The 110,946-nt window shown below is 67.3% G+C and carries 109 protein-coding genes and 2 tRNA genes (2 of these 111 only partly in view); 65 read left to right on the top strand and 46 right to left on the bottom strand.

Going from position 1 to position 110,946, the window contains the following annotated elements; translation table 11 throughout:
* The 4 genes from RZE77_RS22815 to RZE77_RS22800 all read right to left on the bottom strand — a co-directional run.
* Nucleotides 1–1,151 carry the 5' portion of a RelA/SpoT family protein gene (locus RZE77_RS22815; protein WP_125966383.1) on the bottom strand. 1,108 nt of this gene lie to the left of the window's left edge, so only the first 1,151 of its 2,259 coding nucleotides appear in the window; it begins with the start codon at nt 1,149–1,151; its stop codon lies beyond the left edge, outside the window.
* 101 nt (nt 1,152–1,252) lie between these two features.
* A complete protein-coding gene (gene rpoZ, locus RZE77_RS22810) occupies nt 1,253–1,456 on the bottom strand; it encodes a DNA-directed RNA polymerase subunit omega (protein WP_015867100.1) in 204 nt (67 codons plus the stop codon).
* A gap of 30 nt (nt 1,457–1,486) precedes the next feature.
* On the bottom strand, nt 1,487–2,107 hold the full coding sequence (gene gmk, locus RZE77_RS22805; protein WP_015867099.1) for a guanylate kinase: 621 nt from the start codon (nt 2,105–2,107) through the stop codon (nt 1,487–1,489).
* Between the two features lie 8 nt (nt 2,108–2,115).
* Nucleotides 2,116–3,030 (bottom strand): YicC/YloC family endoribonuclease, encoded by a 915-nt coding sequence (locus tag RZE77_RS22800; RefSeq protein WP_319439392.1) that lies wholly within the window; start codon nt 3,028–3,030, stop codon nt 2,116–2,118.
* 91 nt (nt 3,031–3,121) lie between these two features.
* Between RZE77_RS22800 and RZE77_RS22795 the strand changes: the two genes are divergently transcribed.
* The 6 genes from RZE77_RS22795 to RZE77_RS22770 all read left to right on the top strand — a co-directional run bounded on the left by RZE77_RS22795 (nt 3,122) and on the right by RZE77_RS22770 (nt 7,829).
* Nucleotides 3,122–4,129: a serine/threonine protein kinase gene (locus RZE77_RS22795; protein ID WP_015867097.1), complete on the top strand. Its 1,008-nt coding sequence runs from the start codon at nt 3,122–3,124 to the stop codon at nt 4,127–4,129.
* Nucleotides 4,126–5,040, top strand: a complete 915-nt coding sequence (locus tag RZE77_RS22790; RefSeq protein WP_027730612.1) for a PP2C family protein-serine/threonine phosphatase — start codon at nt 4,126–4,128, stop codon at nt 5,038–5,040. The genes RZE77_RS22795 and RZE77_RS22790 overlap by 4 nt, the downstream gene beginning before the upstream one ends.
* Before the next feature lie 64 nt (nt 5,041–5,104).
* Complete coding sequence (rph, locus tag RZE77_RS22785; RefSeq protein ID WP_015867095.1) at nt 5,105–5,836, top strand: ribonuclease PH; 732 nt, start codon at nt 5,105–5,107, stop codon at nt 5,834–5,836.
* Between the two features lie 13 nt (nt 5,837–5,849).
* A complete protein-coding gene (locus tag RZE77_RS22780; protein WP_319442401.1) occupies nt 5,850–6,449 on the top strand; it encodes a non-canonical purine NTP pyrophosphatase in 600 nt (199 codons plus the stop codon).
* Nucleotides 6,450–6,452: 3 nt separating this feature from the next.
* Complete coding sequence (gene hemW, locus RZE77_RS22775; protein WP_319439391.1) at nt 6,453–7,712, top strand: radical SAM family heme chaperone HemW; 1,260 nt, start codon at nt 6,453–6,455, stop codon at nt 7,710–7,712.
* 32 nt (nt 7,713–7,744) lie between these two features.
* Nucleotides 7,745–7,829, top strand: a tRNA-Ser gene (locus RZE77_RS22770).
* A 485-nt stretch (nt 7,830–8,314) separates the two neighbouring features.
* Here RZE77_RS22770 and RZE77_RS22765 read toward each other — a convergent pair.
* Both RZE77_RS22765 and RZE77_RS22760 read right to left on the bottom strand, forming a co-directional pair.
* Nucleotides 8,315–8,620 carry a hypothetical protein gene (locus RZE77_RS22765; protein WP_319439390.1) on the bottom strand — a complete coding sequence of 102 codons (306 nt, stop codon included), beginning with the start codon at nt 8,618–8,620 and terminating at the stop codon, nt 8,315–8,317.
* Nucleotide 8,621: 1 nt separating this feature from the next.
* Nucleotides 8,622–9,341 carry a hypothetical protein gene (locus RZE77_RS22760; RefSeq protein ID WP_319439389.1) on the bottom strand — a complete coding sequence of 240 codons (720 nt, stop codon included), beginning with the start codon at nt 9,339–9,341 and terminating at the stop codon, nt 8,622–8,624.
* A gap of 40 nt (nt 9,342–9,381) precedes the next feature.
* Here RZE77_RS22760 and RZE77_RS22755 point away from each other — a divergent pair, with 40 nt between their 5' ends.
* The 5 genes from RZE77_RS22755 to RZE77_RS22735 all read left to right on the top strand — a co-directional run bounded on the left by RZE77_RS22755 (nt 9,382) and on the right by RZE77_RS22735 (nt 14,398).
* The gene (locus RZE77_RS22755; protein WP_319439388.1) at nt 9,382–10,275 is read left to right on the top strand and encodes a LysR family transcriptional regulator; all 894 of its coding nucleotides are present in this window, start codon (nt 9,382–9,384) and stop codon (nt 10,273–10,275) included.
* Nucleotides 10,276–10,404: 129 nt separating this feature from the next.
* Nucleotides 10,405–11,379, top strand: a complete 975-nt coding sequence (locus tag RZE77_RS22750) for a Bug family tripartite tricarboxylate transporter substrate binding protein (RefSeq protein WP_319439387.1) — start codon at nt 10,405–10,407, stop codon at nt 11,377–11,379.
* 3 nt (nt 11,380–11,382) lie between these two features.
* Nucleotides 11,383–12,564, top strand: a complete 1,182-nt coding sequence (locus RZE77_RS22745; protein ID WP_319439386.1) for a CaiB/BaiF CoA transferase family protein — start codon at nt 11,383–11,385, stop codon at nt 12,562–12,564.
* A complete protein-coding gene (locus tag RZE77_RS22740) occupies nt 12,561–13,319 on the top strand; it encodes an enoyl-CoA hydratase (protein WP_319439385.1) in 759 nt (252 codons plus the stop codon). The genes RZE77_RS22745 and RZE77_RS22740 overlap by 4 nt, the downstream gene beginning before the upstream one ends.
* A 167-nt stretch (nt 13,320–13,486) precedes the next feature.
* Nucleotides 13,487–14,398: a class I SAM-dependent methyltransferase gene (locus RZE77_RS22735; RefSeq protein ID WP_319439384.1), complete on the top strand. Its 912-nt coding sequence runs from the start codon at nt 13,487–13,489 to the stop codon at nt 14,396–14,398.
* Here the strand turns inward: RZE77_RS22735 and RZE77_RS22730 are convergent.
* A complete protein-coding gene (locus tag RZE77_RS22730; protein WP_319439383.1) occupies nt 14,304–15,704 on the bottom strand; it encodes an MFS transporter in 1,401 nt (466 codons plus the stop codon). The genes RZE77_RS22735 and RZE77_RS22730 overlap by 95 nt on opposite strands.
* Before the next feature lie 111 nt (nt 15,705–15,815).
* Here RZE77_RS22730 and gcvA point away from each other — a divergent pair, with 111 nt between their 5' ends.
* The 4 genes from gcvA (at nt 15,816) to RZE77_RS22710 (ending at nt 23,227) form a co-directional block, all read left to right on the top strand.
* Entirely contained in the window at nt 15,816–16,724 is a 909-nt protein-coding gene (gene gcvA, locus RZE77_RS22725) for a transcriptional regulator GcvA (protein WP_319442400.1), read from the top strand.
* 488 nt (nt 16,725–17,212) lie between these two features.
* Nucleotides 17,213–18,454, top strand: coding sequence for an HlyD family secretion protein (locus RZE77_RS22720; protein ID WP_319439382.1), 1,242 nt, complete (start codon nt 17,213–17,215; stop codon nt 18,452–18,454).
* A 43-nt stretch (nt 18,455–18,497) separates the two neighbouring features.
* A complete protein-coding gene (locus tag RZE77_RS22715; RefSeq protein WP_319439381.1) occupies nt 18,498–19,832 on the top strand; it encodes a hypothetical protein in 1,335 nt (444 codons plus the stop codon).
* The gene (locus RZE77_RS22710) at nt 19,820–23,227 is read left to right on the top strand and encodes an efflux transporter outer membrane subunit (protein ID WP_319439380.1); all 3,408 of its coding nucleotides are present in this window, start codon (nt 19,820–19,822) and stop codon (nt 23,225–23,227) included. The genes RZE77_RS22715 and RZE77_RS22710 overlap by 13 nt, the downstream gene beginning before the upstream one ends.
* Before the next feature lie 19 nt (nt 23,228–23,246).
* On the opposite strand, the gene RZE77_RS22705 is transcribed toward RZE77_RS22710, so the two are convergent.
* Nucleotides 23,247–23,528 (bottom strand): HU family DNA-binding protein, encoded by a 282-nt coding sequence (locus tag RZE77_RS22705; protein ID WP_319427530.1) that lies wholly within the window; start codon nt 23,526–23,528, stop codon nt 23,247–23,249.
* Nucleotides 23,529–23,846: 318 nt separating this feature from the next.
* On the opposite strand from RZE77_RS22705, the gene RZE77_RS22700 reads away from it, so the two are divergent.
* The 4 genes from RZE77_RS22700 (at nt 23,847) to RZE77_RS22685 (ending at nt 24,984) form a co-directional block, all read left to right on the top strand.
* Nucleotides 23,847–23,987, top strand: coding sequence for a hypothetical protein (locus RZE77_RS22700; RefSeq protein ID WP_319427529.1), 141 nt, complete (start codon nt 23,847–23,849; stop codon nt 23,985–23,987).
* Nucleotides 23,988–24,088: 101 nt separating this feature from the next.
* Nucleotides 24,089–24,454 carry a hypothetical protein gene (locus RZE77_RS22695; RefSeq protein WP_319439379.1) on the top strand — a complete coding sequence of 122 codons (366 nt, stop codon included), beginning with the start codon at nt 24,089–24,091 and terminating at the stop codon, nt 24,452–24,454.
* Nucleotides 24,447–24,692 carry a hypothetical protein gene (locus tag RZE77_RS22690; RefSeq protein WP_319439378.1) on the top strand — a complete coding sequence of 82 codons (246 nt, stop codon included), beginning with the start codon at nt 24,447–24,449 and terminating at the stop codon, nt 24,690–24,692. Before RZE77_RS22695 ends, RZE77_RS22690 begins: the two co-directional genes overlap by 8 nt.
* A 34-nt stretch (nt 24,693–24,726) precedes the next feature.
* On the top strand, nt 24,727–24,984 hold the full coding sequence (locus RZE77_RS22685) for a hypothetical protein (RefSeq protein ID WP_319439377.1): 258 nt from the start codon (nt 24,727–24,729) through the stop codon (nt 24,982–24,984).
* 38 nt (nt 24,985–25,022) lie between these two features.
* Here the strand turns inward: RZE77_RS22685 and RZE77_RS22680 are convergent, their stop codons facing one another.
* From RZE77_RS22680 to RZE77_RS22670, 3 genes are all read right to left on the bottom strand, one after another.
* Nucleotides 25,023–27,035 carry an AsmA family protein gene (locus RZE77_RS22680; RefSeq protein WP_319439376.1) on the bottom strand — a complete coding sequence of 671 codons (2,013 nt, stop codon included), beginning with the start codon at nt 27,033–27,035 and terminating at the stop codon, nt 25,023–25,025.
* Between the two features lie 193 nt (nt 27,036–27,228).
* Entirely contained in the window at nt 27,229–27,675 is a 447-nt protein-coding gene (locus tag RZE77_RS22675) for a universal stress protein (protein ID WP_319439375.1), read from the bottom strand.
* 143 nt (nt 27,676–27,818) lie between these two features.
* Nucleotides 27,819–28,685, bottom strand: coding sequence for a type 1 glutamine amidotransferase domain-containing protein (locus tag RZE77_RS22670; RefSeq protein WP_319439374.1), 867 nt, complete (start codon nt 28,683–28,685; stop codon nt 27,819–27,821).
* A gap of 74 nt (nt 28,686–28,759) precedes the next feature.
* Here RZE77_RS22670 and RZE77_RS22665 point away from each other — a divergent pair, with 74 nt between their 5' ends.
* On the top strand, nt 28,760–29,704 hold the full coding sequence (locus RZE77_RS22665; protein WP_319439373.1) for a LysR family transcriptional regulator: 945 nt from the start codon (nt 28,760–28,762) through the stop codon (nt 29,702–29,704).
* Here RZE77_RS22665 and RZE77_RS22660 read toward each other — a convergent pair.
* Together RZE77_RS22660 and RZE77_RS22655 are read right to left on the bottom strand one after the other, a co-directional pair.
* Nucleotides 29,656–30,354 (bottom strand): response regulator, encoded by a 699-nt coding sequence (locus tag RZE77_RS22660; RefSeq protein ID WP_319439372.1) that lies wholly within the window; start codon nt 30,352–30,354, stop codon nt 29,656–29,658. The genes RZE77_RS22665 and RZE77_RS22660 overlap by 49 nt on opposite strands.
* The gene (locus tag RZE77_RS22655) at nt 30,351–31,940 is read right to left on the bottom strand and encodes an ATP-binding protein (protein WP_319439371.1); all 1,590 of its coding nucleotides are present in this window, start codon (nt 31,938–31,940) and stop codon (nt 30,351–30,353) included. Before RZE77_RS22655 ends, RZE77_RS22660 begins: the two co-directional genes overlap by 4 nt.
* A gap of 153 nt (nt 31,941–32,093) precedes the next feature.
* Between RZE77_RS22655 and RZE77_RS22650 the strand changes: the two genes are divergently transcribed.
* Complete coding sequence (locus tag RZE77_RS22650) at nt 32,094–32,375, top strand: hypothetical protein (protein ID WP_319439370.1); 282 nt, start codon at nt 32,094–32,096, stop codon at nt 32,373–32,375.
* Nucleotides 32,372–32,653: a hypothetical protein gene (locus tag RZE77_RS22645; RefSeq protein ID WP_319439369.1), complete on the top strand. Its 282-nt coding sequence runs from the start codon at nt 32,372–32,374 to the stop codon at nt 32,651–32,653. Before RZE77_RS22650 ends, RZE77_RS22645 begins: the two co-directional genes overlap by 4 nt.
* Here RZE77_RS22645 and RZE77_RS22640 read toward each other — a convergent pair.
* The 3 genes from RZE77_RS22640 to RZE77_RS22630 form a co-directional block, all read right to left on the bottom strand.
* Complete coding sequence (locus RZE77_RS22640; RefSeq protein WP_319439368.1) at nt 32,614–33,294, bottom strand: response regulator; 681 nt, start codon at nt 33,292–33,294, stop codon at nt 32,614–32,616. The genes RZE77_RS22645 and RZE77_RS22640 overlap by 40 nt on opposite strands.
* A 16-nt stretch (nt 33,295–33,310) precedes the next feature.
* Entirely contained in the window at nt 33,311–35,713 is a 2,403-nt protein-coding gene (gene bamA, locus RZE77_RS22635; protein ID WP_319439367.1) for an outer membrane protein assembly factor BamA, read from the bottom strand.
* 74 nt (nt 35,714–35,787) lie between these two features.
* Complete coding sequence (locus RZE77_RS22630) at nt 35,788–36,456, bottom strand: nuclease-related domain-containing protein (protein ID WP_319439366.1); 669 nt, start codon at nt 36,454–36,456, stop codon at nt 35,788–35,790.
* 201 nt (nt 36,457–36,657) lie between these two features.
* Between RZE77_RS22630 and RZE77_RS22625 the strand changes: the two genes are divergently transcribed.
* The 4 genes from RZE77_RS22625 (at nt 36,658) to RZE77_RS22610 (ending at nt 39,482) form a co-directional block, all read left to right on the top strand.
* Complete coding sequence (locus tag RZE77_RS22625) at nt 36,658–37,815, top strand: porin (RefSeq protein ID WP_319439365.1); 1,158 nt, start codon at nt 36,658–36,660, stop codon at nt 37,813–37,815.
* A 74-nt stretch (nt 37,816–37,889) separates the two neighbouring features.
* A complete protein-coding gene (locus tag RZE77_RS22620; RefSeq protein WP_319439364.1) occupies nt 37,890–38,177 on the top strand; it encodes a hypothetical protein in 288 nt (95 codons plus the stop codon).
* Between the two features lie 13 nt (nt 38,178–38,190).
* Nucleotides 38,191–38,814 carry an ATP-binding protein gene (locus RZE77_RS22615; RefSeq protein WP_319439363.1) on the top strand — a complete coding sequence of 208 codons (624 nt, stop codon included), beginning with the start codon at nt 38,191–38,193 and terminating at the stop codon, nt 38,812–38,814.
* 155 nt (nt 38,815–38,969) lie between these two features.
* Entirely contained in the window at nt 38,970–39,482 is a 513-nt protein-coding gene (locus RZE77_RS22610) for a hypothetical protein (protein WP_319439362.1), read from the top strand.
* An 11-nt stretch (nt 39,483–39,493) separates the two neighbouring features.
* Here the strand turns inward: RZE77_RS22610 and ureG are convergent, their stop codons facing one another.
* The 3 genes from ureG to ureE form a co-directional block, all read right to left on the bottom strand.
* Nucleotides 39,494–40,144, bottom strand: a complete 651-nt coding sequence (ureG, locus tag RZE77_RS22605; RefSeq protein ID WP_021008924.1) for an urease accessory protein UreG — start codon at nt 40,142–40,144, stop codon at nt 39,494–39,496.
* 18 nt (nt 40,145–40,162) lie between these two features.
* Nucleotides 40,163–40,834: an urease accessory protein UreF gene (locus RZE77_RS22600; protein WP_319439361.1), complete on the bottom strand. Its 672-nt coding sequence runs from the start codon at nt 40,832–40,834 to the stop codon at nt 40,163–40,165.
* A gap of 342 nt (nt 40,835–41,176) precedes the next feature.
* A complete protein-coding gene (gene ureE / locus RZE77_RS22595) occupies nt 41,177–41,767 on the bottom strand; it encodes an urease accessory protein UreE (RefSeq protein WP_319439360.1) in 591 nt (196 codons plus the stop codon).
* Nucleotides 41,768–42,009: 242 nt separating this feature from the next.
* On the opposite strand from ureE, the gene RZE77_RS22590 reads away from it, so the two are divergent.
* Entirely contained in the window at nt 42,010–42,204 is a 195-nt protein-coding gene (locus RZE77_RS22590; protein WP_319439359.1) for an AbrB/MazE/SpoVT family DNA-binding domain-containing protein, read from the top strand.
* Here RZE77_RS22590 and ureC read toward each other — a convergent pair whose 3' ends face one another.
* Genes ureC through RZE77_RS22570 form a run of 4 tightly spaced genes read right to left on the bottom strand, consistent with a single transcriptional unit; the run spans nt 42,205 to nt 45,170 of the window.
* A complete protein-coding gene (gene ureC / locus RZE77_RS22585) occupies nt 42,205–43,923 on the bottom strand; it encodes an urease subunit alpha (RefSeq protein ID WP_319439358.1) in 1,719 nt (572 codons plus the stop codon). It abuts the gene before it with no gap.
* A 3-nt stretch (nt 43,924–43,926) separates the two neighbouring features.
* Nucleotides 43,927–44,232, bottom strand: a complete 306-nt coding sequence (locus tag RZE77_RS22580) for an urease subunit beta (RefSeq protein WP_319427507.1) — start codon at nt 44,230–44,232, stop codon at nt 43,927–43,929.
* Between the two features lie 8 nt (nt 44,233–44,240).
* Entirely contained in the window at nt 44,241–44,840 is a 600-nt protein-coding gene (locus tag RZE77_RS22575) for a HupE/UreJ family protein (protein ID WP_319439357.1), read from the bottom strand.
* Between the two features lie 27 nt (nt 44,841–44,867).
* Nucleotides 44,868–45,170: an urease subunit gamma gene (locus RZE77_RS22570; protein WP_015867014.1), complete on the bottom strand. Its 303-nt coding sequence runs from the start codon at nt 45,168–45,170 to the stop codon at nt 44,868–44,870.
* A 105-nt stretch (nt 45,171–45,275) separates the two neighbouring features.
* Between RZE77_RS22570 and RZE77_RS22565 the strand changes: the two genes are divergently transcribed.
* The 3 genes from RZE77_RS22565 (at nt 45,276) to RZE77_RS22555 (ending at nt 50,764) form a co-directional block, all read left to right on the top strand.
* The gene (locus RZE77_RS22565) at nt 45,276–48,911 is read left to right on the top strand and encodes a hybrid sensor histidine kinase/response regulator (protein ID WP_319439356.1); all 3,636 of its coding nucleotides are present in this window, start codon (nt 45,276–45,278) and stop codon (nt 48,909–48,911) included.
* Nucleotides 48,912–48,923: 12 nt separating this feature from the next.
* Nucleotides 48,924–49,973: a response regulator transcription factor gene (locus RZE77_RS22560; protein WP_319439355.1), complete on the top strand. Its 1,050-nt coding sequence runs from the start codon at nt 48,924–48,926 to the stop codon at nt 49,971–49,973.
* 140 nt (nt 49,974–50,113) lie between these two features.
* Nucleotides 50,114–50,764, top strand: a complete 651-nt coding sequence (locus tag RZE77_RS22555) for a hypothetical protein (RefSeq protein WP_319439354.1) — start codon at nt 50,114–50,116, stop codon at nt 50,762–50,764.
* 29 nt (nt 50,765–50,793) lie between these two features.
* Here the strand turns inward: RZE77_RS22555 and RZE77_RS22550 are convergent, their stop codons facing one another.
* Complete coding sequence (locus RZE77_RS22550; protein WP_319439353.1) at nt 50,794–51,714, bottom strand: LysR substrate-binding domain-containing protein; 921 nt, start codon at nt 51,712–51,714, stop codon at nt 50,794–50,796.
* A gap of 98 nt (nt 51,715–51,812) precedes the next feature.
* Here RZE77_RS22550 and RZE77_RS22545 point away from each other — a divergent pair, with 98 nt between their 5' ends.
* The gene (locus tag RZE77_RS22545) at nt 51,813–53,024 is read left to right on the top strand and encodes a threonine synthase (protein ID WP_319439352.1); all 1,212 of its coding nucleotides are present in this window, start codon (nt 51,813–51,815) and stop codon (nt 53,022–53,024) included.
* A 33-nt stretch (nt 53,025–53,057) separates the two neighbouring features.
* Nucleotides 53,058–54,041: a tripartite tricarboxylate transporter substrate-binding protein gene (locus tag RZE77_RS22540; RefSeq protein ID WP_319439351.1), complete on the top strand. Its 984-nt coding sequence runs from the start codon at nt 53,058–53,060 to the stop codon at nt 54,039–54,041.
* Between the two features lie 44 nt (nt 54,042–54,085).
* On the opposite strand, the gene RZE77_RS22535 is transcribed toward RZE77_RS22540, so the two are convergent.
* On the bottom strand, nt 54,086–54,394 hold the full coding sequence (locus tag RZE77_RS22535; protein ID WP_319427501.1) for a hypothetical protein: 309 nt from the start codon (nt 54,392–54,394) through the stop codon (nt 54,086–54,088).
* 195 nt (nt 54,395–54,589) lie between these two features.
* Between RZE77_RS22535 and secA the strand changes: the two genes are divergently transcribed.
* From secA to RZE77_RS22510, 5 genes are all read left to right on the top strand, one after another.
* Nucleotides 54,590–57,382: a preprotein translocase subunit SecA gene (gene secA / locus RZE77_RS22530; RefSeq protein WP_319439350.1), complete on the top strand. Its 2,793-nt coding sequence runs from the start codon at nt 54,590–54,592 to the stop codon at nt 57,380–57,382.
* Nucleotides 57,383–57,411: 29 nt separating this feature from the next.
* Nucleotides 57,412–58,641 carry a bifunctional glutamate N-acetyltransferase/amino-acid acetyltransferase ArgJ gene (gene argJ / locus RZE77_RS22525; protein WP_319439349.1) on the top strand — a complete coding sequence of 410 codons (1,230 nt, stop codon included), beginning with the start codon at nt 57,412–57,414 and terminating at the stop codon, nt 58,639–58,641.
* A complete protein-coding gene (locus RZE77_RS22520) occupies nt 58,638–59,513 on the top strand; it encodes an ATP-binding protein (RefSeq protein ID WP_319439348.1) in 876 nt (291 codons plus the stop codon). Before argJ ends, RZE77_RS22520 begins: the two co-directional genes overlap by 4 nt.
* Nucleotides 59,510–59,977, top strand: a complete 468-nt coding sequence (locus RZE77_RS22515) for a (deoxy)nucleoside triphosphate pyrophosphohydrolase (protein WP_319439347.1) — start codon at nt 59,510–59,512, stop codon at nt 59,975–59,977. Before RZE77_RS22520 ends, RZE77_RS22515 begins: the two co-directional genes overlap by 4 nt.
* 61 nt (nt 59,978–60,038) lie before the next feature.
* Nucleotides 60,039–61,994 (top strand): acyltransferase family protein, encoded by a 1,956-nt coding sequence (locus RZE77_RS22510; protein WP_319439346.1) that lies wholly within the window; start codon nt 60,039–60,041, stop codon nt 61,992–61,994.
* Nucleotides 61,995–62,006: 12 nt separating this feature from the next.
* Here RZE77_RS22510 and RZE77_RS22505 read toward each other — a convergent pair whose 3' ends face one another.
* The 10 genes from RZE77_RS22505 to RZE77_RS22460 all read right to left on the bottom strand — a co-directional run bounded on the left by RZE77_RS22505 (nt 62,007) and on the right by RZE77_RS22460 (nt 71,473).
* The gene (locus tag RZE77_RS22505; protein ID WP_319439345.1) at nt 62,007–62,219 is read right to left on the bottom strand and encodes a DNA gyrase inhibitor YacG; all 213 of its coding nucleotides are present in this window, start codon (nt 62,217–62,219) and stop codon (nt 62,007–62,009) included.
* Nucleotides 62,220–62,277: 58 nt separating this feature from the next.
* Nucleotides 62,278–63,033 (bottom strand): cell division protein ZapD, encoded by a 756-nt coding sequence (gene zapD, locus RZE77_RS22500; protein ID WP_319427494.1) that lies wholly within the window; start codon nt 63,031–63,033, stop codon nt 62,278–62,280.
* A gap of 36 nt (nt 63,034–63,069) precedes the next feature.
* Nucleotides 63,070–64,089 (bottom strand): alginate O-acetyltransferase AlgX-related protein, encoded by a 1,020-nt coding sequence (locus RZE77_RS22495; RefSeq protein ID WP_319439344.1) that lies wholly within the window; start codon nt 64,087–64,089, stop codon nt 63,070–63,072.
* 6 nt (nt 64,090–64,095) lie between these two features.
* The gene (locus RZE77_RS22490) at nt 64,096–65,589 is read right to left on the bottom strand and encodes an MBOAT family O-acyltransferase (RefSeq protein WP_319439343.1); all 1,494 of its coding nucleotides are present in this window, start codon (nt 65,587–65,589) and stop codon (nt 64,096–64,098) included.
* Nucleotides 65,590–65,667: 78 nt separating this feature from the next.
* Complete coding sequence (gene coaE / locus RZE77_RS22485; protein WP_319427491.1) at nt 65,668–66,273, bottom strand: dephospho-CoA kinase; 606 nt, start codon at nt 66,271–66,273, stop codon at nt 65,668–65,670.
* A 10-nt stretch (nt 66,274–66,283) separates the two neighbouring features.
* Nucleotides 66,284–67,249 carry a prepilin peptidase gene (locus RZE77_RS22480; RefSeq protein ID WP_319439342.1) on the bottom strand — a complete coding sequence of 322 codons (966 nt, stop codon included), beginning with the start codon at nt 67,247–67,249 and terminating at the stop codon, nt 66,284–66,286.
* Nucleotides 67,249–68,478 carry a type II secretion system F family protein gene (locus tag RZE77_RS22475; protein WP_319439341.1) on the bottom strand — a complete coding sequence of 410 codons (1,230 nt, stop codon included), beginning with the start codon at nt 68,476–68,478 and terminating at the stop codon, nt 67,249–67,251. The genes RZE77_RS22480 and RZE77_RS22475 overlap by 1 nt, the downstream gene beginning before the upstream one ends.
* 29 nt (nt 68,479–68,507) lie before the next feature.
* Nucleotides 68,508–70,241 (bottom strand): type IV-A pilus assembly ATPase PilB, encoded by a 1,734-nt coding sequence (pilB, locus tag RZE77_RS22470; protein WP_319439340.1) that lies wholly within the window; start codon nt 70,239–70,241, stop codon nt 68,508–68,510.
* Between the two features lie 113 nt (nt 70,242–70,354).
* Nucleotides 70,355–70,431: transfer RNA gene (locus RZE77_RS22465), tRNA-Pro, on the bottom strand.
* Nucleotides 70,432–70,480: 49 nt separating this feature from the next.
* Nucleotides 70,481–71,473: a polyprenyl synthetase family protein gene (locus RZE77_RS22460; RefSeq protein ID WP_319439339.1), complete on the bottom strand. Its 993-nt coding sequence runs from the start codon at nt 71,471–71,473 to the stop codon at nt 70,481–70,483.
* A gap of 188 nt (nt 71,474–71,661) precedes the next feature.
* Here RZE77_RS22460 and rplU point away from each other — a divergent pair, with 188 nt between their 5' ends.
* From rplU to proB, 4 genes are all read left to right on the top strand, one after another.
* Nucleotides 71,662–71,973, top strand: coding sequence for a 50S ribosomal protein L21 (gene rplU / locus RZE77_RS22455; protein ID WP_319439338.1), 312 nt, complete (start codon nt 71,662–71,664; stop codon nt 71,971–71,973).
* Nucleotides 71,974–71,994: 21 nt separating this feature from the next.
* On the top strand, nt 71,995–72,252 hold the full coding sequence (gene rpmA / locus RZE77_RS22450; protein ID WP_015866991.1) for a 50S ribosomal protein L27: 258 nt from the start codon (nt 71,995–71,997) through the stop codon (nt 72,250–72,252).
* Nucleotides 72,253–72,322: 70 nt separating this feature from the next.
* Nucleotides 72,323–73,408: an Obg family GTPase CgtA gene (cgtA, locus tag RZE77_RS22445; RefSeq protein ID WP_319439337.1), complete on the top strand. Its 1,086-nt coding sequence runs from the start codon at nt 72,323–72,325 to the stop codon at nt 73,406–73,408.
* 38 nt (nt 73,409–73,446) lie between these two features.
* Nucleotides 73,447–74,586 carry a glutamate 5-kinase gene (gene proB / locus RZE77_RS22440; RefSeq protein ID WP_319439336.1) on the top strand — a complete coding sequence of 380 codons (1,140 nt, stop codon included), beginning with the start codon at nt 73,447–73,449 and terminating at the stop codon, nt 74,584–74,586.
* A 34-nt stretch (nt 74,587–74,620) separates the two neighbouring features.
* Here proB and RZE77_RS22435 read toward each other — a convergent pair whose 3' ends face one another.
* Together RZE77_RS22435 and RZE77_RS22430 are read right to left on the bottom strand one after the other, a co-directional pair.
* A complete protein-coding gene (locus RZE77_RS22435; protein WP_319439335.1) occupies nt 74,621–75,133 on the bottom strand; it encodes a CNP1-like family protein in 513 nt (170 codons plus the stop codon).
* Between the two features lie 28 nt (nt 75,134–75,161).
* Nucleotides 75,162–75,833, bottom strand: a complete 672-nt coding sequence (locus RZE77_RS22430; protein ID WP_319442399.1) for an RNA pyrophosphohydrolase — start codon at nt 75,831–75,833, stop codon at nt 75,162–75,164.
* Between the two features lie 146 nt (nt 75,834–75,979).
* On the opposite strand from RZE77_RS22430, the gene RZE77_RS22425 reads away from it, so the two are divergent.
* Nucleotides 75,980–77,725 (top strand): proline--tRNA ligase, encoded by a 1,746-nt coding sequence (locus RZE77_RS22425; protein ID WP_319439334.1) that lies wholly within the window; start codon nt 75,980–75,982, stop codon nt 77,723–77,725.
* Nucleotides 77,722–78,381 (top strand): lytic transglycosylase domain-containing protein, encoded by a 660-nt coding sequence (locus RZE77_RS22420; protein ID WP_319439333.1) that lies wholly within the window; start codon nt 77,722–77,724, stop codon nt 78,379–78,381. Before RZE77_RS22425 ends, RZE77_RS22420 begins: the two co-directional genes overlap by 4 nt.
* A 7-nt stretch (nt 78,382–78,388) precedes the next feature.
* Here the strand turns inward: RZE77_RS22420 and RZE77_RS22415 are convergent, their stop codons facing one another.
* The 6 genes from RZE77_RS22415 to hemA form a co-directional block, all read right to left on the bottom strand.
* Entirely contained in the window at nt 78,389–79,672 is a 1,284-nt protein-coding gene (locus tag RZE77_RS22415) for a polyamine export protein PaeA (RefSeq protein ID WP_319427479.1), read from the bottom strand.
* 145 nt (nt 79,673–79,817) lie between these two features.
* Complete coding sequence (locus tag RZE77_RS22410) at nt 79,818–80,312, bottom strand: cupin domain-containing protein (RefSeq protein ID WP_319439332.1); 495 nt, start codon at nt 80,310–80,312, stop codon at nt 79,818–79,820.
* 14 nt (nt 80,313–80,326) lie between these two features.
* Nucleotides 80,327–80,656, bottom strand: coding sequence for a Grx4 family monothiol glutaredoxin (grxD, locus tag RZE77_RS22405; protein WP_021008887.1), 330 nt, complete (start codon nt 80,654–80,656; stop codon nt 80,327–80,329).
* A 31-nt stretch (nt 80,657–80,687) separates the two neighbouring features.
* Nucleotides 80,688–81,539 (bottom strand): peptide chain release factor N(5)-glutamine methyltransferase, encoded by an 852-nt coding sequence (gene prmC, locus RZE77_RS22400; protein WP_319439331.1) that lies wholly within the window; start codon nt 81,537–81,539, stop codon nt 80,688–80,690.
* Entirely contained in the window at nt 81,536–82,645 is a 1,110-nt protein-coding gene (gene prfA, locus RZE77_RS22395; RefSeq protein WP_319439330.1) for a peptide chain release factor 1, read from the bottom strand. The genes prmC and prfA overlap by 4 nt, the downstream gene beginning before the upstream one ends.
* Nucleotides 82,646–82,745: 100 nt before the next feature.
* A complete protein-coding gene (gene hemA / locus RZE77_RS22390) occupies nt 82,746–84,017 on the bottom strand; it encodes a glutamyl-tRNA reductase (protein WP_319439329.1) in 1,272 nt (423 codons plus the stop codon).
* Between the two features lie 134 nt (nt 84,018–84,151).
* Here hemA and RZE77_RS22385 point away from each other — a divergent pair, with 134 nt between their 5' ends.
* Together RZE77_RS22385 and RZE77_RS22380 are read left to right on the top strand one after the other, a co-directional pair.
* Complete coding sequence (locus RZE77_RS22385) at nt 84,152–84,427, top strand: hypothetical protein (RefSeq protein ID WP_319439328.1); 276 nt, start codon at nt 84,152–84,154, stop codon at nt 84,425–84,427.
* A gap of 156 nt (nt 84,428–84,583) precedes the next feature.
* A complete protein-coding gene (locus RZE77_RS22380) occupies nt 84,584–85,351 on the top strand; it encodes a Crp/Fnr family transcriptional regulator (RefSeq protein ID WP_319439327.1) in 768 nt (255 codons plus the stop codon).
* A 9-nt stretch (nt 85,352–85,360) separates the two neighbouring features.
* Here RZE77_RS22380 and RZE77_RS22375 read toward each other — a convergent pair whose 3' ends face one another.
* The 3 genes from RZE77_RS22375 to flgA form a co-directional block, all read right to left on the bottom strand.
* Nucleotides 85,361–85,807, bottom strand: coding sequence for a flagella synthesis protein FlgN (locus tag RZE77_RS22375; RefSeq protein ID WP_319439326.1), 447 nt, complete (start codon nt 85,805–85,807; stop codon nt 85,361–85,363).
* A 5-nt stretch (nt 85,808–85,812) separates the two neighbouring features.
* A complete protein-coding gene (gene flgM, locus RZE77_RS22370; protein WP_319427470.1) occupies nt 85,813–86,112 on the bottom strand; it encodes a flagellar biosynthesis anti-sigma factor FlgM in 300 nt (99 codons plus the stop codon).
* Nucleotides 86,113–86,187: 75 nt separating this feature from the next.
* Nucleotides 86,188–86,901, bottom strand: a complete 714-nt coding sequence (gene flgA, locus RZE77_RS22365) for a flagellar basal body P-ring formation chaperone FlgA (protein ID WP_319439325.1) — start codon at nt 86,899–86,901, stop codon at nt 86,188–86,190.
* A 166-nt stretch (nt 86,902–87,067) separates the two neighbouring features.
* Between flgA and flgB the strand changes: the two genes are divergently transcribed.
* The 20 genes from flgB to flgL form a co-directional block, all read left to right on the top strand.
* Nucleotides 87,068–87,478 carry a flagellar basal body rod protein FlgB gene (flgB, locus tag RZE77_RS22360; RefSeq protein ID WP_319427468.1) on the top strand — a complete coding sequence of 137 codons (411 nt, stop codon included), beginning with the start codon at nt 87,068–87,070 and terminating at the stop codon, nt 87,476–87,478.
* Between the two features lie 17 nt (nt 87,479–87,495).
* The gene (gene flgC, locus RZE77_RS22355; RefSeq protein WP_319439324.1) at nt 87,496–87,912 is read left to right on the top strand and encodes a flagellar basal body rod protein FlgC; all 417 of its coding nucleotides are present in this window, start codon (nt 87,496–87,498) and stop codon (nt 87,910–87,912) included.
* A 23-nt stretch (nt 87,913–87,935) separates the two neighbouring features.
* On the top strand, nt 87,936–88,622 hold the full coding sequence (locus RZE77_RS22350; RefSeq protein WP_319439323.1) for a flagellar hook assembly protein FlgD: 687 nt from the start codon (nt 87,936–87,938) through the stop codon (nt 88,620–88,622).
* 88 nt (nt 88,623–88,710) lie between these two features.
* Nucleotides 88,711–89,925, top strand: coding sequence for a flagellar hook protein FlgE (gene flgE, locus RZE77_RS22345; RefSeq protein ID WP_319439322.1), 1,215 nt, complete (start codon nt 88,711–88,713; stop codon nt 89,923–89,925).
* Between the two features lie 7 nt (nt 89,926–89,932).
* Entirely contained in the window at nt 89,933–90,679 is a 747-nt protein-coding gene (locus RZE77_RS22340) for a flagellar basal body rod protein FlgF (RefSeq protein ID WP_319427464.1), read from the top strand.
* A gap of 41 nt (nt 90,680–90,720) precedes the next feature.
* Nucleotides 90,721–91,503 carry a flagellar basal-body rod protein FlgG gene (flgG, locus tag RZE77_RS22335; protein ID WP_319439321.1) on the top strand — a complete coding sequence of 261 codons (783 nt, stop codon included), beginning with the start codon at nt 90,721–90,723 and terminating at the stop codon, nt 91,501–91,503.
* On the top strand, nt 91,500–92,186 hold the full coding sequence (locus RZE77_RS22330; protein ID WP_319439320.1) for a flagellar basal body L-ring protein FlgH: 687 nt from the start codon (nt 91,500–91,502) through the stop codon (nt 92,184–92,186). Before flgG ends, RZE77_RS22330 begins: the two co-directional genes overlap by 4 nt.
* Before the next feature lie 4 nt (nt 92,187–92,190).
* Nucleotides 92,191–93,306 (top strand): flagellar basal body P-ring protein FlgI, encoded by a 1,116-nt coding sequence (locus tag RZE77_RS22325; protein WP_319439319.1) that lies wholly within the window; start codon nt 92,191–92,193, stop codon nt 93,304–93,306.
* 8 nt (nt 93,307–93,314) lie between these two features.
* Nucleotides 93,315–94,298, top strand: coding sequence for a flagellar assembly peptidoglycan hydrolase FlgJ (gene flgJ, locus RZE77_RS22320; protein WP_319439318.1), 984 nt, complete (start codon nt 93,315–93,317; stop codon nt 94,296–94,298).
* A 22-nt stretch (nt 94,299–94,320) separates the two neighbouring features.
* Complete coding sequence (locus tag RZE77_RS22315; protein ID WP_062366021.1) at nt 94,321–94,818, top strand: chemotaxis protein CheW; 498 nt, start codon at nt 94,321–94,323, stop codon at nt 94,816–94,818.
* A gap of 24 nt (nt 94,819–94,842) precedes the next feature.
* Nucleotides 94,843–96,519, top strand: a complete 1,677-nt coding sequence (locus RZE77_RS22310) for a methyl-accepting chemotaxis protein (protein WP_319439317.1) — start codon at nt 94,843–94,845, stop codon at nt 96,517–96,519.
* 87 nt (nt 96,520–96,606) lie between these two features.
* The gene (locus RZE77_RS22305) at nt 96,607–98,328 is read left to right on the top strand and encodes a methyl-accepting chemotaxis protein (RefSeq protein ID WP_319439316.1); all 1,722 of its coding nucleotides are present in this window, start codon (nt 96,607–96,609) and stop codon (nt 98,326–98,328) included.
* A 20-nt stretch (nt 98,329–98,348) separates the two neighbouring features.
* Nucleotides 98,349–98,864 carry a chemotaxis protein CheW gene (locus RZE77_RS22300; protein WP_319439315.1) on the top strand — a complete coding sequence of 172 codons (516 nt, stop codon included), beginning with the start codon at nt 98,349–98,351 and terminating at the stop codon, nt 98,862–98,864.
* An 80-nt stretch (nt 98,865–98,944) separates the two neighbouring features.
* Nucleotides 98,945–100,678, top strand: a complete 1,734-nt coding sequence (locus RZE77_RS22295; RefSeq protein WP_319442398.1) for a methyl-accepting chemotaxis protein — start codon at nt 98,945–98,947, stop codon at nt 100,676–100,678.
* 22 nt (nt 100,679–100,700) lie between these two features.
* Nucleotides 100,701–102,431: a methyl-accepting chemotaxis protein gene (locus tag RZE77_RS22290; RefSeq protein ID WP_319439314.1), complete on the top strand. Its 1,731-nt coding sequence runs from the start codon at nt 100,701–100,703 to the stop codon at nt 102,429–102,431.
* Nucleotides 102,432–102,462: 31 nt separating this feature from the next.
* The gene (locus RZE77_RS22285; RefSeq protein ID WP_319439313.1) at nt 102,463–104,514 is read left to right on the top strand and encodes a methyl-accepting chemotaxis protein; all 2,052 of its coding nucleotides are present in this window, start codon (nt 102,463–102,465) and stop codon (nt 104,512–104,514) included.
* A gap of 38 nt (nt 104,515–104,552) precedes the next feature.
* Nucleotides 104,553–106,199, top strand: coding sequence for a methyl-accepting chemotaxis protein (locus RZE77_RS22280; protein WP_319439312.1), 1,647 nt, complete (start codon nt 104,553–104,555; stop codon nt 106,197–106,199).
* A gap of 32 nt (nt 106,200–106,231) precedes the next feature.
* Complete coding sequence (locus RZE77_RS22275) at nt 106,232–107,791, top strand: methyl-accepting chemotaxis protein (protein ID WP_319439311.1); 1,560 nt, start codon at nt 106,232–106,234, stop codon at nt 107,789–107,791.
* 109 nt (nt 107,792–107,900) lie between these two features.
* Nucleotides 107,901–109,859 (top strand): flagellar hook-associated protein FlgK, encoded by a 1,959-nt coding sequence (flgK, locus tag RZE77_RS22270; protein ID WP_319439310.1) that lies wholly within the window; start codon nt 107,901–107,903, stop codon nt 109,857–109,859.
* A 40-nt stretch (nt 109,860–109,899) separates the two neighbouring features.
* Nucleotides 109,900–110,946 carry the 5' portion of a flagellar hook-associated protein FlgL gene (flgL, locus tag RZE77_RS22265; RefSeq protein ID WP_319439309.1) on the top strand. 162 nt of this gene lie beyond the right edge of the window, so only the first 1,047 of its 1,209 coding nucleotides appear in the window; the start codon lies at nt 109,900–109,902; its stop codon lies beyond the right edge, outside the window.

Raw genomic sequence — 110,946 nt, 5'->3', positions numbered from 1 at the left:
CACTTGGTGCCGAGCCGGTCGTTGCTGGCCGCGTTCGGCTCGGCCGCCTTGTAGAGCCAGTGCGCCGCCACGCCCGATTCGGCCACCACGTGCATGGCCTCGGTACGCAGCTGGAACTCCACGTTCACGCCGGCCGGACCCACCAGCGTGGTGTGCAGCGACTGGTAGCCGTTGAGCTTGGCGATCGCGATGTGGTCCTTGAACTTGCCCGGCAGCGGCTTGTACATCTGGTGCAGGATGCCCAGGCCCGTGTAGCAGGCGATCACGTTCGGCACGATCAGGCGAAAGCCGTAGATGTCGGTCACCTGGGCGAAGCTCAGGTGCTTTTCTTCCATCTTGCGGTAGATCGAGTAGAGCGTTTTCTCGCGTCCCGCGATGCGCAGCGTCATGTTGGCGTTGGCAAAGGCGGTCTCGACCTCGCGCTGCACCTTCTGGATCAGGTCGCGGCGACGCCCGCGCGCCTTGGCCACGGCCTTGGACAGCGTGGCGTAGCGCCACGGTTTCAGATGCCGGAACGACAGTTCCTGCAGTTCGCGGTAGGTCTGGTTCAGCCCCAGACGGTGCGCGATGGGCGCGTAGATCTCGAGCGTTTCGCGCGAGATCCGGGCCCATTTCTCGCGCGGCGCATCGTCGAGCGTGCGCATGTTGTGCGTGCGGTCGGCCAGCTTGACCAGGATGACGCGCACGTCGCGCGCCATGGCCAGCAGCATCTTGCGGAACGACTCGGCCTGGTTTTCCTCGCGGGTGTTGAACTGCAGCTTGTCCAGCTTGGTGAGCCCGTCGACCAGCTCGGCCACCGGCGCGCCGAAGCGCTCGATCAGTTCGGGCTTGGTGACCCCGCAGTCTTCGATGGCATCGTGCAGCAGGGCGGCCATCAGCGCCTGTGCGTCGAGCTTCCATTCGGCGCATTGCGCCGCCACGGCAATGGGGTGGGTAATGTAGGGCTCGCCGCTGTTGCGCAGTTGGCCCAGGTGGGCTTCGTCGGCGAAGCGGTAGGCGCGGCGGACCAGCTCGGTGTCTTCGGGGCTCAGGTAGTCGAGCCTGGCGGTCAGCGCGGCAAAGCTCGCGGCAGCCGCATTCAGCGCCGCCGGACTCGGCTTGTGCGTGCCCCCCGTGGGGGCATGGGACTGATGTTTGGCAACCGCGCTCATGGCTACCACTTTAGCGTGACCGCTCTATGGACGCGTCCAGACGTAAAAAAAGCACCGCTTTGCGGTGCCTTTTCGTTGCAGGGCTGCGTCAGAAACAAAGATCAGCCCGGCACCTTCTTGAGCATTTCAAGGCCGATCTTGCCTTCGGCGATTTCGCGCAGGGCCGTGACGGCAGGCTTGTTCTTGCTTTCGATCTTGGGCGCGTGGCCCTGGCTCAGCATGCGCGCACGGTAGGTGGCGGCCAGAACCAGCTGGAAGCGGTTGGGGATCTGAAGCAGGCAATCTTCGACGGTGATGCGGGCCATGATGGAATCTTTCGGTCAGTGAGCAGGAAATCAGGGGATGTTCAGGGCGGCGAATGTGTCGGCACGTGCGCGGCGCTGTGCAGAATACCGAAGCCGCTGAGCGTGGACGATCGCCTTGAGATCGAAAAGCGCGCGCTCAAATAACTCGTTAATTATAACGAAGTCGAATTCCCCTGCCCGGGCCATCTCTTCGGCGGCATTCTTGAGGCGCAGCTCGATGACGGCCGCGCTGTCTTCGCCGCGCCGCTCCAGCCGGGAGCGCAGCTCTTCCCAGCTGGGCGGCAGGATGAAGATCATCACGGCGTTGGCGAAGGTCTTGCGGATCTGGATGGCGCCCTGGAAGTCGATTTCCAGGATGACGTCGGCCCCCTGGGCGATGCGCTCCTCGATGGCTTTCTTGGAGGTGCCGTACCGGTGCCCGTGCACGTGGGCCCACTCCACGAAGCCGTCCGCCGCGATCATGGCGTCGAATTCGGAGGGCGAGGTGAAGAAGTACTCCCGGCCGTGCTTTTCCTGCCCGCGCGGTGGCCGGGTGGTGTGGGAAACCGAGGGCTGGACGGCCGTGTCCAGCTCCATCAGCGCCTTGACCAGGCTCGATTTGCCGGCACCGCTGGGTGCCGCCACGACAAAGATGTTGCCTGGATAGTCCATTCGCTCGCTCATTCGATGTTCTGTACCTGTTCGCGCATCTGCTCGATCAGCACCTTCATGTCCACGCCGATGCGGGTGAGCTCCAGCGCGGCCGACTTGGAGCCCAGTGTATTGGCCTCGCGATGCAGCTCCTGGATCAGGAAGTCCAGCCGCTTGCCGATTTCGCCGCCCTTCTTGAGCAGCCGCTCGATCTCGTCGAGGTGCGAATTCAGGCGCGTGAGCTCTTCCGCCACGTCGATGCGGATGGCAAAGGCGGTGGCCTCGGTCAGCGCCCGGTCCTGGGCGGCCTCGGGCAGGGTGCCGCCGGTCAGGCCCATGGCTTCCTGCCAGCGCTCCAGGAAACGAGCGCGCTGCTGCTCGACCAGCTGCGGAATCAGCGGGCCGGCCTGCTCGACCAGGGCGCGCAGCTGGGCCAGGTGGGCTTCCAGCATCTTGGCGAGCCGCGCGCCTTCGCGCTGGCGGGCCGACATCAGCGCATCCAGCGCCTTGCCGGCCACCTCGAGCAGGTCGCTGCCCCAGTCGCCGCGGGCGGCGCTGTCGCCGCCGGCCAGGCGCAGCACGTCGGCCACGCTCAGTTCGCGGGCGCCGGGCAGCCAGGCCTTGATGCCGTCCTGGACGCCGTTCAGCCGCTGCAGCAGCTTGACGGAGGGCTCGACGACGCCCGCCTGGGCGGTGTTCTCGACGGCGGCCCTCACCTCCACCTTGCCGCGCTTGAGCTTGCCCGTGAGCAGTTCGCGCAGCGCGGTTTCATGCTGGCGCAGTTCCTCCGGCAACTTGAAGGTGAGGTCGAGGAAGCGGCTGTTGACCGAGCGGATTTCGACCCCGAGACGGCCCGCGGCGGCAGGCCGTGCTTCGGCTTCGGAGTGGCTGCCGGCGGGGCCGTTCTGGCCACTGGCATAGCCGGTCATGCTGTAAACTGGCATTGCGCCTCACTATGGTTTTGCTTGCAAGCACCGAGGCGTCGGCATGGCGTTCGCTTGCCGCACCATCGCCTTCGGGCGAAACTCCCGGATTATGTCAAAGGTCAAGCCTTCGCCCCTGCTGCCCGATACGGTCATTGGCGGTTACCGCATCGTTCGCCGGCTTTCCGCAGGCGGTTTTGGCGTTGTCTACCTCGCCATAGACCCCAGCGGACAGCAGGTTGCCATCAAGGAATACCTGCCATCTTCGCTCGCAACGCGCGGGCCGGGTGAACTGACGCCCGAAGTGGCGCCCGAAAAGCTCTCGCTCTACCGGCTCGGCCTCAAGAGCTTTTTCGAGGAAGGACGCTCGCTCGCGCAGATTTCGCATGCCTCGGTGGTCAGCGTTCTCAACTTCTTTCGCGAGAACGAAACCGTCTACATGGTCATGAACTACCTGGAGGGCGCCACCCTGCAGGACTTCGTGGTGACCGCGCGCGACCTGAAAAGGCCGAAAGTCTTCCGCGAATCGACGATCCGGTCGCTGTTCGACGAGATCCTGCGCGGCCTTCGCATCGTGCACCAGTACAAGATGCTGCACCTGGACATCAAGCCCGCCAACATCTTCGTCACCGACGACGACCGCGCGGTGCTGATCGACTTCGGCGCCGCGCGCGAGGTGCTGAGCAAGGAGGGCATTTTCATCCGCCCCATGTACACCCCCGGCTTTGCCGCGCCCGAGATGTACCGGCGCGACTCGTCGATGGGCCCCTGGACCGACATCTACGCCATCGGCGCCTGCATCTACGCCTGCATGCAGGGCTATCCGCCCAACGACGCGCCGCGCCGCATCGAGAAAGACCGGCTCAGCCTGTCGCTGTCGCGCCTGCGCGGCGTGTACTCCGACAACCTCATCGAGGTGGTCGAGTGGTGCATGTCGCTCGATCCGCTCTCGCGCCCGCAGTCGGTCTTTGCGCTGCAAAAGGAACTCAGCCGCGAAGGCGAGCGCCGCTACACCAAGCTCACCGTCGGCGAAAAGGTGCGGCTTTCATTCGACAACATCCGCTCCTTCGACAAGAAGGCCCTGCCCAGGGCGGCGGCACCTACCACGCGCCCGGCATGAAATTCTCGGTATTCCAGGTCAGCCGCAAGGGCGGCCGTCTCAAGAACGAAGACCGCATGGGCTACTGCTACACGCGGGAGTCGGGCCTTTTCGTGCTGGCCGACGGCATGGGCGGCCACCCCGAGGGCGAGGTTGCGGCCCAGCTGGCGCTGCAGACCATTGCGGCCCTCTACCAGCGGGAAGCGCGCCCCACCGTCAAGGATGTCAAGGCCTTCCTGGCCGAATCCGCCATGGCGGCGCACCAGCAGATCATGCGGTACGCAAGCCACAAGGCCATGCTCGATACGCCGCGTACCACCGTCGTCGCGGCGCTGCTGCAGGGCACCACGGCCACCTGGATGCACTGCGGCGACTCTCGTCTCTACGTGGTGCGCGACGGCCGCCTGCTGACCCGCACGCGCGACCATTCGCATGCCGAGCGCCCGCGTCCGCATGGCGCGGACATGCCGGTCAACCGCAACCTGCTGCTCACCTGCCTGGGCTCGCCGACCACGCCGCTGTTCGATATTTCGGCCCCGCTGCAATTGCAGCGCGGCGACCGCATCATGCTGTGCTCCGATGGCGTCTGGGGCGTGCTCGACGACGCCGTCATCGTGCACACCCTGTCCTCCGACAAGCCGGTGTCCGACGCCGCGCCCGACCTGGCCGAAATGGCACTGCGCAAGGGCGGCGCGCACAGCGACAACGTCACGCTCATTGCCCTCGAATGGGAAATGCCCGACGCGGCGGGCGAAGACCGCGGCGTTTCCACCGAGACCATCGACGACGGCGTCTTTGCTTCCACCATCCAGGCCGGCATGCCCGCGGACGGCGAACTCGACGCCCTCGACGACCTCGACGAAGACGCCATCGAGCGCTCGATTGCCGAAATCAACGAAGCCATTCGCCGCTCGGCAGCCAAGAAAACCTGATCGCCCGGCTGCTCCGGCTTGCGGGCCGTCTGCGCTTTTTGTTCCACATACCTCTCACAAAAAAATGACTGCTTTCACACGAAGCGGCGGCCGTGCCGCCGACCAGCTGCGCCCGGTGCGCATCACCCGCGGTTTCACCATCCACGCCGAGGGCTCGGTGCTCATCGAATTCGGCCAGACCCGCGTGCTGTGCACCGCCTCGGTCGAAGAGCGCGTGCCGCCGCACAAGCGTGGCAGCGGTGAAGGCTGGGTCACGGCCGAATACGGCATGCTGCCGCGCGCCACCCACACGCGCAGCGACCGCGAAGCCGCCCGCGGCAAGCAGAGCGGGCGCACGCAGGAAATCCAGCGCCTCATCGGCCGCTCGATGCGCGCCGTGTTCGACCTGGCCGCGCTGGGCGAGCGCACCATCCATCTGGACTGCGACGTGCTGCAGGCCGACGGCGGCACCCGCACCGCGGCCATCACCGGTGCCTTCGTCGCCGCGCAGGACGCCGTCAACAAGCTGCTGGCCGCCGGCACGATCCCCGCGTCGCCCATCAGGGGCCACGTGGCCGCCATTTCCGTCGGCATCGTCGCCGGCACGCCGCTGCTCGACCTCGAATACACCGAAGACTCCGCCTGCGATACCGACATGAACGTCGTGATGACCGGCGCCGGCCACTTCGTCGAAGTGCAGGGCACCGCCGAAGGCGCGGCCTTCTCGCGCGAGGAGATGAACCTCCTGCTCGGCCTGGCCGAAAAGGGCATTGGCGAACTGATCGTGCTGCAGCAGCAGTCCCTCGTTTCGAAGTGATCGGTCGATGGCGATGAAACTGGTCCTGGCCTCCAACAACGCCGGCAAGCTTGCCGAGCTCCAGCAATTGTTTGCGGAGCTGGCTGTGACGCTCGTGCCGCAGTCGGCCTTGGGCGTGGGCGAGGCCGAGGAGCCGTTTCGCACTTTCGTCGAAAACGCGCTGGCCAAGGCGCGCCATGCCAGCGCCGCGACCGGCCTTCCGGCGATCGCCGACGACGCAGGGCTTTGCGTCGACGCCTTCGGCGGCCTGCCGGGCGTGGACACCGCGTTCTATGCCACGCAGTTCGGCTATGCCAAGGGCGATGCCAACAACGTCAAGGCGCTGCTCGAGCAGCTCGACGGCGTGGTCAACCGGCGCGCCGCGCTCGTCAGCACGCTGGTCGCGCTGCGCGGGCACGACGATCCCGAGCCGCTCATCGCAGTCGGCCGCGTGGTCGGTGAAATCACGAAGGCGCCGATCGGCGACAACGGCTTCGGCTTCGACCCCGTCATGTACCTGCCCAACTTCGGCAAGACCTTTGCCCAACTGCCGCCCGAGGTGAAGAACGCCAACAGCCACAGGGGCCAGGCGGCCAAGGCCATGCTGGCCCTGATGCGCGAACGCTGGTTCTGAGCGATGGCCTCTGTCGTTCCCATCCAGCCCGCGCAGCCCACCGGCGCACCGCAGGCCAACGACGTGCTGCACTGGATGCGGCCCGGTCCGCTGCAGCTCGCGGCGCTGCCGCCGCTGTCGCTCTACATCCATCTGCCCTGGTGCTTGCGCAAGTGCCCTTACTGCGACTTCAACTCGCACGAGTGGCGCGCCACCAGCGAGGCAGAGGCCGAGGGCATTCCGGAGGCGGCATATCTCGACGCGCTCATTGCCGACCTGGACGCCGCGCTGCCGCTCATCTGGGGCCGTACCGTCCACACCATCTTCATCGGCGGCGGAACGCCGAGCCTTTTTTCGCCGCAGGCCATCGACCGCCTGCTCGGCGACGTGCGCGCCCGCCTCAAGCTGGCGCCCGAGTGCGAGATCACGCTCGAAGCCAATCCCGGCACCTTCGAGCGCAACCGCTTCCGCGCCTATCGCGCCGCAGGCGTCACGCGGCTTTCGGTGGGCGTGCAGAGCTTCAACGACGAGCACCTGAAGGCGCTCGGCCGCGTGCACGACCGCGCCCAGGCCATTGCCGCCATGGAAGAAGCCGCGAGCGCGTTCGACACCTTCAACCTGGACCTGATGTATGCGCTCCCGGGCCAGACGCTCGAGGGGCTGGACGCCGACCTGACCCAGGCGCTGGCGCTCGCGCCGCCGCACATCTCGGTGTACCACCTCACCATCGAGCCCAACACCTGGTTCGCCAAGTTTCCGCCGGCCCTGCCCGAAGACGACCTGGCCTACGCCATGCTCGACCGCATCACCGAGCGAACCGCCGCCAGCGGCATGTCGCGCTACGAGGTGTCGGCCTATGCGCGCAGCGGCCACACCTGTGCGCACAACCTCAACTATTGGCAATTCGGCGACTACCTGGGCATTGGCGCCGGGGCGCACAGCAAGCTGAGCTTCGCGCACCGCATCGTGCGCCAGGTGCGCTTTCGCGAACCGCGCCTGTACATGAACAACGCCCGCGCCGGTGCCGCCGTGGCGCAGAGCGACGAGGTGGCGCTGGCCGACCTGCCGTTCGAGTTCATGCTCAATGCGCTGCGCCTGAAGGAAGGCTTCACGCTGCCCCAGTTCAGCGAGCGCACCGGGCTCGCCATGACCAGCATTCAAAAAGGGCTGGAGGAAGCCGAGCGCAAGGGCCTCGTCGCACGCGACCTGCATCGCGTGTGGCCCACCGAGCGCGGGCTGGATTTTCTGAGCGACCTGCAATCGCTCTTCCTGCCCGAGGAGTGACGGGCCAGCGTCAGCATAAAATCGACGGTTCCGGAGAGTTGGGTGAGTGGTTTAAACCAGCAGTCTTGAAAACTGCCGACGTGAAAGCGTCCGTGAGTTCGAATCTCACACTCTCCGCCGGCTGAGGCAGGCCTCAACCGCAGCCACCGGTCCATGATCCATGCGCAAAATATCTGCGCGGCAACGCCCCGGGATGCGGTGCCGCTTTTACAGGCGCAGTGTCGCGACGCAGGCGCGGCAACGCTCTTCCGGTGATGCGCACAGGCTTGTCCACCGTCTTATCCACCGCAATGGTGGAGAACCCACTCTCTGTGATTGGTGGCTTGGAGCGCGATGTGTGGCAAAGTTGTACACATTTGGTAGTACATATCGGTCATAACTAACCGTGCAAGCCGGGGACGCCATTCGAGATTCAAGTGGGCGGAAAGAAAACTCTCGGGCTGTCTTTCAGTGCAGGGCTTCAACCGGTCCCTCGTAAGCGACCTCTCTGGTCTTCCGCGAAGTGACGGCTCGGCGGTCGCCGGCGTCACCTAGTCGTCGTCGGGGTGGGCCGGTTCGATTCCGGCCCCGGGCAGCCTCCGATGGCGCGCGGTGCGGGTGAATTACAAACCAAAGGTCGCAACTGCAACCACAAAAGCCACCCAAAGTGCTCCCAGTCCGACTAAACACATCGTGCCGACAAAGAGTACCAGAACGATTATTCTTTGATATGGGTTCTGCATCGCCGGAACAAGGCGCCAATAAATGAAGCCGGCCCAAAGTAAAAGTACCAGAATAAATATGGGCAGAGCGGCATCGGGTACTTTGGCGATCCGATGTGCGCTTAAGGCCATTGCGCTGTAATTCATTGCGGGGATCGATGCGCCCCACAACAGCACGTTTATAGGAAGAAGCCAGCTGATTTTCACCTTATTGCTTCTCCCTTAAAGTAATGCAGGGTAGCGGGTTTTCCCATCCTGGCGATTGGTATCCTGGGGTTGAAATGAGCGGCACGTATCCCATTACACTTCTGAGCAACCCTGCGACATACGAACTGCTATTGTATTCGCCTGAGCGCATCTTGGATTCCCTTACGTTTTTTGGGAATGAGTAAGGAGCGACATAGCTTGAAAATTTTTGCGATCGATCAATTATTTTTCGAGCGAACTCTTGCCGTGACATACCCGACGGTGGTTCCAAGGGAATGCGGACCTTTACCTCCGCAGGAAGTGCATTCTCGTAGCGATTTGTCTTGATCAAAAAGAAATTTTGGTAGCCTGCTTCCATCATTGATGGTTGCCCGTCAATTACTTTGATGCCACTGTACGCATCATCTATGACTATGGAGAAATGAAGATCGTAAGGATCTGGAAAGCTGACTTTTCCAAGCCATCCTGCCGCAACGCGGCCATAGAGTGTGACGGTCGGCTCCGAATGCTGAGCGCGTGCTGCTGAGTTTGTCTCTGCGGACATGAGTTCTCCCTGGTTGAATTCAATATCATAGAAGGATGGTCGGAGCTCGTCTATTACGTCTTTTGTAGTGAGTTCGAGTTTGCAAATTTCTCGGTTGATTAAAATCACTCTTTTTGTTTGCAAATAATTTACGACTTGGCAACGATTTATATGCGAATAGACGATCGCCGATTCCATGTGCGCCTTGTAATCGTCCTGTTGAAGGACTCGCACCCCCATGAAGCTCGACTCCACCACCGTCCAACTCGTCCTGTGCATCGCCGAGGAAGGCAGCATCTCGCGGGCCGCCGACAAGCTGAGCCTGGCGGTGGCGGCCGCGTCCAAGCGCGTGAGCGACCTGGAGGCGCAGCTGGGTGCCAGGCTGTTCAAGCGGGTGCCACACGGCGTGCTGATCACCGAGGCCGGCAGCCGGCTGATGGCGCACATCCGGCAGATCGACAACCTCATCGGCCGGCTCGAAGGCGATGCCCAGGTGCTGGGCCGCGGCCAGGACGGGCGCATCCTCATCGGCGCGCCGAAGGCGGCCATCATCCAGTTTCTTGCGAAGGACATCGCCCGGCTGCGTGACGCCTACCCGCAGATCACGCTGAAGATCCTGGAAGAGAACAGCAAGATCGTGCAGCAGCTGCTGCGCGACAAGGTGATCGACGTCGGCATCTACGAGAAGAAGAGCGGATTCCTGGACCTGCCGAAGTTCGACTACCGCCAGGACAGGCTGGTGCTCGTGTACAGCCGCCGGCATTTCCAGTTTGCGGCGGAGGGGCCCGTGGGCATCGACGACTTCCTGGACCTGCCGGTCGTGAGCCTGGGCAAGGGCTCGGCGATCCTGTCGGCCTTGCAGGGGGCCTACCGCAGCCGCGGCCGGTCGTTCCCGAACAACTTCTCGACCAGCGGCTTCGACACCATGCTGGCGCTGGTGCGCCATGGCCTGGGCGTGGGCCTGATGCCGCCCGAGGTGCTGCGCAGCTTCCACCCCGAGGACGACCTGGGCTCGGCCGAGATCCAGGGCGACTGGCACCAGCGCGCCTATGTGCTGTCGTGTGTCGAAGGCCATGCGCAGGAGCAGACGCTGCGGAACGTGGTGGCCCAGCTGATCGGCAGCAGCGCCTAGAAAAAGCAGCGTTCCTGCGGCTGCGGCTTCGCGGATTGCGAAGCCAGGCATGCCTTCCACGTTCTTGCGACGTCCTCTGCGCTACGGGAGAGTAGCGGCACCACTACAGCAGAGACAGAGGACGCATACATGAAACGCCGAGACTTCATTGCGGCCAGCGCCGGCGCGCTGGCCGCACCCTGGGCCCTCGCGGCCACGGAGCTGCCCAAGGGCATCGTCAAGATCTACGTGGGCTGGGCGCCCGGCGGCGGCACCGACGTGTTTGCGCGCATCGTGGGGCAGAAGCTCTCGGAGCTGTGGGGCCGCTCGGTGGTGGTCGAGAACAAGCCAGGTGCCACCGGCGCACTGGCCGCGGACTTCTTTGCCCGCACCCGGTTCACCGAGGGCGTGAACCTGCTGATGGCGCACGTCAACACGCATGCCATCTCGCCGCACATCTTCAAGAGCATCACGTACGACCCGCTGAAGGACTTCGCGCCCATTGTCATGGTCGGCGCCACGCCGCACATCCTGGTGACCCGCGCGAAGAATTCTGTCGGCTCGGTCAAGGAAGTGGTCGAGCAGTGCAGGCAAAGCCCGGGGAAGATCAGCTTCGGCTCCTCCGGCACGGGATCGGTGCAGCACCTGGCGGCCGCGATGTTCAACATGGCGGCCGACGTCAAGAGCATCCACGTGCCCTACAAGGGCTCGGGTCCGATGCAGACGGACCTGATCGGCGGCCAGATCGACTACAGCTTCGACACCATGACGGCGGCCACCGCGCAGGTCAAGGCCGGGCGGATGGCGGGCATCGTCCAGACGCGCCTGCAGCGGGCCAAGGGCTTTCCGGAGCTGCCGACCATGGACGAGCAGGGCTTCAAGGGCTTCGACGTCTCCAGCTGGTATGGCGTGGTCGGCCCCAGGGACATGTCCAGGGACCTGGCCCTGCAGATCAACGCCGACATCAACAAGGTGCTGGCGCTGCCGGATGTGGTTGCGCGCTTCGACGGCTACGGCGTGGAGGACGGCGGCGGTTCGGTCGACAAGTTCGCGGCCTTCATGGCTGCCGAGTTCAAGAAATGGGGCGACGTGGTGCGCACCGCCAAGGTCACCGAGGAGGGCTGAAAAATGAACCACGCGCGACAACTGCCGCTGCAGGGCATCCGGGTGCTGGACGTGAGCCAGGTCATGGCCGGGCCGTTCGCCTGCATGCTGCTGGCTGACCTGGGCGCCGACGTGATCAAGGTCGAGCCGCCGGGCGGCGACCAGACCCGCGGCGCCATGGGATTCAAGATGAAGGGGCCGGACAGCATGGGCTTCCTGAACATGAACCGCAACAAGCGTTCGCTGACGCTGGACCTCAAGAACGAGGAGGACCGCGCGTCCTTCTACAAGCTGGCCCGGACCGCCGACGTGATCGTCGAGAACTACCGTCCCGGCGCGGTGCAGCGCCTGGGCATCGACTACGAGTCGATCAGGAAGATCCATCCGAAGATCGTGTACGTCAGCATCTCCGGCTTCGGCCAGAGCGGTCCGTGGGCCGAGCGGCCGGGCTTCGACCTGATGGCGCAGGCCATGTCCGGCGTGATGAGCGTGACCGGCTATCCCGGCGAGAAGCCGGTCAAGGCCGGCGTACCGGTGGCCGACATCGGCTGCGCGCTGTTTGCCACCTACGCGCTGCTCGCGGCCTACATCGGCGCGCAGAAGTCGGGCGTGGGCCAGCACATTGACGCTTCGCTGTTCGACGCGGCCATGGCCTTCTCGGTGTGGGACATGTCCGAGTACTGGGGCACGGGCGTGCGGCCGGCACCGCTGGGCACCAGCAACAAGATGAGCGCGCCCTACCAGGCGGTCAAGGCGCGCGACGGCTACTTCGTGATGGGTGCGACCAACCAGAAGCTCTGGACCCGGCTGTGCGAACTGCTGCAGCGGCCGGACCTCGTCGAGCACGCGGACTACGCCAGCGTCTCTTTGCGCCTGAAGAACCGCGAGGCGCTGATCGAGGCGCTGGAACGGGAGTTCGGCCAGCGGGACAGCGCCGACTGGATCGACGCCATGCTGGCCGCCGGCATCCCGGCGGGGCCCATCCTCTCGTATCCCGAGGCCTTCGAAGGCGAGCACGGCACGCACCGCCGCATGTGCATGGAGATCGACCATCCGATCGAAGGCAAGGTCAAGAACATCGGCTTTCCCGTCAAGCTGCTGGGTACCCCGCAGCAGGTGCGCCGGCCCCCGCCATTGCTGGGCGAGCACAACGAGGAAATCCTGGCCGAGATCAACACGCCGGCCGGCGCGGCGGAGGCCTTGTGAGTTCAGCTGAATGCGTGCGGCTGGGCGTCCATGCCTCGGGCGTGGCCGAGATCATGATCCACCGCCCCGAACGCCACAACGCGATGACGCGGCAGATGTACGAGGCGCTGCTGGAGCACATCGGCACATGCGCGCGCGACCCGGCGGTGCGCAGCGTGCTGTTCAAGGGGGCGGGTGGCAAGTCCTTCATCTCGGGCACGGACATCGCCCATTTCAAGGGCTTCGAGGGTGGCCGCGACGGCATTGCCTACGAGGCTTTCGTGGAGCGCGTCATCGATGCGGTCGAGCGCATCGCGGTACCCACCGTGGCCGTGGTCGACGGCTGGGCCGTGGGCGGCGGCCTGGCGCTGGCCACGGCCTGCGATTTCCGGGTCTGCAGCGATGCATCGCGCTTCGGCGCGCCGATTGCGAGGACGCTGTCCAACACCCTGTCGTCGCGCAACATCGCGCGGCTGCAGGCCGCCCTGGGCGTGCCGCGCGTCAAGCGGATGCTGCTGCTGGCCGACCATCTGACGGCGCAGGAAGCGCTGGCCTGCGGCTATGTGCATGCCGCCTGCGCGGCGGGCGAACTGGATGCCGCGGCCCATGCGCTGGCAGAGCGGCTGATGGCGCTGTCGCCGGTCACGCACAAGGCCGTGAAGGAGAGCATCCGCCGCATCGTCGTCGAGCAGCGGCTGGACGACGATGACCTGATCGAGGAGGTGTATGGCAGCCAGGCATTCCGCGACGGGGTGGCCGCTTTCATTGGCCGATGACGGCGAATATCAATGCCTGATATCACCCAAATGAGGTAGCCAATAGGTCAGTTTTTAAATCACGCAGCGTGTAAGCGTATTAAAAATATTAACAGTGGAACCGAAAGTCATGTAATTCTTAAGCATAACTTGTCTCAATACCGGCTCAGATTTTTGAAGGATTCAAAATGATCGGAGACATCTTATTGCCAAACGCGAGCTTGAAGCGCTCGGGGAATTACTTCGAATCGGGGCTCGAGCGCAAAACCGACGCCATAACCGCCAATGCCACCTATTTTGGAAACATGCAGTGGGCCCAGGAATACCTGGATTTCTGCCACCGCGATGCGCATTTCAAGAGCCGGTGGCTCGCCGCTGCCGGCGACTGGACGGACAAGGTGGTCATCGACCTGGGCTGCGGGCCGGGCAATATTTTTGCCACCCTCGGAGGAAAGCCGCGGCTCCTGATCGGCGTGGACGTGGCGCCCGGCTCGCTGGAGCTGGCGGCCAAGCTGGGCTACACGGCGGTGCTGGCCGACGCGGCCTACACGCCTTTCCGCTCGCAGGTGGCGGACATCGTCGCCATCAATGCGTCGCTGCACCACTGCGACGACATGGCTGCGGTGCTGCGCGAAGGGGCGCGGCTGGTGAAGCCGCATGGCCTGCTGGTCACCGACCATGATCCGCAGCTCACCGCCTGGGATTACAAGGGCCTTGCCAAGCTGATGTGGGATGCGCGGCTGTGGGTCTACCGGGCGATCGGGCATGGCTTCCACAAGACCGGCAGCCAGCAGTCATGGGGCCTGCGAACCGAGGTCCATCACCAGCCGGGCGATGGCGTGACGCGGGAGTTCTTCCACTCCACGCTGGAGCCGCTGGGTTTCGAGGTGCGCGTCTACCCGCACAACCACCAGATCGGTGCCGATGCGCTGCGCGGCGTGGTGGGGCCGGCCCAATGGAAATACCGGCTGGGCAACATGCTGTCCGGCCGGCGGCCTTCGTCGCCTACGAGCGCGCTGTCGCTGATGTGCGTGGCAAGGCGTCGCGGCGATCCCGTATCAGCTGCGCCAGCAGCGTCAGAACAGCAAATGCCAGGATGACTCCCACGCCCGGATAGAGCATGGCCAGCTGCGTTCCCGGCGCAATGGCCGCGGTCACCACTGCGAGGCCGCAGGCCCCGCCCACCTGCAGCGAGCTGTTGAGAAGCCCCGCGGCCAGCCCTTGCTCATGGTCGGCCACGCCGCTGGTGCCCGCGACCATCAGCGCCGAGATGCTGAGCGCAAAACCCACGCCCCACAGCACCGAAGCGGGAAGCAGCACGGTCCACAGGTCCGGCTCGGGGCCGATGCGCAGCATCAGCAGATAGCAAGGAATGAAGGCCGCGAGCCCGGCCAGCAGCACCCGGGTCACGCCGAACCTTTCGATCAGCGCGCCGATCCTGGGCCCGATGAGCACGACCATGAGCCCCGCCGGCAGCAGCACCAGGGCCATCTGCCACGGCTTCCAGCCTTGCAAATTCTGCAGATACAGCGCGATCAGGAACTGAAAGCCCATGGCGCCTCCATACAGGAAAGCCGCGCTGGCATTGGCGGCCACCAGGCGCCGGTTGCGGAAGATGCCCAGCCGGACGAGCGGCTGCTTCGCGCTGCGCTCGATGGCGAGGAAGCCGGCGAGCAGCAGCGCCGACAGCGCGAATCCACCGATCGTCCGCAGCGACGCCCAGCCGGCCTCTTCCGCGGAAACCAGTGTGAAGACCAGCAGCAGCATCCCCGCGACCAGGGCCGCGGCGCCGCCGATGTCCAGCCGCATGCGCCCGGTGCGCGGCGGATCGGGCGGCAGGAAGCGTAGCGCGGCCAACAGCAGCAGCACGGCGATCGGGATCGGCAGCACGAAGATGTAGCGCCAGTCCAGCGCTGCGAGCAGGCCGCCGATCAGCAATCCGGACGAGTAGCCCGAGGCTTCGAAGAGGTTGAAGATGCCGAACGCCCGGTTGCGCTGCGGGCCTTCGGCAAAGGTGGTGGCCAGCAGCGACATGGCCGCCGGCCCGGTGAAGCCCGCGGCCATGCCCTTGACGAAGCGCGAGACGATCAGCAGGAACGCGTCGTCCGCGAAGGCGCCGAACACCGACACCAGCGCGAACACGGCCAGTCCGGCCACCAGCACCCGCCTGCGGCCGAACAGGTCGGCGCAACGCCCGCCCAGCAGCAGGAAGCCGCCGAACGCCAGGATGTAGGCGCCGACGAACCACTGCGCGGTGGCCGCGCTGATTCCGAACTCGCGCTGGATCTCGGGAATTGCGACGGCGATCATCGAGATGTCGAGGCCGTCGAGCAGAATCACTCCGCTGAAGATGAGAAGCGCAATCCACAGCCGGGCGGGCCAGTGCGGGGTGGGGCAAGCTGACATTCATTCACTCCGAAGTTGTTGTTGTCGATGCGCTCGATCATTTCGGGGTGAACGGTTTTGGGGAAACGAGTAGTTCTCGATGGATCATCAAACAGGGCTTGAAGATCGATGATGAAGCGCATGCTGCCGGGAACGCGGGCCCTGCGGACCTTCGAGGCCGCCGGGCGGCACCTGAACTTCACGCGCGCGGCCGACGAGGTGGGGCTGACGCCGGCGGCGGTCAGCTACCAGATCAAGGAAATGGAAGATCAGCTGGGCGTCGTGCTGTTCACGCGCAGCAGCCGCAGCATCCAGCTGACAGCGGCCGGCGCGGTGCTGTTCGAGGCCGCGGCCGATGCGCTGGACAGCCTGCAGCGCGCCGCCGGCCGCGCCCGCCGAATGACGCGGGGCTCGGCGCACCTGCGCATCTCGCTGAGCGCCCGGTTCGCCGCGAACTGGCTCATGCCCAGGCTGCCGCGGTTCAGGGCCGCCCATCCGGGCCTGGAGCTGATGTTCGACATCACCGACCAGATACGGGACTTCGACGCCGACGACGTCGACATTGCGATCCGCTTCGGCAACGGGAAGTACGAGCACGCGCTGTCGGATCGGCTGTTCGACATGGTCGTGGCGCCGGTCTGCAGCCCCAGGCTGCTTGAAACCGGTCCCCGGCTGCGGGAGCCGCGGGACCTGTTCCACCACACGCTGTGCTACCTCGACTGGAAAACCGACGGCATGGTCTGGCCGAACTGGCGCATGTGGATGGAGGAGGCCGGTATCCGTGATTTCGACGACAGCCGGTGCCTTGCTTTTCCCGATTCGAGCCATGTGGTGCAGGCGGTCATCGAAGGCGGCGCCGTGGGCCTTGCCGACCTGGCCATGATCGCCAACGACCTGGCCCAGGGCCGGCTGGTGAGGCCGTTCGACATCGGCGTGAGCGTGGCGGGGGACTACGCCTATCACCTGGTCTGCCCGGAAAGCAGCGGTCAGGACCCCCGGGTGCTTGCCTTCCGCGCCTGGATGCTCGGCGAAGCGGGCTGAACCTGCCCGGGACACGATCGGTATCGTTACTGAATCTTCCTTGCTGCCACATTCCCGCAGCTTCGCGGTCAAATGACGAGGTGCCCGCCATGCCGGGTTGCGGCACCCTTCGCCCCAGCCTCCCCTGGGGAAACCCGGCCCTCGCACCGCTCTGCATGCCCAATGCGACCTTTTGTGGTCAATTGCGCGCAATCCGACACCAATGTAGGACTTTAGCCCGACCTTTGGTGTTGCCGGAATGTGAATCCAGCACATCTTGTTTCGCACCGAAGCAGTCCTGACCGGGGTTTGGACGTACCTTGATATTGCACCGCAACATGCGGACGCGAGTTCGTGGCTCGGCGTCCGTTCGCTGCGGGCGGGTCCTTCAATCTGGATGTCGCGCCGCTCCTTGCGGCGCGATTTGGTTCTCACGAGAGGTGGCTATGCGTGTGTCAAAACCGGGTTCGGTTCTCTTTTCTCACCGCCAGCGGCGCATCGCTGGTGCCATGGGCGGCCGTGTCCCCGGCGCTGGTTCTCGGCGCCGACGGCAATCGGGCGCCTTCGTCCCCAAGCTGGCGGCCTATGCGCTGCTGGCCTTCGTGCTGTGGTTGATGGTCGCAACGCTGGTCCAGCCGCTGTTGTCTTCGCAGGCCACCCGCGCGGTCTTGCAGGCGCCCGTGGCGCTGATCACTTCGCCGATCAACGGGGTGGTGTCGCAGATGGTGGTGCATGCACGCGACAAGGTGGAGCCCGGCACCATCGTGGCCACGGTGCGCAACCCGACCGTGAGCCAGGAAATCCTCACCACCCTGCGGTCGCAGCACCTCGCGCTGCAAAGCCAGCTGGCCCAGCTGGGCAACCAGTACAAGTCCGACAACCAGGAAATGAGGTCGGTCGGGCAGGAGGCCGGCGTGCACCGCGAGGCCTCGCTGGCACAGGCCTGGGAGGCCTGGCAGATCGCGCGGCGGCAGCGCGATGTGGCCCACAGCGTGGTGGAAGAGCAGGAAAACAAGGTCCGCACCAACCAGGCCCTGCTGGAGCAGGGAGCGATCAGCGAGCAGGTCATGAACTCGTCCATGGCGCAGCTGAACACGGCGCGCGCCAATGCCGCGGTGGCGGAGCAGTCCTTTGCCGGGCAGGCCCAGACCGTGGCGAGTGCCGGGCAGGGGGCCTTCGTGGGCACCGGGGGCAGCAACCTGTTCCAGACGCTCGCCAGCCGCCGCGAGGCGCTGCGCAACAGCGTCGGCCGCGCCCAGCAGGATGCCACCGCCATCTTCAAGCAGCTCAAGCAGGTCAGGGACCTCGAGGAAGAGGAGCGCCGCCGGGTGGAGAAGCTGTCCTTCTACGAAATCAAGGCATCCCAGGCGGGGCAGGTCCATTCCGTGCTCGCGCCCGAAGGCGCGTACGTTACGGCCGGCGCCTCGCTGGTGCGGGTGACCGATTGCAGCCGGCTCGGCGTGGTGGCGGTGTTTCCGGCGCGGGTGGCCAAGCGGCTGGGCATCGGCTCGGTGCTCGACGTGAAGCTCGCCGAATCCGCGAGGCCGGTGCCGGCGCGCGTGGAGCAGTTGCTGCCCGTGGCCTCGGACGCGCTGCAGAGCACCTACAGCGTGCCGTTCCCGTATGCCGAGCAGGGCTCCATCTATGCCGTGGCCCGCATCGAAGGCAAGGAGCCGCAGGAGGCTCCGCCGGACGGCGGCAGCAACATGTGCGCCCCCGGCAAGGTGGTGTCGGCCAGCCTCAGGTCCTGAGCGCAGGCGCAAATGCACCGCCCATCCGCATCGGAACAGAACCATGTCGGTCTTCCCGTTTTCCCGGCCCCTGGCGTCCTGCCTTGCCGCATCGGTGGCACTGGCCTTGCCGATGTCCGCAGCGGTCGCCCAGCCGTCCGGCCGGCAGGCCGCCAGCGCCACGCAGCAAGCGCTGGCGCGGCAAAGCTGCGAAGGACTGCGGCGCGCGGTTGCGGAGGACCAGAAGGACGCGGCTTCCGGACCGCTGTTCCTGGCCAGCTACCGCGTCGCCGATCCGAAGCAGGGCACGCCGCTCGAGCCTGCGCTGGCGGGCGCCGCCTTCACCTATGACAACGCGCTTGCGGGCATCGCGCTCTTGGCCTGCGGCGACGCGGCCTCGGCCCGGCGCATCGGCGACGCGGTGGTGCGCGCGATGGAGCGCGACCCCAACACAGCCGACGGGCGCGTGCGCAACGCCTACCGCGCCGGCCCGATGACCGAGGAAAAGGCCGCGCTGCCGGGGCGCTGGGATGCGGCCAAGAACCAGTGGATCGCCGATGCCTACCAAGTGAGCACGGCCACCGGCAACGTGGCCTGGGCCGCCCTGCTGCTGCTGAACCTGAACGAGGCCGAGCCCTCGCCCGCCTACCTGGCCGGCGCGCGCCGGCTGCTCGGCTGGATCGAGCAGCGCACCCGCGCGCGCAACGCACCCGACGGCTACAACGGCGGCTGGTACGGCTGGGACAACGCGCAGCGCGCCCAGACCTGGAAATCCACCGAGCACAACATCGACATCGCGATGGCGGCCGCCTGGGCGGCCAGGCGCGCCGGCGGGCAGGCCGAAGCCGAACGCCAGCAGGCGCGCACCGCGCTCGACTTCGTCAACCGCATGTGGAACGCATCGGAGCAGCGCTTCAACATCGGCACCAAGGAAGACGGCGCCACCATCGCCACCGACGGCTCCGGCCTGGATGCCCAGCTGTGGCCGCTGCTGGCGGCGCCCGAGGGTTCCTGCCCCTGGATGCGGGGGCTCGACTGGGTGGAGAAGCACCATCGCTTCGGCGAAGGCTATGGCTTCTCGCGCAGCCCCGACGGCATCTGGACCGAGGGCACCGCGCAGGCAGCCGCCACGCTGGTGGCGCGCAAGGGCGCGGCGCCCGAGGCCCTGTGGCAGCTGCTGGCGTCGCAGCGCGCCGGCAACGGCCTGTACTACGCCACCCCCAGTGCCCGCATATCGACCGGGCTGGCCATCGGCCCGGACTCGACCGGGGCCGATTTCTTCTACTACCGCTGGCCACACTTGGGCGCGACTGCCTGGATCGCGCTGGCCGCCACGGGGTTCAACCCCTTCACCGGCAAGACCGCCGCAACAGGAGCCACGTCACCATGTCCCACCTGATCGCCACACCGGAGTTCCAGCTCAACGCACTCGTTGCGGGCCTGGCCCTCCTCCTGATGACGTGGGGGCGGATCGACCGCACCTCCCACCGCGTGCTGTTCGGCGCGCTGACCGCGCTGCTGCTGATGCGCTATGCCGTCTGGCGCGTGGTTGCGACCATGCCGCCTTCGGACCTGGGCTTCGAGACCCTGTTCGCCTGGGTGTTCCTGTGCTTCGAACTGACGGCCATCGCCTACACGCTGATGTCCATCCACATGCTGGTCCGGCGGCGCGACAACCACCAGCTGGCCGACCGCGGCGAAGCGCTGCTGCGCGGCCGCGGCGCGCAGGTGCCGGCGGTGGACGTCTTCATCTGCACGTACAACGAAGAGCTGGCGGTGCTGGAGAAGACCATCATCGCTGCGCAGGCCATCGACTATCCGCACCTGAACGTGTGGGTGCTCGACGACACCCGGCGCGACTGGCTGCGCGAGTATTGCGAACGCAAGGGCGTGCACTACGCGCGCCGCCCCGACAACAGCCATGCCAAGGCCGGCAACCTCAACAACGGCCTGCGGCTGTCGGCGGGCGTGACCAATGCGCCCTACATCCTGGTGCTCGATGCCGACTTCGCGCCGCAGCGCCAGATCGTCTACCGCATGCTGGGCCTGTTCGCGGACCGCAAGGTCGGGCTGGTGCAGACGCCGCAGTTCTATTACAACGCCGACCCCATCCAGCACAACCTGCGTGCCACCGACAGCTGGGTCGACGAGCAGCGCGTGTTCTTCGACGTGCTGCAGCCGGCCAAGGATGCCGCCGATTCGGCCTTCTGCGTGGGCACCTCGTTCATCGTGCGGCGCGACCTGATCACCGCCGCGGGCGGCTTTCCGGTGGGCAGCGTGTGCGAGGACATCCACACCACCTACCTGCTGCTGCGGCACGGCCACATCACGCGCTGGCTCGGCGAGCGGCTGTCGAACGGCCTGTCGGCCGAGAGCATCATCGACTACATCAACCAGCGCAGCCGCTGGTGCCTGGGAACGGTGCAGCTCGCGCTGCTGCCCGACGGCCCGCTGCGCGGCCGGGGCTTCAGCTTCTCGGCGCGGATGCACTTCCTGCACGGGCTGCTGCACTGGCTCGGCAAGCCGTTCATGGCGATGGTCATGCTGGCGCCCGCGCTCTACTGGTATGCCGGGGTCTCGGTGTTCCATGCCACGCCGCAGGCCTTCGCGGCCTACGGGCTGCCGCCGCTCATGATGTTCTGGGCCTACAGCTACTGGATCAGCGGGCGGCGCTGCCTGCCCGTGTTCAGCGAGGTGAGCCAGCTGGTGGCGGCCATGGCCGTCACCAGCACGCTGGCCAGCGCCATGCTGCGGCCGTTCGGGCGGCCCTTCAAGGTCACGAACAAGGGGCTGGACCGCACCAAGACCGTCGTGCACTGGAAGCTGGTCGCGATGTTCGGCGGGCTTCTGCTGGCGCTGCAGCTCGGCGGCGCGTCGGTCGCCTTGAGCGGCGAGGCGCTCACGCCAGGCGACCAGCTCAACCTGGTGTGGACCGGCATCGCACTGCTGCTCTGCCTGGCTGCGCTCATGGCCTGCGTCGACCTGCCGCGGCCGGAGCAGGAAGAGCGCTTTCCCTGGCGCGCACGCACCCGGGTGCGCACCGCGGCGGGCGAGGGTGAATCGCGCTTCGTCAACATCGCGGCCGACGGCGCGCTGCTGGAGGCCAAGGCCCCGCTGAAGCGCCTGCGCGTGGGACAGCCGCTGGAGGTCTACGTCGAACCGGTGGGATGGCTCCCGGCCCGCCTGGCCGCCAGGAGCTCCGCGGGCGCCGAGCTGCGCTTTGCCGGCACCGAGGCCCAGCGCGAGCAATTGGTGAGCCACGTGTTCAACGTGCCGCCGAGCCACGTCGCGGTCCAGGTGCGGCCATGGAAGGCCGCCTCGGCCTTGCTGGCGAGCGCGGGTTTCGGCTCTCCCGGCGCGGGCTTCGTGCGCCTGGCCCTGCGGCTGCTGCTGCTGGTGCTGGCGACCTGCGTGGTGCTGGTGGTGAGCGGATGCAATCTCACGCCGCCGCTCAAGCAGCCGGACCTGACGGTGCCTTCGCAATGGCCGGCCGGCACGACGGCGCCGAATGCGGAACCCGTCGACTGGCGCAGCTTCGTGCAGGATGACGAGCTGCGCGGGCTCATCACCACCGCCCTCGCGCAGAACCGCGACCTGCGCGCCTATGCCGCGCGTGCCCGCGAAGCCCGGGCCGTGTATGCCGGCAGCCGCGCCTCGCTGTTTCCGCAGATCGGCCTGTCGGGCCATGCGCAGCGGGCGCAGACCACCCCGCAGGGCTCGCTCAGCCCGCTGGGCAACATTCCGACCGACGGCCGGACATCGAACAGCTTCGACATCCAGGCCGGCATCACCTCGTACGAGCTCGACTTCTTCGGCCGCCAGCAGAGCGCGACCCAGCAGACCGGCTCGCTGGCCGAGGCGGGCAACAAGGACTTTGCGGCTGCGCACATGAACCTGGTGGGAGAGGTGTCGAATGCCTACCTCACGCTGCGCGCCGACCGCGCCCTGCTCGCGCTGGCCAATGCCAACGAGTCCGGCCTGGCCGCCAATGCCGACATGATCGGGCGCGCCAAGGCGGCGGGCGGTGCGGCGCAGCTGGACGTCTACCGCTCGCAGTCGCTGCTGCAGAACGCCCGCGTGAAGCAGGAAGAATTCCGCATGCGCGTCGCGCAGGATCTGCAGTGGCTGAACGTGCTGGTCGGCCAGCCGGTGCCGCCGGAAACGGGCAGCGCCCGGCCGTGGCCGCAGCGCTCCACGGCTCAGGTGGCGGCGGGCCTGCCGTCCAGCCTGCTGCAGCGCCGGCCCGATCTGCTGGCGGCCTATTCGCGTGTCGAAGCCGCCAATTCGGGCGTGGGCGCGGCCAAGGCCGCGATGCTGCCGACCATTTCGCTCACCGCGCTCGCGGGCGGCGTGAGCCGGGAGCTGTCGACGCTGCTGAGCAGCGGCAACAGCAGCTGGGCGGGGGTGCTGGGGGTGTCGCTGCCGCTGTTCGACTGGGGCCGCCGCTCGGCCAACATCACGGCCAACGAGGAGCGGCTGGCAGCGGCCATGGCGTCCTATGAGCACGCCGCGCAAATGGCATTCCGCGAGACCGCCAATGCCCTGATCGCCGATGACCACCTGCGCCCGCAACTGGAGGCGCAGCAGGCCCGCGTGCAGGCGCTGGAGAAGGTGGCGAGCATTGCGCGCACGCGCTTTCGCAGCGGGCTGGAAGACTACTTCGCGAGCCAGGACGCCCAGCGCGAGCTCTATGCCGAGCAGCAGCAGCTGATCGAACTGCAGCTCAAGGAGGCCGTGAACATGGTCAACCTCTACAAGGCGGTGGGCGGAGGGTGGCAGGGCGCTCAGGCCTGATGAGCGCCCTCCTGGGGGATCAGGCCCCCTGGTTGATGGCGTCCTTCAGCGCCTTGCCTGCCGCGAATTTCGCGCTCTTGCTCGCCTTGATCGTGATCTGCTCGCCGGTCGACGGATTGCGGCCGGTGCGCTCGGCACGGTCGGCCACGCTGAAGGTGCCGAAGCCGATCAGCTGCACCGTCTCCCCACGCACCAGGGCGCGCGAAAGTTGTTCGAGCGCCGAGTCGAAGGCGCGGCCGGCGTCGGCCTTGCTGAGGTTGGTGTCTTCTGCGATGGCGGCGATGAGTTCGGTCTTGTTCAAAACAGGAATTCCTTTCGAAAGAACATTTGTGAAAACCACGGAGGGTCGTACCCGAGTTTGACCGAATGCGGCGGCCGGATTCCCGTCCAGGCCTGCATATGTGCTTCTAAATCTGCGGACCTGTGACGGATGTCCGCTTCGCGCATTCGTGAAGTACTGGGCAGAACGGGCGGCCGGTTACTGTTTCTCACGTAAACCAAAGTCGATCGTGAAGCATTTCCTGTCTAAATGTTAGTAGTTCACATATCTTGTGGCCTCGCTGACGGCCAGGGCGCCCATCCGAAGCAGCGCCAGACAATTTCAACCAAAGGAGTCCGCATGAAAAAAACCGCCGCCACCGTGATCTTCTCGTTCGCAATGACCTTGCTGCTGAGCGCCTGCGTCGTGGTGGACCCGGGGCCAGGGCCGGGCAAGGGCGGCTTCTGCCCTCCCGGGCAAGCCAAGAAGGGCAACTGCTGACCCCGGTGTTCCCGGACTGCAAGCCCGATTCCGGCCGGGAACACGAAGCCGCCACCTCAATGACATCTGCACACACGCTCCGCCAGAAGCGGATCGCGCTCGTGGACTCCGACGCCCTGCAACGCACGTGCACCGGCAGTTCGCTGAAAGCCATCGGCATCGACCACGCGTCCTTCGAGCATCTTCATGGCCTGATCAACGCCGCCCGCGAGGGGCGGCGCTTCGATGCCATTCTTCTTGGACTGCACGCGGATGCCGCGCCGGTCGTGGCGCTGATTGCCGACGTGTGGAGCGCGCTCGGCCAGCGCGTTCACGTGTTCTTCATGGCGCATCCGACCGAACTGCCCCACGCGCGGGAGGCGCTTTCGCGGTCGGCTGTCGGCGGATGGCGTTCGCAGTTGATTCTTTCCCCCGCGAGCGATGCCGAATTGCGCGCGGTCTTTCACGGCAAGGGATTCCATGCGTAGTCCGTTCCTCGGAGACCCGAGTCCGGACGAGCCGCCTCCACCGCCGTCGCGGCCGGCGTGGCTGGCCTTGCTGCCCGTGCTCCTGTACGTCCTGGCGACCCTTTCCTTCCTGGCCATGGCCATGCGTGTGCCGAACATCGTTGCCGCGGCCCTGTTCGTGACCGCGGCCATCGTGTCGCTCGGGGCCGGCCTCATTCTCGGCTTGAGCCTGTGGCTCTTTCCGGAGCTTCCGCGCTAGTCGCTGGTTCTTCTGCCGCTTCGCAACGACAACGATGAACAAGCCCGCACCGTCGATCTTCCGCATCCAGGACTGGCGCGGAACATTGGTTGCCGCGCTGGTCGGCCTCCTGATCGTGATGGCCGTGGTCATGAAGTGGCTGGTCGAATTCCAGGTTTCGGCGGCGCAGGAACGCCGATCGCTAGAGGCGCTTGCCCGCCGGGCCGAGGCGCAGTGCTTCGGGCTCGCAACGCATCGCGCCACGCAGGCCTGCCTGGCGCAGCGTGCGGCCCAGGCCAGTCTCGCAAAATAGAAAACAAGCCCCTTGCGGGCAGCAGGCCCGCGGCGCCGCTAGCGTGCCGTGGGCTGCTTGCCGGCCTTCGGCTTCTGGCGCGCGGCAGCTTCCAGCGGCGCGCATTCCGCGAACTCCTGCGAGCCCATGTTCAAGAGCGGCAGCAGCGCGGCAGCGGGCGCCACCGCGCCCAGCGCAATTGCCGAACCCAGCTTGAGCGCCACGGCGCCCTTGTCGACGCCGACGTCGGGGTTCTTGAACGTGCCCTGGACGTACAGCGGCGAGCGCAGCGAAAGAACGCGCAGCGCCTTGTTCCGCGGCTGGATTTCCAGCGCGAGCTGTTCCTTGGAAAGATCGATGAGCCCGCTCACGTTGACGACCGATTCGTCCGTGTCCAGCACGAAGGAGCGCGTCTGCATGACGCCCTGCGTCACCTTGAAGTCGCTCGCCAGGCAGTTCAGCTGGACCTGCCTGTCGCCGAACAGCTGGGTCGCCACCACGCTGCCGATGTTCAGCCCCATGGCCTCGAGCAGGAACTTGCTCATCGTGCCCTTGCTCACCAGCGCCTTCACCTCGCCGTTCGAAGTGCCCAGCAGGGCCGCGACGGAGTTGCCGGATGCGGACAGCGCGGCATCGCCGCCGACGACGCCCAGGCTGGCCTGCATGGTGTCGAGCGTCGGAAAGAGCTCCTTGATCCGGAGCCGGCGCGCCGAGAGCTGCAGGTTGGCGCGGATCGGGTCCTGCCTGCCGTCGAGCTTGGCCGTGGCCGCCAGGGTGCCGCCTGCCACGCCAAAGCTCAATGGCGTGAGCGAGAGCACGCTGTCCTTCAGGTGAAGATCCGCCACCAGGCTGTCGATGGGCAGGTCCTTCGCGGTGAAGATCTTGCGGCCGGCAAACTTGACGTCCGCGTCGATGCTGCCCCAGCTCGCGGTATCGAACTTCTCCACCGGCAGCACCTTGCCCGCCGGCTGGACGGCCGCGGCGCCGCGCTTGGCCTTGCTCGCGTTCGAATCGGCGCCGATCAGCGGCGCGAGGTCTTCCAGCCGCAGCTGGTTGGACTGCACCTGCCCGCGCAGCAGCGGCCGCGGCTGCTGCGAGATGTATTCCAGCGTGCCCGCAATGTCGCTGGCGCCCACGCGGCCCTTGAAGTTCTCGTACAGCCAGCGCCCGCCGGCCTTGTCGAGCTTGCCGACCAGATGGCCTTCGGTGCTGAACGGCGGCGTGTTGGGCAGCGTGATGCCGGTGATCGGGTACAGGTGCGCCATGCTCGCGCCCGAAAGCTTGAGCCGCAGGTCCAGTGCGGCCAGCGCGTCGGGCTTGGTCAGCGTGCCGGCGATGTCGATGCGCGTGGCACCCACCTGCACGCCGGCCTGCAAGGGATAGGGCTTGGTGTCCTGCTGCAGCGAGAGCACGGCGCCGGCCTTGCCGCTTCCCTGCACCGGCGTCTGGCGGAAGGTGCCGCCGAGCTTCCAGCCGATGCCGTAGCCCTCGGCGCTTTCGGTGGGCAGGCTGTCGATGTCGACCTTGAGATCGAGCCTTGCCGTGGCATCGGCAAGCTTCACCGTGCCCTGGCTCAGCACCAGCCGCTGCAGGTCGAGCTTCCAGCTCGAGGGCTCCGCGCCGTCGGGTGCGGGTGCCAGCGTCCAGTTGTTCTTGCCGTCCGCGGTGCGTTCGAGCGAGAGAACGGGGCCGGCGAGCTCGAGCGTGGGAACGCGGATCGTATGGTTCAGCAGCGGCAGCGGGTTCAGCGAGAAGCTCAGCTGCCTGATCTCGGCCAGGTGCGGGCCGGTCTTGCCCCAGTCGGCATTGCCCAGCGTGATGTCCTGTGCGCTGAGCCTCGGCCAGGGCACCCAGCGGCGCCAGCCTGTTTCGGCTTCGGGGCTCGACCACTGCAGCGCCAGGTCGCCGCGGATCGCGAACGGGCGGCCGGTCGCTTCGCTCACGCGCTGGTTGATCCATGGCCTGGCGCGGTTCCAGTCGAAGCTCAATAGGGCCGCGATGCACAGCGCCACCAGGGCCGACAGCAGAAGCAGGCCCCAGCCCACGGCGCGGGGAAACATCGATGATTTCATTTTCACTCCCTTGAGACGGCCCTTGCGCAATGCAGCCATTGCAGGGCACTGTACCTTCCGCAGCCCTGCGCGAGCTGCGGATGGCAGCCAGGGAGTGAGTCGCCCCGAGGGCGGCGCGTTCACGAGGGGCGGCCGATGCCGGCGCCCGATCGTGAAGAATTTCACTTCGAGCGCGCTTGCTTCGATCAGGCTTCTATCGCAGCACCAGCACCGGAATGTGCGAGTGGGTCAGCACATGCAGCGTCTCGCTGCCCATCAGCAGCCGCGCCAGGCTGCGCCGGCCGTGCGAGGCCATCACGATCAGGTCGCACTGCTGGTTCTTGGCCGTGGCGATGATGGCTTCGGCCACCTGGTTGGACTTCATGACGATGGCTTGTGCGCTGCGCACGCCCCTGGCGATGGCGGCGCTCCTGACCGCATCGACCATGCGCTGGGCGGACTGTTGCGTTTGTTCTTGCGAGGCTTCGATTTCGCGCTGGTTCAGCACCATCGAGCCTTCGAAGTAGCCGTACGGCTGGAGGTGCGCGACGGTGACGCTCACCAGCTCGGCACCTGCCAGCAGGGCCAGGTCGATGGCGGTGGCGACCGCCTGTTCGGAGAGCGAAGAGCCATCGGTGGGGACGAGGATACGCTTGTACATGGCCGACTCCTTGGCCCCCGGCACTGCGGGTGCCTTCGCATTCCAGTCTAGTTCGCGGGTGTGGGCGCTACAAGCAAGGAAGCTGGGCGGCCGCCCCTAATCGCGAGGGGCGGAGCCCGCGCCGCGGCGCCTGTTGGTGCCGGCTATTTCGCTAGGCGCTTGAGCATTTCGTTGGCCACGCCAACCGCCGAGGCGGGGTTCTGGCCGGTAATGAGCTCACGGTCGATCACGACGTTCGAAGTGAACGGGACCTTGTTGCTGCTGTAGGCGCCGCCGGCCTGCTGCAGCGCGGTCTGCGGGTAGAACTTCATCGTGCCGCCCTGCAGCGCCGCCTTCGCAAGCTCCTCTTCCTGGTTGCTGATGACCGTCATGCGGTAGCCGGCGTAGATCCATTTGGGCCGCTGCTCGACGGTGCCGCGGGCCGCCAGCCGGGTCGTGAAGCCTTGCGCATCGGGCAAGGTCGAGAGCAGGGCGATCGGACCGTGGCACACGAGCGCCGTGGTCTTGTTGCGTGCATGGAAGTCGGCGAGCAGCCTGCCCAGTTCGGGGCTGGTGAGCAGGTCCTGCATGGGCGCGTGGCCGCCCGGAACATAGACCGCGTCGAAATGCGCGTAGCCGATCTGTGCGACGCGCGAGAGGCTCACCACCGGCGAGTCCGTGCGCGAGGTGAGCTTCAGCTTGTCGAGCAGCGCCTTGTGCTGCTCCATGGCGGACACGTCGCCGTCGAAGTACATCTTGTCGACCGACGATGCGTCGACAGTGGGCGCATCGCCGCGCGGCGTCGCGAAAGTCACTTGGTGGCCGGCGTCGAGCAGCAGCTTCACCGGCTGCATCAGCTCGTTCAGGTAGAAGCCGGTGGCGAAGACCTTGCCGTCCTTCAGGTCGAGGTGGTCGGAGTCCGACAGCACGACCAGCACGTTGGCGGCTTGGGCGCCGAGTGCGCAAAGGCCGAGCAGCGCAGCGGCGGCGAGGGGACGTAGAACGGAGGGGGATATGGTGGTGGAAGTCATGGTTCGACTGTATTGATGGCTGTTCAGGCGATAAACTGGCATCCAAGGAAAACATTTGTTCTTCGGGAGACAAGATGGGGCGGAGATTCGATCACCTGGGAGATGTGGAAACCTTCATCACAGTGGTCGAGAAGGGCTCCATGACGGCCGCTGCCGTGGCGCTGGCCACCACGCCGTCGGTGCTCAGCCGCGCCATCACCCGGCTTGAAACGCGGCTTGGCGTGCAGCTGCTGCGCCGCACGACGCGGCGCCTGGGCCTCACCGAAGAGGGGCGCGCCTACCTGGAGCAGTCGCGCGCGGCTTTTGCGCTGATCGACGATGCCGAGCGCGCGATACAGGGGCAGGGCGGCGCGCTGGCGGGCAGCGTGCGCCTGAGCGTGCCCACCACCTACGGCCACCACCGGCTGCCGGCGCTGCTGCAGCGGTTTTCCGCGCAGCATCCGCAGGTGCGCGTCGAGCTGAGCATCACCAACCGCAACGTGGACCTCGTGGCCGAGGGCTACGACCTCGCGATCCGGCTGGGCCAGCTGCCCGACAGCGGCCTGGTCGCGCGCAAGCTCGAAGACGCGCCGATGTGCCTGCTCGCGGCGCCGGGCTACATCGAACGCGCAGGCGCACCGGGCAGCGTCGCCGAGCTCGCAAGCCACAGCTGCCTGCCCTTCGTGATGCCGAGTACCGGCCGCGTGTCGCCCTGGCTGCTGCGCGAGCAGGGACGCGACGTGGACTGGCTGCCGCATGGCGCCCTGCAGGTGTCGGACGATGTGCTCGGCGTGGTCTCGCTGGCGCTGAGCGGCCTGGGCATCTGCCAGACCTACGACTTCATCGCACGCGACCTGGTGGCACAGGGCCGGGCCGTCGAGGTGCTGGCGCAGGCGCGCGGGCGCACGCGGCCGTTTTCAGTGATCTATGCGCCGCACCGGCGGCTCTCGTCCGCTTCGCGCGCGCTGATCGATTCGCTGGCGGGAAACGCTCAGCCCGGCCCCGGCCCTGGCGCTTCCCACGCAAACCCCACGCCGTAGACCGAGCGGATCCAGTCGTGCGCCGGCGTGACGGCGCCGAGCTTGCGCCGCAGGTTCTTGACGTGGCTGTCGATGGCGCGCTCCGTCACGTCCATGGTGTCGTCGTAGGCCAGCTCGAGCAGGCGGGCGCGCGAGAAGATGCGGCCCGGGTGCCGCGACAGCACCTGCAGCAGACCGAACTCGCGGCGCGTGAGATTGAGCGGCGTGCCTTCGAGCGACGCGCGCCAGTGCACGTCGTCCAGCACCAGGCCGGGCATGCCTTGGCGGGGCTGGCCGCGCTCCGCGGGCGGCTCGGTGCGCCGCAGCACGGCGCGCACGCGCGCCACCAGTTCGCGCGGCGAGAAGGGCTTGCAGACGTAGTCGTCGGCACCCAGCTCCAGCCCGAGCAGGCGGTCGACCTCCTCGATGCGCGCGGTGAGCATGATGATCGGATGGCTGGTGTGCTCGCGCGCGCGGCGCAGCACCTCGATGCCGTCGAGACGCGGCAGCATGATGTCGAGCAGTGTGAGTTCGGGCGGCGACGCGATCAGATGGTCGAGCGCGCTCTGGCCATCGGCGAAATGCGTGGTCTCGTAGCCGGCATGGCGCAGGTAGTCCTGCACCACCGATGCGATGTCGAGCTCGTCCTCGACGATGACGATGCGGGTCATGGCGATGCGCTCCTCGACAGCGGAAGGGTGATGGTCACGCGCAGCCCGCCGAGTTCCGAAGCCTGGGCGTCGATGGTGCCGCCATGGGCCTCGATGGCCGCGCGGCAGATCGACAGTCCGAGCCCGGAGCCGCCGAGCTCGCGGCTGCGCGAGGACTCGCCGCGGAACAGCCGGTCGAACAGGCGCGGCATTTCCGGCTCGGGAACGCCCGGCGCGCTGTCGTCGAATTGCAGCGTCAGGCTGTTGCCCGTCCAGGCCCCGTCGACCGTGGCGCCGATGCACAGCCGGCCGCCGGCGTCGGTGTAGGCGAGCGTGTTCTCCAGCAGGTTCATGAAGACCTGGTGCAGCCGGTGCGCATCGCCGTCGACCATCGGCTGGGCGCGCGCCGAGATGCGGTCGATGGCGCTGCGGTCCACCGTGATGCCGCGCGCGGCGAACCGGTCGCGCGTGTGGTCGAGCGCTTCCTTCAGCAGCGAGAGCGGGAACACGGTGGTCGCGAGCAGGTCGCTCTGCGGCTCGCGCATGCTGCTGCGCAGGTCGTCCACCAGCTGGCCGAGCCGGATCACCTGCCGATGCAGCCGCAGCGCGGTGCGCTCGTCGAAGCTGCGCACGCCGTCCTGCAGGGCCTCGATCTCTGCGCGCATGGCGGCCAGCGGCGTGCGCAGCTCGTGCGCCGCATCGGCCAGCCAGGCGCGGCGCGAGGCCTCCACCGTGTCCAGGCGCTGCGCCATGTCGTTGAAGGTCTTGCCGAGCAGCGCGAGCTCGTCCGAGCCATGCACGGCTACGCGCGTGGACAGCCGCCCGCGCGCCACGTCCTGCGCGGCCTGCGTGAGTTCGTCGATCGGCCGGAACCAGCGGCGCGCCAGCAGCCACGACAGCATCAGCGCAAAGGCCAGCCCACACAGGCCGGTGAGGGCGATCACGCCGGACTGGCGCGCGAGAAAGGCGCGGTCGGCCTCGCTCTCCAGGCCCTGCATCGGCGCGAGCACCAGGTAGCCGACGACCGAGCGGCCGTGGCGGATCGGCAGGCGCGCGGCATTCTCCGGGTCGACCTTGGCGCCGACCACGTGCGCGCCGTGCGCATCGGCCACGCCCAGGCGCTGGAAGATCGAGTCGGCGGCTTCGCGCGGATCGGGAAAGAACCCCAGCGGCGGGGGCGGCGGAAAGCGCCGGGGCAGCAGCTCGAGCTGCGGGGAAGGCGGAGGAGGCGGCGGCCGGGATCCGTTCTCGCCACCGCCTTCGAGACCATTGCCGCCGCCGCCCGGCCCGCGGTTCTCGTACCAGGGCGGGAGCTTTCTTTCGTCGCCGTTGCTGGCGCCGTCGAGCACCGCGGCGAGCCGGCCCATCTGCAGCCGATGCCAGGCGTCGTCGTTGCCCTGCAGCTTCTTCCAGTCGCCGTTGGCCGCATAGTGCTTGAGCAGCAGCTGCGAGAGCCAGTCCATGCGCCGGATCTCGATCTCGGCCACGTAGGAGCCGAGGCCACGCTGCAGCGCCACGATGGAGAGCCCCGCGAAGCTGAGCAGCAGCACGATCAGCAAGGCGGCCAGAGCCAGGAAGATCTTCCTGGAAAGTGTCAGGCGCGGCATGGGCTCGGGGGAGGCATGGCCGCATTCTGCGGCATGCGTACGGGGCGGGAATGCGTCATGGGGGAGCGGCCGATCATGGCCGCGAATCGAGGAGGAAATTGGGAGAGCCGTCTCTCCCATATTTCTCCCGAATCGAATTGCACGATGCGTTCCATGAACCCGTTCACGCATCGACGCCCAAGGACGAAGAGGATTTTCCAGGCCCTTGTGGCCCCCGCGCTCGCATGGGTGAGCCCGGCGTACTGCGCGCCGGCGCCTTCGCCATGGTCCTGGACGGAGCTCTGGTCCGACCCGGGCATCGACGCGCTGTTGCTGCTGCTGGCGGCGCTTTTCTGGGCGGTGGCCCATGTCTGGGCGCTGCTGGTCGTGTGGGCGGAGGCACGCGCCACCCGATCGAACGGGACCGGCGCCGCCACCGAGCCTCCGCGCACGTGAGCGCCGTCTGGCACGCCCGCGCCGAAGCTGCGGAAGACGACGGGCCCATGCTGTCGCAGCGCCTCCTGGGTTTGCTGGCTTGCTGCGGCCTGGTGATCGCCGCCGTGGTGGCGGCGAGCGGCGGATGCGTCGCGGCCGGCAAGGCCCGCGCAGGCAGTTCGACCCTTTCCACCCTGGCGCCGATCATGGCCACCGACAGCCGCGCCGCCCGGCCGTCGCGCACCGCCTGCGTGCCGTCTCAGGCCGGCCGTTCCTCGAAGGCGAAGCCGACACCGTAGATCGAGCGGATCCAGTCGTGCGGGGGCGACGCGGCGGCGAGCTTCCTGCGCAGGTTCTTGATGTGCCCGTCGACCGCGCGCTCGTTGACGTCGAGCGCGTCCGGAAACGCGGCCTCGAGCAGCGCCGAGCGCGAAAACACCCGGCCCGGCTCGCGCGAGAGCGCCTGCAGCAGGTTCAGCTCGCGGCCCGTGAGCGCGAGCAGCCGCCCCTCGATCCTCACGCTGTGGGCGCTGCCGCCGAACGCCACGGAAGGCGAGGCCATGGCGATGCGCTGGCGCTGCGCATGGCGTCGCAGCACCGTGTTCACGCGTGCCACCACTTCGCGTGGCGAGAAGGGCTTGCACACGTAGTCGTCGGCGCCCAGGTCGAGGCCGCGCAGGCGGTCGGCCTCGCGCGTGCGGGCCGTCAGCACGATGATCGGATGGTCGCTGTGCGAGCGCACCTGCTCCAGCACCCGGAGGCCGCCGATGCGCGGCAGCGCGGTGTCGAGCAGCGTGAGGGCCGGCGGCGACCTGAGGATGCGGTCGAGCGCGGCCGCGCCATCGGCGATGTGCTCCACATCGTGGCCGGCGCGCTGCAGCCCTTCGCGCAGCGCAGCGGCCATCTCGCGGCCTTTTTCGGCCAGCAGGATGCGGCTCATGGATGGGTGCTCCGCTTCAGAACGACGTGCCGATCTGGAACTGGAAGCGCTGCGTCCGGTCCGCCGCAATGCCGTTGGCTTCGTCGAGCTTCTGGTACACGAGCGGCACCGCATAGGCCAGGCGCAGCGGACCGAGCGGAGAAATCCAGCTGATGCCCACCCCCGCCGAGGCGCGCAGGCGGTTCTGCGCCTTCCACTGCGCATCGGTCATGCTCGCGGTGCGCTCCGCGAACACGTTGCCGGCATCGAAGAAGGTGTAGAGCCGCAGCGACCGGTCGTTGCCCGCGCCCGGGAAAGGCGTGCTGAACTCCATGTTGAAGATCGCCTTGCGCGTGCCGCCGAGCGCACCGCCCGTGACCGCATCGGTCGGCCCGAGCGAGTTCTGCTCGAAGCCGCGGATCGAGCCGAGCCCGCCCGCATAGAAATTCTTGAAGATGGGATACGCGGTGCCGCTCAGCGCCTTGGCATAGCCGAGCTGGCCGTTGATGGCCAGCGTGTACTGCTTGGACAGCGCGAAGTACTGCTGGTACTGGTAGGTGCTCTTCAGGTAGCGCAGCTCGCTGCCCACGCCCACCTCGAGGTTGGCGCTCTGCAGCCGGCCGGTGGTGGGCACCAGCGCGCTGTCGCGGTCGTCGCGGGCCCAGCCGATGGTCGCGGGAATGCCCACCATGTTCTTCGAAGCGCACACCACGCTCGGCGCGGTGCCCGTGCACTGGAAGTAGTCGAGGTAGGCCTGCGGCGTGCCGGTGTACACATAGGAGCCGTCGACCAGCGTGTAGGCGCCATTGGTGCCCGGCGTGAAGCTGTAGCGCTCCACGCCGATGCCCAGGTAAACGGTGTCCAGCTCCCCGAGCGGCAGGCCGAAGCGCACCGAGCCGCCATCGCTCGCGAGCTTGTAGTTGCCGTCTGCCTCGTAGTAGGGGCGGGTGGTGGTGTGGAACAGGTTGAAGGTGCGCGAGATGCCGCCCGGCGTGAAGTACGGGTCGGTAGCCGTGAGGGAGATGGTGCGGTTGTACGAGCTCGTGTTGAGCTGCAGGCCCAGGTAGTTGCCCGTGCCGAACACGTTCTCCTGCGTGATGCCGAAGCTCAGCGACACCTTGTCGGTCGACGAGTAGCCCGCGCCGAGCTGCAGCGAACCGGTGGGCTTCTCGGTCACGTTGATTGCCAGGTCGACCAGGTCGGGCGATCCCGGGACCTCGGTGGTCTCGATGTTCACGTCGGTGAAGAAGCCGAGGCGGTCCACGCGGTCGCGCGAGAGCTTGATCTTGTTGCCGTCGTACCAGGCGCCCTCGTACTGGCGGAACTCGCGGCGGATGACTTCGTCGCGCGTTCTGGCGTTGCCCCCGATGTTCAGGCGCCGGACGTAGGCGCGCCGCGAGGGTTCCGCCCGCAGCACCAGCGTGACGCGGTTGCTGTCGTGGTCGATCTCGGGTTCTGCCTTGACGCGTGCGAAGGCATAGCCGAAGGTGCCGAAATAGTCGGTGAAGGCCCGGGTGGTGGCGTTCACGTCTTCGCCGTTGTAGGGCTGGCCGGGGCGGATCGTCACGAGCGACTTGAACTCGTCTTCGCGTCCCAGGTAGTTGCCCGAGAGCTTGACGCCGGCCACCGCGAACTTCTGGCCTTCGGTGATGTTGACCGTGAGCGTGAGCGTCTCCCGATCCGGCGAAATGGCGACCTGCGTGGAATCGATGCGGAACTCGAGATAGCCGCGCGTGATGTAGAAGGAGCGCAGCGTCTCCAGGTCGCCATTGAACTTGCTGCGCGAATACTGGTTCGACTTGGTGTACCAGCTCAGCCAGCCGCCGCTGTCCTGGTCGAACAGGTCGAGCAGGGTGCTTTCGCCGAAGGCCTGGTTGCCGACCACGCGCACTTCCTTGATGCGCGCGGACTCGCCTTCGGTCACGGTGAAGGTCAGGTTGACGCGGTTGCGCTCCAGCGGCGTCACGGTCGTGATGACCTGCGCGCTGTAGAGGCTGCGGCTGATGTACTGCCGCTTGAGTTCCTGCTCCGCGCGGTCGGCCAGCGCCTTGTCGTAGGGCTGGCCCTCGGCCAGGCCCACGCTGCGCAGCGCCTTCTGGAGCGCGGCCTTGTCGAACTCCTTGGTGCCGACGAAGTCGACGTCGGCAATCGACGGGCGTTCCTCGACGATCACCACCAGCACGCTGCCGTTGATGTCGATGCGCACGTCCTTGAAGAGGCCGAGCTCGAACAGCGAGCGGATGGCTGCGCTGCCGCGGTCGTCGCTGTAGGTGTCGCCCGCCCTGATGCCGAGCGTGGCAAACACCGTTCCGGGCTCCACGCGCTGCAGGCCTTCGAGCCGGATGTCCCTGACGGTGAACGGATCGGCGGCCCAGGCTGGCGCGCAGGCGATCGAGAGAAACATGGCGGCAAGGACGGAGGCGGGCTTGGAAGGACTCATCGCCGCATGGTCCCCGCCAAAGTCGGAGAAATCTGGGACGCCCTGCGCCGCGCGGGGGCGTGCCGCCGGCGCTGCTACTGCAGTCCGATGCCTGCCGCTGCAGCAGCGCCCGCGCCGTTCCAGCGCGTGGAGATCTGCTCGCTTCTTTCACGGCAGTTCTGCATGTGCTCGTCGAGCGAGAGGCCGCCCTGGATGTCGAGCAGCCGCTGTGCGGTGCGGTCGATGGCGCCGGCATCCAGCAGCGGATAGGTGCGCGCGGTGCGGCCGTTGTTGCGCACCAGGCGCGCAATGTAGGGCAGGTCCTGCTGCGTGATCACGGCAGCGGGCATCACGCCTTCGAGTTCGACGCCTTCGCAGGGCAGCAGCACGAAATACTGCAGCCGCAGCTCGTCGCTCAGCAGGCTTCGCAGCTGCGTGGTCTTGCGGCCGCCCTGCCAGGCGGGGTCCTTCACCTCGCGTGCCCGGCTGCAGCCCTGCAGCCGCAGGAACCAGCGCGGCGGCGCGGCCTCCGACTTCTTGCGGTAGACGAAGGCGTTGCGCCAGGCCTTGATCTCGAACAGGTAGATGCCGGTCTCGCACACCAGCACCGCATCGATCATGGCGGTGCGCACCACGCTGCCCTCGGGCATCGGGATGATCAGGTTGCGAAGAATGCGCAGGTGGGAAAAGGCCGGGCTGAATGCGCTGGCGAGCTGCTGCACACCCAGCGAGGCCGCGGTGGTGTTCTGCAATGCAATGGTCATGTCGGGCTCCTTCGGGTGCCGAGCATTGCGTGCCATTTGGGAGATTTCTGGTACGAGGCCTTGCATGGCCGAGGGGCTTGGGCGTGCGCACAAACAACAGTCGACGCAAAGCGGGCCGCGTCGACCAGATTCCTCCAAATTTGAAAAGGACCATCCGTCCAGCTGCTCGATGAAGAGCTGCTGAAAACCGGAGAAACCTGAATGAAGAAATCCCTCACAGCACTCGCCGCGCTGGCCGCTGCCGGCCTGGCCTCTGCCCAATCGTCCGTCACGTTGTTCGGCGTCATCGATGCCGGCGTGACCTACCAGTCGGCCACCTCGCGCGATGCGGCCACGGGCCTGAGTTCCAAGCAAAGCAAGTGGAGCCTCGCCAACTCCGGCTACAACTCCAGCCGCATCGGCTTCCGGGGCACGGAAGACCTGGGTGGCGGGCTGGCCGCCAGCTTCTGGCTCGAAGCGCCGATCACCAACGATGACGGCGCCACCGGCGTCTCCACCTTCAACCGCCGCTCCACCGTGAGCCTCTCGGGCGGCTTCGGCGAGGTGCGCCTGGGCCGCGACTACACCGCCACCTTCTGGAACGACACCGTCTTCGATCCGTTCGGCACCAACGGTTCGGGTTCCAGCGTGATCAACACCGTGAGCGGCAGCACCGGCCTGAACAACGCCAACTACGTGCGCGCGAGCAACATGGTCGGCTACTTCCTGCCGCCCAACCTCGGCGGCTTCTACGGCCAGCTGCAGTACAGCCTGAACGAGAACACCCGGACCAGCGCCACCGACCTCACGGCCGCCACCAGCAGCAGCGCGGGCCGCTACGTCGGCGGCCGCTTCGGCTATGCGAACGGGCCGCTCGACGTCGCGCTGGCAATGGGCGAGAGCGTCGCGGTGGACACCACCTCGCTGACCCGCAAGGTGCAGACGATCAATCTCGGCGCGTCCTACGACTTCGGCCCGGTCAAGCTGTTCGGCGAGCTGTCGAACGTGAAGAACAAGTTCGACCTGGCCGTCGGCAACAGCCACGACAGCTACAACGGCTATTTGATCGGCGCGAGCATGCCGGTGGGCGCGGGCGTGATCCGCGCGTCGTACTCCACCGTGCGCTACGACGAAGGCGCCTCGGGCATCACGGGCGAAGATCCGCGCGCGCAGAAGCTGGCCATCGGCTATGTGCACAACCTGTCGAAGCGCACGGCCCTGTACGCGACCGTGGCCCGCGTGAACAACCGCAACGATGCGGCCTACACCGGCAGCCTGAGTGCCGCGAGCACCACGGGCTACGGCAGCGCGGGCGTCAGCTACACGGGCCTGCCGCGCTCGTCCACCGGCTACGACTTCGGCATCCGGCACGCGTTCTGACGGAAGCGTGTGCGGCGGGGCAGTGCAGTGCGCAGCCCCGCCGCACGTTCCCGCGACTTGTCCATGAGCTTCGAATGATCAGAATCCATCATCACTTGGCGGGCGTGCTCGCCGCGGCCGGCCTGTCCGGCTGCATCATGCTTCCACCGCCACCCTATGGGCCGCCGCCCGGCTGGAGCCGGCACGCGGGCTTTCGCGGCGAAGCACCGCCGATGCCGCCCATGGCCGCATGGGATGTGTGCGACGGCCAGGCCGAAGGCGCGCGTCCGGTGCTTCCGGGGCCTCGCGCCGACAGCCTGTCGGGGACTTGCGAACGCGGTCCCGGCGGTGCGCTGGAGTTCCGGCCGCCGCAGGGGCGTTGAAGGCGCACGAGCCATGTATTCAAGCAACCTGGGCCTGGCCATTGCCATCGTCGTTGCACTCGGCCTGGCCGCGGTGCTGGCCTTCATCGCCTCCCTGCTCGTTTCCAATCTCAAGGCCGGCGCGCAAGCACGCGAGATGGCCGCACAGGCCCGGCGCGAGGCGCAGCAGAAGATGCACGAGAGCAGCATGCAGGACCTCCGGCCGCTTGTTGCGTCGCTGCGGAGTCTCGAAAGTTCCGAAGGCGCATCTGGCTGGCCTATCCGCTTCGACATCCGGGTTCCGCACGAGGTGGTGCCTGTGTTCGGCATCGAGGCCGAGCTGGAGGACCTGCTCTCGAAGGTTGCGCGGTATGCGGCAAAGGTCATGTCCCCTGGGGCCACGCTGCAGGTCTCGGCGCGGGTGGAAAGCGGCCAGGCCGTCGTCCACTGGAGGGATCTCGATGCCTCCGATGCGAGCCCGCCGCTGGCGCGCTTCCTCGAGGCTACGCAGGCCGTCGGCCATGCCAGTGCACGCGTGTGCGAGCGCATTGCCAGCCGCCACGGCGGGCGCATCTATGCGGCGCCACACGCGGGCGGCGCGCTGGGCCTGACGCTGCGCCTGCCGCTGCCTGGGCAGACAACATCGGTGACAGGCTGAGCGCGAGGCTCTTCGCACTGCGTCAGCCGTTCACGCGGGTCATTCGATACCGCCGAGAACGCCGGCCTTCGCCCCGCGCGATACTTGCGGTCGTCTGTCCTGGCCGCCAGTGTTTATTGCTTGTTCCGATGTCGAAGCTGCGATCCGTTGTTCTCTTGCCCTCTATTGGTCCTTTCGTCCGCGCATTCGCCGCGGGCGTTGCAGTCTTCGCTGCCGGGGCGCTGCATGCGCAGGCCTTGCCGCCCGGCGTGCGGCTCGGCATGACGCCCGGCGAACTGCAGGCCGCGATGCCTGCGCTCGAGCGTGTGCAGCGGCCGCAGCGGCTCGCAGGTGGCCTGATCGGCAGCTGGCAGGCGGCGCCGGTCTCGATGGCGGGGCTGGTGTTCGAGCCGATCTTCTTCTTTGCCGATTCGCAGCTGCGGCGCATCGAGTTCCTCGCATCCGCGCAGACCCTGCCCGACGGCGGTGCGGCCGCATTTGCCGAACTGCTTCGATGGGGGCGCGGGGCTTTCGGCGGCGAACTGGCGTCGAACGATCCCGGCACCGCCTACGCGGCGTGGACGAGCGAAGCCGCCGACGTGTACCTGCAGCATGTGCGCGATGCACGCCGCGCGAGTGTGCGGCTGGTCTACAAGGCGCGGCAGGTCCGCGACGGCAGCGAGCTCTGAAGGAGAGCGGCTCAGGCCGCGTCGAGCATGCCGCGCTTCTCGATGAACGCCACCACCTCGGCCACGCCGGTGTGGGTCTTGAGGTTGGTCATCACGTAGGGCCGCTGCCGGCGCATGCGCTGCGTGTCCTGCTCCATCACGTCGAGGTTCGCGCCGACGTAGGGGGCGAGGTCGGTCTTGTTGATGACGAACAGGTCGCTCTTGGTGATGCCGGGCCCGCCCTTGCGCGGAATCTTCTCGCCGGCCGCCACGTCGATCACGTAGATCGTCAGGTCCGACAGCTCGGGGCTGAAGGTGGCCGCGAGGTTGTCGCCGCCCGATTCGACGAACACCACGTCGGCATCGGGAAAGTCCTCGAGCATGCGATCGATGGCCTCGAGGTTGATGGAGGCGTCCTCCCGGATGGCGGTGTGCGGGCAGCCGCCGGTCTCCACGCCCATGATGCGTTCGGCGGGCAGGGCGCCGGCCACGGTGAGCAGGCGCTGGTCTTCCTTGGTGTAGATGTCGTTGGTGATGGCGACGAGGTCGTACTTGTCGCGCATGGCCTTGCAGAGCATCTCGAGCAGCGTGGTCTTGCCCGAGCCGACCGGGCCGCCGATGCCCACGCGCAGCGGCGGCAGTTTCTTGGTGCGGTGGGGAATGTGGTGCAGGGCGGAGGTCATGAGGGGTGTCCGGTTCGGTCAGCTTCGAAAGAGGCGCGAGTATTGTGTTTCATGCCGTGCCGACAGCACGGCCAGCAGGGGCGCAAAGGCCTGGCGCTCGTCGTCGCCAAGGTGCATTGCGTGCTCGACGGCGGCGGGAATCTCGTTTGCCAAGCGCGCCAGGATGCGCTGGCCCGCGCTCTGGCCGAGCGGCACGGCCTTGACCGCCGCGGCCACCATGTTCTCGGCCCAGCCGAAGGCGAAGGCCAGGCAGCCGTCGTGCACGGAGGCGCCGGTGCGGCTCGCGGCAAAGGCAAAGGCGACGGGATAGCTCGCGGGCAGGCCGGCAAAAACGGCGGCGGTGTCGTCGTGGTGCAGCTTGAGCCATTCGACGAAGGAGCGGCCCATCTGCTCGGTCTGCAGGAAGAATTCGGCCGACTCGCGGGTGGTCATCACCCATGTGTTGAGTTCGCGGATGCGCGCTGCATCGCCCGCGCGCCAGGCCGGGATGGCCTGCGCCACGAGCGCGAGGTCGCCGCGCGCGAAGCTCAGGTGCAACTGGTCGGAGAGCCACTCGATGGCCCTGGCTTCCGAATCGATGCCGGCCCATTCGACGGCTGCCTCGACGCCTTCCGAATAGGAAAAGCCGCCGACGGGCAGGGCGGGGGAGGCGAGCCAGATGAGCTGCAGGAGGCTGTGGGGGTCGGGCATGGTCAGCTCTTTGCTCCGCGTTGTGTTGGGGGGCGCTTGTGTTGTTGGCGCTCTTGTTCGGGGCGCGTGCACAGGCCACCGGGTACTCCCCTCCGCGAATGTCCCCCGCCTTCGGCTCCTCCTTTATTTCGCTGCGGGGAGCACCCGATGCCCTGTGCACGATGGGCGCAGCGCTTGTGCCGCTCGATCAACAACCGCTCTGTCCAACGCTCCCGTCGATGGGGTGCCTTGCGCAGCGAAATCAAGGGGGAGGCCGCAGGCCGGGGGACATTCGCTTCGCCGCGTACCCCGTCGGCGGGAGCGCGCCCTGAACAACGCACGACGCACCCAGCCGATCTCATATCAGTGCGAGTGCCCATGATGGCCGTGATCGTGCGAATGATCATGGTCATCGAGCAGTTCCGGCGCGAGCACGAGCGGTTTCGGGCCCTTGCTGCTGCCATGCGAGTGATCATGGTCGGCGCCGTGCGAATGCTCGTGCGACCCGTAGGCACCGCCCTCGGGTTCGAAGGCTTCCTCGACCGCGACGACGATCAGGTGCATCGAGCGCAGCATGTCGGCCAGCACATGGTCGGGCTCGATCTTCAGGTGGTCGGGCTTGAGCTCGATCGGCACATGCCGGTTGCCCAGGTGATAGGCCGCGCGCGTCAGGTCGAACGGCGTGCCGTGGGCCGTGCAATGCGTGATGCGCAGCACCGGCTGCGGCGCCGCGATCACGCGGATCAGCGAGCCGTCCTCGGCCACCAGCACGTCGCCGCCACGCACGGCGGTACCGCGCGGCAGGAACACGCCGATCTGCCGGCCCTGCGAATCGGTGGCATCGAAACGGCTTTTCTGGCGCACGTCCCAGTCGAGTTCGATGGTGGGCGCCCGCCGGATCAGGACCGCAGCGAGGCCGGAGCCTTGGGGAAAAATCTTGGAAGCAGTTAGCACGTTCAATCCATCACAAACCAAATATTGCCGAGTATGAAAGCAATTGCGCCTCAGCGTGTACGCCAGGCTGCGGATGACCAGACTCCACTGTGTCTGCAGGATGCCCCGTCAGCGCCCATGCCACTGGATGAAGATATAGATGGGAACGCCAAAAAATGCCCCGGAAAGCGCGCCAATATTGCCTGCAATCAGCCGTCCTTTGACAGAATGCGTTTCTTCTTTCCCACCTCTCAACGATTCACATGTCAACAGCGCTTCAAATCATTCAGATCGGTGGTGAAGCGGGTGTGATCCTGCCGGACGAGGTGATCGCGCAGTGGGGCTTGCAAGCCGGCGATGACGTTCTTCTCACACCATCGGATGCTGGCGTGGTGCTCGAATTCATCGGCAAGCCTGCTGGGGATGCAGGGGAAGAAATCCCAAACGCACGGCGTTAGCTAGAACAGAAAATACCGCTGCGTCAGCGGCAACTGTACCGCCGGATCGCAGGTCAGCAGATGCCCGTCGGCGCGCACCGCGTAGGTCTGCGCATCGATCTCCATTTTGGGCGTGTAGCCGTTGTGGACCAGGTCCTTCTTGCGCACGTTGCGGATGTTCTTCACCGCGCTGAGGTGCTTTGCCAGGCCGTAGCGCTCCTTGATGCCCGCGGCCAGTCCGGCCTGCGAGACGAAGGTCAGCGAGCTCCTGGCCAGCGAGCCGCCGTAGCTGCCGAACATCGGGCGGTAGTGCACCGGCTGCGGCGTGGGGATCGACGCGTTGGGGTCGCCCATGGCGGCCATGGCGATGGTGCCGCCCTTGATGAGCGTGAAGGGCTTCACGCCGAAGAAGGCGGGTTTCCAGATCACGATGTCGGCCCACTTGCCGACCTCGATCGAGCCCACCTCGTGCGCAATGCCATGCGAGATGGCGGGGTTGATCGTGTACTTGGCCACGTAGCGCCTGGCGCGGAAGTTGTCGTTGCGCTCGTTGTCTTCGGGAAGCTTGCCGCGCTGCAGCTTCATCTTGTGCGCGGTCTGCCAGCAGCGCAGCACCACTTCGCCGACGCGGCCCATGGCCTGGCTGTCGGAGCTGAACATGCTGATGGCGCCCAGGTCGTGCAGCACGTCCTCGGCGGCGATGGTTTCCTTGCGGATGCGCGACTCCGCAAAGGCCAGGTCCTCGGCAATGCTGGCGTCCAGGTGGTGGCACACCATGAGCATGTCGACGTGCTCGTCGAGCGTGTTCACGGTGTAGGGCATGGTGGGGTTGGTGGAGGAGGGCAGGAAGTTCTCCTCGCCCACCACGCGCAGGATGTCCGGCGCATGGCCGCCGCCCGCGCCTTCGGTGTGGAAGGCGCAGATCGCGCGGCCGCCCACGGCCGCGATGGTGTTCTCGACGAAGCCCGATTCGTTGAGCGTGTCGCTGTGGATCGCCACCTGCGTGTCGGTGGCGTCGGCCACGTCCAGGCAGTTGCTGATGGCCGAAGGCGTGGTGCCCCAGTCTTCATGCAGCTTGAGCCCGATCACGCCGGCTTCGATCTGCTCGTGCAGCGCATCGGGCAGGCTCGCATTGCCCTTGCCGAGGAAGCCCAGGTTCATCGGGAATGCATCGGCTGCCTGCAGCATGCGTTCGATGTGCCAGGGGCCGGGGGTGGCGGTGGTTGCGAAGGTGCCGGTGGCGGGGCCGGTGCCGCCGCCCAGCATGGTGGTGATGCCGGAGGCGAGCGCTTCCTCGATCTGCTGCGGGCAGATGAAGTGGATGTGGCTGTCGATGCCGCCGGCCGTGACGATGTTGCCCTCGCAGCTGATGATCTCGGTACCCGGTCCGATGACGATGTCCACGCCCGGCTGCACGTCGGGGTTGCCGGCCTTGCCGATGGCGGCGATGCGCCCGTCCTTCAGGCCGATGTCGGCCTTCACGATGCCCCAGTGGTCGAGGATCAGCGCGTTGGTCAGCACGGTGTCGACGGCGCCTTGCGCCCTTGTGCGCTGCGACTGCGCCATGCCGTCGCGGATCGTCTTGCCGCCGCCGAACTTCACTTCCTCGCCGTAGCCGCCGGCGCGCAGCGTGTAGTCGGCCTCGACCTCGATCAGCAGGTCGGTGTCGGCGAGCCGCACGCGGTCGCCCACGGTGGGGCCGAAGATTTCTGCATAGGCGCGTCGCCCGATGGTGGCCATTTTTTAAAGCTTCCCTTGAACGAGGCCGCGAAAGCCGTAGACGATGCGATCGCCTGAAAAGTCGACGAGCTCGACCGTGCGCTGCTGGCCCGGCTCGAAGCGCACCGCGGCGCCCGAGGCGATGTTCAGCCGCATGCCGCGCGCGGCCGCTCGGTCGAAGCCGAGCGCGCCATTCGTCTCGGCGAAGTGATAGTGCGAACCGACCTGGATCGGCCGGTCGGCAGTGTTCTGCACCACCAGCGTGAGCGTGCGGCGGCCCGGGTTGAGCGCGTGTTCGCCGTCGTCGATGAGGAGTTCGCCAGGGATCATGGCCGGCCTCAGATGGCCTGGGCCAGCAGCGTTGCGCCCAGGCCGAGCACAGCGGCGCCGGCCACGCGTGGCAGCCAGGCATTGGCATGGCGCAGCGACCAGCCGAGCACGATGCCTGCCAGGTGCAGCAGCGCGGTGGCGCCGACCATGCCGGCCAGCGTCAGGGCCGCACCGTCTTCGCTGGCCAGCTCGTAGCCGTGCGCCACGCCATGGAAGACGGCGAACACGCCCACCACCGCCGCGGCCGCTGCGGCCGGCAGGTGGATGCGCGTGGCCACCAGCAGGCCCAGCACCAGCAGCGAGGCCGCGATCATCGGCTCGACCGCCGGCAGCTGCACGCCCGCGAGGCCCATCAGCGCGCCCACGAGCAGCATGCCCGCGAAGGCCAGCGGCGCCCACAGCAGGTCGGGCCAGGCACGGCGCGCGGCCAACGCGCTCCAGAGGCCGACCGCGACCATGGCCGCCAGGTGGTCGGCGCCGGTCAGCGGATGCAGGAAGCCGGTGGTGAAGCCGTGGTGCACGCCGCCGTCGGCGCCGGTGTGGGCGCTGGCCGCGAGCGGCAGCAGCATGGCAATGAGGGCAAGCGTCTTGGAAGCGTTGTGGCGCATGGCAGGCTTTCTTGTTCCGGGGAAGAGTCAGACGATGGGTTGGTGGACGGTGACCAGCTTGGTGCCGTCGGGAAAGGTGGCTTCCACCTGGATGTCCGGGATCATCTCGGCGATGCCGTCCATCACGTCGGCGCGGGTGAGCACGGTGCGGCCCTCGCTCATCAGCGCCGCGACGCTCTTGCCGTCGCGCGCGCCTTCCATCACGGCGGCGGAGATCAGCGCGACGGCTTCGGGGTAGTTGAGCTTCAGTCCCCGCGCCTTGCGGCGTTCGGCCAGCAGTGCTGCGGTGAAGATCAGCAGCTTGTCTTTTTCGCGCGGGGTCAGTTCCATGGGAGGCGGCTTCGGGTGGCGTGGAGGTCGGCCATTATTGGGCAGGCTTCGTCTTTGCAACAGTCGTGCCGGTGTTCGCCAAAAGACGTATGGATGGCACGAAAGATGCACCGAAACGGTGTGAACCCCGACGCCGCCACCCCCAGCCCCGACGACGCGCCCCAGCGCATCGTCAAGGTGCGGCGCGACTACAACAGCTGGGTGGCGAGCGAGACGCTCGAGGACTACGCGCTGCGCTACACGCCGCAGCGCTTTCGCAAGTGGTCCGAATGGCGGGTGGCCAACACGGCCTTCGGGGCGGCGTCGTTCCTGATACTGGAGGCGGTGGGTGCCACGCTGCTGGTGCAGTACGGCTTTGCCAACGCGTTCTGGGCCATCGTGGCGACGGGGCTCATCATCTTCCTGGCGGGCCTGCCGATCAGCGTGTATGCCGCGCGCTACGGCGTCGACATGGACCTGCTCACGCGCGGTGCGGGCTTCGGCTACATCGGCTCCACGCTCACCTCGCTGATCTACGCCTCGTTCACCTTCATCTTCTTTGCGCTCGAGGCGGCGGTGATGGCCTACGCGCTCGAACTCGCGCTGGGCGTGCCGCCGGTCTGGGGCTACCTGGTGTGCGCGCTGGTGGTGATTCCGCTGGTCACGCACGGCGTCTCGGCCATCAGCCGGCTGCAGCTGTGGACGCAGCCGCTGTGGCTGGTGATGCTGGTGGTGCCCTTTGTCTTCGTACTGGTGCGCGATCCTGGTGCGTTTGCGGGCATCGTGCACTACAACGGTGTGAAAGCCGGCGCCAAGGGCTTCGACCTGCACCTGTTTGGCGCGGCGCTGACCGTCGGCATCGCCTTGATCACCCAGATGGGGGAGCAGGCCGACTACCTGCGCTTCATGCCCGCGCGCACCGCCGCGGGCGCCCGGCGCTGGTGGGCCGGCGTGCTGGCCGGCGGGCCGGGGTGGGTGGTGCTGGGCGTGTTCAAGATGCTGGGGGGCGCGCTGCTGGCCTACCTGGCGATCACGCACATGGTGCCGGTCGAGCGCGCGGTCGATCCCAACCAGATGTACTTGGCGGCCTACGAGTACGTGTTTCCGAACTACGGCTGGGCCGTGGCGGCGACGGCGCTGTTCGTGGTGATCTCGCAGCTCAAGATCAACGTGACCAACGCCTATGCGGGCTCGCTGGCCTGGAGCAATTTCTTCTCGCGCGTGGCGCACAGCCATCCAGGGCGCGTGGTGTGGGTGGTGTTCAACGCGCTCATCGCCTTCATGCTGATGGAGATGAACGTGTTCGAGGCGCTGGGCGACGTGCTCGGCCTGTTCGCCAACATCGCCATCGCCTGGATGATGGCGGTGGTGGCCGACCTGGTCATCAACAAGCCGCTGGGCCTGTCGCCGCCGGGCATCGAGTTCAAGCGGGCCCACCTGTGGGACATCAATCCGGTGGGTGTCGGCGCGATGGCGCTGGCCTCGGTGCTGTCGATCACCGCGCACCTGGGCGTTTTCGGGCCGCTCGCGCAGGCCTTCTCGGCGCTCATTGCGCTGGGCACGGCGCTGGTGGTTTCGCCGCTGATCGCCTGGGCGACAGGCGGCAAGTACTACCTGGCGCGGGGCTCGGCCGGCCATGGCGCGGTCGCCTTCGCGCCGGCCTCGGGCCCGCGTGCGGTTCGCTGGGCGCGTGTGGAGAACGACGTGGACGAGCGCGGCGCCGATGGCAGCTACCAGCGCCTCAAGGTGCAGCACTGCGTGATCTGCGAGCGCGAGTACGAAGGGCCCGACATGGCCCACTGCCCGGCCTACCAGGGCGCGATCTGCTCGCTGTGCTGCACGCTCGACGCGCGCTGCGGCGACCTGTGCAAGCCGCATGCGAGCCTCTCGGCGCAATGGTCGTCGGTGCTGCGCTGGCTGCTGCCGCGCTTCAGCTGGCGCTATCTCGACACCGGCCTGGGGCACTTCCTGCTGCTGATGCTGATCATCGTGCCGGTGCTGGCGGTGGTGTTCGGCGTGCTCTATCAGCAGGAGCTGCGCGCACTGGGCGAGAGCGCGCTGCAGCTGGCCTCGCAGTCGCAGTCCGAAGTGGCCCAGGCGCTGGCCGGCGTGCAGCAGTCGGCGTTGCGCTCGGGCTTTCTCAAGGCGTACATGGCGCTGCTGGTGATTGCGGGCGTGGTGGCGTGGTGGCTCGTGCTGGCGCACCAGAGCCGCAAGGTCGCGCAGGAAGAATCGAACCGCCAGACCCATCTGCTGATGCGCGAGATCGAGCTGCACCGCGCCACCGACCGCGCATTGCAATCGGCCAAGCAGACGGCGGAGGAAGCGCGCGAAGTCGCGGAGCAGGCCAAGCTCGCGGCCGACGAGGCGCGCCGCGCCGCCGACCAGGCCAACCAGGCCAAGAGCCGCTACATCAGCGCCATCAGCCACGAGCTGCGTACGCCGCTCAACAGCATCCTGGGCTACGCGCAGCTGATGGGCGAGGACCCGTCCGTGCCGCCGCACCGCCAGCAGGCCGTGGCGGTGATCAAGCGCGGCGGCGAGCACCTGCTATCGCTCATCGAAGGCACGCTGGCCATTGCCCACATCGAGGCCGGCAAGCTCACGTTGCATGCCCGGCCCATGCGCTTTGCCGACACCCTGCGCGAGCTGGCCGACATGTTCGAGCTGCAGGCGGCCGAGAAGGGCCTGCGGTTCCGCTTCGAGACCACGGGCAGCTTGCCCGAGCTGGTGCGCGCCGACGAGAAGCGCGTGTGCCAGATCCTCATCAACCTGCTGGGCAATGCCATCAAGTTCACGGCCGCGGGCGAGGTGAGGCTGCGGCTGTCGTACGCGCGCGAATTCGCCTCGGTCGAGATCGAGGACACCGGCCCCGGCATGACGGCCGAGGACATCGAGCGCATCTTCGAGCCCTTCACGCGCGGCGATGCGGCCGCGGCTGCGACGCCCGGCGCGGGGCTGGGCCTCACCATCGCCAAGATGCTGACCGACCTGATGGGCGGCGAGATGAAGGTGCGCAGCACGCCCGGCGAAGGCTCGCTCTTCTGCGTGCGGCTCTTCCTGCCGCGCGTGCACGACGCGGCCGGCGCCTCGGGCCGGCCGGCGCCGGTGCAGCCTGCGCGGCGCGGCTACGAAGGCCCGCGCCGGCGGCTGCTGGTGGTCGACAACGAGGAGGCCGATCGCGAGCTGCTCGGCCATGTGCTGGCGCCGCTCGGCTTCGAGCTGCGCAGCGCCGCCAGCGGCCATGATGCGCTCGACCTCATTGCGGCCGGCTACCGGCCCGACGCGATGTTCGTCGACCTTGCCATGCCCGGCATCGATGGCTGGGAGACGATCCGCCGTGCGCGCAGGCTCGGCCTGGCCGATGCCAGCGTGGCCATCGTCTCGGCCAATGCCTTCGACAAGGGCCTGGAGAACGACGTTGGCATTGCGCCGGAAGATTTTTTCGTCAAGCCGGTGCGCCACACGGAACTGCTCGACTGGCTCGAGCGACGGCTCGGCCTGCGGTGGACCGACATCGCCGCCAAGCCCGCGCCCGCCGCCGCGGCGCGCGCCATGCAGGCGCCATCGCTTTCGAGGCTGCGCGCACTCGACGAAGCGGTCAGCCTGGGCTACTTTCGCGGCATCATGAACCAGCTCGACGAGATCGACGCCGAAGAGCCCGAATGCATGGCCTGGACCGAGGCGCAGCGCGTGCTCGCGCGCCAGTTCCAGTTCGAGGCCATGAGCCGGGCGCTGGCTGCCGCGGTCGGCGCGGCCTGAAGAACACGTCCCATGGAAACCACACCGCTTGCAAGAACGCTGCGCGAACAGGGCGCCAACAGCGACCTCGTGCTGATCGTCGACGACGTGCCCGACAACCTCGCGGTGCTGCACGATGCGCTCGACGAGTCGGGCTACACCGTGCTCATTGCCACCAACGGCGAACAAGCGCTGCAGCGCGCCGCGCAGGCGCGCCCCGACATCGTGCTGCTCGACGCGATGATGCCGGGCATCGACGGCTTCGAGGTGGCGCGCCGGCTCAAGGCCGATGCCGCGACGGCGCACATCCCGATCGTCTTCATGACCGGCCTCACCGAGACCGAGCACCTCGTGGCCGCGCTCGAGGCCGGTGGTGTCGACTACGTCACCAAGCCGATCAAGCCCAAGGAAGTGCTGGCCCGCATGAACGTGCACCTGCAGGGCGCCCGCCGCGCGCGGCAGGACGCGCGCCAGGCCGGCCAGGCGCGCAATGCGCTCGACGCCTTCGGCTACGCGAGCATCACGGTGCGCCTGCCCGAAGGCAAGCTGATCTGGCAGACGGCGCTCGCGCGCGAACTGCTGCAGCGCTACTGCGACACCCGCGCGCCCGAAACGCCGCCCGTGGTGCTCGAGTGGCTGCGGCGCCATGCGCCCGAGGCCAGGCAGCAGGGCATCGAGCCGCCGGCGCTTTCGATCATGCAGGGCGCCGCCGCGCAGTCCCAGGTGCCGGGCGCGGGAGCCGCGCCCAGCGCCAGCAGCCTCAGCTTGCGGCTGCATCGGCAGACGGGGCAGGACGACGACGGCGACGAATGGATGATCGTCATGCGCGAGATTTCCGACACTGCCGTGATCGAAGCCATGAGCCTGAGCCTGAAGCTCACGGCGCGCGAGGCCGAGGTGCTCTATTGGGTGGTCAAGGGCAAGACCAACAAGGACATCGGCGAGATCCTCGGCAGCAGCCCCGCCACCGCCAAGAAGCACCTGGAGCGGGTGTACGTGAAGCTCGGCGTCGAGACCCGCACGGCCGCCGCCGGCGTGGCCATCAAGCGCATCCGCGAGCTGCAGCCGCAGTTCGAGATCTGAGGGGCAGCCGCGCGGGCGCCGCGCCACCGCGGTGACTTTTGCCATCCCTAGAATGCCGGGTCCTCGGGATGCTGGCGATGAAAAAGAACAGACGCAGAACAACAACAACGATTCGACGGCCGCAACCTGCCTGGCTGCTGATGGCTGCCTGCCTGCTGGCAAGCACCGGTGCGCGTGCGGCAGGCCATTTCGACGTCGACGATGCCGGCACCCTCGATGCGGGCCAGTGCCAGTACGAAGCCTGGTGGGGCCGCACCGGCACCGAGCCGGTGACCGGGCTGCACATCGGGCCGTCCTGCCGCGTCGGGCCGGTCGAGCTGGGGCTCAACGCCGACCGGCTGTCGGCGCAGGGCGTGCATTCGGTCACCGTGGGGCCGCAGCTCAAATGGAATTTCTACGGATCCGCTGCCGATGCGCCGCTGAGCGCGGCAATTTCGCTCGGCGCCGTGTTCGATGTGACGCGCGGCGGCCGTGCCGGTGGGCAGCTGGTGTTGCCGGTCAGCTGGCGCCCGGCGGACAGCCTGCAGGTCCACGCCAACATCGGCGCCGACTGGGCCACGGGCACCGGCGCCTGCACGCCGCGCGGCGGGCTGGCGGCGGAGTGGGCGCTCGATGACAAGGTTTCGCTGATCGCGGAGCGCAGCCGCGCGTCCAGTGTCTGGACCTCGCGCATCGGTGGGCGCTTCAGCCTCACGCCGCAGGTCAGCGTCGATGTGAGCGCCTCCAGGACGGGGCCCCGTGGCGTGCGCGGCTTCGTCGTGGGGCTGAACCACGAGTTCGGCTGGAAGTAGCAGACGAAGAGGCAGAGGCGCGCGCGGCCTCAGCGCAGGTAGCGCTGGATGCGTTTCTCGTCTTCCGCCAGTTGCCGGCGCATGAGCGAAAGAAAGTCGCGCGCGGTGGTGGAAAGCACCTTGCCTGCGGGCAGCGCCAGCACGCACGAAAAGAACACGTCGACCGAGAGCCGGCGCACCACGAGGCCGCGCTCCGCGTAGTCGAGCGCGGTGATCGGGTTGACCAGCCCCACGCCCAGGCCGCGCACGGCCATCTCGCACACGCTGGCCGCATAGGGCGTCTGCACCATCACCTGGAGCGCCGCGCCGCGCGCGGCCAGTGCGGTCTCGAGTCCGCGGTGCGAAGGATCTTCCGGGTTCAGCGCCAGGAAAGGCACCTGCGCGAGCTGTTCCGGCTCGACGCGCTTGAAGCGCGCCAGCGCATGGCCCTGCGGCATCACGACCACGCCGGGAAAGCGCGCGAAGGTCGAATGATCGATGCCTTCGAGCGGCAGTTCGTCGGCCATCAGGCCGAAGTCGGAGACGCCCTTTGCCACGCGGTCGCGCACGTCCTTGGAACTGAGCACCTGCAGCGACACCTGCGGCCAGGGGCGGTCGCCGCGCTGCGCCTTCAGGCGTTCGAGTGCGCGCGGCATGAAGCCCAGGCCGAAGGCCGGATAGCAGCTGAGTTCGAGCTGGTTGGTGCCGAAGTCGCGCAGGCTGCGCATGCGGTGCTCGATGGCCTCCATGCCGATGAAGACGCGCTCCACCTCGGTCCACAGCGCCTGCGCCTCGGGCGTGGGCACCAGCCGCCCGCCGGTGCGCTGGAACAGCAGCATGCCGGCCTGCGTCTCGAGCCGCTTGAGCGACTGGCTGATGGCGGGCTGCGTCACATGCAGCAGCGCCGCGGCCTTGCGGGTGGAGCCGGCGCGCATCAGGGCCCGGAATGTCTCTATCTCGGTGAAGCGCATCGATAAGTTTTCTTATCGCTTGAGTATTTCAAGCTAGATGATTTTATTTGCAGATGCCTAAGATTTCGGCACGACTTTCCTACCCAGGACCGCTGAACATGCCTGCGCCCGTACTCCACTTCAAGCTCGCCTCGGCTTCCGAGCCGTCCGCCGATCCGCGAGGCACCGCGCGAGCCCGTCCGCCGCGCCCGGTGAGAAACCCCCGGCTGCAGGGCTTCAGGTGCCTGCGCTGCGATGCCCCCTATCCGCTCACGCTGGCGAACGACGGCTGTCCGGCCTGCCGCGGCATGGGCATCCATGTCGGGCTGCGCGCCAGCTACCTGCCCGAGAGCGGCAGCCCCCTGCCCATGCCTTACGAACCGGGCTTCACGCTGGGCGAGGGCGGCACGCCGCTCACCGACATGCCGGAATTGGCGCGCCAGCTCGGCGTGGCACGCCTCGCGCTCAAGGACGAATCGTGCAACCCCACGGGCTCGCACAAGGACCGCATGACCGCGGTGGGCGTGGCCCAGGCGCTGGACTTCGGTGCCCACACGCTGGTGCTGGCCTCGTCGGGCAATGCCGCGATCTCGGCGGCGCACTATGCGTGGGCCGCGGGCCTGGGCTGCGAAGTGGCCACTTACGAGGGCCTGCCGGCCGCCTATGCACGTCAGCTCGACGCCCTCGGTGCGCGGCGCTGCACCTTTGCCGACAACGCCGGGCGCTGGGCCTTCGTGCGCGAGCGCTCGCAGCACCCGGGCTATTTCGCGCTGACCAATTACCGCCTGCCCGCATTGGGCAGCGCACCGCTCGCGATCGAGGGCTACAAGCCCATTGCGCTGGAGTGCCTGAACGAGGGCGGCCTGCCCGACCACGTCGTGATTCCCACGGCGCGCGGCGACCTGGCCTGGGGCATCTACGCGGGCTTCCGCGACCTGCTGGCCGCCGGGCGCATTTCGCGCCTGCCGAGGCTCTGGCTGGTGGAGCCTTTTGCGCGCCTCTCGCGCGTGCTGGCCGGCGAGGCGCTCAACGGCGCGTATCCCGGCCATACCGCGCAGTTCTCCACCGCTGGCTCCACCGTGACCTTCCTGCAGTGGCAGGCCGCCGTCGCCTCGGGCGGCGGCGCGGTGGTGGTGAGCGACGACCAGGCCCGCGCGGCCCGGCGAAAGCTCACGGCGGCCGGCGTGAGCGCCGAACTGTGCGCGGCGGCCGGGCTGGACGCCGTGCGCCAGCTGCGCGAAGGCCATGCGATTGCGGCCGACGCCCACGTGGTGCTGATGCTCACCGCCAACGCCTCGCGCGACCCGAGCTGGCCCGACCGGGCCGCCTGAACGTCCGAACCACCCACAGAAGGAATCGAAACCATGCAAGCAATGCAACGCCGCGCCTTCCTGGCTGCCGGTTCGGCCGCCCTCTTCGCCGCCACGGCGCAGCGCGCCTGGGCGGCCTTTCCCGACAAGCCCATCAAGCTGATCGTGCCGTGGGCCGCCGGCGGCAGCACCGACGCCATTGCGCGCGCCATGGCGCAGCGCATGAGCCAGACGATCGGCAGCTCGGTGATCGTGGACAACCGGCCCGGCGCCGCCGGCCAGATCGGCACCGAGGCGGCGGCCAAGGCCGCGCCCGACGGCTACACGCTGGCCATCGTCGAGCTGCCGCACGCCATTGCGCCCGCGGTGACGGCGCGGCTGCCCTACGACCTGCTGCGCGACTTCACGCCGGTGACGATGATCGGCACCTCGCCGCTCGTGTTCTTCGCGGGCATGGACGGCGACAGCCGCGATTTCAGGACCTTCATCAAGACGGCGGCCGCGGCGCCGATGCCGCCGGCCATCGCGCACAGCGGCGCCGGCACGGTGAGCCACCTGGCGGCCGAACTGCTGGCGAGCCGCACCGGGATCAGGTTCAACATGGTTCCCTATCGCGGCTCGGCGCCGGCGCTCACCGACGTGGCGGCGGGCACGGTGGCCGGGCACTTCGCGACGCTGGCCAGCGGCTCCAGCCTGCTGGGTGCCAACCGGGTCCGCCCGCTGCTGGTGACGAGCGCGCAGCGCGTGGCCATTCCGGGGCTCAAGGAAGTGCCCGCGCTGGCGGAGAGCGGGCTCAAGGGGCTGGAAATCGACCAGTGGTGGGCGCTGGTGGCACCTGCCACCACGCCGCTGGAGGTGATCGAGCGGCTGCGGCGCGAGGCGATCGCGGCGCTGGACCATCCGTCGGTGAAGGAGCGCATGGCGGTGCTCGGCGTGCAGCTGAAGGGTTCCACCACCGGCGAGCTGCGGGCTTTCATGCGATCGGAGGCCGAGCGCTGGCAGAAGGTGGCGCACGGCATCGGGCTTCAGCCGCAATAGGCGGGGTTGCCCGGCCGTTCGCGCAGGCGGCCGTTTTTTTTCGCTCAGCGCCCGGACTGCACCTTGATCCGGATCGTGTTCACGTCCCAGCCCTTGCTGCGCAGCCGGCTGACCAGCATCGGCGACAGCTGGCGCAGCTTGGCGGCCGCGGCGCTGCCGTTGACCAGGAGGCACCACACATCGCCCTCGGCCGGGCCGGCCTGCACGGCCGGGCGCATGGCCGGCGGGATCAGTCCCTCGACCGCCCGCAGCCGCTCGTTCGCGTCGCGCGCACGGGCGATCAGGCTCGCCAGGGTGGGCGAACCTTCGGCGGCCTGCTGCAGCGTGAAGGGGGGGACGGAGCGGCGATTCATGGGTAATCCGGAGGGTGGGACAAGGGCAGCTAAAATGCCCGGTTTGCCGACGCTTGCGACGGCAGATCCGGTCTGGAGCCGCTTGCCTTCTTCGGAGCTTGCATTCGAAGAAGATGCGCCCAACTGCTTTCACCATATCTTAGGGAATCCGGTCGCAGTGCCTGCCTGGTCAGGCGCCCGCCCATCTCCACGCCAATGGCAACCAACTTCCTGACCCAGATTTTCGGCAGTCGCAACGACCGGCTCCTCAAGCAGTATCGCAAGACGGTGGAGCGCATCAATGCGCTGGAACCCGAATTCGAGAAGCTCAGCGACGATGGGCTGCGCGCCAAGACCCAGGAGTTCAAGGACCGCATCGCCAAGGGCGAGACCCTCGACGCCCTGCTGCCCGAGGCATTCGCCACCGTGCGCGAGGGCTCCAAGCGCGTCATGAAGATGCGCCACTTCGACGTGCAGCTGCTCGGCGGCATGGCCCTTCACAACGGCAAGATCGCCGAAATGCGCACCGGCGAGGGCAAGACCCTCACCGCCACGCTGCCGGTGTACCTGAACGCGCTGTCCGGCAAGGGCGTGCACGTGGTCACGGTGAACGACTACCTGGCCAACCGCGACGCCCAGTGGATGGGCCGCCTGTACAACTTCCTGGGCCTCACGGTGGGCATCAACCTGCCGCAGATGCCGCGCGAGGAAAAGCAGCAGGCCTACGGCAGCGACATCACGTACGGCACCAACAACGAGTACGGCTTCGACTACCTGCGCGACAACATGGTGTACGAGCCCGGCGACCGGGTGCAGCGCGTGCTGAACTACGCCATCGTCGACGAGGTGGACTCCATCCTGATCGACGAGGCCCGCACGCCGCTGATCATCAGCGGCCAGGCCGAAGACCACACCGACCTCTACCTGGCCATCAACAAGGTGGTGCCGCTCCTGACCAAGCAGGAAGGCGAAGCCGACCCGCGCACGGGCGAGGGCGTCACGGTGCCGGGCGACTTCACGGTCGACGAGAAGACCCACCAGGTGTTCCTGACCGAGGACGGCCACGAGAAGGCCGAGCAGCTGCTGGGCGAATTCAAGCTGCTGCCCGAAGGCGCGTCGCTCTACGACCCGGCCAACATCACGCTGATGCACCACCTGAACGCCGCGCTGCGTGCACGGCACCTGTACCACCGCGACCAGCACTACGTGGTGCAGCAGGGCGAAGTCGTCATCGTCGACGAATTCACCGGCCGCCTGATGACGGGCCGCCGCTGGAGCGACGGCCTGCACCAGGCCGTGGAAGCCAAGGAAGGCGTGCAGATCCAGGCCGAGAACCAGACGCTGGCCTCCATCACCTTCCAGAACTACTTCCGCCTGTACGGCAAGCTGGCCGGCATGACCGGCACGGCCGACACCGAAGCCTACGAGTTCCAGGAAATCTACGGCCTCGAGACGGTCATCGTTCCGCCGAACCGCATCAGCAAGCGCGACGACCAGCTCGACCGCGTCTACAAGACCACGCGCGAGAAGTACGAGGCGGCGATCCAGGACATCCGCGAATGCTACGAGCGCGGCCAGCCCGTGCTGGTGGGCACCTCGTCGATCGAGAACTCCGAAATCATCGACGGCCTGCTCACCCAGGCCGACCTGCCGCACCAGGTGCTCAACGCCAAGCAGCATGCGCGCGAAGCCGACATCGTGGCGCAGGCCGGCCGCACCAAGATGATCACCATCGCGACCAACATGGCCGGCCGCGGTACCGACATCGTGCTGGGCGGCAACATCGAGAAGATGATCGAGGCCATCGAGAACGACGAGGGCCGCGACGAAGCCACCAAGGCGGCCGACATCGCCCACGTGCGCGACGAATGGACCAAGGACCACGAGTTCGTCAAGTCGCTGGGCGGCCTGCGCATCATCGCGACCGAGCGCCATGAGTCGCGCCGCATCGACAACCAGCTGCGCGGGCGTTCGGGCCGCCAGGGCGACCCGGGCTCCTCGCGCTTCTACCTGAGCCTGGACGACCCGCTGATGCGCATCTTCGCGGGCGACCGCGTCAAGGCGATCATGGACCGCCTCAAGATGCCCGACGGCGAAGCCATCGAAGCGGGCATCGTCACGCGCAGCATCGAGAGCGCGCAGCGCAAGGTCGAGGCGCGCAACTTCGACATCCGCAAGCAGCTGCTCGAGTACGACGACGTGTCGAACGACCAGCGCAAGGTGATCTACCAGCAGCGCAACGACATCCTCGACGCGGGCGACCTCACGGCGCAGATCGAGGCGCTGCGCGAGGGCTGCTTCACCGATCTCGTGCGGCAGTACGTGCCGGCCGAATCGGTCGAGGAGCAGTGGGACCTGGAAGGCCTGGAGAAGACGCTCTCCAACGAATGGGGCATCGACATGCCCCTGAAGCAGCAGGTCGAGGCGGCCGAGGCCGTGAGCGACGAGGACATCGTCGAGATGGTGGTCAAGGCCGCCAACGACAGCTTCGATGCCAAGGTGGCGCTGATCGGCCAGGAAAACTTCACCCAGTTCGAACGCATGGTGCTGCTGCAGAGCATCGACACCCACTGGCGCGAGCACCTGGCCTCGCTCGACTACCTGCGCCAGGGCATTCACCTGCGTGGCTATGCGCAGAAGCAGCCCAAGCAGGAATACAAGCGCGAGGCCTTCGAGCTCTTCGGCCAGCTGCTCGACTCGGTCAAGAACGAAGTCACGCGCCAGCTCATGACGGTGCGCGTGCAGTCGAGCGAGCAGCTCGAACAGGCCGCGGATGCGCTCGAGAGCCGCGGCGAGAACGTCTCGAACATCACCTACAGCGCGCCCACCGAAACCGGCGAGGTCGAGGTGCGCCTGGACGAAGAAAACCAGCGCCGCATCGCGGCCGCGGGATTGGGGCTGGGCACGCTCGGCGCCGAAGCCGCCGCTTTTGCGCGCGTCGGCCGCAATGACCCCTGCCCCTGCGGCAGCGGCAAGAAATTCAAGCACTGCCACGGCAAGCTCAGCTGACCCAGAAACTCCCGAGAAGAGAAACCGCCATGCCCGTGAACCTGTCCGCCCCTGATCCTGCCGCCTTGTTCGCGGTGCCCGGCGTCCGCATCGGCGTGGCCGAAGCGGGTGTGCGCAAGGCCAACCGCAAGGACCTGACCGTCGTGCTGATCGACGAAGGCTCTGCGGTCGGCGGGGTGTTCACCCAGAACCGCTTCTGCGCGGCGCCGGTGCAGGTCTGCCGCGACCACCTGGCAGCCAACTACGGCATCCGCGCCATGGTCATCAACACCGGCAACGCCAACGCCGGCACCGGCGAAGACGGCCTGATGCGCACGCGCTCCACCTGCATCGCGCTCGCGCGCCAGCTGGAGATCGCGCCCGAGCAGATCCTGCCGTTCTCCACCGGCGTGATCATGGAGCCGCTGCCGGTCGACCGCATCGAGGCAGGCCTTCCCGCCGCGCTGGCCGACGCTTCGGAGAACCACTGGGCGCGTGCCGCCGAAGGCATCATGACCACCGACACGATCCCCAAGGCGTTCAGCCAGCGGGTCCAGGTCGGCGGCGCCACCGTCACCATCACCGGCATCAGCAAGGGCGCCGGCATGATCCGCCCGAACATGGCGACCATGCTGGGCTTCATGGCGACCGACGCGAAGATCGATCCCTCGCTGATCCAGCCGCTGGCCAGGCGGCTGGCCGACGCCTCGTTCAACCGCGTGACCATCGATGGCGACACCTCGACCAACGACTCTTTCGTGGTCATCGCCACCCAGAAGGCCGCGCACGCCGCCATCACCTCGCTCGATTCGCCCGAAGGCCAGGCCCTGGTCGAGGCCATGCAGAGCGTCGCGCGCCTGCTCGCGCAGGCGATCGTGCGCGACGGCGAGGGCGCCACCAAGTTCATCACCATCCAGGTCGAAGGCGGCCGCGATGCCGCGGAGTGCAAGCAGGTGGCCTACGCGGTGGCGCATTCGCCGCTGGTCAAGACGGCCTTCTATGCGAGCGACCCGAACCTCGGCCGCATTCTCGCGGCCGTGGGCTACGCGGGCATCGAGGACCTCGACCAGACCGGCATCGACCTGTTCCTCGATGACGTGCACGTGGCCGTCAAGGGCGGGCGCAACCCGTCCTACCGCGAGGAAGACGGCCAGCGCGTGATGAAGCAGAGCGAGATCACGGTGCGCATCGGCCTGGGCCGCGGCAACGCCAGCGAAACCGTGTGGACCTGCGACTTCAGCCACGAGTATGTGACCATCAACGCCGACTACAGGTCATGAACGAGCAGTTCCAGAAGCTGATCGAACGCGCCGAACAGCTGATCGGCCGCATCGAGTCGATCCTGCCGCAGCCGCTCGCGGCGCCCGCCGACTGGAACGCGTCGATCGCCTGGCGCTACCGCCGCCGCAGCTCGGGCCACGGCGTGCTCGAGCCCGTCAAGCACGTGGCCGCCATGGCGCTCGACAGCCTCAAGGAAATCGACGTCCAGAAGGAAAAGATCGAGCGCAACACGCGCCAGTTCGTCGAAGGCAAGCCGGCCAACAACGTGCTGCTGACCGGCGCGCGCGGCACGGGCAAGTCGTCGCTCATCCGCGCCTGCCTGCAGGCCTATGCGCCGCAGGGGCTGCGGCTGATCGAGGTCGACAAGGCCGAACTCACCGACCTGCCCGACATCGTCGAGGTGGTGTCGCAGCGGCCCGAGAAATTCATCGTGTTCAGCGACGACCTGAGCTTCGACGAGGGCGAGCCGGGCTACAAGGCGCTCAAGTCCATTCTCGACGGCTCGATCGCCGCAGCCACGCCCAACGTGCTGATCTACGCGACCAGCAACCGGCGCCACCTGCTGCCCGAGTACATGAAGGACAACCTCAGCTACACCCACACCGAGGACGGCGAAGTCCATCCCGGCGAGGTGATCGAGGAAAAGATCTCGCTGTCCGAGCGCTTCGGCCTGTGGGTCAGCTTCTACCCGTTCAGCCAGAACGAATACCTGGCGATCGTCGCGCAATGGCTGTCGTCGTTCGGCGTCGATGCCACCGCCATCGAGGCGGCGCGGCCCGAGGCGCTGGTCTGGGCGCTCGAGCGCGGTTCGCGCAGTGGCCGCGTGGCCTACCAGTTCGCGCGCGACTACGCCGGGCGGGCGACGGCATGAGCGGACAGCCGCAACTCCAAGGCCAGGGCCGCAAGCATACCGAGGTGGCCGTCGGCGTGCTGATCCGGCCGGCCGACGATGCGCTGCTGCTGTCCACCCGTCCCGAGGGCAAGGCCTATGCGGGCTTCTGGGAGTTTCCGGGCGGCAAGATCGAGGCTGGCGAAACGGTGGAGCAAGCCCTGCGCCGCGAGCTGGAAGAAGAACTCGGCATCACCATCGCGGGTGCCGAGGTCTGGAAGATCACCGAGCACGACTATCCGCATGCGCTGGTGCGGCTGCACTGGTGCAAGGTGACGGCCTGGAGCGGCGAGTTCGAAATGCGCGAAGGCCAGGCCATGCGCTGGCAGCAGCTGCCGCTCGACGTGGCGCCGGTGCTGCCGGGTGCCCTGCCGGTGCTCGAATGGCTGACCCAGGAGCGCGGCCTGCCGGCCTCGGCGGCGCTGGCGGTCTCGACGCTGGCCTGATGGACGGGGCCGCGCAGGCGGGCGGGCGCGTGCAGCCGGCGCCGCGGGCCTGAGGCACCAGATGATGCACCCCAAGTACCGCCCCGACATCGACGGCCTGCGCGCCGTGGCGGTGGCCTCGGTGCTGGCCTTCCATGCGTTTCCCGATGCGCTGCCGGGAGGCTTCATCGGGGTCGACATCTTCTTCGTGATCTCGGGCTTCCTGATCACGACCATCATCATGCAGAGCCACGCGGCCGGCGACTTCAGCTACCGCGATTTCTACGCGCGGCGCATCCGCCGGATCTTTCCGGCGCTCACGCTGGTGCTGCTGGCCACGCTCGCCTTCGGCTGGTATGCGCTGCTGCCCAGGGAGTTCACCGAACTCGGCAAGCAGGCGGCCGGCGGTGCGGCCTTCATCGCCAACTTCGTCTTCTGGGGCGAGGCCGGGTACTTCGACACGGCCGCCGACACCAAGCCGCTGCTGCACCTGTGGTCGCTGGGCATCGAGGAGCAGTTCTACATCTTCTGGCCCATGCTGCTCGCGCTCGCCTGGCGCCGGCGCTGGCCGGTCCTTCGGCTGCTGTGGGTGCTCGCGGTGGCGTCGTTCCTGGTCAACGTGCTGACGATCCATCCGTTTCGCACGGCGGCCTTCTATTCGCCCGCTTCGCGTTTCTGGGAGCTGATGGTGGGCGGCATCCTGGCCTGCATGCGCCTCAAGGCCGCGGGCAAGGCGCCGGCGCCGGCCTGGCGCAGCCACCTGCAGTCCTGCCTGGGCGTGGGGCTGATCGTGCTCGGGCTCGTGATGACCCGCAGCGACAAGGCGTTCCCAGGCTGGTGGGCGCTGCTGCCCACGCTGGGCGCCGCGAGCTGCATCGCGGCCGGGCCTGCGGGCGTGCTCAACAGGCATGTGCTCGCGAGCCGGCCGATGGTGTGGATCGGGCTCATCAGCTATCCGCTCTACCTGTGGCACTGGCCCTTGCTGGTGTATGCGCGCATCGTGGAAGAGGGCGAGCCGGCGGCGTGGATCCGCGCGTGCCTGGTGCTCGCGAGCGTGGCGCTGGCTTGGTTCACCTATCGCTTCGTCGAGCGCTTCACGCGGGCGCGAATCCAGGTCGGCATGCTGCGTTCGCTGGTGGCCGGCAGCATGGCGATTGCGGTGGCCGGCCTGCTGGCGCTGGGCGGCATGCCGCCGCGCAACGGCAGCGAGCTGCTGCGCAAGGTGACCGACGCCACCGCGGACGACAACTACTACGCCGGCTTCGAGCAGCAGAAGATCGGCGCCCATCCGGTCAAGCGCGTGGGCAGCGGGCCGCGCACGGTGCTGCTGATCGGCGACAGCCACATCCTGCAGTACGCGCCCCGCGCCCTGGCGCTCGCGGGCAGCGCGCCCGCGCGCATGGCGACGACGTACTTCTCGACCTATGGCGCCTGCCCGCCGGTGCCGGGCATGGTCGCCGAAGGCAACCCGGGCTGCGAAAAGGCGCGCGGCGAGATGCTCGCGCTGGCGCTCGATCCGCGGATCGACACGGTGGTGGTCGGGGCCTGCTGGAACTGCTATTTCACGGGCAATTTCCCGCTCCCCTTCTACTTTCGCGAAGGCGATGCGGCCTACCTCGTGAACAACGGCGGCGAAGGCCTCGGCCGTTCGCTGGCCTCGCTCGAGAAACTGCTGGCCGAACTGGTGCGGCAAAAGAAGAAGGTCTACCTGCTGCTGGACAACGCCAGCGGCCCCGAGTTCGAGCCGCGGCGCCTCATCGAAGGCAGCCGCATGGGCCGGATGGTGGCCCTGCACAGCACGCCCACGGCGCCCCTGCCGCCGGACCAGGCGCGGCTCAACGAGCAACTGAAGGCGTTGGCGCGGGCCAGCGGTGCGGAGCCCATCGATGTGATGGACAGGCTTTGCGCCGGCGGGCAGTGCCTGCGGGCAACGCCCGACGACGCACCGGTCTACAAGGACCGGGAGCATCTGCGTCCGGCCTATGTGCGCCAATACGCGGACTATCTCGACCGCGTCCTGCTCACGCCGCAGCCGTAGCGCGGCGCTCGACTACTGGACTTTCTTCGGATCGCCGAAAGGCTCCTCGTCGGCCGGCGTTTCAGCCGGCATCCGGAACTCCTCGCTGGCCCAGGCGCCGAAGTCGATGCCCTTGCAGCGTGCGCTGCAGAACGGCCGGTAGGGATTGCGCTCGGCGTAGACACTGTCGCCGCCACACGCGGGGCAGCGGACGATCCGCTCGCCGATCTTGTTCACGTCGCTCATGGGATGGATAACCTTCGTGCTTGCCCTGCGGTGCGCGCCCTGGAGACGAGCCGGCGGCTCAGGCGCAGAGCGTGAGTTCGAATGCGACGTCGTCGCTGCTCGGGTGCAGGCGGTCGTCGGCTTCGTGCCGCATCATCCGCACCGACACCATGAGCCGGTTGCCGCTGATTTCGGGAATCAGCCCCAGCTGCGGATCGATGCGCAGGCGCAGCAACTGGAAGCTGCGCCCTTGCGGCAGGTTCTGCTGGAACTGCCCGCCGCTGGCGATGACCTTGTAGGGCACATCGGCATCGCGCAGCAGCTTGAGCAGCAGGTAGATGGATTCGGCCAGCGGCGACAGCGTGGCCGACCAGCGTTCGAGGTCGGCGCGGCGGCTTGCCGCGCTGCGATGCTGCCATGCGTAGTAGGCGGGCAGGTCGAATTCGCAGGTGCCGCCCGGAATGCCCGCGCGGCTGCGAATGCTCATGAGCCATTCGTTCTCGGTCAGCGACTGGCCGGCCTTGCCGGCAACGGCATTGAGCGTGGCGAAATTTCGCTCGAGCTGGCCGACCACCTGGTCGAGCACGGCCTCGGCAATGGCCGGATTGCCGCGGTAGCTGTTGAAGACGTTCTTGTGCTTGTCCAGGTCGCGCATCACGTCGGCCTTGAGGTCGGCGCGCGCGGCGACGTCCATGATCTCGAAGATCGTGACCAGTGCGTAGTGGTGCGAGAGCGCGGACTCCGAGGGCACCAGTTCGCCAAGGCGGCGAAACAGGTGCTCCAGCCGCAGGTAGGTGCGGATGCGCTCGTTGAAGGGGTACTCGTAGAGGATCACGCGGTTCTGTAGCTTTCCTGTCGAGCCATCATAGCTTCAGGGCGATTTCGAGGGAGGCGTCGGCACCACCTCGCGCACGGCCGCGAGCATGCGTTCTCCCAGTGCGAGCTGGCCATGCATGGACATGTGGGTGTCGTTCGAGAAATAGAAGTCGCGGATCTGCGTGTGCTTCTCGCGCGTGAACGCGTAGAGATCCGGTCCTGGCAGCCCGGACGTGCGGAACCCGGCTTCGAAATCCTTCGAGTAGTCGGGCTTCAGGTACACGGTGGTCTTGTTGGGAATCACCATCCACATGATAGGAAGCTTGCTGTGCGCCTTTGTGAAATTCTTCATCCATTCCAGATGCGCAGGGGTCAGCGGCCCATTGTCGTCATCTTCAGCGAAAAAGGGCATCTTGTCGCACAAGCGGTGGGAGAAGAGCTTGCAACCCTCGGGCACCGGGCGCACCCAGGTGTTCCAGTCGAAGTGGATGTCTGTTGCAGACTTTTTCGCTTTCCAGGTGTTGTAGTAGGTCGTGATGCCGGTCAGGAACTGCACGTTCCAGTTGGGCGCGGGGCTCGGCACGGTCTCGTCGGGCGTGATCAGCGGATGGTCCATGGCGTCGTAGGGCCGGATCATCTTCTGGCACTTCATGCTGTCCTTGGTGCGGTCGCCGAGCAGGCGTTCCACGCTCTCGATGATGATCAGCTTGCCCTTGAAGCCCGTGCGCTCGATCCATTGGTCGAAGTCGCTGCACAGCGCGTTCTCGTACTGGCCCCAGTAGGTGGTCGTGACGCGGTAGCCGGCCTTGGCAAGCACCGACTGCCAGCGGAAGGTCATGGAGAAGCTGTCGCCGATCACCATGATGTCGGCCTGGTCGACGGGCGTGCCCTTCAGGTGGGCGGGGTCCACCTTGGGCGGCGGGGCGGTCCAGCCGAATTCGCGCTCGGACAGGCGGCCGATCCGCGTGAGGTCGCCGTAAGGCACGGGGCTGGTGAGCGAAACGATCCACAGCGCCATCAGGACGATGTAGCCGATCAGGAAGAACCGCAGCCAGACTTTCGCGGGCGTCGTCATGTCGAATCAGAATTGGAAGTAGAGGAACGGGCTGTAGTTGCCCAGCTTCGAGACGCACCAGGCAAAGAGCGCGAAGGTGCCGATCGCCAGAACGGCCGAGGAGCACCAGGCCATGACACGTTGGCCGGCCACCGCCTTCGGATGGGGAATCCAGCGCTCGAGCGTGATCGTCGGCGGCAGTGCGAGGCAGATGACGATGCCCACGAGCATGGTCTGGAAGAACTCGGGCTTGCGGAACGGAACCGGCCCGAGCTCGCTGAACGCGGAAGGCGGCGCGCCGTGCAGGCCGAGCATGCCCTTGTAGATGGCCATGGCCGTGTGGACGCCGTCGGCGCGGAACACGATCCAGGCCAGCACCACGCACAGGAAGGTCAGGAACCAGCCCAGCACATGCGCGACCGGGCCTGCCGGAATGTTGCGCCGCACCTTGGCGTTCCAGAGGTGGTTGATCATCAGGAACACGCCGTGCAGCGCGCCCCAGATCACGAAGGTCCAGGCGGCGCCGTGCCAGAGGCCGCCCAGCAGCATCGTGAGGAACAGGTTCAGGTAGCGCCGGGCCGGGCCCTTGCGGTTGCCGCCCAGCGGGACGTAGAGATAGTCGCGCAGGAAGTTCGACAGCGAGATGTGCCAGCGCCGCCAGAACTCGATGATGTTGGTCGACTTGTAGGGCGAGCGGAAATTGAGCGGAAGCTGCACGCCCAGGCACAGCGACAGGCCGACCGCCATGTCCGAATAGCCCGAGAAGTCGAAATAGATCTGCAGCGTGTAGGCCAGGGCGCCGAACCACGAGGTGTAGAGCGTGGGCTCGATGCCCTTGTGCACGCCGTTGAACATCATGTCGGCGTACTGGCCCATCGGGTCGGCGATCAGCAACTTCTTGGCGAGGCCGAAGGTGAAGATCGCAATGCCGAGCGCCACCTTGTTGGGATCGAGCCGGTAGGTGGCCGCATTGGCGAACTGCGGCATCATCTGCGCGTGGTGCAGCACCGGGCCCGCGATCAGGTGCGGAAAGTAGGTGACGAACAGCACGTAGTGGATGAAGCTGCGCTCATGCACCTTGCCCTGCCAGCAGTCGACCAGGAAGGCGATCTGCGTGAAGGTATAGAACGAGATGCCGATCGGCAGCACGATGTGCAGCATCGGGATCTGCGACAGGCCCGCCGCGGCCAGCCCGTCGTTCACGTTCGAGACGAAGAAGTTGGCGTACTTGAAGACCGCAAGCACGCCCAGGTTGACCACCAGCGCCACCACCAGCAGCGACTTGCGCTTGCGGTCGTCCCGGCCCGGCGCGGGCGACAGGCGCAGGCCGAACCAGTAGTTGATGCAGATCGACGCCACCAGCAGCGGCAGCGCCTTGACGCTCCACCAGCCGTAGAAGAACAGCGAGGCCAGGGCAAGAAAGCCCGCGGCGGACCGGGCGTTGCGCTTGCCGATCAGGAAGAACCCGATCAATACCAGCGGGAAGTAGACAAAAATGAAGGGATACGAATTGAAAAGCATCGCAGGAGGTGAGGGCACTCCGGCGAGCGCCTTTTTTGTCTTGGTCGTTGTGCGGCCGCTCTGGCGGCCAGTCTCGGATTATCGCGTGCCGGGCGGAACCCACCGCTTCCAGAGACTCCGGACCTCTGCAGCGAGTTCCTCCAGCGAGAGCGACTCGTTGAAAATGACCGCGTCCGCGGCCGCCCTGCGCAGCCTGCGCGGTGCCTGCTGCGCAATCACCGCCCGCACGGCTTCGGGCGTCCAGCCGGAGCGCGCCACGACGCGCCGCAACTGCGTTTCCTCGGTGGCATCGACCACCAGCACCCGGTCGACCCGGGCCCGCCAGCGGCCGGATTCGACCAGCAGCGGCACGTCGAAGACCACCACCGCGTCCGGGCCGGCGTCCGAGGCCATGCGTTCCGTCTCGGCGCCGATCAGCGGATGCAGGATCGATTCGAGGCGCTTCTTGGCGCTGTTGTCGGCGAACACGAGCTGCCGCATTGCCGCGCGGTCGAGTCCGCCGTCCGCCGCGATGACGCCGCGGCCGAACGCGGCCTCGAGGGCCGGCATCGCGATGCCCGCGGGCTGCGCGATGCGGCGCGCGATGGCGTCGGTGTCGACCAGCACGGCGCCTTCGGCGACCAGCATGGCGGCAACGGTGCTCTTGCCGCTCCCGATGCCGCCCGTGAGGCCGATGCGCCGCATCACGCGCTCCTCAGCGGGCGAATGCGCCAAGCGGGAAGGCGAAGGGAATCCATTGCCTCACGAGCTCCGGGCCTGCCACCAGGCAGACCAGGCCGGCACCGGCAAGAAAGGGACCGAAGGCCATCGGAATGTCCTTGTGCGCCAGCTTCCCGACCAGGCGCAGCGTGAGGCCGATCACGGCGCCCACCAGCGATGAGACGAGGATGATGGCAATGAGGTAGTCGGCCCCGAGCCATGCGCCGAGCGCCGCCAGCAGTTTGAAGTCGCCATGCCCCATGCCTTCCTTGCCCGTGACCAGGCGATAGCCATGGTACACAAGCCACAGGCTCAGGTAGCCGAACACGGCGCCCCAGACCGCCGAACTCAGCGCAACGCCGGTCCAGCCCATGGCCGCACCGACGAGCCCGAGCCAGAGCAGCGGGTAGTTGAGCGCGTCGGGCAGGAACTGGGTGTCGAAGTCGATCAGGAACTGGCAGATCAGGAATGCCGCGAACGCCGCCCAGAGCGCGCCGGTGGGCGTGAGGCCGAAGCGGTAGGCGCACAGCGCGAAGAGCGCGCCGGTCACCAGCTCGACCAGCGGATAGCGTGGGCTGATCGGCGTCTTGCAGGCGGCGCAGCGGCCCCGCAGCAGCAGGTAGCTCAGCACCGGGATGTTCTGGTACCAGCGGATCGTGTGGCCGCAGGCGCCGCAGCGCGAGGCCGGGCGGGCGAGGTCGAACGGCGGCAGCGCCTCGATGGCCACGGCCGCCTTGTCCGCTGCCGCCTCGAGTCCGGCCGGGGGCTGCGCCTTCGGCCCGAACACCAGCGTCCAGAGCGACGGAACGTCCTTGGACGACATCAGGTTGGCCACGGCATCGGCCAGCCAGCCCCGGTACATCATGACCGGGGTGCGGTAGATCACCACGTTGAGAAAACTGCCGACCAGCAACCCCAGGACGCCGGCGAAAGCGGCGTCGAACTCCTGCGACACCAGCATCAAACGACCTGGCCCAACTTGAAGATGGGCAGGTACATCGACACCACGATGCCGCCGATGATCACGCCCAGGAACACGATGATGATGGGCTCCATCAGGCTCGAGAGGCCGGCCACCATGTCGTCCACCTCGGACTCGTAGAAGTCGGCGGCCTTGCCGAGCATGTGGTCGATGGAGCCGGACTCTTCGCCGATGGCCGTCATCTGGATCACCATCGAGGGGAACAGGTTGACGTTGGTCATGGCCGTGGTGAGGCTGGTGCCGGTCGAGACTTCCTGCTGGATCTTGGCCGTGGCGTCGCCGTAGACGGTGTTGCCCGAGGCGCCGCCCACCGAGTCGAGTGCCTCGACCAGCGGAACGCCGGCGGCGAACATGGTGGCAAGGGTGCGGGTCCAGCGGGCCACGCAAGATTTCTCGATCAGCGTGCCGAAGATCGGCACGCGCAGCAGCGCGCGGTCCATGACCCGCTGCACGCGTTCGTTGCGCTTCCAGGCCTGCAGGAAAAAGTAGGTGCCGCCGCCGATCACGCCGAAGATCAGCCACCAGTAGGAGACGAAGAATTCGCTCATGGCCATCACGAACAGCGTGGGCGCGGGCAGGTCGGCGCCGAACGAGCTGAACACCTGCTTGAAGGCCGGAATCACGAAGATCATGATGATGGCCACCACCACGAATGCGACCACCACCACCGAGGTGGGATACATCAGCGCCGACTTGATCTTCGACTTGATCGCCTCGGTCTTCTCCATGTAGGTGGCCAGGCGGTCCAGCAGGTCTTCCAGGATACCGGCCGCTTCGCCGGCTTCCACCAGGTTGCAGTAGAGGTTGTCGAAATACTTCGGAAACTTGCGGAAGGCGGACGACAGCGAGGTGCCGGTCTCCACGTCGCTGCGGATGTCGTTGAGCAGCTTGGCCACGCTCGGGTTGGCATTGCCGCGGCCCACGATGTCGAAGGACTGCAGCAGCGGCACGCCGGCCTTCATCATGGTTGCCAGCTGGCGCGTGAAGATCGCGATGTCCTTGGGCTTGATGGACTTGCCCGAGCGCATGCGGCGCTTCTTGATCTTGGACGCAAGAACGCCCTGGCGCCGCAGAGCGGCCTGCACCTGGTTCTCGCCGGCGGCCCGGAGCTCGCCGCGCACCAGCTTGCCGTTGCGGTCCTTGCCCTCCCACTCGTAGACAGATTCCTTGAGCGTGTTCGAGGTGCGGGTGGATGCCACTGTTGCCATTCGATCTCCGATTTCTTGCAGTGTGTTCGTTATTCGTTGGTGACCGCCACCACTTCTTCGAGTGAGGTGAGCCCTTGCATGACTTTTCGCAGGCCCGACTGCCGCAGCGAGCGCACGCCCTCGGCCTCGGACTGGCGCGCGATGTCCAGTGCGCTGCCGTCGCGCAGGATGATCGCCTGGATGGCCTCCGAGATCGGCATCACCTGGTAGATGCCGACCCGCCCCTTGTAGCCGTTGCTGCACGCCGCGCAGCCGACCGGCCGATAGGGCTTCCAGGTACCGTCGAGCTGTTCTTCCTTGAAGCCCGCGTCGAGCAGCGCCTGGCGCGGCATGTCGGCTGGCGCGCGGCATACGTGGCACAGGCGCCGCGCGAGCCGCTGCGCCGTGATGAGGATCACGCTGGAGGCGATGTTGAACGGCGCAATGCCCATGTTCCGCATGCGCGTGAGCGTGGTCGGCGCGTCGTTGGTGTGCAGCGTCGAGAGCACCAGGTGGCCCGTTTGCGCGGCCTTGATCGAGATGTCGGCGGTTTCGAGGTCGCGGATTTCGCCGACCATGATGATGTCGGGATCCTGCCGCAGGAAGGCGCGCAGCGCCGCCGCGAAGGTGAGTCCGGCGCGCTCGTTGACGTTCACCTGGTTCACGCCCGGCAGGTTGATTTCGGACGGGTCTTCCGCCGTTGCGATGTTGACGCCGGGCTGGTTCAGCAGGTTCAGGCAGGTGTAGAGCGACACCGTCTTGCCCGAACCGGTGGGGCCCGTCACCAGCACCATGCCGTAGGGACGGCCGATCGCATGCAGCAGGCGCTCCTTTTCGTCGGCGTCGTAGCCCAGGGCGTCGATGCCCAGGCGCGCGCTGCTCGGGTCCAGGATACGGATCACGATCTTCTCGCCGAACAGCGTGGGCAGCGTGCTGACGCGGAAGTCGATCACGCGGTCGGGCCCGATCTTGAGCTTCATGCGGCCGTCCTGCGGCACGCGCTTCTCGGAAATGTCGAGCCGCGAGATGACCTTGATGCGCGAGGCCAGCTTGTCCTTGATGAGCGTGGGCGGGCTCGCGATCTCGCGCAGTTCGCCGTCGATGCGAAAGCGCACGCGGTAGTTGTGCTCGTAGGGCTCGAAGTGGATGTCCGAGGCCCGCATGCTGACGCCGTCCAGCAGCATCTTGTGCAGGAAGCGCACGACCGGCGCGTCCTCGACCTCGGCGATGGCCTGTTCGCTGGCATCGCCCGAGGTGTCCGCGGTGACGTCGTCGAACTCGAACTCGGCGCCGACGATGCTGTTGATGGTTTCCGCCGCGGTGACCGCGGCGGCTTCGATCATGCGCGACAGCTTGTCGTATTCGGCGATGACCCAGTCCACGCCCATCTGGGAGGCGAACTTGATCTTTTCCACCGCCTGCTGGTCCGACGGATCGGCTGTTGCAACGATGAGACGGTTGTTGCGCTTGCTGAGAACCACGATCCGGTAGGCGTGGCACAGCTTCGGGTCGAGCAGGTCCTTGGGCAGGCGCTGGTGGTCGATGGCGTCCAGGTCCAGCAGCGGCGCGCCGAAGGCACTGGAAAGCGTGTGGGCAAGGTCGGCGGCCGAGACGGCGCCGCTGCCGGTCAGCTCGGCAATGAAGCTGGTGCGGCCGCTCAGCGACTTTTGATAGATGTCTTCCGCGGTCTTCGCAGGAAGCTTGCCGGCCGACACCAAGGCACGCGCAAGGCCCGGGAGGGCAATTTGCGTGTTTTCTTTAACAGGAAGTTCGGCAGCAGCCATTCAGCGAATTGCAAGAGATGTGAAAAAGTGCTTCACGATCATCGCTGAACCACCCGTCCCTGTAAATCGCTACGCAGCAACAGGCACGGGCATTATTTGTGCCAGCCGAAGGCTGGTCGGGGTGAGAGGATTCGAACCTCCGGCCTCTACGTCCCGAACGTAGCGCTCTACCAGGCTAAGCTACACCCCGATTGGTTGCAAAAAAAGAGAATTCGTCCTTGCCAACTCTTGTGAGGTGTTCAGGCACGTCGCTCAAGCAACTGAGCCGCCAATTGTAGCAAACCGTCGGCATGCAAATTGGACGGAAAGTCGCGCAATGCATGAATCGCGCGTTTTGCCTCGTCGGCCGCGGCGGCGCGCGAGGCTTTCAGGGCGCCGGTGGCATGGACGATTTCGACGATCTTGCCCAGCTGGGCGGTGTCGCCGGCCTCGATGGCCGCGCGCACAAGCGTCGCCTGCGCGGGGCTGCCGCGCCGCATGGCGAAGATCAGCGGCAGCGTGGTCTTGCCTTCGCGCAGGTCGTCGCCCACGTTCTTTCCCGTTTCGTGCGCATCACCGGCGTAGTCGAGCACGTCGTCGATCACCTGGAAGGCCGTGCCCAGGGCTTGGCCGTAGGTGGCGCAGGCTTCCTCGACTTCGGGCGTGGCGCCCGCCAGCACGGCGGCGAGCCGGGTGCTGGCCTCGAACAGCTTGGCGGTCTTGGAGCGGATCACGCGCAGGTAGGCGGATTCGTCCAGCGTCGCGTCGTGCATGTTCATCAGCTGGAGCACTTCGCCTTCCGCGATCACGTTGGTCGCCTCGGCCAGAATCTGCATGATGCGCATGTTGTTTGCATCCAACATCATCTGGAAGGCGCGCGAATAGAGGAAGTCGCCGACCAGCACGCTGGCCGGGTTGCCGAACGATTCGTTGGCGGTCGGGCGCCCGCGCCGCAGGGTCGATTCGTCCACGACGTCGTCGTGCAGCAGGGTGGCCGTGTGGATGAACTCCACCACCGCCGCCAGGTTGAAGCGCTGCTCGCCCGTGTAGCCGAGCGCGCCCGACATGAGCAGCAGCAGCGCCGGCCGCAGGCGTTTGCCGCCGGCCGAGATGATGTATTTGGACACCTGGCTGACCAGGGGCACGCCCGTGTCGAGGCGCTGCGCGATCACACGGTCGACTTCGACCATGTCGCCGGCGATCAAATCCAGCACGGTGGCGGTGGGGGAGGTATCGTCGGCGTGGACTGGCAAGGCGTTTGCGCGCGGCGCGTCTGAATGCGAAAGTGACAGCGGCACGAGGCCGGAAGGCGCAGATTATAGGGAGGAGCGCGCGCCGTCCCGGCGGCCCTTTGGCTCAAACCATGTTAGCGCGTGCAAACCGTGCTAGAATCTTGGGCTCTGCGGAATTCGCCGTAGAGCTCATTCCTTAAGAGGTTCACATGTACGCGGTCATAAAAACCGGCGGCAAGCAGTATCGCGTTGCTTCCGGCGAAAAAATTAAAGTAGAACAGATTGCTGCGGATGTAGGCCAGGAAATCGTGATCGATCAGGTTCTTGCAGTCGGCAACGGCAGCGAAATCAAGATCGGTACGCCCCTGGTGTCCGGCGCAACGGTGACAGTCACGGTACTGTCGCACGGCAAGCACGACAAGGTCGGCATCTTCAAGATGCGCCGTCGCAAGCACTATCAGAAACGTCAAGGCCATCGCCAGCAGTTCACCGAATTGCAAATTGGCGCGATCGCCGCTTAATCCGGCATAGGAGCAGATTCCATGGCACAGAAAAAAGGCGGCGGCTCAACGCGAAACGGGCGCGATTCCAAGCCCAAGATGCTCGGTGTGAAGGCCTTCGGCGGCGAACTGATCAGCGCAGGCTCGATCATCGTGCGCCAGCGCGGCACCCAGTTCCACCCCGGCGTGAACGTCGGCGTGGGCAAGGACCACACGCTGTTTGCACTGGTGGACGGCCACGTGTCGTTCGGCGTCAAGGGCGCACTGAACAAGCACATGGTCAACGTGACCCCGGCATAAGCCCGAGTCACTTCGATCAGCTCGAAGCCCCGCTTTGTCGGGGCTTCTTCATTTGTACACTGGATACCCCATGAAGTTCGTCGACGAAGCCTTCATCGACATCGCCGCAGGCGATGGCGGCAACGGCTGCGTGTCGTTCCGTCATGAAAAATACAAGGAATTCGGCGGCCCCAACGGCGGCGACGGCGGCCGCGGCGGCCACGTCTACGCGGTGGCCGATTCCAACCTCAACACCCTGGTCGACTTCCGCTATTCGCGCCGCCACGAGGCCAAGCGCGGAGAGCACGGCATGGGTTCCGACATGTTCGGCGCCGCGGGCGACGACATCCTCCTGAAGATGCCCGTCGGCACCATCATCAGCGACGCCGAAACCGGCGAAGTGCTGTACGAGCTGCTGACGGAAGGCGAGGTCGTCACCATCGCCAAGGGCGGCGACGGCGGCTTCGGCAACATGCGCTTCAAGAGCGCCATCAACCGCGCCCCGCGCCAGAAGACCCCGGGCTGGCCGGGCGAGAAGAAGAGCCTCAAGCTCGAGCTCAAGGTGCTCGCCGACGTCGGCCTGCTGGGCATGCCGAATGCGGGCAAGTCGACCCTGATCAGTGCCATCTCGAACGCGCGCCCGCGCATCGCCGACTATCCCTTCACCACGCTGCACCCGAACCTCGGTGTCGTGCGCGTCGGCCCGGAGCAAAGCTTCGTGGTGGCCGACCTGCCGGGCCTGATCGAAGGCGCATCCGAAGGCGCCGGCCTCGGCCACCTGTTCCTGCGCCACCTGCAGCGCACGCGGCTCTTGCTGCACGTGATCGACATGGCGCCGTTCGACGATGCCGTCGATCCGGTCGCCCAGGCCAAGGCCATCGTGGGCGAGCTCAAGAAGTACGACGCCGCGCTCTACGAAAAGCCGCGCTGGCTGGTGCTGAACAAGCTCGACATGGTGCCTGCGGACGAGCGCGCCGCGCGCGTGAAGGACTTCGTCAAGCGCCTGCGCTTCAAGGGCCCGGTGTTCGAGATCTCTGCGCTCACGCGCGAAGGCTGCGAGCACCTGGTGCAGGCCGTGTACCAGCAGGTCAAGGCGCAGCAGGCGGCGGAACACGTGCCGGTCGAGGTCGATCCGCGCTTTGTCGAGCTGCCGCCCGACACCTCTTCCTCCACCTGACTTTTCGCACGCTGCATTCACGACCGCCACGCCCTCCCATGACCTCGAACTCCGGATCCACTGCCTTGCGGGATGCCCGCCGTATCGTCGTCAAGGTGGGCTCCAGCCTCGTGACCAACGAGGGGCGCGGTCTCGACGAGGCCGCCATCGGCGAATGGTGCCGGCAGCTCGCGGTGCTGGTGCAGGGCGGCCGCGAGGTCGTGATGGTGTCCAGCGGCGCCATTGCCGAAGGCATGAAGCGCCTGGGTTGGCGCACCCGGCCGCACGAGGTGCATGAACTCCAGGCCGCCGCGGCCGTCGGGCAGATGGGCCTGGCACAGATGTACGAGACCAAGCTGCGCGAGAACCAGATCGGCAGCGCCCAGGTGCTGCTCACCCATGCCGACCTGGCCGACCGCGAGCGTTACCTCAATGCGCGCTCGACCCTTGTCACGCTGCTCGGGCTGGGCGTGGTGCCGGTCATCAACGAGAACGACACCGTCGTCAACGACGAGATCAAGTTCGGCGACAACGACACGCTGGGCGCGCTGGTGGCCAACCTGGTCGAAGCCGATGCGCTGGTGATCCTCACGGACCAGAAGGGCCTCTACACGGCCGACCCGCGCAAGGACCCGGACGCGAAGTTCGTGCACGAGGCGGCGGCCGGCGACCCGGCGCTCGAAGCGATGGCGGGCGGGGCAGGCTCCAGCCTCGGCCGCGGCGGCATGATCACCAAGATCCTTGCCGCCAAGCGCGCGGCCGGCTCGGGCGCCTCCACCGTGATCGCCTGGGGCCGCGAGCCCGACGCCCTGCTGCGCCTGACGAACGGCGAATCCATCGGCACGCTGCTGGTGGCGCAGACCGCCAAGCACCAGGCGCGCAAGCGCTGGATGGCGGACCACCTGCAGCTGCGCGGCGCGGTCACCGTCGATGCCGGCGCGGCGGCCAAGGTGCGCGCCGAGGGCAAGAGCCTGCTGCCGATCGGCATGACCGGCGTCTCGGGCGAGTTTTCGCGCGGCGACGTGATTGCCGTGCGCGACGCCGATGGCGTGGAACTCGCCCGCGGCCTGGCCAACTACTCGAGCATCGAGGCCCGGCTGCTGTGCCGCAAGCCCTCGTCGGAGTTCGAGCGGCTGCTGGGCTATGTGGCGGAGCCGGAAATGGTCCACCGCGACAACATGGTGCTGATGCGCGGCTGATGATGAAGGCGGGGCGCCGGGCCCCGCCGGCTCGCTACTGCACTTCCCGAACCGGGTTGCGCAGGTTCTGGACCATGTCCCCGACCGAATTGCGCGGCGCATTGCCGCGGCACAGCGCCTGGCTCGACAGCGCCGAGGCGTAGCGCGAGTTCAGGTCGCTGATGCGCTTCCACTCCGGCGTCTTCGTTTCCTGCCAGGCGCCGTTGTTGTAGCGGGCGTAGCTCTTTATTTCGCTGGTCGAGCAGCGCACCCCTTCGTAGAACGCGTTGATGCCGCCGCCGTCGCTGTTCTGCGCCACCACCACGTAGCGCACGATGCCATCGCGGGTGATGGCGATGGTCTTCGGATCGACGCCGAACTTCAGGCTCATGTAGGGCGGCATCGCGATCGGCTCGAGGCGCTTTTCGTCGAAGGCGGGCGGAGGCGGGGCCTCGGTTTCCTTCCATTCGGCGTCGGTCTCGTAGCGCTTGGGCGCCGGCTGCATGCCGGCCTGCGCCCAGTCGGGGTTGTCCGTGTCGTGCGTGCCCGATGCGCATCCGGCCAACACGGCCAGGCATGCGGCGAGCAGGGCGCCCTCAGCGCTGCGACGGAAGGAAGGGCGCTTTGTTGTGGGGAAGAGGGGAAGGGTCATCGCTCGCAGAAGTAATGTCGGGATGCGGGTCGAAACTGCCGCCGGGCGGCAGGTCCAGCCCCGCGGGCGCGCCGCCATCGGGCGTGTGGCGCTCGAACTCCCGGGCGCGCACGTTGCTGCGCAGGAAGCGGTTGCGGAAATCCTGCCGCGGCAGGTAGCGAGCAAGCTCGGTAAGCGCCATCTCGTAGACGCCGCGCTTGAACTCGACGACCACGTCGAGCGGGACCCAGTAGTCATGCCAGCGCCAAGCGTCGAATTCGGGATGGTCGGTGGCACGCAGGTTGAGATCCCAATCGTGGCCGACAAGTTGCAGCAGATACCAGATCTGCTTCTGGCCTTTGTAGTGGCCCCGTGCGTCACGGCGGATGAACCGATCCGGCACCTCGTAGCGCAACCAGTCGCGGGTACGGGCCACGATGCGCACATGCTCCGGATGGAGCCCGACTTCCTCGTGCAGTTCCCGGAACATGGCTTGCTCGGGACTTTCGCCGCGGTCGATGCCGCCTTGCGGAAACTGCCAGGAATGCGTGCGTATGCGCTTGCCCCAGAAAACCTGGTTTCTCTGGTTGAGCAGGATGATGCCGACGTTGGGCCTGAAGCCGTCCCGGTCGAGCATAATCAAACCCCAATTTTTGAACTGAGTCGATTATGCATGCCGGGTTGCACACGGCAAGCGGCCAGTTCGAGGCCCGCGGGTTCCCGGTGGTCTCTCCGCCGGCATCCGTCTTCCCCACGATCTTTGAATCTACCAGCGCGATCCCGATGAAAGCTTCCCGATTTTTTGTCTCCACCCTCAAGGAAGCGCCCGCTGACGCCGAGGTCGCGAGCCATCGGCTCATGATGCGCGCGGGCATGATCAAGAAGCTCGGCACGGGCATCTACACCTACATGCCGATGGGGCTGCGGGTGATCCGCAAGGTCGAGGCGATCGTGCGCGAGGAAATGAACCGCGCCGGCGCGGTCGAGCTCACGATGCCCGTGGTGCAGCCGGCCGAGTTCTGGCAGGAGACCGGCCGCTTCGACAAGATGGGCCCCGAGTTGCTGCGCATCAAGGACCGGCACGACCGCGACTTCGTGGTCCAGCCCACCAGCGAAGAAGTGGTGACCGACATCGCGCGCCAGGAAATCCGCAGCTACAAGCAGCTGCCGAAGAATTTCTACCAGATCCAGACCAAGTTCCGCGACGAGCGCCGCCCGCGCTTCGGCCTGATGCGCGGGCGCGAATTCATCATGAAGGACGCCTACAGCTTCGACCGCGACCTGGGCGCGGCCAAGGCCAGCTACCAGGTCATGGCCGATGCCTACCGCCGCATCTTCGACCGCTTCGGCCTGCGCTACCGCGCCGTGGCGGCCGACAGCGGCGCCATCGGCGGCGACCTGAGCGAAGAGTTCCAGGTGATTGCCGCCACCGGCGAAGACGCCATCGTCTACTGCCCCGGCAGCGACTACGCGGCCAACATGGAAAAGGCCGAGGCGCTCGCTCCGGCCGGCCCGCGCCCCGCGGCGGCCAAGGCGCTCGACAAGACGCCCACCCCGGGCAAGAGCACCTGCGCCGACGTGGCGGAACTGCTCGGCGTGCCGCTCTCGACCACCGTCAAGTCGCTGGTGCTGGCAACGGACATCGTCGACGAGGCCGGCAACCCGAAGGGGTCGCAGGTCTGGCTGCTGCTCTTGCGCGGCGACCACGACATGAACGAGATCAAGGTCGGCAAGGTGCCGGGCCTGGACCAGGGCTTCCGCTTCGCGACGCTGGCCGAGATCGACGACCACTTCGGCTGCAAGCCCGGCTACCTCGGCCCGCTGAACCTCAAGAAGCCCGTCAGGCTCGTGGCCGACCGCGAGGTGGTGGTCATGGCCGACTGGATCACCGGTGCCAACGAGATCGACTTCCACATGACCGGCGTCAACTGGGGGCGCGACCTGCCCGAGCCCGAACTGGTGGCCGACCTGCGCAACGTGGTGGCCGGCGACGCCTCGCCCGACGGCAAGGGCGTGCTCGCGATCGAGCGCGGCATCGAGGTGGGCCACGTGTTCGTGCTCGGCACGAAGTACAGCAAGGACATGAACGCCACCTACCTCGACGAAGCCGGCAAGCCGCAGTTCCTCGAGATGGGCTGCTATGGCATCGGCATCACGCGCCTGCCTGCCGCCGCCATCGAGCAGAACCACGACGAGCGCGGCATCATCTGGCCGGACGCGCTGGCGCCGTTCACGGTGGTGGTCTGCCCGATCGGCATGGACCGCAGCCCCGAGGTCAAGGTGGCGGCCGAAGCGCTGTACGAGCAACTGTTCGCGGCCGGCGTCGACGTGCTGCTGGACGACCGCGGCGAGCGCCCGGGCGCGATGTTCGCCGACTGGGAACTGATCGGCGTGCCGCACCGCGTGGTCATTTCCGACCGCGGCCTGAAGGAAGGCCAGCTCGAATACCAGCACCGCCGCGACACGGCGGCCACCAAGGTGCCTGCCGCCGGCATCGCCGAATTCATCGCCGGCAAGCTCGCCAAATGAGCCTGGAGGGCGGCCTCTCGCGACGCCGGTGCCTGATGGGCGGCGCCGCGGCGGCGGGCGCCCTGGCGGCGCTGTCGCTGCCGCAGGCCGCGCACGCCGGCGCGCAGATCGAGGAGCCGCTGATCGACTCGGTGCGCACCGCGCTGAGTTCGGCCGTGCACAACAAGGCGCCGCCGGTGCCCGAGTTCTCGAGCACCGAGGCCCGCCTGGTCTACCTGCGATGGCTGGGCGAAATGAGCGAGCGCCTCAAGAAGAAGATTGCCGACTGGCCCACGCGCAAGGAATTCCTGCAGACCGTCTGGTACGAAGCCAAGCGCTCGGGCCTGGACGTGAGCCTGGTGCTCGGGCTGATCCAGGTCGAGAGCAACTTCCGCAAGTTTGCGGTGTCCAGCGCCGGCGCGCGGGGCTACATGCAGGTCATGCCGTTCTGGACCCGCGTGATCGGCGACAGCGACCCGGCCAAGCTGTTCCACATGCAGACCAACCTGCGCTTCGGCTGCGTCATCCTGCGCCACTACCTCGACCGCGAGAACGGCGACCTGTACATGACCCTCGGACGCTACAACGGCAGCCGCGGCAAGGCGCCGTACCCCAACGCCGTGTTCGCGAACCAGCGCCTCTGGACCTTCGTGGACCGCGACCGCTCGGCCGCCTGAGGGCGAGCTAGGTTTTCGTGACCATCACCTGGTCGATGCGGTAGCTGTCGACGTCCATCACCTCGAAGGTGTAGCCGCCCCAGCTCACGCTGTCGGTGCGCTTGGGCACGCGCCGCAGCATCACCATCAGGAAGCCGGCCAGCGTTTCGTAGTCGTCCGGATGCGGCATCTCGTCGATGTGCAGCGCGCGCTGCACGTCCTGGATCGGCGTGACGCCGTCGATCAGCCACGAGTTCTCGTCGCGCTTCACGATCTGCTCCTCGTCGGGCAGGGAGACGAGGTCGCCCATCACCGTGCTCATCACGTCGTTGAGCGTGATCACGCCCACCACCAGGCTGTATTCGTTGACCACGATCGCGAAGTCTTCATGCGCCTGCTGGAACTGCTCGAGCACCTCGGTGAGCGTGAGCCGGTCGGGAATGACCAGCGCCTTGTGCAGCGTCAGGCCCTGGTCGAAGGCCAGCGGCTGGCCGCTGAGCACGCGCTGGAACATCTCCTTGGCGTCGACATAGCCGAGCACATGGTCGATGTCGCCGTCGCACACCGGGTAGGCCGAAAAAGGCTCGGCCACGATGCGCGCCCGCAGCACCGATTCCGGGTCGTCGTGCAGGAACCAGGCGATGTTGTCGCGCACCGTCATCACGCTGCTGACCAGGCGCGTGTCGAGTTCGAACACGTTGGCGATCACCTGCTGCTCGCGCACCGCGAGCACGCCCGCGCGCGCGCCGGCTTCGGTCATGGCCAGGATGTCGGCCGAGGTGATCTTGTCGTCGCGCACCAGCGGCATGCCCAGCAGCTTGAAGAGCATGTCGGTGGAGCGCGTGAAGAACCACACCAGCGGCTTGAAGGCGGTGATCAGCACAAGCATCGGGCCGACCATGCGAACCGCGATGCGTTCCGGGTCGCTCATGCCCAGGCGCTTGGGAAACAGGTCGGCGAACACCAGGAACACCGCGATGACGATCACGAACGAGCACAGGAAGGCCACGTTCGCCGAGGCCTCCACGCTCATCCAGCCCTCGAAGAAGCGCGCGAAGTAGGGGCTGAGCGAGCCCTCGCCGACCACGCCGCCGAGGATCGCCACCGCATTGAGGCCGATCTGCACCACGGTGAAGTAGTGGCCCGGCTGCTCCTGCACGCGCAGCACGCGCTCGGCCCGCGCATCGCCCTCGTCGGCCATCTGGCGCAGGCGCAGGCGCCGCGAGGCGGCCAGCGTGATTTCGGCAAGGGAGAAGAACGCGCTCATCGCGATCAGCAGGACGATGATGAGCAGGCTTTGGGTGAGGGTCATGGTGGCACGGCGAAGTGCACGATGGTGCCATGACCCGGGGCACATTCCAGCGAACACCGCGGAACCGGCTTTGCCGGGCCGCTGGTGTTGCCCCCGGAAGGGGGAGGGAGAAGCGACACGAAGTGCGCGGAGCCTGGGGGAGAGCCTAGATCCCGCCGTGCGGGTGCGTGGGGTCGACCCACAGGACCGATTCGGGTTTTTCTACCGGTTCGATATCGAGATTGATCGCCACCGCCTCGCCGTCGCTGCGGCACAGCACGCATTCGAGCGGCTCGGTGGCGCTGGCGTTGATTTCCTGGTGCGGCACGTAGGGCGGCACGTAGATGAAGTCGCCCGGGCCGGCCTCGGCCGTGAATTCGAGTCTCTCGCCCCAGCGCATGCGGGCCCGGCCGCGCACCACGTAGATCACCGATTCAAGGTGCCCGTGGTGGTGGGCGCCGGTCTTGGCGTCGGCATGGATGGTGACGGTGCCGGCCCAGAGCTTCTGCGCGCCGACGCGCGCGAAGTTGATCGCCGCGGCGCGGTTCATGCCGGGCGTCTGGGCGGTGTTGGCGTCGAGCTGGTTGGCCGCGATCACGCGCACGCCGTCGTGCTTCCAGGCCGGCGCGGCCTTGCCGCCATGGTCGTGGTCGTGGCTCACGGCGGCCCCGGAAATCAGGCCGGGTTGCTGCCGCCCAGCACCTGCTGCAGCTCGCCCGATTCGTACATCTCCATCATGATGTCCGAGCCGCCGACGAATTCGCCCTTGACGTAGAGCTGGGGGATCGTCGGCCAGTTGCTGTATTCCTTGATGCCCTGGCGGATGCCGTCGTCTTCGAGCACGTTGACGGTCTTGAGCGTCCTGGTGTCGACGCCGACCGCCTTGAGGATCTGGATGGCGCGGCCGGAGAAGCCGCACATCGGAAAGCTGGCGTTGCCCTTCATGAAGAGCACGAGGTCGTTGGTCTTGACGAGATCGTCGATGCGTTGCTGGGCGTCGGACATGGGGACTCCTGAAAAATGGGCTTGGGGGCGATTATTTCACCGTGCGCCAGATCCCGCCGGAACAGCGCTGGATGCCGGCAAGGTCGTCGCGGCTTTGCACTTCGGCAAAGCCGCGCGCCTGGAGCAGCTGGCGCACGGCCGGGGCCTGGTCGTGGCCGTGCTCGAGCAGCAGCCAGCCGCCGTCCGCCAGGTGCGCGGGGGCCTGCTGCACGATCTGGCGGATGTCGGACAGTCCGTCCGGCCCGGCCACCAGCGCGGCCAGGGGCTCGTGCTGCAGCGCCGGCAGGTGCGGGTCGCCGGCTGCGATGTAGGGCGGATTGCTCGCAATGACCGCGTAGCCGCCGGCGGCGCCGTCGAGCCAGTGGGCCTGGCGAAAGCGCACCGGCAGGCCCAGGCGCTGCGCATTGGCCTCGGCGACGGCCAGCGCGTCGGCGCTGGCATCGACGGCGTCAACCTGGGCGTCGGGCCGCGCATGCTGCAGCGCCAGCGCGATGGCACCGCTGCCGGTGCCCAGGTCGAGCACCTGCGGGGCCTTGCGGCCTTCGAGGCATTGCAGGGCCCAGTCGACCAGCGTTTCGGTGTCGGGGCGCGGCACCAGCACCCGTGCATCCACCTGCAGGCCGAGGCCGTGGAATTCCTTCTCGCCGAGCAGGTAGGCCACCGGTTCGCCCGCCAGGCGGCGCGGCAGCTGCGCCGAAAGCGCGGACCAGGCCGCTTCGGAGATGGCGTCGGTGTCGTGCGCCAGCAGCCAGGCGCGGTCGTTCGGCGCGCGGCCCAGCGCATGCAGCAGCAGCAATTGCGCGTCGAGCCGGTCGACGCCCAGCGCCACGGCCGCGGCCAGTGCCTGGGCCACGGTGGAGGGCGTGGTGGCGGTGGCCGTCATGCCGGCAGGCTCGATTCGAGCTCGGCCAACTGCTCGGCCTCGCGCGCGGCGCGCAGCGCGTCCAGCACGTCGCCGAGGTCGCCTTCCATGATGGCCTGCAGCTTGTAGAGCGTGAGGTTGATGCGGTGGTCGGTGAGCCGGCCCTGCGGGAAGTTGTAGGTGCGGATGCGGTCGGAGCGGTCGCCGCTGCCGATCAGGCCCTTGCGCATGGCGGCATCCTTGGCGGCGCGCTCGCTGCGGTCCTTTTCCTGGATGCGTGCCGACAGCACCTGCAGCGCCTTGGCCTTGTTGCGGTGCTGGCTGCGGTCGTCCTGGCACTCGGCCACGATGCCGGTCGGAATGTGCGTGATGCGCACGGCCGAGTCGGTCTTGTTGATGTGCTGGCCGCCGGCGCCGCTCGCGCGGTAGGTGTCGATGCGCAGGTCGGCCGGGTTGATCTGCACCGCCACGGTTTCGTCGGGCTCGGCCAGCACGGCGACGGTGCAGGCGCTGGTGTGGATGCGGCCCTGGGTTTCGGTGGCCGGCACGCGCTGCACGCGGTGGCCGCCCGATTCGAAGCGCAGGCGGCCGAAGACCCCGGACCCGGGGCCATTGCTGGCTTGGCCGGCGATACGCACCACCACTTCCTTGTAGCCGCCGAGCTCGCTCTCGCTCTCGCTCACCACTTCGCAGCGCCAGCCGGCACGCTCGCAGTAGCGCGTGTACATGCGCAGCAGGTCGCCCGCGAACAGCGCCGATTCGTCGCCACCGGTGCCGGCGCGGATTTCGAGGAAGGCGTTGCGCGCATCGTCCGGATCCTTGGGCAGCAGCAGGCGCTGCAGCTCTTCCTCGAGCTGCACGAGCTCGGCCTGCGCGGCGGCGATTTCTTCCCGCGCCATCTCGGCCATGTCGGGGTCGTCGAGCATTTCGGCCGCACCGGCGATGTCGGCTTCGCGCTGCTTGTAGCGCTCGTAGCGGCCCGCGATCTGCGTGATCTCGGCATGCTCGCGCGAGATGGTGCGGTACTGCGCCATGTCGCTCATGATGTCTTCGCGCGAAAGCAGGAAGTCGAGTTCGCCCAGGCGCTGGGCGTAGCGTTCGAGTTGATGGCGCAGAAAGGTCTTCACGGCGGAAAGGAGCTCGGAAAAATGGGAAAGGGCGCCGCGGTGCCGCGGCAGGGCGCATGTGGGACCGCGGCCGGCGGGGCCGGGCCGCTGGCGAGCGTCGCTAACGCTCTTTGCGCAGGAACAGGCGCGAGATGGTCTGCGCGGTGTGCTCGCGCGATGCGGCGTCGCCCGCGTGCAGCTCGGCCATGGCGCCGTGCAGCAGCTTCTGCGTGAGCCCGCGCGACATGGCCTCGAGCACCGCATCGACCGGCTCGCCCTTGGCCAGCAGCTTGCGCGCACGGGCCATCTCGGCGGCGCGCCACTCGTCGGCCTGGGCATTGAGCTGCTGGATCAATGGCACGGTGCCGCGCTGGCCCAGCCAATGCATGAAGCTCTGCACGCCGGCGTCGATGATGACCTCGGCCTGTGCCACGGCGGCCTGGCGGTTCGCCTGGCCCTGCTGCACCACCTGGGCGAGGTCGTCGACGGTGTACAGGTAGATGTCTTCGAGCGCCTTCACCTCGGGCTCGATGTCGCGCGGCACGGCCAGGTCGACCATGAACATCGGGCGGTGCTTGCGGGCCTTGAGTGCGCGCTCGACGGCGCCCAGGCCGATGATCGGCAGCGTGCTGGCGGTGCAGCTCACCACGATGTCGAATTCGGCCAGCCGGTTCGGCAGGTCGGCCAGCCGCATCGCCTCGCCGCCGAAGCGCGAGGCCAGCTTTTCGCCGCGCTCGAGCGTGCGGTTGGCAATGGCGATGGCCTTCGGGTCCTTGGCCGCGAAATGGGTGGCGGCCAGGTCGATCATCTCGCCCGCGCCGACGAACAGCACGCGCGTCTGGTGCAGGTCCTCGAACAGTTGGCCGGCCAGCCGGACGGCCGCCGCGGCCATGCTGATGGAATGCGCGCCGATCTCGGTGGCGGTGCGCACTTCCTTCGCGACCGCGAAGGAGCGCTGGAACAGCTGGTTGAGCGTGCTGCCGAGCGCGCCGACGGTTTCGGCCGCGCGCACGGCGTCTTTCATCTGGCCGAGGATCTGGGCCTCGCCGAGCACCATGGAATCGAGCCCGCTGGCCACGCGGAAGACGTGGCGCGCGGCCTCGTCGTCGTGCAGGGTGTAGGCATGCGAGCGCAGCAGCGCCGGCGCGACGCCGCCGCTCTCGGCCAGCCAGCCGACCGTGTGGTCGAGCGCGGCATGCTCGGCGGCGCAGTAGATCTCGGTGCGGTTGCAGGTGGAAATGATCGCGGCTTCGACCTGCGGATGGCGCCCGGTGGCGAACGAACTGCGCAGGCTCTGCAGCGTGGGTGCCAGCTGATCGAGCGCGAACGCGAAACGACCGCGCAGATCGAGTGGCGCGGTCGTGTGGTTCAGGCCCAGTGTCCAGACTGACATATCCACTGATTATAAAATCAGCAGGAGCCGTGCGGCTGCCGAGGGGCTTGGCCGCATGCAACTCCATAGAACAAGGGCGCCGCGAGCGCCCTTGGCTTTATCCGGCGGCCCTCGCTCGATACCCATTCCTACCCATGTCCCTGCTGGATCTCCTCAATCACCTGCTGAACTTCGTGGCGCCCGCGCTGGCCGTCGGCTTCCTGTGCGCGCTCATGGGCCGGGCCTTCCGGCGCAAGGCGGGCGGCAGGGCATGGTGGGCCCAGGGCGCGATCAATTCGGGCGTGGGCGCGCTGGTGCTGCTGGGCGGCGTGGTCCTCACGGGCCGCGATGGCGCGATGGCGACCTACGCGGCGCTCGTTGTCGCCTGCGGTACAAGCCAATGGCTGGTCTCGGACGGCTGGCGCAAGTAGTTTTCGCCAAGTCATGCGATGATGTTGCGTGTCCAGATGTTACTGACTGTTAGTATATGAATCTCATCTGGTAAATATTCACATTTAGAGAGCGGAAAGAGTTGCAGGCAGCCGCTTTGAGCCAATATGCGGCAGGGCAGCCCATGGACGGTACAGATGTATTTGCATCCTCTTATTGCCAGCGTTCCCCCCGAGGAGCGCGCAGCCTTCGTTCAGCGCATCGAACTTCGGTCCTACCGGCGCAACGAAGTCGTGCTGGGTGCGGACGAGTGGTCCGACCGCATCTACTGCGTGGCCACCGGCCTGCTGCGGGTGGTGGTGCAGGGAAGCGAAGACAGCGGCGACGTCACGACCGACTTCATCCGGCAGGACGACTTCTTCCTGAACTCAGCCCTGATCGAGGAGCGCTACCAGGCCGGCGCGACCTTGGTGGCGGCCTTGCCCACCTCGCTGTACCTGGTGCCCACGCTGGAATTCAAGGCGCTGTGCGACCGCCATCCGGCCGTGACGATGGGCCTGCTCGACGTGGTGATGAAGCGCACCACGGTGCTGCGCAGGCAGATCCGGCAGATTTCATCGGCCTCGTCCGAGCGGCTCATCAGCCGCATCCTGCACGAGCTCACCGTTCTGGCGCCAGGCACCGACGGCGGCTACGACAAGCGCATCACCCAGTCGGTCATCGCTTCCTATTCGGGGCTTTCCAGGATGCAGGTCAACAAGACCATGCGGGACCTGGAGCGTCGCGGACTGGTCAGGAGGGACGAGCATGGGGTGTACGTGCCGCCGCACTTTGCATCGTCGGATTTCCAGGAGCTTCCGTCTGCGGAGCCGAATCCTCCTGCGAAGGATTCCGGCGAGGTGAATCCGTCGTTCTTCTCGGATCTGTACGAGGCGCCGCCCAAGTCGGGCAAGACCCGCAAGTAGGTTTGCGGGTCAGCCCACCGCCAGCCGCGTTCCCGCGGCGCTGGCGGCCTTGCGGATGCCGTCCGGCCCGTAGAAGGGCTGCGCGCTGGCCTGCAGGTAGTGCAGCGCGTTCTGCGTGAAATCGAGCTGGCTGTACACCATCGAGCCGTTGCGGCGGTTGCAGGCCTTGGCCTGCTGCGCCAGTTCGACCAGCGCCGTCCAGGCGGCGAGCGAGGCCTCGCCATCCGCCGAGGCGGCGGCATCGGCACCCGCGCGCCCGGGCTCGAAACCCCGCGCCACCTGGGCCGATTCGCGCGCCTGGTCGAGTGCCGCCATGCGGTCCAGCAGGCCGGCCTTGCGCCCGGTGAGCAGCGGCAGCTCGGCGAAGAGGCCGTTCTTCATGGCCTCTGCCTCCTGCTCCAGCACCGACAGGAATTCCTCGACACAGGTTTTTTCGGCCAACAGGCGATGCAGCATGGCGTTCAGAGCTTTCCGTTTTCGTGGAGCAGATCGCGCACGCTGGCGAGCAGGCCGCGGGCGATCCGGTCGGGGTGGATTTCGTAGCGCCCGGCCCGGATGTCCTCGCGGATCGAGGCAACGCGCGCCGCGTCGAAGTCGGCATTGGGCGCCTCGGGCATCGAATGCACCTGGGCCGACGACGAGAGCTGCACCGCGTTCCTGCCGCCCTGGACGGCATCGGCGCCGCTGGCGGGCGAGGACGATGCGCCCTTGTTCGTTCGGGGGAGCGGTGTGGCCGAAGGGGCGAATGGATCGATTTTCAAGATGGTTCCTCAAAGGGCTGCCTGATGTATCGGCAGTTCGGGCCAGAACTTTAGGGCAGTGCGCATCGAATGCAGCTACTGCGGCAGGCGGACCTGCCCTTCCTCGTCGGCCACGCCGCTGACCATGCGGCCATCCGCGGTCCTGGCCCGCACGGCCGCGCCGGCACTGGCGCTGGTCATCGCGCGGGCTTCGGTGCTGACGACGTAGCCCGGGCCTTCGGCAACGACCTTGATGGTCTGGCCCTGCTGGATCACGGCCACGCCGCGCATCAGTTCGCGCCGGAGCGGCGCGCCGGCCGCGATGCGGTTGGCAGCCACCACGCCCTGCAGTTCGGCGGGGTCGGTCACGACCGAACGCGGCAGCGCGGTGAGATCGCCCTCGCGGGCGATGAAGTCGCTGGCGCCCAGGGCCTGGCCGGTATCGATGTTGCGCGCGGCCACGAAGTAGCGCCCCTCGACCGCCACGCGGGCCAGCACGTAGCGCGTCCAGGGCTTCAGTTCCGAGTGGCAGCGCAGGCCGACCGACACCCGGCCCCACACCGCCGCGCCGCGCGGCAGGAAGGCCTCGAGCGCATCGCAGGCGGGCAGCGGGCCCGATGCCGGCGCCTCGACGCGGATGCTGACCTTGCCCGGCAGTCCGGCGGTCTGGGCCTGCAGCAGGCTGTCGACCGCGGCGCGCGCATCGCCCGCGAGCGGCGCCGCGGCCACGCACATCGCCGCGCCCAGCCCGGCCGCCAGGGCAGGCAGCACGAGCTTCAGGCGGCGTGGGCGGCAAGAGATTTTTTCCATGATGGGTGCCCGGCAATTCTAGGAAGGCGCACCCGATCCGAAGATTCGAAGTGCACGCCAAATGCCCCTTTGTTCGGGCCATTGCGAACGCAGTGCATGCATAGACTCGCTTTCCATCTGTCGCCATGCCCCGCCAGGGACGCGACGCCTCGAAAGATGGAAACACATGATCGACAAGCTGGATGCGGCGCTTCGCTTCAACCGCGAAGCACTCAACCTTCGGACGCAGCGCCAGGAAGTGCTGGCGGCCAACATCGCCCACGCCGACACGCCCAACTACAAGGCGCGTGACTTCGACTTCGCGAGCCGCCTGACGCAGGCCGTCGAGCACGGCCGCGCAGCGCAGCAGCCGGTGCAGATGGCCGCCACGTCGGCGCGCCACATCCAGGCCGATGCGCCGCCCTCGATGCCCGAGCGCGACCTGCTGTACCGCGTGCCGAGCCAATCGAGCATCGACGGCAACACGGTGGAGATGGATGCCGAGCGCATCAACTTTGCCGACAACGCGCTGCGCTACGAAGCCAACCTCACGGTGGTCAGCGCCAAGATCAAGTCGCTGCTCTCCGCCGCGCAATAAGCAAGAAGGAGCCGCACATGCCGCATCCCGGTGCTTCCATGAACATCTTCAGCGTGGCGGGCTCCGCCATGGCCGCGCAGTCGCAGCGCATGAACGTGACGGCCAGCAATCTGGCCAACGCCGAGAGCGTGGCCGGCCCCGACGGCAAGCCCTACCGCGCCAGGCAGGTGGTCTTCGAAGTGGCCGCCTCGGGCCAGCAGGACATCGGCGGCGTGAAGGTGGCCGGCGTCATCGAGGACCCCTCGCCGCTGAAGATGGTCTTCGACCCGAAGAACCCCCATGCCGATGCCAAGGGCTACGTGGCCATGCCCAACGTCAATGTGGTCGAGGAGATGACCAACATGATCTCCGCCTCGCGCAGCTACCAGGCCAACGTCGAGGTGCTCAACACCGCCAAGACGCTGATGGTCAAGACGCTGACCATCGGCCAGTAACCCCCACACCCGCAACAAGAACCATGGCCATCTCCGACACCTCTTCCATCTCCGGGCTCAACGCAGCCACCGCCGCGTCGAGCGCCGGCAACGTTTCGGGAGCGGACAGCGAGCAGCGCTTCCTCAAGCTGCTGGTGACGCAGCTCAACAACCAGGATCCGCTCAACCCGATGGAGAACGCCGAGCTCACGTCGCAGCTCGCGCAGATGAGCACCGTGAGCGGCATCGAGCGGCTCAACACCGCGCTCAGCGGACTGGTGAACCAGACCGGCGCCAACCAGGTGCTGCAGGCGGCATCGCTCATTGGCTACAACGTGCTGTCGCCCGGCAACACCATCGCCACCACGGAGCCCAAGGCCGGCGAGGAACCGGCGGCGGTGCCCTTTGCCGTGCAGCTGCCGGCCACCGCCGGCACCGTCGAGGTGAAGATCGTCAATGCCGCGGGCAACACCGTGCGCACCCTGGCGCTCGGCTCGATGACCGAAGGCGTCAACGCCGTCACCTGGGACGGCAAGGCCGACGACGGCACCACGGCCCCGGCGGGCGCCTACAGCTTCAGCGTCTCGGCCGCCAACAACGGCACGCGCGTGGAGGCCACTTCGCTGGTCTTCTCGCAGGTGGCCGCCGTCAAGCAGGGCGCCAGCGGCGTCACGCTCGAACTGATGTCGGGCCAGAGCATCGGCCTGGCCGATGTGCGCATGTTCCTCTGAGCACCCACCGCGCAGCTTCTCATCGGCAGCGGCCCGTGCGCCGCAGGCCATTTCTTCTTCTTCATTGCACTGAAACAAGGATTCGATCATGGGCTTTTCCCAAGGCATCAGCGGCCTGTCCGCAGCCGCCGCCAACCTGGACGTCATCGGCAACAACATCGCCAACTCCGGCACGGTCGGCTTCAAGTCGGGCGCGGCGACCTTCCAGGACGTGTATGCGGGCTCGCGCGTCGGCCTGGGCGTGGCGGTGTCGGGCATCGTGCAGAACTTCACGCAGGGCTCGGTGCAGACCAGCAGCCGGCCGCTGGACGTGGCGATCCTCAACGGCGACGGCTTCTTCCGCCTCAGCAGCCCGAGCGGTGAGGTGATGTATTCGCGCAATGGCCAGTTCACGCGCGACAAGGACGGCTTCATCGTCAACGCCGCGGGCCTGCGCCTGACGGGCTACGGCGTCTCCGCCACCGGCGGCCTGGACGGCGGCACGCCGGGCCCGCTGCAGGTCCAGACCACGGCCATGAACCCGAAGGCGACCACCGCCATCAACGCCGCCTTCAACCTGGACGCGCGCGGCGCCGTGCCCACCAAGACGCCGTTCTCTGCGACCGATTCGGCCACCTTCAACTATTCGAACGCGCTCGGCCCGGTGTTCGATTCGCTCGGCAATCCGCACGAGCTCGGCGTCTTCTTCGTGAAGACCGGCGCCAATGCCTGGGACGTGTACGGCGCGGCCGACGGCACCGCGCTCAATGGCGGCGCGCCGATCTCGACCATGAGCTTCGACGGCAACGGCAACCTGCTCACGCCGGCCGGCGGCAAGCTGACGCTGCCCGCCATGAACTTCGGCAACGGCTCGGTGGCGCTCAACGCCACGGTCGACTTCTCGGGCACCACGCAGTTCGGCAACATCAACGAGATCAAGACGCTCAAGCAGGACGGCTACACCTCCGGCACGCTGACTTCGTTCTCGATCAACCCCGACGGCACCATCACCGGCAAGTTCTCCAACGAACAGACCACGCTGATGGGCCAGGTGGTGCTGACGTCGTTTGCCAACCCCAATGGCCTGGAGCCGATGGGCGAGAACGTCTGGGGCGAAACGCTGGCCTCGGGCCAGCCGCTCACCGGCACGCCGGGCGCGGGCACCAAGCAGGGCTCGCTCGCCTCGGGCGCGCTGGAGGCATCGAACGTCGACCTGACCTCCGAGCTCGTCAACCTGATCGTCGCGCAGCGCAGCTACCAGGCCAATGCGCAGACGGTGAAGACGCAGGATCAGGTCGTCCAGACCCTGATCAACATCCGCTGAGCCGCCCATGGACCGCATGCTGTATGTCGCGATGAGCGGCGCCAAGCAGGCCATGGAGCAGCAGGCCTCCGTCGCCAACAACATGGCGAACGCCTCCACGCCCGGGTTCCGCGCGCAGATCAACAGCTTTCGCGCGGTGCCGGTGGCCGGCGGTGCCGAGGCGCCGACGCGCGCCTACGTGGTCGCCACCACGCCCGGCGCCGACTTCAGCCACGGTCCGCTCACGGAAACCGGCCGCGCGCTCGATGTCGCCATCCACGGCGACGGCTGGCTCGCGGTTCAGACGCCCGATGGCGGCGAGGCCTACACCCGCGTGGGCAACCTGCAGGTGAACGCCGAAGGCCAGCTCACGACCATGGGCTCGCTGCCCGTGGCCGGCGATGCCGGCGCACTGGTGGTGCCGCCCGGCTCCACCGTCGCGATCGCGGCCAACGGCCTGGTCACGGCGCGCGGCGCCGGCGACCCGGCCATCGGCATTGCCGAGGTGGGCCGGCTGAAGCTGGTCAACCCGCCCGTGGCCGACCTGGTGCGCGGCGCCGACGGCCTCTTTCGCATGCGCGAGGGCCTGCCGCCGGCCGAGCCCGATGCGGCCGTGACGGTGACCACCGGCGCGGTCGAGGGCAGCAACGTCAACGGCGTCGAGGCCATGGTGGCCATGATCGCCAACGCCCGCAGCTTCGAGATGCAGATGAAGTCGATGCGCAGCGCGGACGAGAACGCGCAGTCGGCCAACAAGCTGCTGGCGTACGGCTGAGCCCGCGCCCCACCACCCAACTTCTCCAAGGATTTTTCGCCATGATGCGCTCGCTCTACATCGCCAAGACCGGCCTGGATGCCCAGCAGACCCAACTCGACGTGGTGTCGAACAACCTCGCCAACGTCGGCACCACCGGCTTCAAGCGAAGCCGCGCCGTGTTCGAGGACCTGATGTACCAGAACCTGCGCCAGGTCGGCGGCCAGACCTCGGACCAGACCCGGCTGCCTTCGGGCCTGCAGGTGGGCACCGGCGCGCACGTGGTCGCCACCGAGCGCATCCACTCGCAGGGCAACCTCACCAAGACCGACAAGCCGACGGACGTGGCCATCAACGGCGGCGGCTTCTTCCAGGTGCTGATGCCCGACGGCACCACCTCGTACACGCGCGACGGCTCGTTCCAGACCGACCGCGATGGCCAGCTCGTCACGGCCAGCGGCTTTCCGGTGCAGCCGGCCATCACGCTGCCCGCCAACGCCACCAGCCTGACCATCGGCCGCGACGGCATCGTATCGATCACGCAGGCCGGGCAGACCAACACGGTGCAGGTCGGACAGCTGCAGCTGGCCACCTTCTTGAACCCGGCCGGCCTGCAGAGCAAGGGCGAGAACCTCTATGCGGAAACCGATGCCTCCGGCGCGCCGAACCAGGTCAACCCCGGCATCGACGGCGCGGGCATCCTGAGCCAGGGCTATGTGGAGGCCTCGAACGTCAACGTGGTGGAAGAGCTCGTGAACATGATCGCCACGCAGCGCGCCTACGAGATCAACAGCAAGGCGGTCCAGACCTCGGACCAGATGCTGCAGCGCTTGGCCCAGCTATGACTTCCCGCACGTTGTGGCTGGCGCCGTTGGTGGCTGCTGCCGTGCTGGCCTCGGGCTGCGCGCAGGTTCCGCGCGAGCCGCTGGTGCACCAGCCGATGACGGCGCGGGCGGAGAGCAGCATGAGCGCGATGCCGCGGCGTGCCAACGGCGCGATCTTCCAGGACGGTCCCGGCGGCAGCGCGCTGTTCGAGGACCGCCGGCCGCGCAACGTGGGCGACATCCTGACCATCGTCATCAGCGAGCGGGTCAATGCGAGCAAGAACTCGGGCGCCTCGGCAAGCCGCACGGGCAGCCTGGCGGCCGACTTCGCCGGCATTCCGAAGCTGCTGGGCTCGCTGCTCAACGGGCAGGACGCCAAGCTGTCGGGCGGCAACAAGCTCGACGCCAAGGGCGGCGCCAATGCCAACAACACCTTCAACGGCGTGATCACGGTCACGGTGGTGGACGTGATGCGCAACGGCAACCTGCTGGTCAGCGGCGAGAAGCAGATGGGCATCAATCAGGGCACCGAATACATCCGGTTCTCGGGCGTGGTGAACCCGCGCACGGTCTCGGGCAACAACACCGTGCCTTCGACGCTGGTGGCCGATGCGCGCATCGAATACACGGCCAAGGGCTACATCGACGAGGCCCAGCACATGGGATGGATGCAGCGCTTCTTCCTCAATGTCATGCCGTTCTAGCACCATGAAAAACTTCTGGAATGCCGTGCATCGGCTCGGCTTTGCGGCGCTGTGCGCCATCACCCTGTGTTCACCGGCGCAGGCCGAACGGCTGAAGGAGCTCGCGAGCATCCAGGGCGTGCGGGACAACCCGCTGATCGGCTATGGCCTCATGGTCGGGCTCGACGGCACGGGCGACCAGACGATGCAGACGCCGTTCACCACGCAGAGCCTCAACAACATGCTGCAGCAGCTGGGCATCACGATTCCGCAGGGCGTGAACATGCAGCTGAAGAACGTGGCGGCAGTGATGGTCACGGCCACGCTGCCTTCGTTCGCGCGCCCCGGCCAGAACATCGACGTGACGGTGTCCTCGATGGGCAATGCCAAGAGCCTGCGCGGCGGCACGCTGCTGATGACGCCGCTCAAGGGCGTCGACGGGCAGGTCTATGCGATCGCGCAGGGCAACATGGTGGTCGGCGGCGCGGGCGCGTCGGCCAACGGCAGCAAGGCGCAGGTCAACCAGCTCGGCTCGGGCCGCATTCCGGCCGGCGCGCTGGTGGAGCGCAGCGTCGAGGCGCCGGTGGGCGGCGAAAGCACGTTCACGCTCGAGCTCAACCGCTCCGATTTCGGCACGGTGCAATTGGCGGCCGACGCCATCAACCGGCAGTTCGGCGCGGGCACGGCGCAGGCGCTCGACGCTCGCGTGATCCAGGTGCGGGCACCCGCGCCGCAGGAGCGCGTGGGCTTTCTCGCGCGGCTCGAGAGCCTCGAAGTGACGCCGACGCAGGCGGTCGCGCGCGTGGTGGTCAATGCACGCACCGGCTCGGTGGTCATGAACCAGGCCGTGCGCGTGAACGACTGCGCGGTGGCGCATGGCAACCTCTCGGTGGTCATCAACACCGAGCCGGTGGTGAGCCAGCCCAATGCATTTTCCGGCGGCTCCACGGTGGTGGGGCAGACCTCGCAGATCTCGATCAGCCAGGGCGGCGGCGCGCTGCAGATGGTGCGCGGCGGCGCCTCGCTGGCCGATGTGATCAAGGGCCTGAACAGCCTGGGCGCCAATCCGCAGGACCTGGTGTCGATCCTGCAGGCCATGAAATCCGCCGGTGCGCTGCGCGCCGAGCTCGAGATCATCTGAGCACCGCCATGGCCATCACGGAAAGCAGAAGCGGCGCGCTGGACCAGCGCCTTGCACTCGACGTGCAGGGCGTCGATGCCTTGCGCTACACCGTGCGCAGCTCGCCCGAAGAGGGCCTGAAGCAGGTGTCGCGCCAGTTCGAGGCGCTGTTCATGAACATGGTGCTCAAGAGCATGCGCGAGGCCACGCCATCGAGCGGGCTGCTGGAGAACCGCGACCAGAAGATCTACATGTCGATGCTCGACCAGCAGCTCGCGCAGAACCTCTCGGGGCGCGGCGTGGGCCTGGCCGAGGCGATGCTCGCGCAGCTCAGCCGCGCGGCGCCCTCGGGCGAAGCAGACGGCAGCGGCAGCGAAGGCATCTCGCTCGCGCCACGCGCGGGCATCGCGCTCACGCCGCAGTCGGGCATTCCGCTCGGCTCCTCGCCATCGCCATCGTCATTGCCATCCGCACCGGCAAGGCCATCGGCCGCATCGGTGGACCTGGGCATCTACCAGCGCAACAGCGACCGCTCCACCGCAGGCGCCGTGGCCTCGCTGCAGGGCAATGTCGACAGCTTCGTGCAGCGCATGGGCAGCTCCGCGCAGGTGGCGAGCGAGGCCAGCGGCGTGCCCGCGCTGCTGATCCTCGCGCAGGCCGCGCTCGAATCGGGCTGGGGCAAGCGCGAGATCCGTGCCGACGACGGCACCCAGAGCTTCAACCTGTTCGGCATCAAGGCCGACCGCGGCTGGAAGGGTCCGGTGGTGGAGACCACCACGACCGAATACGTGGACGGCGAACCGCAGCGCGTACGCGCGAAGTTCAGGGCCTACGCGTCCTACGACGAGGCCTTCACCGACTACGCCCGCTTCATCACGCGCAATCCGCGCTACGCCGGCGTGCTGGCCGCCGACACACCGGCCGAGGCCGCACACGGCCTGCAGAAGGCCGGCTACGCCACCGATCCGCAGTACGGGCAGAAGCTCGTTCGCATCATGCAGAAGTTCAGCTGAAGGAATTTATATGGCAGAGATCATGACCCCCCCACAACATCGGGGCGCCGCGGCGCCTGCCACCTCGAGCCGGCTGGAGGTGGTGACCTTCACGCTGGGCCAGGAGGAATACGGCATCGACATCCAGAAGGTGCAGGAGCTGCGCGGCTACGACGCGGTGACGCGCATTGCGAACGCGCCGGAATACATCAAGGGCGTGGTGAACCTGCGCGGGATCATCGTTCCGATCATCGACATGCGCATCAAGTTCAGGCTGGGCACGCCCAGCTACGACCAGTTCACGGTGGTGATCGTTCTGAACATCGCAGGGCGCGTGGTGGGCATGGTGGTGGACAGCGTGTCGGACGTGATCACCTTGAGCGCGGAGCAGATCAAGCCGGCGCCGGAGATGGGCTCGGTGCTGGACACCGACTACCTGATCGGGCTGGGCACGCTGGACGAGCGGATGCTGATCCTGGTGGACATCGACCGGCTGATGTCCAGCGACGAGATGGGCCTGGTCGAAAAGATCGCCGCCTGAGACAGCGCGCACGGAGCAATCGACATGAAGAACCTCAAGATCGGCACGCGCCTGGGCATCGGTTTTGCGCTGGTGCTGGCGCTCATGGCGTGCATCGCGGGCATCGGTGTGTTCCGCCTGCAGGGCGTGGGCGACGCGGTGCAGGAGATGGTGCAGCGCTCGCTCGTGAAGGAGCGCCTGGCCGCGAACTGGCTGCTCAACACCAGCAGCAACAGCGTGCGCACCTTCGCGCTGGTCAAGAGCAACGATGCGGAAGTGCAGGCCTACCTGCAGAAGCAGATGAGCAAGACCAGCGCGGGCATCTCCGAGACGCAGGCCAAGCTCGAGGCCATGCTGGATTCGCCCGAGGAGCAGGCGATCAGCGCCGACATCAAGGAAAAGCGCAGCCAGTACGTGGGCCTGCGCAACACCATCCTCAAGCTCAAGGCCGAAGGCAAGCAGGACGAGGCGGCCGGCCTCACCAACGACAAGCTGGTGCCGATGCTCGAGGTCTACGACGCGAGCATCCGCGGCATGCTGACGCACCAGGCCGAGCGGATCGACAAGGCCGCGGAGGCCGTCCACGGGCTCAACCGTGCAGGCCGCGCCAACGTGATCGTGCTGGCCGTGGTTGCGCTGCTGCTCGGCGGCGTGCTGGCATGGCTGCTGACGCGCAGCATCACGCGGCCGCTGAACGAGGCTGTGCGCGTGGCGCAGACGGTGGCGGACGGCGACCTCACCAGCCGCATCGAATCGTCGTCGCGCGACGAGACGGGCCAGCTGATGCAGGCATTGAAGAACATGAATGCGAGCCTGGCCACCGTGGTGAGCGGCGTGCGCCAGGGCACCGATGCCATTGCCACGGCTTCGGGCCAGATTGCCGCGGGCAACCAGGATCTTTCATCGCGCACCGAGGAGCAGGCCAGCTCGCTGGAGCAGACCGCGGCGTCGATGGAAGAGCTCACCTCCACGGTGAAGCAGAACGCCGACAACGCGCGGCAAGCGAACCAGTTGGCCTTGTCTGCCTCCGAAGTGGCAGTGAAGGGTGGCAACGTCGTGGGCCAGGTGGTCGACACCATGGCGTCGATCAACGCCTCCTCGAAAAAGATCGTCGACATCATCGGCGTGATCGACGGCATCGCGTTCCAGACCAACATCCTGGCCTTGAATGCGGCGGTGGAAGCCGCAAGAGCCGGCGAGCAGGGCCGCGGCTTCGCAGTCGTCGCCTCCGAAGTTCGCAACCTCGCCCAGCGCTCGGGCGCAGCGGCCAAGGAAATCAAGGGCCTGATCGACGATTCGGTCGGCAAGGTCGACCAGGGCAGCGCACTGGTCGGCGAAGCCGGCAAGACCATGGCCGAGATCGTGGGCAGCGTGAAGCGCGTGACCGACATCATCGGAGAGATCACTGCCGCGAGCCAGGAGCAGAGCACGGGCATCGAGCAGGTGAACCAGGCGATCGCGCAGATGGACCAGGTGACGCAGCAGAACGCGGCGCTGGTGGAAGAAGCGGCCGCGGCGGCGCAGTCGATGCAGGAGCAGGCCGCGAGCCTGGTCGGGGCCGTCAGCGTGTTCAGGCTGGAAGGAACACAGGCGCCGGGTCCCGAGCTCGCATTCGCCGCGCCGAAGGCCCTGCGGCCGGCGCCGGCCAGGAAGAGCGAGGCCTCCGCAGCGCCGCAACTGGCCGCCGCCGGCGCGGCAAATGGCGATTGGACGGAATTTTGAGCTGAAAGGCCTCAAGTCTTGCGCGCGGATGCCGATAGACCTGTGGACAGAGCACCGCACAAAAGACATCCACCCAAGGAAGAGACCATGTTCAACCGTTTGAATCCGCGCGCCCTCAGCATCGGGCAGAAGCTCGGGCTGCTCACGGCCAGCGCCATCGTGGGCGTGGCGGCTTTGACGGCCCTTTTCCTGGTTTCGGAGCGCAAGCTCATCCTGGAAGAGCGGCAGGCCAGCGTGCGCCAGGTGGTGGAAAGCGCGCATGGCCTGCTGGCCTACTACCACGCGCTCGCGGCCAAGGGCACGCTGACCGAGCCGCAGGCGAAGGAGCAGGCGATGCAGGCGATCCGCGGCCTGCGCTACAGCGGCAGCGAGTATTTCTGGATCAACGACATGCAGCCGCGCATGCTGATGCACCCGATCAGCCCGGCGCTCGAGAACAAGGATCTCTCGTCCAACAAGGATGCCACCGGCAAGCGGCTGTTCGTCGCCTTCGTCGACACCGTCAAGGCCAACGGCTCGGGCTTCGTTCCCTATCTCTGGGCCAAGCCGGGCAGCGACAAGCCGGTGCCCAAGGTCTCGTACGTGAAGGGCTTCGAGCCCTGGGGCTGGATCATCGGCTCGGGCGTCTACGTGGACACGGTGCAGGCCACGATCATGAGCCGGGCCATCGGCCTGTCGATCAGCGCGCTGGTGCTGGCCGCGGCACTCTTCGCGCTCGGCTGGGCGATCTCGCGCGGCCTGCTGAAGCAGCTCGGCGGCGAACCGATGGTCACGGCCGGCATCGCGCGCCGCATCGCCGAGGGCGACCTGGCGGTCCGCATCGACCTGAAGCGCGGCGACGAGGCGAGCCTGCTGCATGCGGTCCAGGCCATGCGCGACAGCCTGGCCAAGGTGGTGGGCGAAGTGCGCCACGGCACCGATGCGATCGCGACGGCTTCGGGACAGATCGCTGCGGGCAACCAGGACCTGTCTTCGCGCACCGAGGAGCAGGCGAGCTCGCTCGAGCAGACGGCCGCCTCGATGGAAGAGCTCACGAGCACCGTCAAGCAGAACGCGGACAACGCGCGCCAGGCCAACCAGCTGGCGGTCTCCGCCTCTGAAGTGGCGGTGCGCGGCGGCGGCGTGGTGAGCCAGGTGGTGGACACCATGGGCTCGATCAACAGCTCGTCCAAGAAGATCGTCGACATCATCGGCGTGATCGACGGCATTGCGTTCCAGACCAACATCCTCGCGCTCAATGCAGCGGTCGAAGCTGCGCGTGCAGGTGAACAAGGCCGCGGCTTCGCGGTCGTCGCCTCCGAAGTGCGCAACCTCGCCCAGCGCTCGGGCGCAGCGGCAAAAGAAATCAAGGGCCTGATCGACGACTCGGTCGACAAGGTCGAAGCCGGCAGCCGCCAGGTGGCCGAGGCGGGCCGCACGATGGACGAGATCGTCGACAGCGTGAAACGCGTGACCGACATCATGGGCGAGATTACCGCCGCGAGCCAGGAGCAGAGCACGGGCATCGAGCAGGTGAACCAGGCGATCGCGCAGATGGACCAGGTGACGCAGCAGAACGCGGCGTTGGTCGAAGAGGCAGCCGCTGCGGCGCAATCGATGCAGGAGCAGGCTGCGAGCCTGGTCGAGTCGGTCAGCGTGTTCAAGCTCGACGCCGGCGGCGCCCCCGCCGCACCGAGGGCGGCCCGGCCGACCACCGAAACAGCCCTGCAGTCCCGGCGCCTCGCGCCGGGCAAGAAGACCCACGAAGCACCCGCGTCCCCGCAGCTGGCCATGGCCGGCGCGGCCGGTGGCGGGTGGCCCGAGTTCTAGCCAACAGCGACAGATATCCGATGAGCACAACAACACCCCAACAAACCACCGACAGCCGCAACACCGCCCCGACGCGGCCGGGCCGGCCGCTGGAATTTCTTTCCTTCACCTTGGGCCAGGAGGAATACGGCATCGACATCCAGAAGGTGCAGGAGCTGCGCGGCTACGACGCGGTGACGCGCATTGCCAATGCACCGGAATACATCAAGGGCGTGGTGAACCTGCGCGGGATCATCGTCCCGATCATCGACATGCGCATCAAGTTCAGGCTGGGCACGCCCAGCTACGACCAGTTCACGGTGGTGATCGTGCTGAACATTGGCGGGCGCGTGGTGGGCATGGTGGTGGACAGCGTGTCGGACGTGATCACCTTGAGCGCGGAGCAGATCAAGCCGGCGCCGGAGATGGGCTCGGTGCTGGACACCGACTACCTGATCGGGCTGGGCACGCTGGACGAGCGGATGCTGATCCTGGTGGACATCGACCGGCTGATGTCCAGCGACGAGATGGGCCTGGTCGAAAAGATCGCCGCCTGAGGCGGGCGCGCACAACCCTTTCCTGCGGCAAGTGCGCGTGTTGCGTGCTTGCCCTTTCCTGATTTTCTGGAGTGATGAGCATGTTTCTGAGCAATATTTCCATCGGCAAGCGGCTGGCCGTCGTGATCGGCGTCATCCTCGCCCTGTCTCTCACGAGCAGCGTGCTTGCCGTGCTGAAGCTGCAGCAGCTCGGCGAGGAAATCAATGCGATGGTCGAGAAGAACATCAAGACCGAGCGGGCCGGCGCCGACTGGCTGCGCAACACCACCTCGGGCGTCCAGCGCGCCGCTGCCATTGCCAAGAGCAGCGATGCGAGCCTGATCGCCTACTTCGCACCGGCCACGGCGCTCTCCATCAAGGAGACCAACGAGCTGCAGAAGTTCATCGAGGAACAGATGGACACGCCCGAAAAGAAGGCGGTGTACGACAAGGTCGGCGAACTGCGCAAGGCCTACCTCGCGGCCCGCGAGGAGGTCAGCAAGGCCAAGCTGGCGGGTGACATGGAAGGCGCCAACCGGATCTTCAACGAACGCTTCGAGCCCACCTCGCGCAGCTATCTCGCGGGTGTGCAGCAGATGGTGGACACGGAACGCGCGCTGCTCGACGCCGCGGCCGAGCGCAGCAAGAAGATGCGCGCCAGCACCAGCGTGATGCTGGTCGTCTTCGGCGCGCTGTCGCTGGGCCTGGGCCTGGTGCTCGCCTGGCTGCTGGTGCGCAGCATCACGCATCCGCTGCGCCGCGCCGTCGAGGTGGCCGAAGCGGTGGCCGCCGGCGACCTGACCAGCCGCATCGACGTGACGACGAAGGACGAGACCGGCCAGTTGATGCATGCGCTCAAGGGCATGAACGGCAGCCTGGCCAAGGTGGTGGGCGAAGTGCGCCACGGCACCGATGCGATCGCGACGGCTTCGGGACAGATCGCTGCGGGCAACCAGGACCTGTCTTCGCGCACCGAGGAGCAGGCGAGCTCGCTCGAGCAGACGGCCGCCTCGATGGAAGAGCTCACGAGCACCGTCAAGCAGAACGCGGACAACGCGCGCCAGGCCAACCAGCTGGCGGTCTCCGCCTCCGAAGTGGCGGTGCGCGGCGGCGGTGTGGTCAGCCAGGTGGTGGACACCATGGGATCGATCAACAGCTCGTCGAAAAAGATCGTCGACATCATCGGCGTGATCGACGGCATCGCTTTCCAGACGAACATCCTGGCTTTGAATGCAGCGGTGGAAGCTGCGCGTGCAGGTGAACAAGGCCGTGGCTTCGCAGTCGTCGCTTCCGAAGTGCGCAACCTCGCCCAGCGCTCGGGTGCAGCCGCCAAGGAAATCAAGGGCCTGATCGACGACTCGGTCGACAAGGTCGAGGCTGGCAGCCGCCAGGTGGCCGAGGCGGGCCGCACGATGGACGAGATCGTGGACAGCGTCAAGCGTGTGACCGACATCATGGGCGAGATCACCGCTGCCAGCCAGGAGCAGAGCACCGGCATCGAGCAGGTGAACCAGGCGATTGCGCAGATGGACCAGGTGACGCAGCAGAACGCGGCGTTGGTCGAAGAGGCCGCAGCCGCGGCGCAGTCGATGCAGGAGCAGGCTGCGAGCCTGGTCGAGTCGGTCAGCGTGTTCAAGCTGGACAGCGACAACGCACCGCGCCCGCTCGTGCAGATGCAGGCCCGGGTGCAGCCGGCGCTGCCGCCGCGCAAGGCGGTGCCCGCACTGAAGGCGCCCACCCGGCCGGCAGCGGCCCGCCGCGCAGCCGACACCCGTTCCGCTCCAAGGCTCGCCGCGGCCCAGGCCGCCGCGCCGGGCGACTGGACCGAGTTCTGACGCACCGCAGGAGAAAAGAAAAATGAAATGGTTCCTGGAGCTTCGTGTCGCCGCCAAGCTGGTTCTCAGCTTTCTCGTGGTCGCGGCGGTGGGTGCCGCGGTCGGCGGGCTCGGCATCTTCCACATGGGGCGCATCAACGCCTCGACTGAAAACCTCTACAGCCACGACCTGCGCGCGATGAAGGCCGTGCAGGCGGCCAACATCCACTTGCTCGACGCGAGCCGCGCCCAGATGGGCCTGCTGTCGGCCGGCACCAAGGGCGAGCGCAACACCGGCTTCACGGAGTTGAAGAATGCTGTGAAGGCGCTCGAATCGAACGTGGCCGAGGTCAAGCCGCTGCTCGAAGAGACACCCGAGGGCCGGGAACTCAGCGAGCAGTACCAGCGCCTGATGCCGCCGCTGAAGAAACACCTGTTCGATTTTGTCGACCTCATCGCCAAGCAGTCGCTGGACAGTTCGCAGTTCGAAGGCAGCGTGCCGCAGGAGAGCGAGCAACTGCTCAAGGAGTCGCGCGCGCTGGAGAAAGTGCTTCAGCGCATGGTGGCCTACAGCGACCAGCAGGCCAGGGACAGCATGGAGGACGCCGCACGCACCTTCAAGACGTCTCGGCTGCTGATGGTGCTGATGGCGCTGGCCGGTATCGCCATCAGCGTGGGGCTCGGCGTGGTGGTGGCGCGGCTGCTCGCGCGGCAACTGGGCGGCGAGCCCGGCTATGCCGCCGACGTGGTCGGCCGCATCGCGAACGGCGACCTGAGCGAAAGCGTGCAGGCCCGCTCGGCCCGTGCCGGCAGCCTCTTGTTCTCGATCAAGCGCATGCAGGACCAGCTGACCGAAGTCGTGGTGCGGATCAAGACATCGAGCGATGCGATCGCCACGGCCTCGGGCCAGATTGCCGCGGGCAACCAGGATCTTTCTTCGCGCACCGAGGAGCAGGCCAGCTCGCTGGAGCAGACCGCGGCGTCGATGGAAGAGCTCACCTCCACGGTGAAGCAGAACGCGGACAACGCACGGCAAGCCAACCAGCTCGCGCTCTCGGCCTCCGAAGTGGCCGTCAAGGGCGGCAACGTTGTGGGCCAGGTGGTCGACACCATGGCGTCGATCAACGCCTCCTCGAAAAAGATCGTCGACATCATCGGCGTGATCGACGGCATCGCGTTCCAGACCAACATCCTGGCCTTGAATGCGGCGGTGGAAGCCGCAAGAGCCGGCGAGCAGGGCCGCGGCTTCGCAGTCGTCGCCTCCGAAGTGCGCAATCTCGCCCAGCGCTCGGGCGCAGCGGCCAAGGAAATCAAGGGCCTGATCGACGATTCGGTCGGCAAGGTCGACCAGGGCAGCGCACTGGTCGGCGAAGCCGGCAAGACCATGGCCGAGATCGTGGGCAGCGTGAAGCGCGTGACCGACATCATCGGAGAGATCACGGCCGCGAGCCAGGAGCAGAGCACGGGCATCGAGCAGGTGAACCAGGCGATCGCGAAGATGGACCAGGTGACGCAGCAGAACGCGGCGCTGGTCGAAGAAGCCGCCGCGGCGGCGCAATCGATGCAGGAGCAGGCCGCGAGCCTCGTGGAGGCCGTGAGCGTGTTCAGGCTCGAAGGCGGGGCGCAAACCCTCCATGCGCAAGCACCGCGCACGCCCGACGCGCCGGCCCGGCCGCTCGCGAAGCCGCGCAAGAAGGAAGCCATGGCCTCCGCCGCGCCGCTGACCCTGGCCGGCGGCGCCGCGGCTGCCGTGGGCGACTGGACCGAGTTCTAGACCCACCCACCCCCCACAGGAGAGAACCCTGATGAAAGCCGCAGCCACGGACTCGTCCCAGCCAACGCGCCCCTTCGTCTCGCTGGCGCGCACGCTCACCGTCAGGGCCGCCTTCGCCATCCTTCTGATGACGGCGCTCCTGCTCGCGGCGTTCTATGCGATCGGCTCCGCGCAGCAGCAGCGCAGTGCCGCGCAATACGCCAATGCCAAGGCCGAAGCGATTGCGCGGTCGCTCGACATCTTCGACCGCACCATGCAGCTGACCGCGGAGAACGCGTACGGCGTCTTCCGGCGCCAGTTCGCGGCCACCTTCGCTGTCGAAGATGCGGCCCAAGGCATCGTGAGCAGCTACGGCACGCCGATCAATGGCGCGAGCACGAGCGAGGTGGACGCCTTCGCGCGGGATTTCCCCGGCGCCAACGCCACGGTGTTCGTGGCGCAGGGCGAAGACTTCCGCCGCATCACGACCTCGGTCAAGAAGGAGAACGGCGAGCGCGCCATCGGAACGCTGCTCGACCGCAAGAGCGCCGCGTATCCGGTGCTGCGCTCGGGCAAGAAGTTCGTCGGCCGCGTCATGCTGTTCGGGCGCCCCTTCATGACGGTCTACGAGCCGGTGCGCGATGCCGCGGGCCAGGTCGTCGCGGTGCTCTACATCGGCCTGGACATCTCGCAGCAGCAGGCCTCCTTCGGCGAAGCGGTGGGCCAGAGCCGGATCTTCGACACGGGCGGGCTCTACATCGTCAACCCGGGCGCAGACCCCGCCGCCGCCACGCTCGTCTTTCATCCATCGGCGGCCGGCAAGAAGCTGTCCGAGGTTCTGCAGGGCGCAGATCCGGCAGGGTGGCTTGCACGCCTGAAGGGCGAGGACGCCGCGTGGATCGACGATGCACCCGCGGTGCTCCTGCCGGTGCAGGCGGCGCAACCGGGGCAGCGCTATGCGTCCGTGAGCAGGAGCGATGCGACCGGCTGGCTGGTGGTGGCGGAGATTCCCGCCTCGGAAGTGATGGCCGAGCTCTACCGCGAGATGAGCCTGCTCGGCGGCTTCATGGCGCTGGCCGCGCTGCTGCTGGGCGCGGCGCTGATCGTCTTCATCCGGCGCATGGTGCGGCCGCTTCGCGTACTGAGCGAGCATGTGCAGGCCATCGGCCAGGGGGACCTGTCCCGGCCGCTGTCGTCCGACCGCCGCGACGAGATCGGCGTGATCACGCGGGCCGTCGAATCGATGCGCGGCGGCCTCGCCAAGGTGGTGAGCGGCGTGCGCCAGGGCACCGATGCCATCGCCACGGCTTCGGGCCAGATTGCCGCGGGCAACCAGGATCTTTCATCGCGCACCGAGGAGCAGGCCAGCTCGCTGGAGCAGACCGCGGCTTCGATGGAAGAACTGACCTCCACGGTGAAGCAGAACGCCGACAACGCGCGGCAAGCGAACCAGTTGGCCTTGTCTGCCTCCGAAGTGGCAGTGAAGGGTGGCAACGTCGTGGGCCAGGTGGTCGACACCATGGCGTCGATCAACGCCTCCTCGAAAAAGATCGTCGACATCATCGGCGTGATCGACGGCATCGCGTTCCAGACCAACATCCTGGCGCTCAATGCGGCAGTGGAAGCCGCAAGGGCCGGCGAGCAGGGAAGAGGCTTCGCAGTCGTCGCCTCCGAAGTGCGCAACCTCGCCCAGCGCTCGGGCGCCGCCGCCAAGGAAATCAAGGGCCTGATCGACGATTCGGTCGGCAAGGTCGACATGGGCAGCGCGCTCGTCGGCGAAGCCGGCAAGACCATGGCCGAGATCGTGGGCAGCGTCAAGCGCGTGACCGACATCATCGGAGAGATCACTGCGGCCAGCCAGGAGCAAAGCACGGGCATCGAGCAGGTGAACCAGGCCATTGCGCAGATGGACCAGGTGACGCAGCAGAACGCGGCGCTGGTCGAAGAAGCGGCGGCTGCGGCGCAGTCGATGCAGGAGCAGGCCGCGAGCCTGGTCGGGGCCGTCAGCGTGTTCAAGCTGGACGGCCCGCCGCGCCCGGCCGCAACCGCCTTGCGGCAAACCAGCCCTGTCCATTACCACGCGCCCGAGGTGGCACCCATCTGAGGCCGCGCGCCTCCTTCATTCCCATTCGGTATTCAACGATGAACTTCCTTTCCAACATGCGCATCGGGACTCGCCTGGCCATCGGCTTCGGCCTGGTTCTCGCGCTGACCCTGGTCTCGGCCGCGTTCGCCCTGGTGAACGCCCGAAGCAATGCCGAGGCCACGCGCCTGATGATGCAGAGCCCGCTCGCGAAGGAGCGGCTCATCTCCGACTGGTACGTGCTGACCTACTCGGCCATCGCGCGAACCGCGATGATTGCCCGGACCACCGACGAGACGCTTCCCGTCACCTTTGCCGATGTCATCTCCGACAGCGTCAAGAAGGGCGGAGAAACCATGGCCAAGGTCGAGGCCCTGCTGGTGACCGATCTCGAGAAGTCGACCTTCAAGTCCATCGTGGAACTGCGGGCCAAGTACCAGGCCGCCAAGGACGCGGTGCAGAAGGCCAAGGCCAGCGGCACCCCGGGCGAAGCGGAGGCGGTTTTCAAGAACACCTTCCAGCCGGCCGCCAAGGCCTATGAAAGCCGCGTGCTCGAACTGCTGGCGCTCGAGCGCAAGGCGATCGACGACATGAGCCGTGCGATCGACGAGGCCAACGAGCGAGGCTTCAACCTGCGCATCGTGTTGACGGCGCTCACGCTGCTGATCGGCGCGGCCTGCGCCTTCCTGATCGCGCGCAGCGTCACGCAGCCGCTGGGCCGCGCGGTGAAGGTGGCCGAGACGGTGGCCAGTGGCGACCTCGGCTCGGTCATCGAGGCCCACTCGCGCGACGAGACCGGCCAGCTCATGCAGGCGCTGAAGCACATGAACGAGAGCCTGGCCAAGGTGGTCGGCGAAGTGCGCCAGGGCACCGACACGATCGCGACCGCTTCGGGGCAGATCGCGGCGGGCAACCGGGACTTGTCAGCGCGCACCGAGGAGCAGGCGAGTTCGCTGGAGCAGACCGCGGCCTCGATGGAAGAACTCACGAGCACCGTCAAGCAGAACGCGGACAACGCGCGACAGGCCAACCAGCTCGCGCTCTCGGCTTCCGAAGTGGCCGTGAAGGGCGGCGGCGTCGTGGGGCAGGTGGTCGACACCATGGCGTCGATCAATGCCTCCTCGAAAAAGATCGTCGACATCATCGGCGTGATCGACGGCATCGCATTCCAGACCAACATCCTGGCTTTGAACGCAGCCGTCGAGGCGGCAAGAGCCGGCGAACAAGGCCGCGGCTTCGCGGTCGTCGCCTCCGAAGTGCGCAACCTCGCCCAGCGTTCGGGCGCAGCGGCAAAAGAAATCAAGGGCCTGATCGACGACTCGGTCGACAAGGTCGAAGCCGGCAGCCGCCAGGTGGCCGAGGCGGGCCGCACGATGGACGAGATCGTCGACAGCGTGAAACGCGTGACCGACATCATGGGCGAGATTACCGCCGCGAGCCAGGAGCAGAGCACGGGCATCGAGCAGGTGAACCAGGCGATCGCGCAGATGGACCAGGTGACGCAGCAGAACGCGGCGTTGGTCGAAGAGGCCGCAGCCGCGGCGCAATCGATGCAGGAGCAGGCCGCGAGCCTGGTCGAGTCGGTCAGCGTGTTCAGGCTCGAGCCCGGCGCAAGAGGCGCGCGCGATCCGGCACTTGCTTCGAGCGTGCCTGGCGGCTCCCGCGCAGCCCTGGCGCTGCGGCCTGTGGAGCCAACCTTCGCCTAGAAAGAAAAAATAAATCCATCGATCTGGAATTCATGAGAGTCAATCTACCCGTTACCGCCAACGAATACCTGCTCGACGACGACGCAGCACTGGTGTCGCGCACCGACCTGAAGGGACGCATCACCTACGTCAACCCGGCCTTCGTGGCCGCCAGCGGCTACGCCGTGGCGCAGCTCATCGGCAAGCCGCACAACATGATCCGGCATCCCGACATGCCGCCCGAGGCCTTTGCCGACATGTGGGAGACCCTGAAGCAGGGGCTGCCCTGGACCGGCGTGATCAAGAACCGGCGCGAGAACGGTGACTTCTACTGGGTGCTTGCGAACGTGACGCCGATCCGCCGCAGGGGCGAGGTCGAGGGCTACATGTCGGTGCGCAGCAAGCCCGATCGTGCGGACGTGGCGCAGGCCGAGCAGCTCTATCGCAGGTTCAGGGAAGGCCAGGCGCGGGGCCTGGCGATCCGGCAGGGCGAAGTCGTCAAGCGTGGCTGGACGAGCCTCCTGGCCAGCCTGCGCCGCCTCCCGATCCGCTTGCGTGTGCTGGGCTCGACCACGGCCGCGGCCGTGTCGATGCTGGTGCTCGGCGCAGCCGGCTGGCACGGCTGGCTCGGCCCCGAGGCCTGGGCCGCCGGCTGTGCGGTTTGCACCCTGGCTTGGGCCGGCTTCGGATATTTCCTCGACCGTACGGTGTTCCGGCCCATGGACCAGGCGGTGCAGGTGGCGCAGGCCATCGCCTCCGGAGGCATTGCGAGGTTCGAGGTCCGCCCCGAGGACGAGATGCGCCACCTGCTGCGCGCGCTGAACCAGATGAGCGCGAACTTCTCGGCCATCGTGGTGGACGTGGACAGCAATGTGTCGAACGTGGTGTCGGCCTCGACCCAGATCGCGGCGGGCAACCAGAATCTGTCCTCGCGCACCGAGGAGCAGGCGAGCTCGCTCGAACAGACGGCCGCGTCGATGGAAGAGCTCACGAGCACCGTCAAGCAGAACGCCGACAACGCGCGCCAGGCCAACCAGCTGGCGGTCTCCGCCTCTGAAGTGGCGGTGCGCGGCGGCGGCGTGGTGAGCCAGGTGGTGGACACCATGGGCTCGATCAACAGCTCGTCCAAGAAGATCGTCGACATCATCGGCGTGATCGACGGCATTGCGTTCCAGACCAACATCCTCGCGCTCAATGCAGCGGTCGAAGCTGCGCGTGCAGGTGAACAAGGCCGCGGCTTCGCGGTCGTCGCCTCCGAAGTGCGCAACCTCGCCCAGCGCTCGGGCGCAGCGGCAAAAGAAATCAAGGGCCTGATCGACGACTCGGTCGACAAGGTCGAAGCCGGCAGCCGCCAGGTGGCCGAGGCGGGCCGCACGATGGACGAGATCGTGGACAGCGTCAAGCGCGTGACCGACATCATGGGCGAGATCACCGCTGCCAGCCAGGAGCAGAGCACCGGTATCGAGCAGGTGAACCAGGCGATCGCGCAGATGGACCAGGTGACGCAGCAGAACGCGGCGCTGGTCGAAGAGGCAGCCGCTGCGGCGCAGTCGATGCAGGAGCAGGCCGCGAGCCTGGTCGAGTCGGTCAGCGTGTTCAGGCGCGCCGCCTGAAATGTTCCACCGGGGACTTCATTTTCCGCGCCGCCTGCCGATAGACAGGAAGCAGGCATCGCAAGCGATGCCCGGTGCCAACAAAGAAACGTTTTACAGGTAAAGCCTCATGTCGATGTTCCAAACGGGCCTGTCCGGCCTGAGCGTCGCGCGATCCGCGCTCATGACGACGGCCCACAACACGGCCAACGTGTACACCGCCGGCTACAGCCGCCAGACCGCGCTGGTGTCGTCGAACGGCGGCACGACGACCGGTGCGGGGTTCATCGGGAACGGCGCGCGCGTCACCACGGTGCAGCGCAGCTACGACAGCTATCTCACGGCCCAGCTCAACGGCGCCGAAGCCGCGGGCGCGGCGCTCGCCAGCTACGGATCGCAGATCAACCGCATCGACTCGCTGCTGGCCGACAAGACCGCGGGCCTCACGCCGCTGATGCAGAGCTTCTTCGCCAGCGTGCAGGGCGTGGCCAACACGCCGGCCGACCCGGCGGCGCGCCAGCAGCTCATCAGCGCGGCGCAGACGCTGGCCAACAAGTTCCGCTCCACCGACCAGTACCTCACGGACCTGAACAGTTCGGTCAACGACCAGATCGAAGGCAGCACCGAACAGATCAACACCTATGCCACGCAGATCGCGAGCCTGAACCAGCAGATCAGCCAGCTCGGTGCCATGGCCGGCGGCCAGCCGCCCAACGACCTGATGGACCAGCGCGACCAGCTGGTGAGCGAGCTCGGCAAGATCGTGGGCGTGAAGGTGCTGGAGCAGGACAGCGGCCAGTACAACGTCTTCATCGGCAACGGCCAGACGCTGGTGCTGGGCGACCGCGCCGCGCAGCTGCAGGCCGTTTCGTCCGCCGCCGATCCCACCCGCAAGGCGGTGGCGCTGGTCGGCCTCACCGGCACGGTGTCCGAGCTCAACGACGACGTGCTCGGCGGCGGATCGCTGGGCGGCCTCTTGGCCTTCCGCGCCGAGACGCTCACCAGCACGCAGAACGCCGTCGGACGCCTGGCCATGGCGCTGGGCAGCGAGTTCAACGACCAGCACAAGCTGGGCGTCGACCTGAACGGCGTGCTGGGCACCGACTTCTTCTCGCAAGCCGCGCCGGGCGTGTTTTCCAATGCGCGCAACGCGGGTGACATGGTGCTTGGCGCCAGCGTGGCCGATACCTCGCAGCTCACGACCAGCGACTATTCGGTGCAGGTGAAGGACGTGGCGGGCACGCTCACCTACAGCGTCACGCGGCTGTCGGACAAGCGGTCGATGGGCGACTTCACCAGCTTCCCCGCCAGCTTCGACGGCGTGAGCCTCGCGGTGGCCAGCGGCACCGCGCAGGCGGGCGACTCCTTCCTGGTGCAGCCGACGCGCACCGGCGCGCGCGACATGGACGTGCTGGTGCGCGACACGGCCAAGGTGGCCGCCGCGTCGCCGCTGGCCACGGGCAAGGCGGTGGGCAACAAGGGCACCGGCGCGCTGAGCCCGGCCGTGGTCGACGCGGCCTACCTGGCCACGCCGCTGGCCGGGGCGGTCACGCTTGCCTACGATGCGACGGCCAACACGCTGTCGGGATTTCCGGCGACGTCTGCAGTCACGGTGACGCTGGCCGACGGCACATCGACCAACTATGCCGCCGGCACGGCCGTGCCCTACACCGCGGGCGCGTCCATCCGCTTCGACGGCATCGAGGTCAAGCTCAGCGGCGCGCCCGCCGAGGGCGACACCTTCACCATCGGCAAGAACGCGGGCGGCGTGTCCGACGGCAGCAACGCGCTGCTGCTCGGCGCGCTGCAGCGCAAGACCGCGATGGACGGCGGCACCTCCACCTTCAATGGCGCCTTCGCCAAGCTGGTGAGCGAGGTGGGCAACCGCGCCATGGAGATCCGCGTTGCAGAGAAGACGCAGGAAAGCGTGACGGGCCAGATCCGCGCGAGCCGCGACTCGATCTCCGGCGTGAACCAGGACGAGGAAACCGCCAACCTGCTGATGTACCAGCAGATGTACCAGGCCAATGCCAAGGTGATCCAGACCGCATCGACCATGTTCGACGCGATCCTCGGCATCCGCGGCTGAGCCGGCCGCATTTTTCCAAAGAAGAACTTCAGGAATCGCGATGCGCATCAGCACCCAATCCTTCTACGCCCAGAGCATGAACTCGCTGGGTTCGCAGCAGCAGCAGCTGTTCCGCATCCAGCAGCAGCTCGCTGCTGGCACCAAGTTCCTGACGGCCGCCGACGATCCGGTGGCCGCCGCGCGCGCGCTGGGCGTGAGCCAGTCGATGGCGGAGTCGGCGCAGTACGCCACCAGCCGCAGCCGCGCGATGCTCTCGCTCTCGCAGGAAGAGACCGCGCTCAAGTCGGCCACCTCGATCATGCAGAACATGAAGACGCTCGCGGTGCAGGCGGGCAACGGCACGCTGTCGGATGCCGACCGCGCCTCGCTGGCCACCACGCTGCAGGGCAACCTGGACCAGCTCGTGAACGTGGCCAATGCCGACGACGGCAACGGCCAGTTCCTGTTCGCCGGCTTCAAGAGCGCGAGCCAGCCCTTCGTGGCGGAGGCCGGCGGCGTCCAGTACATGGGCGACCAGGGCCAGCGGCTGATGCAGATCGACGTGTCGCGCCAGATGTCGACCACGGACGACGGGCGCAGCGTGTTCCAGTCGGTGCAGGGCGGCGCGGGCTACGTGAGCTCGGCGGGCGCGGGCAACACCGGCTCCGGCGTCTTCGGCTCGGTGGGCGTGACCGACGCGGGCGCGGCCAACTACGGCAAGGACTTCGTGATCAGCTTCAGCGGCGGCAACTACACGGTCGCCACGCAGGACACGCCGCCCGTGGTGGCCGCATCGGGCGCCTACGTGCCGGGCGCGGCCATCTCGTTCGGCGGCCTGCAGATCACCATGAGCGGCGCACCGGCCGACGGCGACACCTTCCAGGTGGCCACCGCGCGCAATGCGGGCACCGACGTGTTCGCCGCCATCGGCGAGCTGGTCACCGCGCTCAGGCAGCCGCTGGCCGGCAACGGCGACGCCGCGAAGGCCGACCTGCTCAACGCGCTGAGCACCTTCAACGTCAAGATCACCAATGCGCACGACAACGTGCTCACGGTCATGTCGTCGGTCGGCTCGCGCATGAACGAACTCGATGCGCTCAACACCAGC

The sequence above is a fragment of the Variovorax sp. SPNA7 genome, assembly GCF_033807855.1.
Taxonomy (GTDB): Bacteria; Pseudomonadota; Gammaproteobacteria; order Burkholderiales; family Burkholderiaceae_C; genus Variovorax; species Variovorax beijingensis.
Note: the sequence above shows the minus strand (reverse complement) of the source record. Positions and strands in the feature narration are given on the sequence as shown.

What these genes read in the sequence shown, in the direction of transcription:
- rpoZ (WP_015867100.1), bottom strand. Translation starts at nt 1,456, where the DNA reads ATGGCCCGCATCACCGTCGAAGATTGCCTGCTTCAGATCCCCAACCGC.
- gmk (WP_015867099.1), bottom strand. Translation starts at nt 2,107, where the DNA reads ATGGACTATCCAGGCAACATCTTTGTCGTGGCGGCACCCAGCGGTGCC.
- RZE77_RS22800 (WP_319439392.1), bottom strand. Translation starts at nt 3,030, where the DNA reads ATGCCAGTTTACAGCATGACCGGCTATGCCAGTGGCCAGAACGGCCCC.
- RZE77_RS22795 (WP_015867097.1), top strand. Translation starts at nt 3,122, where the DNA reads ATGTCAAAGGTCAAGCCTTCGCCCCTGCTGCCCGATACGGTCATTGGC.
- RZE77_RS22790 (WP_027730612.1), top strand. Translation starts at nt 4,126, where the DNA reads ATGAAATTCTCGGTATTCCAGGTCAGCCGCAAGGGCGGCCGTCTCAAG.
- rph (WP_015867095.1), top strand. Translation starts at nt 5,105, where the DNA reads ATGACTGCTTTCACACGAAGCGGCGGCCGTGCCGCCGACCAGCTGCGC.
- RZE77_RS22780 (WP_319442401.1), top strand. Translation starts at nt 5,850, where the DNA reads ATGAAACTGGTCCTGGCCTCCAACAACGCCGGCAAGCTTGCCGAGCTC.
- hemW (WP_319439391.1), top strand. Translation starts at nt 6,453, where the DNA reads ATGGCCTCTGTCGTTCCCATCCAGCCCGCGCAGCCCACCGGCGCACCG.
- RZE77_RS22760 (WP_319439389.1), bottom strand. Translation starts at nt 9,341, where the DNA reads ATGGAATCGGCGATCGTCTATTCGCATATAAATCGTTGCCAAGTCGTA.
- RZE77_RS22755 (WP_319439388.1), top strand. Translation starts at nt 9,382, where the DNA reads ATGAAGCTCGACTCCACCACCGTCCAACTCGTCCTGTGCATCGCCGAG.
- RZE77_RS22750 (WP_319439387.1), top strand. Translation starts at nt 10,405, where the DNA reads ATGAAACGCCGAGACTTCATTGCGGCCAGCGCCGGCGCGCTGGCCGCA.
- RZE77_RS22745 (WP_319439386.1), top strand. Translation starts at nt 11,383, where the DNA reads ATGAACCACGCGCGACAACTGCCGCTGCAGGGCATCCGGGTGCTGGAC.
- RZE77_RS22735 (WP_319439384.1), top strand. Translation starts at nt 13,487, where the DNA reads ATGATCGGAGACATCTTATTGCCAAACGCGAGCTTGAAGCGCTCGGGG.
- RZE77_RS22730 (WP_319439383.1), bottom strand. Translation starts at nt 15,704, where the DNA reads ATGTCAGCTTGCCCCACCCCGCACTGGCCCGCCCGGCTGTGGATTGCG.
- gcvA (WP_319442400.1), top strand. Translation starts at nt 15,816, where the DNA reads ATGAAGCGCATGCTGCCGGGAACGCGGGCCCTGCGGACCTTCGAGGCC.
- RZE77_RS22720 (WP_319439382.1), top strand. Translation starts at nt 17,213, where the DNA reads ATGGGCGGCCGTGTCCCCGGCGCTGGTTCTCGGCGCCGACGGCAATCG.
- RZE77_RS22715 (WP_319439381.1), top strand. Translation starts at nt 18,498, where the DNA reads ATGTCGGTCTTCCCGTTTTCCCGGCCCCTGGCGTCCTGCCTTGCCGCA.
- RZE77_RS22710 (WP_319439380.1), top strand. Translation starts at nt 19,820, where the DNA reads ATGTCCCACCTGATCGCCACACCGGAGTTCCAGCTCAACGCACTCGTT.
- RZE77_RS22700 (WP_319427529.1), top strand. Translation starts at nt 23,847, where the DNA reads ATGAAAAAAACCGCCGCCACCGTGATCTTCTCGTTCGCAATGACCTTG.
- RZE77_RS22690 (WP_319439378.1), top strand. Translation starts at nt 24,447, where the DNA reads ATGCGTAGTCCGTTCCTCGGAGACCCGAGTCCGGACGAGCCGCCTCCA.
- RZE77_RS22685 (WP_319439377.1), top strand. Translation starts at nt 24,727, where the DNA reads ATGAACAAGCCCGCACCGTCGATCTTCCGCATCCAGGACTGGCGCGGA.
- RZE77_RS22680 (WP_319439376.1), bottom strand. Translation starts at nt 27,035, where the DNA reads ATGAAATCATCGATGTTTCCCCGCGCCGTGGGCTGGGGCCTGCTTCTG.
- RZE77_RS22675 (WP_319439375.1), bottom strand. Translation starts at nt 27,675, where the DNA reads ATGTACAAGCGTATCCTCGTCCCCACCGATGGCTCTTCGCTCTCCGAA.
- RZE77_RS22670 (WP_319439374.1), bottom strand. Translation starts at nt 28,685, where the DNA reads ATGACTTCCACCACCATATCCCCCTCCGTTCTACGTCCCCTCGCCGCC.
- RZE77_RS22665 (WP_319439373.1), top strand. Translation starts at nt 28,760, where the DNA reads ATGGGGCGGAGATTCGATCACCTGGGAGATGTGGAAACCTTCATCACA.
- RZE77_RS22660 (WP_319439372.1), bottom strand. Translation starts at nt 30,354, where the DNA reads ATGACCCGCATCGTCATCGTCGAGGACGAGCTCGACATCGCATCGGTG.
- RZE77_RS22655 (WP_319439371.1), bottom strand. Translation starts at nt 31,940, where the DNA reads ATGCCGCGCCTGACACTTTCCAGGAAGATCTTCCTGGCTCTGGCCGCC.
- RZE77_RS22650 (WP_319439370.1), top strand. Translation starts at nt 32,094, where the DNA reads ATGAACCCGTTCACGCATCGACGCCCAAGGACGAAGAGGATTTTCCAG.
- RZE77_RS22640 (WP_319439368.1), bottom strand. Translation starts at nt 33,294, where the DNA reads ATGAGCCGCATCCTGCTGGCCGAAAAAGGCCGCGAGATGGCCGCTGCG.
- bamA (WP_319439367.1), bottom strand. Translation starts at nt 35,713, where the DNA reads ATGAGTCCTTCCAAGCCCGCCTCCGTCCTTGCCGCCATGTTTCTCTCG.
- RZE77_RS22630 (WP_319439366.1), bottom strand. Translation starts at nt 36,456, where the DNA reads ATGACCATTGCATTGCAGAACACCACCGCGGCCTCGCTGGGTGTGCAG.
- RZE77_RS22625 (WP_319439365.1), top strand. Translation starts at nt 36,658, where the DNA reads ATGAAGAAATCCCTCACAGCACTCGCCGCGCTGGCCGCTGCCGGCCTG.
- RZE77_RS22620 (WP_319439364.1), top strand. Translation starts at nt 37,890, where the DNA reads ATGATCAGAATCCATCATCACTTGGCGGGCGTGCTCGCCGCGGCCGGC.
- RZE77_RS22615 (WP_319439363.1), top strand. Translation starts at nt 38,191, where the DNA reads ATGTATTCAAGCAACCTGGGCCTGGCCATTGCCATCGTCGTTGCACTC.
- ureG (WP_021008924.1), bottom strand. Translation starts at nt 40,144, where the DNA reads ATGACCTCCGCCCTGCACCACATTCCCCACCGCACCAAGAAACTGCCG.
- RZE77_RS22600 (WP_319439361.1), bottom strand. Translation starts at nt 40,834, where the DNA reads ATGCCCGACCCCCACAGCCTCCTGCAGCTCATCTGGCTCGCCTCCCCC.
- RZE77_RS22590 (WP_319439359.1), top strand. Translation starts at nt 42,010, where the DNA reads ATGTCAACAGCGCTTCAAATCATTCAGATCGGTGGTGAAGCGGGTGTG.
- ureC (WP_319439358.1), bottom strand. Translation starts at nt 43,923, where the DNA reads ATGGCCACCATCGGGCGACGCGCCTATGCAGAAATCTTCGGCCCCACC.
- RZE77_RS22580 (WP_319427507.1), bottom strand. Translation starts at nt 44,232, where the DNA reads ATGATCCCTGGCGAACTCCTCATCGACGACGGCGAACACGCGCTCAAC.
- RZE77_RS22575 (WP_319439357.1), bottom strand. Translation starts at nt 44,840, where the DNA reads ATGCGCCACAACGCTTCCAAGACGCTTGCCCTCATTGCCATGCTGCTG.
- RZE77_RS22570 (WP_015867014.1), bottom strand. Translation starts at nt 45,170, where the DNA reads ATGGAACTGACCCCGCGCGAAAAAGACAAGCTGCTGATCTTCACCGCA.
- RZE77_RS22565 (WP_319439356.1), top strand. Translation starts at nt 45,276, where the DNA reads ATGCACCGAAACGGTGTGAACCCCGACGCCGCCACCCCCAGCCCCGAC.
- RZE77_RS22560 (WP_319439355.1), top strand. Translation starts at nt 48,924, where the DNA reads ATGGAAACCACACCGCTTGCAAGAACGCTGCGCGAACAGGGCGCCAAC.
- RZE77_RS22555 (WP_319439354.1), top strand. Translation starts at nt 50,114, where the DNA reads ATGGCTGCCTGCCTGCTGGCAAGCACCGGTGCGCGTGCGGCAGGCCAT.
- RZE77_RS22550 (WP_319439353.1), bottom strand. Translation starts at nt 51,714, where the DNA reads ATGCGCTTCACCGAGATAGAGACATTCCGGGCCCTGATGCGCGCCGGC.
- RZE77_RS22545 (WP_319439352.1), top strand. Translation starts at nt 51,813, where the DNA reads ATGCCTGCGCCCGTACTCCACTTCAAGCTCGCCTCGGCTTCCGAGCCG.
- RZE77_RS22540 (WP_319439351.1), top strand. Translation starts at nt 53,058, where the DNA reads ATGCAAGCAATGCAACGCCGCGCCTTCCTGGCTGCCGGTTCGGCCGCC.
- RZE77_RS22535 (WP_319427501.1), bottom strand. Translation starts at nt 54,394, where the DNA reads ATGAATCGCCGCTCCGTCCCCCCCTTCACGCTGCAGCAGGCCGCCGAA.
- secA (WP_319439350.1), top strand. Translation starts at nt 54,590, where the DNA reads ATGGCAACCAACTTCCTGACCCAGATTTTCGGCAGTCGCAACGACCGG.
- argJ (WP_319439349.1), top strand. Translation starts at nt 57,412, where the DNA reads ATGCCCGTGAACCTGTCCGCCCCTGATCCTGCCGCCTTGTTCGCGGTG.
- RZE77_RS22520 (WP_319439348.1), top strand. Translation starts at nt 58,638, where the DNA reads ATGAACGAGCAGTTCCAGAAGCTGATCGAACGCGCCGAACAGCTGATC.
- RZE77_RS22515 (WP_319439347.1), top strand. Translation starts at nt 59,510, where the DNA reads ATGAGCGGACAGCCGCAACTCCAAGGCCAGGGCCGCAAGCATACCGAG.
- RZE77_RS22510 (WP_319439346.1), top strand. Translation starts at nt 60,039, where the DNA reads ATGATGCACCCCAAGTACCGCCCCGACATCGACGGCCTGCGCGCCGTG.
- RZE77_RS22505 (WP_319439345.1), bottom strand. Translation starts at nt 62,219, where the DNA reads ATGAGCGACGTGAACAAGATCGGCGAGCGGATCGTCCGCTGCCCCGCG.
- RZE77_RS22495 (WP_319439344.1), bottom strand. Translation starts at nt 64,089, where the DNA reads ATGACGACGCCCGCGAAAGTCTGGCTGCGGTTCTTCCTGATCGGCTAC.
- RZE77_RS22490 (WP_319439343.1), bottom strand. Translation starts at nt 65,589, where the DNA reads ATGCTTTTCAATTCGTATCCCTTCATTTTTGTCTACTTCCCGCTGGTA.
- coaE (WP_319427491.1), bottom strand. Translation starts at nt 66,273, where the DNA reads ATGCGGCGCATCGGCCTCACGGGCGGCATCGGGAGCGGCAAGAGCACC.
- RZE77_RS22480 (WP_319439342.1), bottom strand. Translation starts at nt 67,249, where the DNA reads ATGCTGGTGTCGCAGGAGTTCGACGCCGCTTTCGCCGGCGTCCTGGGG.
- RZE77_RS22475 (WP_319439341.1), bottom strand. Translation starts at nt 68,478, where the DNA reads ATGGCAACAGTGGCATCCACCCGCACCTCGAACACGCTCAAGGAATCT.
- pilB (WP_319439340.1), bottom strand. Translation starts at nt 70,241, where the DNA reads ATGGCTGCTGCCGAACTTCCTGTTAAAGAAAACACGCAAATTGCCCTC.
- rplU (WP_319439338.1), top strand. Translation starts at nt 71,662, where the DNA reads ATGTACGCGGTCATAAAAACCGGCGGCAAGCAGTATCGCGTTGCTTCC.
- rpmA (WP_015866991.1), top strand. Translation starts at nt 71,995, where the DNA reads ATGGCACAGAAAAAAGGCGGCGGCTCAACGCGAAACGGGCGCGATTCC.
- cgtA (WP_319439337.1), top strand. Translation starts at nt 72,323, where the DNA reads ATGAAGTTCGTCGACGAAGCCTTCATCGACATCGCCGCAGGCGATGGC.
- proB (WP_319439336.1), top strand. Translation starts at nt 73,447, where the DNA reads ATGACCTCGAACTCCGGATCCACTGCCTTGCGGGATGCCCGCCGTATC.
- RZE77_RS22430 (WP_319442399.1), bottom strand. Translation starts at nt 75,833, where the DNA reads ATGCTCGACCGGGACGGCTTCAGGCCCAACGTCGGCATCATCCTGCTC.
- RZE77_RS22425 (WP_319439334.1), top strand. Translation starts at nt 75,980, where the DNA reads ATGAAAGCTTCCCGATTTTTTGTCTCCACCCTCAAGGAAGCGCCCGCT.
- RZE77_RS22420 (WP_319439333.1), top strand. Translation starts at nt 77,722, where the DNA reads ATGAGCCTGGAGGGCGGCCTCTCGCGACGCCGGTGCCTGATGGGCGGC.
- RZE77_RS22415 (WP_319427479.1), bottom strand. Translation starts at nt 79,672, where the DNA reads ATGACCCTCACCCAAAGCCTGCTCATCATCGTCCTGCTGATCGCGATG.
- grxD (WP_021008887.1), bottom strand. Translation starts at nt 80,656, where the DNA reads ATGTCCGACGCCCAGCAACGCATCGACGATCTCGTCAAGACCAACGAC.
- prmC (WP_319439331.1), bottom strand. Translation starts at nt 81,539, where the DNA reads ATGACGGCCACCGCCACCACGCCCTCCACCGTGGCCCAGGCACTGGCC.
- hemA (WP_319439329.1), bottom strand. Translation starts at nt 84,017, where the DNA reads ATGTCAGTCTGGACACTGGGCCTGAACCACACGACCGCGCCACTCGAT.
- RZE77_RS22385 (WP_319439328.1), top strand. Translation starts at nt 84,152, where the DNA reads ATGTCCCTGCTGGATCTCCTCAATCACCTGCTGAACTTCGTGGCGCCC.
- RZE77_RS22380 (WP_319439327.1), top strand. Translation starts at nt 84,584, where the DNA reads ATGTATTTGCATCCTCTTATTGCCAGCGTTCCCCCCGAGGAGCGCGCA.
- RZE77_RS22375 (WP_319439326.1), bottom strand. Translation starts at nt 85,807, where the DNA reads ATGCTGCATCGCCTGTTGGCCGAAAAAACCTGTGTCGAGGAATTCCTG.
- flgA (WP_319439325.1), bottom strand. Translation starts at nt 86,901, where the DNA reads ATGGAAAAAATCTCTTGCCGCCCACGCCGCCTGAAGCTCGTGCTGCCT.
- flgB (WP_319427468.1), top strand. Translation starts at nt 87,068, where the DNA reads ATGATCGACAAGCTGGATGCGGCGCTTCGCTTCAACCGCGAAGCACTC.
- flgC (WP_319439324.1), top strand. Translation starts at nt 87,496, where the DNA reads ATGCCGCATCCCGGTGCTTCCATGAACATCTTCAGCGTGGCGGGCTCC.
- RZE77_RS22350 (WP_319439323.1), top strand. Translation starts at nt 87,936, where the DNA reads ATGGCCATCTCCGACACCTCTTCCATCTCCGGGCTCAACGCAGCCACC.
- flgE (WP_319439322.1), top strand. Translation starts at nt 88,711, where the DNA reads ATGGGCTTTTCCCAAGGCATCAGCGGCCTGTCCGCAGCCGCCGCCAAC.
- RZE77_RS22340 (WP_319427464.1), top strand. Translation starts at nt 89,933, where the DNA reads ATGGACCGCATGCTGTATGTCGCGATGAGCGGCGCCAAGCAGGCCATG.
- flgG (WP_319439321.1), top strand. Translation starts at nt 90,721, where the DNA reads ATGATGCGCTCGCTCTACATCGCCAAGACCGGCCTGGATGCCCAGCAG.
- RZE77_RS22330 (WP_319439320.1), top strand. Translation starts at nt 91,500, where the DNA reads ATGACTTCCCGCACGTTGTGGCTGGCGCCGTTGGTGGCTGCTGCCGTG.
- RZE77_RS22325 (WP_319439319.1), top strand. Translation starts at nt 92,191, where the DNA reads ATGAAAAACTTCTGGAATGCCGTGCATCGGCTCGGCTTTGCGGCGCTG.
- flgJ (WP_319439318.1), top strand. Translation starts at nt 93,315, where the DNA reads ATGGCCATCACGGAAAGCAGAAGCGGCGCGCTGGACCAGCGCCTTGCA.
- RZE77_RS22315 (WP_062366021.1), top strand. Translation starts at nt 94,321, where the DNA reads ATGACCCCCCCACAACATCGGGGCGCCGCGGCGCCTGCCACCTCGAGC.
- RZE77_RS22310 (WP_319439317.1), top strand. Translation starts at nt 94,843, where the DNA reads ATGAAGAACCTCAAGATCGGCACGCGCCTGGGCATCGGTTTTGCGCTG.
- RZE77_RS22305 (WP_319439316.1), top strand. Translation starts at nt 96,607, where the DNA reads ATGTTCAACCGTTTGAATCCGCGCGCCCTCAGCATCGGGCAGAAGCTC.
- RZE77_RS22300 (WP_319439315.1), top strand. Translation starts at nt 98,349, where the DNA reads ATGAGCACAACAACACCCCAACAAACCACCGACAGCCGCAACACCGCC.
- RZE77_RS22295 (WP_319442398.1), top strand. Translation starts at nt 98,945, where the DNA reads ATGTTTCTGAGCAATATTTCCATCGGCAAGCGGCTGGCCGTCGTGATC.
- RZE77_RS22290 (WP_319439314.1), top strand. Translation starts at nt 100,701, where the DNA reads ATGAAATGGTTCCTGGAGCTTCGTGTCGCCGCCAAGCTGGTTCTCAGC.
- RZE77_RS22285 (WP_319439313.1), top strand. Translation starts at nt 102,463, where the DNA reads ATGAAAGCCGCAGCCACGGACTCGTCCCAGCCAACGCGCCCCTTCGTC.
- RZE77_RS22280 (WP_319439312.1), top strand. Translation starts at nt 104,553, where the DNA reads ATGAACTTCCTTTCCAACATGCGCATCGGGACTCGCCTGGCCATCGGC.
- RZE77_RS22275 (WP_319439311.1), top strand. Translation starts at nt 106,232, where the DNA reads ATGAGAGTCAATCTACCCGTTACCGCCAACGAATACCTGCTCGACGAC.
- flgK (WP_319439310.1), top strand. Translation starts at nt 107,901, where the DNA reads ATGTCGATGTTCCAAACGGGCCTGTCCGGCCTGAGCGTCGCGCGATCC.